The sequence below is a fragment of the Brevibacillus sp. 1238 genome (assembly GCF_029892995.1).
Lineage (GTDB): Bacteria > Bacillota > Bacilli > Brevibacillales > Brevibacillaceae > Brevibacillus > Brevibacillus parabrevis.
Window position 1 is genome coordinate 517,360 of sequence record NZ_JARXWC010000001.1, and the last position, 115,343, is coordinate 632,702.

A 115,343-nucleotide genomic window follows, 5' to 3' on the forward strand; every position below is an offset into this window, starting at 1 on the left:
GAAGCAACTGGTGGGCGAAGAAGGTCATCACGTTGCCCTGTACCAGATCGTGAAGGACGAGCCTGCCGAGGTGATCGCAGCTATCGAAGCAGGAGTGGCGCATCCGGACGTGCAGGTCATTTTGCTCAACGGCGGGACAGGCATATCGCCGCGCGACAACACGTTCGAAGCGGTGCGCGGCTTGCTGGAAAAAGAAATGCCCGGCTTTGGCGAGCTGTTTCGGATGCTGAGCTTTACGGAAGATATCGGATCGGCGGCCATGCTCAGTCGCGCAGTCGCGGGCACCCGGGGAGGAAAAATGATCTTCTCCACGCCTGGGTCGACAGGTGCGGTCAAGCTGGCGATGAATCGCCTGATCGTGCCGGAACTTGGTCATGTCGTGCGAGAGTTGAATCGCTGATCAGAACAGGATTTGCCGTGTTCTTGTCTCGTGTGGTACTGTTACGAAAGGAAATCGCTCGGTTTTCCACCGACTGTCGCAGCACAGATGGTTGGTGGCATGGCCGGATTGTGCAAGGAGAGTAGACTCATTCATGAAGATTGTATTATCGACCTTAAATGCCAAGTTCATTCACTCCTCACTGGCTTTGCGCTATTTGCGCAGCTACGCCCAGGAAGCTTTTCCGGGCATCGAGCTGGTGGAGTATACGATCAACGACGTGACGCTCAACATCGTGGCGGACATCTACAAGCGACAGCCCGATCTCGTCGCCTTTTCCTGTTATATCTGGAACATCCGCGAGACGTTGGACGTGATCCGCACATTGAAAAAAATATGTCCCGATGTTCCAGTGATTCTCGGAGGGCCGGAAGTGACTTACGATGCGGACGAATGGATGAAAAAGCATCCGGAGATTGATGTCATCGCCATCGGAGAAGGGGAGCAGACTTTTCTTGCGCTGCTGCAAACCTATCAGGAGGCGAAAAACAGCGGTCAGCCTCCTCGCCTGCGGGATGTAGCGGGAATCGCCTATCGCGACGACGAGTACGTTCGCTTTTCCATGCCGAGAGCACAGATTGAAGAGATGGATGCGATTCCGTCGCCATTTGTGGATCATCTCGACGAACTGAACAACCGCGTCGTCTATTTCGAGGCATCCCGGGGGTGTCCGTTCAAGTGTCAGTACTGTCTTTCTTCTATTGAAGATGGCGTGCGCTACTTCAGCCTGGAGCGGGTGAAGGAAGACTTGCTGCGATTGATTCAGCATGGCATCAAAACGATTAAGTTCGTTGACCGTACGTTTAATATCAATAAAAAGTATGCGTTGGAGATTTTCCAGTTCCTTATCGACAATCACAACGGCACTGTTTTTCAGTTCGAGATTACGGCAGACATTTTGCGTGCGGACGTCCTGGACTTTTTGACGGAAAATGCGCCTCCGGGGATTTTCCGCTTCGAGATCGGCGTCCAGTCTACCAATGACGAAACAAACCGCCTGGTGCAGCGCATCCAGCGCTTCGACCGTCTGTCCAGAACGGTTACGCAAATCAAGGAATCGAAGAAGATCGACCAGCATCTCGATTTGATCGCGGGCTTGCCGGAGGAAGACTATCACTCCTTCCGCAAGACGTTCAACGATGTGTTTGCCCTGCGCCCGGAGGAGCTTCAGCTCGGCTTTTTGAAAATGCTGCGCGGAACCGGAGTGCGGGCGCGCGCTGCCCAACACGGCTATGTGTTTATGGATGAAGCGCCTTACGAGATTTTGGGCAACAACGTGCTGTCTTTTGCGGATATGCAGAAGATCAAGCGGGTGGAGGACGTGCTGGAGAAATACTGGAACGCGCACCGGATGGATCTGACCTTGGAATGGCTTTTGGCCAATCAGTTCGAGACGGCGTTTGACTTCTTCCAGACGTTTGGCGACTATTGGGAAAAGCAAGGCTGGAGCCGCATCGGGCATCAGCTGGAAGATTTGTTCACTCGCTTGCAGTCCTTTTTGGAGCAGCAAAAGGTCGAAGGGCTGGAACACGTGCTCAGCCTGATGAAATTCGACTACCTGCGCAACCAGAAGCATCGCCCGCGCAAGCTGTGGTGGGAGGATATCATGGACAAGGAAGCCATGCAGCTGACGTATGCTGCCGTTTACGAGCAGCGCGACCGTTTGCGCGAAGACTTTGCCGCGCATGCTGCGCTGGAAAAAGACTACTTCAAGCACACCGTAACGGCAAAAGTGACCTTCGATGTGGAGAAGTGGATGAGAACCGGAGAGATCATCGAAGGCGATTTTACCCTTGTCGTGTACTATCCGTATAAAAAAGAAGAAACGAACGATTTTGCTGTCATCACTTCTGCCGTTCACGCTGCTGGCTGAGCGCGAGTATCAATACGTGGCGATGGACTTGCTGGAGAAGCGAAAAAAGCAGCTGACACCTGAGCATCTGCCGTGGATCGTCCACTGGATTACTACAAAGTCGTGGTGGGACACGGTCGACTATTTGGCGGCTCATACCACAGGCAAGCTGTTTTCCCTCTATCCCGAGCTGATCCGGCCGAATGTGACAGCGTGGGTGCAAGGAGACGACATCTGGCTTGCGCGAACAGCGATCCTGTTCCAGCTGTCTTATAAGGCCAAGACCGATCAAGAGCTGCTGTTTTCCTTGATCGAGTCGTGTGCAGCGTCCAACCAATTTTTCATTCAAAAAGCGATAGGCTGGTCCCTGAGGGAATACGCTAAAACAGAACCCGAAGCAGTACGTGGCTTTGTAGAAAGGACTGTGCTGTCGAACCTGAGCAAGCGAGAGGCGCTCAAACACCTTGGTTGATCGGCGCGTCGTGTTGTCCATGATTTCTTCGCTTGATAAAAATGGTTCATCTATTGCAAAATAGACAAGTACCTTTTTGCATGTTCACACGTAATAACTAAGAGTCACATACTGCGCGCAGCCACTGCCCGTCGACTGAAATTTTGCCGCCAGTGGCAAAGATAGGGGATTTTGCCTCATGGAAATCAACCTGCTGATGTCAATCATCGAACAATACGGCTACGTTGCGATTTTTTTCCTGCTCTGGCTGGGGATTGTCGGCTTGCCCATCCCGGATGAGCTGGTCGTCGCCACGGGAGGTTTTCTCGCCTCGATTGGCCTATTGGACCCGTTCTACTCGTTTTTGGCCGGGTACATGGGAGTTGCTTCCGGATTGACCATAGGTTTTTTATTAGGAAAATACTTTGGGAAGCCGATCTTGCAATGGCTGTCCAAAAGCGAAAAGATGAGACATGCTGTAGAGCGATCGACAGGCTTGCTGGAGAAATACGGCACGACAGCCTTGTGCATCAGCTATCTCTTTCCGGTTGTCCGCCACGTCGTGCCTTATTTGGTGGCGCTGGGAGGCATGACGTACCGCCGCTATGCCTTGCTGTCGTATCCGATCGGACTTGTCTGGACGATTGCTTTTTACTTTCTCGGCTATGTATTCGGAAACAACGTAGAGGCGATTATCGGGATGATTCGCCAGTACGGGTTTTACGCGTTGCTGGTCGTCGTGGTGGGACTGGCCGCCTGGTTGATCGTGCGCAAGCTCATCATCAGCAATCGCGCGTATCGGGCCAAAGGAGAATAAGCGATGAGACTGGAACAAGTGGCAACGCACAGGCGCAATCGCAATCTGGTGCTTGCGCTCGCCTGGCTGCTGGTGCTCGGAGGGTATTTCAGCTTCGAGCCGTTTGTCACGGCAGCGGGCGCTCTGATTGTGAACGGCTACGCCTGGTTTCTGATGTACACGGACAAGCGTCTGGCAAAAAGGAAAAGCTGGCGGATTCCCGAGGCCAGCCTTCTGCTCGTCGCTTTTCTCGGAGGAGGACCGGGGGCACTGGCGGGGATGCTGTTGCACCGCCACAAAACCCGGCATGCCTCCTTCCTGTTTTTTGTCCCACTGTTTTGTCTATTGCAAATCGCGCTGGTCGTCTGGATCGGCAGACAATAAGGCAAGAACCTCGTGTGCAACGAATGACGCGAGGTTCTTTTTTTGTTTTCCCATAATGAAAACGCATAAATGACAGAAAACTCTAAATTGTATATTGCGCATTTGGGAAATCGAGCCTATAATAAGAAATGTAGTCAACATTATCGAATGGCGTTCGATAATATCGAACGAACAGGAGGGATCATGAGCGAAAAGTTTATCCAATCTGTGGATCGAGCCATCGATATTTTGGAGCTGTTTTCCCTCGCGCAGCAGGAGCTGAGCGTCAAGGAGATCAGTGATCGGCTGCAACTCTCGAAGAGCACGGTTCACGGCTTGATCAAAACCTTGGAGCACAGAGGGTACCTGGAGCAAAAGCCGACCGATCAAAAGTACAAGCTCGGACTGCGTCTGTTCGAGCTGGGGAACCTGGTGGGCAGCGGCATGGAGCTGCGCAATCTCGCCTACCCGATCATTCAAGAGTTGGTCGCGAAATTGCAAGAGACGGTTCACCTGGTCGTGCTCGACAAGGACGAAGTGGTGTACGTGGAAAAAGTGGAAGGGCCTGCTGCCCTGCGGATGTACTCCATGCTGGGGAAGCGCGCTCCCATGTATTGCACAGGGGTAGGGAAAGCGCTGTTCGCTTACTTGGATGAGGCGACCGTGGATCGCATTTTGCAAGAAGCGGAGATGACGGCATTCACGCCGTTTACGCTGACTGATCCGGACGCGATCAAGCAAGAGCTGGGCAAAATTCGCGAGCAAGGGTACGCCATCGACGACGAAGAGATCGAGATCGGCCTGAAATGCGTGGCAGCGCCGATTTTCAACCATGAAGGGAAAGTGATCGCCTCCATAAGCTGCGCCGGTCCCAAACATCGCTTCTCCGACGACAAAATGGCGACGTTCATTCACGAAGTCAAGCAAGCTGCGCTGGCGGTTTCCAGACGGTTTGGGTATCGAGGCTGATGGGCAACAAAAAGAGACTTCCCCCTTGTTGGAGCAGTTTTCAAGCGGCCAGCCGAAAACACCACAAAGAGAAGTCTATCTGAGAACCATTCGCCAACCATACTCAAACCTCCTGCAATTGGTGAGAGAATCATTTTTCAAATACGAAAAGGAGCGTGTCCGATATGAGCACTATCACAAAACCAATAAATATTTGGAAGTTCATCGATGAGAATAAAGACAGCCTGAAACCGCCTGTCAACAACAAAGTCGTCTGGAAGGACGCCGAACTGATGATGATGGTGCTGGGCGGGCCAAACAAACGCCGCGACTTCCACGTCGATCCGTCCGAGGAAATTTTTTATCAGCTGAAGGGCGACTGCTACGTGGAAATCATCAACGCCGAAGGCAAGCGCGAGGTCATCACGGTACGCGAGGGAGAAATGTTCCTGTTGCCAGCGAATGTTCCGCATTCCCCGCACCGTGTAGCAGACACGATCGGGTTGGTCATCGAGCGCAACCGGGATGAAGGCGAGCTGGAAGATTTCGTCTGGTTTTGCGAGAAGTGCGACCAGGAGATGCACCGCACCCGCGTGCAGCTGACAGATATCGAAAAACAGGTGAAAGAAGCGATCCACACTTTCAACGGTAGCGAAGATTTGCGCACATGCAAAAACTGCGGTCATGTAGCGTCGGAGGAAGTGAAGGAATGGCAGCCAGAATAGATTTTCACACGCACATCATCCCGGCAGATTTACCTGACTTTTCGCAAAAATACGGCGGAGAGCGTTGGCCGACCCTGCAGCCGACATGCTCGTGCGGAGCGAACATCATGGTCGGCGGAAAGCTGTTTCGGGAGATTACCGATCAGTGCTGGGACCCGCAAAAGCGGATCGCGGACATGATCGCGGAAGGCGTGGACATGCAAGTGCTCTCGCCGATTCCCGTCACCTTTTCCTATTGGGCGCCGAGCGAGGCGGCAGAAGCGATGGCCCGCCTGCAAAACGACTTTATCGCCGATACAGTGCGTCAATATCCCGACAGGTTCATCGGACTCGGAACCGTTCCTTTGCAAGATGTGGAAAGCTCGATTCGCGAGATGGATCGCTGCATTCATCAACTAGGGCTGAAAGGGATCGAGATCGGTTCGAACATCAACGGGCAAAACCTCGACGATCCAGCCTTCCTGCCGTTTTTTGAGATGTGCGAGAAGTGGGACGTGCCGCTGTTTGTCCACCCGTGGGAGACGTTGGGCCGGGAGCGGATGCCGCGCCACAACTTCATGTACACCGTCGGAATGCCGAGCGAAACCGCGCTTGCCGCAGCGAGTCTGGTCGGCGGCGGAGTCATCGAGAAATTCCCGAATTTGCGCGTCTGCTTTGCGCACGGCGGCGGTTCTTTTCCGTACATCCTGCCGCGTCTCGACCAAGGCTGGAACGTGTGGCCGCACCTGCGCGTGACGGAGCGTCCGCCGAGTCATTACACACAAAACTTTTACTTCGACTCGCTGAACTACGAGCCGTTGAATATCCGGCTTTTGATCGAAAGGTTCGGCCACGAAAAAATCGTCATGGGCACCGACTATCCGTTCTTGCTGCGCGAGCTTCCGCCGGGCAAAGTCATCGACGAGACGCCAGGGCTGACAGAAGAACAAAAAGTCGCCATGCTCGGCGGCAATGCATTGAGATTTTTGAAAGTGTGAGAGGAGAGGTAGGAGTGGGAGAACAGACAAAGACACCGGAGGAAAATCTTGCTGCCTTGCAGCTTTCGCTTCCGCAGCTCCGTACGCCAGTGGGCAACTACGTAGCTTGCGTCCGCACAGGCAATCTGTTGTTTACGGCAGGACAGGGAGTGGATCAGTACAAAGGCAAGCTGGGAAGAGACTTGACCGTCGAGGAAGGCTACCTGGCAGCCCGTCAGTCCATGCTGAACGTGCTTGCGGCGGTCAAGGCGGAGCTTGGCGATCTGGGAAAAGTGAAAAGAGTCGTCAAAATATTGGGATTTGTCAATTCGACGGAAGAGTTTACCGACCAGCCGAAAGTGATGAACGGTGCTTCCGATCTGTTGGTTGCCGTCTTTGGCGAGGCGGGCAAGCACGGTCGCTCTGCGGTAGGCATGGCCCAGCTTCCGAACAATACGGCAGTCGAAATCGAGATGGTACTGGAGATCGAGGACTAGGCAGGAGGGAACTATGAACAGCATTCACGTGAAAAATGCCAAGCTGTTTATCAACGGCGAGTACGTCGATGCGCAGTCCGGCGAAACGTTTGACACGATCAACCCGGCCACGGGCGAGAAGCTGGCGGAAGTGGCTTGCGCAGACGTACACGATACAAACAGGACGATTGAAGTAGCACAGGCTGCTTTTGAGAGCGGCGTGTGGAGCAAAAAATCGGCCGAGGAACGCGCGGAAATTTTGTGCCGGATGTCTGATCTGGTGATGGAACGCGTGGAAGAGCTGGCGACAGTCGAAACGCTCGACGTCGGCAAACCGATCAAGGAAAGCCTTGGCTTCGATATCCCGCGAGCGGCGCAAAACCTGCGGTTCTTTGCGGAAATGGCGAAGTATGTCCACCATGAGCACTACGACAAAGGCAACTTCATGTCGTACGCCAAATACGCTCCGGCAGGCGTGACCAGCCTGATCATCCCGTGGAATTTGCCGTTCATGCAGATGACGTGGAAAGCTTCTGCGGCGCTGGCGGCAGGCAATACCGTCGTGGTCAAACCGGCGTCGTATACGCCCTTGTCGGCACTCATGCTCGGTGAGATCGCCAACGAAGCTGGCCTTCCTCCTGGCGTTCTGAATATTTTGACGGGACCAGGCGGAACGGTCGGGACGGCCATGACCACCAACCCGCATGTGCGCCGCATCTCGTTTGTCGGCGAGACGACGACAGGCAAAACGATCATGAAAAACGCAGCCGCCGAGCTGATTCCCGTCTCTTTGGAGCTGGGCGGAAAATCGGCGAACATCGTGTTTGCGGACGCGGACCTGGACGAAGCGGTAAAAGGCTCCGTAGAAGCGATTTTCCGCAATCAGGGCGAGATTTGCCTGGCTGGCTCCAGACTTTTGGTGCAAGAGACGGTGTACGAGCAATTTTTGGAAAAGTTCGTGGCCGCCGTGCAGAAGATCAAAGTCGGCGATCCGCTGGCTCCAGACACAGACATGGGCGCGCTCGTCTCCAAAAGCCATCTGGAAACCGTCGATGAGTACGTGCAGATTGGCTTGGCCGAAGGGGCGAAGCTGGCACATGGCGGCAAGCGCGTAGCGGGCCTGGACAAAGGCAATTTTTACGAGCCGACCGTCCTGTACGATGTCGATAACAAAATGCGGGTGGCCCAGGAAGAGATTTTCGGCCCGGTACTGGTCGTCATCCCGTTCAAAACAGAAGAAGACGCGATCCGGATCGCCAACGATTCCATCTACGGACTGGCAGGGGTGGTCTGGACGAACGACTTGCGCCGGGCGCACCGCGTCGCGGCAGGCATCAACTCGGGCTTGTTGTGGATCAATTGCTGGTACGTCCGCGACCTGCGCACGCCTTTTGGCGGATCGAAAGCGAGCGGAATCGGCCGGGAAGGCGGACGCCACAGCTTTGAATTTTATACCGAAGCCAAAACCGTGACGATGAAGCTGTAGGCAGCGGGGAGAGTCGAAAGGTGGTCAGAAGATGGGGAGCTTAGTGGAGACAATCGCGCAAGAACTGCTGGCGGCCGAGCAAAGCTGCCAGCCAGTGGCGCCGATAACGGAACGCTTTGCAGGCTTGGAGGCAAGCGATGCGTATCGCATCCAGCTCAAGGTGTTGGAGAAAAAGCTCGACAGCGGTCGGGCAGTCATCGGCAAAAAAGTCGGGCTGACCAGCCTGGCGATGCAGCGGATGCTCGGTGTGAATGAGCCGGATTACGGTCATTTGCTCGACAACATGCTGGTGTCAAACAACGGGACTGTCGAGGTGAACAGGCTTTTGCTTCCGAAAGTGGAGGCGGAGATCGGCTTCGTGCTCGGAGCGGATTTGCAGGGGCCAAACGTCAACTATCTCGACGTGCTGATGGCGACCGAATATGTGGTGCCGACGCTGGAGATCATCGACAGCCGGATTGCCGACTGGAAGATCAAGCTCGTCGATACGGTAGCGGACAACGGTTCCTCGGCGCTTGTCGTGGTCGGCGATCAGCGCACGCGCCTGGCGGGTCTGGATTTGCGCAGCGTGGGAATGGCGATGTACAAAAATGAGCTTGAAGTGGGAAATGGAGCAGGAGCAGCGGCGCTCGGTCATCCGGCGCACGCAGTGGCCTGGCTGGCAAACAAGCTGCATGAATTTGGCATCAGCCTGAAGGCGGGCGAACTGATTTTGCCGGGAGCGCTGTCTGCTGCTGTCGCTGTTCAAGAGGGAGATGTCGTCACGGCCAGCTTTGGCGCATTGGGTGCCGTAACCGTGACGTTTCGTTAGAGAGGAGACATACTGTGAGAAAAATCAAGGCGGCCATCTTGGGTTCAGGAAACATCGGGACCGACCTGATGTACAAGTTGGAGAGAAGCAGGGAAATCGAGATCGCAGCCGTCATCGGGATTGATCCCGACTCGGATGGTTTACAGCGGGCAAAAGAGCGGGGATATGCGGTATTTGCCAACGGGATACAGGCGATTGTAGATCAGCCTGACATGGCGGAGATCGTGTTTGATGCCACCTCGGCAAAAGCGCACGTGCGTCACGCAAAAGCGCTGAAGGAGCTGGGCAAGGTAGCGATTGACCTGACTCCGGCAGCTCGCGGCCCCTTCGTCTGTCCGGTGGTAAATCTGCAGGAGCAGCTGGAAAAAGAAACAGCCAACGTCAACATGATCACTTGTGGCGGTCAGGCGACGATCCCGATCGTCTATGCGATCAACCGGGTAGCCGATGTCAGCTATGCGGAAATCGTGGCGACGATTGCCAGCAAAAGCGCAGGCCCGGGAACGCGTGCCAATATCGACGAGTTTACCGTGACGACTCGCCAAGGGCTGGAGCAAGTCGGGGGAGCGGATCAAGGCAAGGCGCTCATCATCCTCAATCCTGCGGAACCGCCCATTTTGATGCGCGACACGGTGTATTGCGAAGTCAAGCAGATGGATCAGGCGGCGATTCGCCAGTCGATTGCGGAAATGGTCGAGCAAGTGAGACAGTACGTTCCTGGCTACCGGTTGAAGCAGGAGCCGCTGTTTGAAGAAAATCGCGTAACCGTGTTCCTGGAGGTCGAAGGTGCGGGAGATTATTTCCCACCTTACGCAGGCAATTTGGACATCATGACGGCCGCGGCCGTGCGGGTGGGAGAAGAGGTCGCCCGTCATCTTTTGGATGGGAGAGGGGTTAGCCTTGGAACGGAATAGCGATAAACCAATCAAAATAACAGAGGTTTGCTTGCGCGACGGCAGCCACGTCGTTGCCCATCAGTTCACGCGCGAGCAGGTGCAGGCTGTCGCCAAAGGGCTGGACGATGCAGGCGTCCCTTACATCGAAGTCAGCCACGGAGACGGTCTGGGCGGTTCGACGATCCAGTACGGACGCTCTCTCGTCGGTGAGATGGAACTGATTGAAGCGGCAGTTGCTTCGTGCAAGCAAGCGAAAGTCGCGGTGTTGCTCATACCGGGCATCGGTACGGTACATGAACTGAAGGAAGCGCAAAACCGCGGGGCGGGACTGGTTCGGGTAGCGACCCATGTGACGGAAGCCGATGTATCTGCGCAGCACATTCACATCGCGCGCGAGCTGGGAATGGAAGTGTGCGGCTTCTTGATGATGGCCCACTCTGCCCCGGTCGAAAAGCTGGTCGAGCAAGCGAAGCTGATGCAGAGCTACGGTGCCGAGGCGGTATACGTGACCGATTCGGCGGGAGCGCTTTTGCCTGATCAGGTACGGGAACGCATTCGCGCGCTGCGCCAATCGCTGGACATCGAAATCGGCTTTCACGCGCATAACAACTTGTCGGTGGCGATCGCCAACACTTTGGTTGCGCTGGAGGAAGGGGCGACCCGGATTGACGGCAGTCTCCGCTGTCTGGGAGCCGGAGCGGGCAACGCACAGACGGAAGTGTTGATTGCGGTGCTGGATCGCATGGGAATGGACATCGGGATTGATTTGTACAAACTGATGGACGTCGCCGAAGAGATCGTTGGCCCGATCATGCCGCACTCCCAGGAAATCCGCAAGGGCAGCCTCGTGATGGGCTATGCCGGAGTTTACTCCAGCTTCCTTTTGCACGCAGAGCGGGCGGGAAAACGGTTTGGCGTCGATCCGCGCGACATTTTGCTGGAAGTAGGCAGGCGCAAAGCCGTCGGCGGACAGGAAGACATGATCATCGATGTCGCGGCTGAACTGGCGAAGTTGCAAAAGGCAGGGGGATGACAGATGACAGTGACGCAGGAAGTGCAAAGCGAGCTGGTCGAATATTTACTTATGGCACAACGGGAACGGCGTGAGGTGGAAAAGCTGACGGCGAAGTACCCTGACTTGCCCATCGAGACTGCCTATGAGATTCAAGCGCAGCTGATTGCGCGCATGGAAGCTGATGGTGAGCGCTGCATCGGCTTGAAGCTGGGATTGACCAGCCGGGCCAAGCAGCAAATGATGGGGGTGCACGAAGCCATTTACGGCTACCTGACAGACGGGATGCTCGCGCTGGAGTGGGAGCCGCTTTCCTGCCAACGCTTCATCCATCCCAAGGCAGAGCCGGAAATCGCGTTTCTCATGGGCGAAGATTTGGCGGGAACAGCCGTGACGGCCGAAGATGTGCTGCGCGCCACGCGCTATGTCGCGCCAGCTATCGAAATCATCGACAGCCGCTATGAAAATTTCCGTTTCACCCTCCCGGATGTCGTGGCGGACAATTGCTCTTCTTCCGCTTTTCTGGTAGGCAGCAAATGGGTATCGCCCCACGAATTTGATCTCGCGTTAACAGGTGTGGTCATGAGCAAAAATGGCGTGATTCAGACGACAGGCTCCGGAGCGGCCGTGCTGGGATCGCCGGCAGCGGCAATGGCCTGGGCAGTCAACAAGCTGGGCGAGCGCGGACTTGGTTTGAAAAAAGGCCAGATTGTGTTGTCCGGTGCGATCACAGAAGCGATTGCCTTTGAACCGGGTGACGTCATTACCGTGACGGTCGACGGTTTGGGCAGTGTCTCCTTCGGCTGCCAGGCGTAGACCGGCAACATAGTCAACCGAGGCAGCGGCTTTACAGCTTGTTGAAAAGACAGAGGTGATGTTCATGCCAATCGTACAGGTGTCCATCCTGGAAGGCCGAGACAAAGAACAGATCAGACAAATGATTGAGGGCGTTACTCAAGCCATCACAGATAGCTTGCAGGTGAAGCCGGAGCAAGTCCGTGTACTGGTAACAGAGGTTCCCCCTTCCCACTGGGGCGCGGGGGGAGTCACAAAAGAACAATCCCGTTCCCTGTAACGGAAAATCAAGGAGGTCACTCATGTCTCAATCATCTATCCCACTAACACAAAGCTACGCCCAACAGCTGGATGCCCAGGACGAGTTGGCAAAATACCGCGAAGAGTTTTACTTGCTGCCTGCCATGTACCTGGATGGCAATTCGCTGGGACTTATGTCAAAACGAGCAGAGAAAAGCTTGCAGGACATCATGCTTTCTTGGAAAGAGCTTGGCATTGACGGCTGGACGACAGGACAGCATCCGTGGTTTTTCCTGCCAGAAAAATTGGGGGAAATGAGTGCGTCGCTCGTCGGAGCTGAACCGGATGAAGTCATTGTGACTGGTTCTACCACCGTCAACTTGCATCAGTTGGCAGCGACTTTTTATCAGCCGCAAGGGAAAAGAACGAAAATCATTGCGACAGAGCTTGACTTCCCGACCGACATTTACGCCCTGCAAAGCCAAATCAAGCTGCACGGCTTGAATCCGGATGAACAGCTGGTTCGCATCGCTTCCCGTGACGGCCGTCTCATTGAAGAAGACGACATTATCAGCGCGATGACAGAGGAAGTCGCACTCGTCATTTTGCCGACTGTGCTCTACCGCAGCGGACAACTGCTCGATATCGAACGTCTGACCAAAGCAGCTCACGAGAGGGGCATCCTGATCGGCTTTGACGGCTGCCACTCGGTAGGAGCCATCCCGCACTACTTCAGCAAGTGGGAAGTGGATTTCGCTTACTGGTGCAACTACAAGTACCTGAACGGCGGCCCTGGCTGCGTAGGAAGCCTGTATGTCAACCGCAAGCATTTTGGCAGAGTACCGGGATTGACAGGCTGGTACAGCTCGAAAAAAGACAAACAGTTCGATATGGAACATACGCTGGACGTCTGCGAGACGGCTGGTGCCTATCAATTGGGAACGCCAAATATGCTAAGCGTCGCACCGCTGCTCGGTTCGCTGGAAATGTTCCAGGAAGTGCCGATCGAGAAGCTCCGCGAAAAGTCGCTCAAACTTACGAGATACATGATGGATTTGATGGAAGTGGAGCTGGCTGGCATGGGCTTTACCGTAGCGAATCCGACAGAGGACGAACGCCGCGGCGGTCACGTCAGCCTGGAACACGAAGAAGCGGTACGAATTTGCAAGGCGTTGAAAGAGGGCGGGATCATTCCGGACTTCCGCGCGCCGAACATCATTCGCCTGGCTCCGGTTGCCTTCTACACGACGTACAGCGAAGTCTGGGAAAGCGTGCAAGTGTTAAAAGCGATCATGCAAGAAAAGCGCTACGAAAAATTCGAAAACAAGCGCGGGGTTGTCGCCTAAGCGCTTGGTTAAAGGAGTGAGTGCACTTGGCAAATCAAAATCAATTTCAAGACATCATGGAACGTGAAAAGGGGCTGCAGCGCGGGTTAACCACCCGCCAGCTCGCCATGATTGCCATCGGCGGCGCAATCGGTACGGGGTTGTTTTTGGGAAGCGGGATGGCGATTGGCTTTGCCGGACCGAGCGTAATCGTCAGCTATTTGATCGGGGCCGTGATCGCGCTGCTGCTGATGGGCTGCCTCGCGGAAATGACGGTAGCTCATCCGACGACAGGCTCGTTTGGCGCCCATGCGGAGCGTTACGTGAGTCCGTGGGCAGGCTTTTCCGTCCGCTACGCGTACTGGTTCAGTCTGGTCTGCGCGATAGGAACCGAAGTATCTGCGATGTCTGTCTACATGAAATACTGGTTCCCTGACGTTCCAGGCATCATCTGGATTCTCATCTTCTCAGCCGTTCTGCTTTATGTAAACGCTACCAGTGTCAATTTGTTCGGTACCGTCGAATACTGGTTCTCTATGATTAAAGTCGCTGCCATTATTTTGTTTATCGTATTCGGAGCTTATGTCGTATTCGGCGGTAGCGCGAACCCGGAGATCGGCCCGCAAAACTTCACGAACAACGGAGGCTTTTTCCCGAATGGCATGTGGGGCATGTGGATCGCCATTTTCATCTCCTTGTTCAGCTATCTCAGCATTGAAATGATCGCGGTCAGTGCTGGAGAAGCGAAAGAACCGGAAAAAGCGGTTCCGATGGCGTTGAAGTCGGCAGTCGTTCGTCTCGTCCTGTTCTACATCATGACGCTCGCTTTGATGCTGATGATCGTTCCTTGGCAAAATGCCGGAAGTGATGCGAGTCCATTTGTCAAAGTATTTCAAATTATCAATATTCCGGGCGCGGCTGGCATCATGAACTTCGTCGTGCTCACGGCTGCCCTGTCTGCGATGAACAGCCAGCTGTACATTTCTACCCGCATGGTATTTTCCTTGTCCCGCGCAGGCTTCGCTCCTGCCAAACTCGGAGAGCTGAGCAAAAAAGGCGTTCCGGTCAAAGCGCTGGCGCTGTCCACCATCGGAATTGCCATCGCCTCGATTATCAACATCGTCGCACCTGACCAGTCGTTCGTCGTGATGATCTCCCTTTCCAGCTTCGGTGCCATGTTCGCCTGGTTCATGGTCTTTGTCACCCACTTGTTTTTCCGCCGCAAATGGGAGGAAATGGGCGGTCGCAAACTGCCAGTGAGAATGATCGGCTTCCCGTACTTGACGATTATCGGAGCTGTTTTACTGGCTTGCGTCGTACTCTCGACCTGGTTCCAGCCGGAATTTAAGGACACCTTGACTATGGGCTTCCCGCTTTTGCTGCTCATCACGATCGCCTACTTCATCTGGAAAAAGGCAAACCCGGCTGCCTATGAAGCGTCCGTCAACATGGGCAAGCAAGGCGCAAGCGACAAGAAAGACATCCCATCGTAACATCCAGACTTTCATAAAACGTTGAGAGAAAAGGTAGGGGGGAAATTCGATGAAGAACAAGCAGACAAAGCGAGTCGTCAGTGCATGGCTTGCCACTGCGCTCGCGGTAGGCTCGCTCATTCCGTTGACAGCCGTAAATGCTGCGGGAGAGGCTCAGTCAAACAGCTTTACCGCTCCGCGTACCGGGCTGAATGTGAATGCGCCTGATGCGCCGCCGCCGTATCCAAAAGCAGAGCACAAGCTGCTCCCTGGCGAACCGGCGGAGCCTGCGGCTGGTACGTGGGGGTACGATGTCAAAACAGGCAAGTTCAAGCACCCGACTGCTACGCCGGACAACGAAGGGCCGCAGCCGTTCAACGGAAGCTTGCCTTATTTGGATCAAAACCAGTACATCAAAAACATGAAAGTCGAAGGATTTTACCCGTACGTGGCAGGGTGGGGCCACAGCTGGCAAGCCACTTTTGACTTGAATGGCCGCCGCTATTTGTACGACTACGAAACGACGATGTACAACGTGTACGATATTACTGATCCGCGCAATGCCAAGCGCATCGCGTACAAAAACTTTGACACCAAAGTAGAACACCAGTTTGGACCGATGACGATCAAGTACAACAAACAACTCGGCAAGCTGATCGCTGTGCAAGTTTACGAAGTGCCGCGCTACGGTGTACTGTCCAACAAATACACCAATCCCGAAGAAGTGGAAGCGATCAAAAAACGCGAAATGCTGCGCGGCTTCCGGATTTATGAAGTAACCAGCCCGCTGTTTACCGATTGGAAGCTGCTCTCCGAAACGGCGCTTGACCCGAAGGCGAAGCCTGGCGATGCCGTACAGCAAGGCTCGGGCGGTCTGGATGTGCCTGTGTATAACGGCGACAAATATTTGTTTATCGCCGGAGCGCCGGACGACAGCTTCTCCAATACCGAGTACAAAAGCTATCTGTACTCCGCAGGACAATTGGCCTTTGACGTCTCCGATCCGACCAAGCCAAAACGTCTGGATACATGGTGGGTGCCTGGACAGCGCAAAGGGGAAGAAGCGGAATATAACAAAAACCCGCGTGCAGGCAACAAGACGACCTGGATGGGCGCGAGAATGCCGCTGTTCATTCCGAAGCCGGTTGAACAGGGCGGCAAGTACGGCTATGCAGCGATGGGCGGCTACGGCTTCTGGGTAGTGGACATCAGCGATCCGAACAACATGAAAGCCGTATCCCATATCGACATGCCGATGAGTGTGAGCGGTACGGAAGGCGACAATATCGATGTGACCAAAGTAGAGACGACCGGAATGGTCTATTACAGCGGCTACCCGCTTGGCGAAGACTGCCACGAGCCGTACAAGGAAATTTATGCGATCGACGTTCGCGACCCGCTGAAACCGAAAATCGCCATGACCTTGCCACGGCCTACGCCGCCAAGCGACGCTCCGTTCACAGACTACTGCCAGCGTCGCGGCAGCTTCGGACCGAAGCGCAGCGGCTACGCGGCGATTCAGCCGGGCACGCCTAGCCAAACGGTCATGCCGTACGCCTTTTACAACGCAGGCGTGCAAGTCTTTGACCTGAAAGACCCGAACAAACCGACGATTGGCGCTTACTTTGTGCCAAAAATGTCCGGAGAATACTTGAGCAACGACGGCAGCGGCTTCGAGCAGAGCGAGCACTCCAATCCGGTGCACAGCATTTTCGTCGAGTGGGATCGCAACCTCGTGTGGGCTTTCTCCAACCACGGCATCTACGTGCTGTCCACCCCGCTTCTGGGCAACCCGGTCAACGGATTGCCGAAAAAGTAGCCGCAACGGATGGCTCAAAAAAGAGAGGGTTTCGACTTTAGGAGACTACTGAAAAAGCCCCGTTGATACAGAACAGGTACAGCCACTCAAGAAAAATGAGGGGGTGTACCTTTTTCTGTATCTTTCAGGGAAACACGCAACATAACAGTAAAAAAAGCTAACGCTTATCTAATTGATTGTTCTTCACGAACTCATCAAAATCGTCGCTTTCATCATCAATCGCTAATCGATGCTGATTGTACTTCTCATACTCCGCTGTAGCCAATTTCTCCGCAACTTCTTGTGAAATTTTACCTGCATTCGTTAAAATCTCACGTTCATTAAACTTCAAAAATGAATTTAGCTTATCAATCCAATCCTTCATGTACATGAGGGACTGGCGTTCTGCTTGGTCTTCCGCATAGTCCAAGTACATTGTTACAATGCGATTTAATGACTGCAATTCTTTGTCGGTCAAATAATTTTTAGCTACTGTTACATCGCTTTTCCTAACTTTGTTGCCTTTCCAACTTGTTAGTCCCATATTATCTTTTTCTGCGTTTGCTCGCTCGGCAATCAGCTCTGCCGCTGTATGTCCATGAATGGCAAAGTGAAGTTTGTTCTGCACAGTCGCAAAAAATTCCTTGGACATGCTGGCGTTGGGATCGTAGTCAACAGAAGTGGCGTAGATATCTGTAATTTTGCGATAAAATCTTTTCTCGGATGCACGTATGTCACGAATTCGCTGAAGGAGTTCGTCGAAATAGTCTTGCCCGAAATGGCGCATGTCTTTCAAGCGCTCATCATCCATCGTAAAACCTTTGACAAGATATTCGTTTAGCCGTTCTGTTGCCCAACGTCTGAACTGTGTACCTCTGTGCGAGCGGACGCGGTAGCCGATAGCAATGATCAACTCCAAATTGTAGTGCTTGGTGCTGCGTTTTATTTCTCTTTTTCCTTCGATTTGAACTTGTAAGTATTCCTTACAAGTTGACTCCAACGATAGTTCTCCTTCTTCATAAATGTTCTTAATATGAAGTGTGATGTTCTGCGGCGTTGTTTGATATAACTCCGCGATGGCTTTCTGCGTCATCCAGACGGTTCCGTTTTCCAACTTCACATCGATTTTCGTTTTCCCGTCCTCGGTTTGGTATAGTAAAAGGTCAGTATGATTGTCCATGAAAAGTTCCCCCTTAGCTTTTGCTTGTTTACGGGATGGAAGCGTATGTTCTTATTTTGTCGTATTTAAATAATATACGTTGAAAAAGCATCTCGCAAGGTTAAGACTACTGAAAAAGCCCCGTTGATACAGAACAGGTACAGCCACTCACAAAACCGAGGGCGCTGTACCTTTTTTCTTGTTTCCTTAAAAAATGGGTTTTCATTTCCTTTCTTGGGCACACTATCCGTACTCGATATCGCATGCCCACAATCTAGGAGGGGAAGGCGTTGAGCCAGTTTTGGAAAGCGTGGCAAAAGCGGAAGGACACCCTTCAGGAGAAGGCGCTACATCATCATACGGACAGAAGTATGGAAAATATTTCGGATATAGAGCTTTCATTGGTGATTGATGAAAATATCATGATGATCGAGAAAGGCTTGGGCGATTGCGATGATCTGGTCATCCGGCGTTTCCGGGACAAGCGGGATACCGATTGCGCGATCGTGTTTCTGGACGGGATGGTCGATCGCAACATTATTAGCGAATTTATCATCACGTATATGACCAACCCGCAAATTCCCGTCGATCTGCCCGCGTCAAACGAGCTGGAGTCCACCGACGGGCTGAGACAGGTCATCCGCAATGTTTTGTCGGGAACAGCCGTGCTCATGCGAAATGGCGAAAGCAAAGCGTACTTGAACAACACGCGCGGCTGGGACAGACGAAGCGTGGACGAGCCGCAGACAGAGTCTGTCGTGCGCGGGCCGCGGGATGGCTTTTGCGAGACGCTCTGTGTCAACTCCGCGCTGATCCGGTTTCGCCTGAAGGACCCGAACCTGCGGGTGCGCCACATGGTCATCGGGCAACGGACGCAGACCGATATTTATGTGATGTACATCGAGGGGATCGCCCATCCGCCGATGGTGCAAGAAGTGCTGGCGCGCATGGAAAAAATCAATGTCGATTCCATCCTGGAGAGCGGCTACATCGAGCAGTTGATCCAGGATCGCAGGTGGTCGCCTTTTCCCCAGATTCAAAATACCGAGAGGCCGGACAAGGTCGTGGCTAACCTGCTGGAAGGAAAAGTAGGCATCCTGGTCGACGGGACGCCTTTTGCCTTGATTGCTCCGGCTGTGTTCTCCCAGTTTTATCAAAGCCCGGAGGATTACTATGAACGATTTTACATTGCGACACTGCTGCGGTTTATTCGCATCATCAGTATTTCGATCGCCTTGCTCCTGCCGTCCCTGTACATTGCCTTTAGCGCCTTTCACCCGGAAATGATCCCGTCCCGGCTCGTGATTGCCATGGCAGCGGGCAGATCGACGGTTCCGTTTCCTTCGCTGGTAGAGGCGTTGTTCATGGAGCTGGCCATCGAGATTTTGCGGGAGGCGAGCGTCCGGCTGCCGGGGCCGATCGGACCGACAATCGGGATCGTCGGAGCGCTGGTAGTAGGGGAGGCGGCGGTGTCTGCCGGGCTGGTCAGTCCGGTCATGGTCATCATTGTCGCGGTGACGACGATCGGATCATTTGCGTCTCCCAGCTACAGCGCGGCGATTGCCATCCGGATGCTGCGCTTTCCGGTCATGCTTCTCGCGGGAATGTTCGGCTTGTACGGGATCATGCTGTTTTTGATCGTCATTTTGATTCATTTGTCCTCGCTCAAGTCGTTCGGCGTGCCGTACATGTCGCCGCTCAGTCCGCTGAATTTGAGGGGGATGAAAGATTTGTTCATCCGGGCGCCGCACCATTTGCTGCGAACCCGCCCCACCATGTTTCATGTACACGATGAAATTCGAATGAGAGAGGATGAAAAACCGTGAGCAGGCAGGACGTGAGCAGCCAACAACAAACGTTTTCCTTGTGGCAGCAGACGTCCTTGATTACCAGCACGCTGATTGGGGTAGGGGTTTTGACCTTGCCGCGCACCACCTCGGCCATCTTGTATGAGGCGGGATGGATGTCACCCCTGTTCGGTTCGATCGTCGCTTTTGTCTCCGTCTGGATGATCGCCAAGCTCAGCCAGCATTTTCCGGGGATGACCTTCATCGAATACAGCACGATTGTCTGGGGAGCGAAAAAAAACTCGCGCATGGGAAAATGGCTCAGTCTCCCCTGGATCATCCTTTATCTCGGGTTCATGTACTTGTCGACGGCAATCGTCTCGCGAATTTTTGGCGAGGTGGTAGTGACATCGGTTTTGCTGGATACGCCGCTCGAAGTGATTATCATTACCATGTTTTTGCTGGCATTCATTCTTTCCTTGCACGATCTGGAGGTTGTCGCGCGCATCAACGAGCTGTTGCTGCCGATGATTTTGTTTCCGCTTTTGTTCATCGCGTTTGCTTCCTTTCAAAAAGCGGAGTGGAACAATCTGCTGCCGCTTTTTCGAGCTAGTGGCTCCTCCTTGATCAAGGGGGCTTACGAGGCGATTTATTCTTTTTCCGGCTATGAGATCATGCTCATCTTTTTTGCTTACGCGCATGAAAATCAAAGCAAGGTGAGGGCAGGTTTTTACGGGATCGCGATGGGCATGTTCGTCTACACCTTGATTGTCGTGGCTGGCATTGTCGTATTCGGCTACGAGGAGCTGCAGCGCGTGGCCTGGCCGACTCTGGAGCTGGTGAAAACGACGCAAGTGCCCGGATTGATCCTGGAACGTCTGGAATCGGCTTTTCTCGCTGTGTGGGTTACCGCTGTGTTTACGACAGTGGCGAACGCCTACTACGCCGTCGTATACGGATTGCGGCAGCTGTTCAACAGAGGGTTGGGCTTTCAGCGATTGATCTCGGCTATCATGTTCATTCCGCTCTACTATATCGCGCTGTGGCCGCAAAACATCGTCGAAATGTTTCGGGCCAGCTCCTACTTGGGCATATACAGCCTCATCCTCAATCTGGGAATACCGGCCCTCTACTTGACTATGCTTTTCTTCCGAGGTGTGGGACGAAAACAAAAGGAGAGGAATGCAGATGGCTAAAGGGTGGCTCCGAATGGCAATTGTTTGTTTGTGCGCCTCTCTTTTGACAGGATGCTGGGACAGAAGAGAGCTGGAGGAGCGAACCTCCGTCCTCGCGATCGCGATCGATATGGCAGAAGGACAAAAAGATTTGTACAGATTGACTGTGCAAATTCCGATTCCGATCAAAATCGCGGGAAGCAGCGGACAGGGAGGCGGCGGGAATGCCGATGCGGTAAAAATCATGAGCGTGACCGGGCGGACGATTCTCGATGCCAACAACAACCTGCAATTGCGGCTGAACCAAAAGCTGTTTTTGGGCCATACCCGCGTGCTCGCTGTCAGTGAAGAAGTGGCAAAAAAAGGAATCAGCGACATCATGGACAGCTTCCGCCGCGAACCGCAAATCCGCCGCCTGATGTGGCCGATCGTCGTCAAAGGAGAAGCCGCCACCTTGCTCAAAATCAAGCCGCAACTGGCGCAAATCCCTGTCGTGTTTCTCATGGATCTGATTGAGAACGGAGTGAAGATGGGCGCGATCCCGGATCAGACTTTGGGAGACTATTTCAACCAAACGTCCAACAAATCGATGCAGCCGTTCCTAAACTACGTGCAGGCAAGCGCAACCGAAGTGCGCTGGCGAGGTGTGGCCGTCTTTCGCGAGCACAAGATGGTAGGCACGCTGAACGATGTTCAGTCGTGGTCGCTTTTGCAACTGCGCAACGAAGACCGGGGAGGCGATGTCGTCATCCCGTTGCCCAATACAGACAACGGCTATGTCACCTTTCGCCCCCATTTTGTCAAAACCAGGCTGGAGCTTACGGAGAAAAGCAAGGGAGGAAACAAAAACAACGAAGCGTTTGCGGCGATGTTTTACTGTGAGCTGCAGGGCGATATCGTGGAAGTGACCGCGAATACGAAAGTGTCGCCGGAAAAGTTTATCCAGGACATGCAGCGGCTGATCAAAAAAGAAATGGAGGAGCGGGCGAAAAAGCTGTTCTACCAGTTGCAAAAAGAAGACAACAGTGACATTTTGAAGCTCGGCCTTGCTCTTCGGGCACACCATTACCGCGATTACTGGGAGAAGCACGATTGGCATAAGGATTTTAAAAATTTTCCAATTGGCGTAGATTATACGATCAAAGTTCGCCGCTTAGGGATGGAAATGCAATAGGAGCCGATGAAGATGGAAAATCAACGGGGCAGCATCAGTACATGGCAACTAATCGCAATCCTGATCAGCTCGATGATCGGTGTAGGCATCCTTACCTTGCCGCGGACAGCAACGACCCAGATGCAGGAGATGGGGTGGCTGGGGCCGCTGATCGGCGGATTGATTGCGGTCATTCCGCTCATGTCCATCATTTACTTGAGCAAACAGTACCCGGGTTTGACTTTTGTCGAATACGCTCCACTTATATTTGGCGGCAAACGTCACCAGACATGGGGGAAAATTCTCCATTTCCCCTGGATTCTCGCCTACCTCTTGTTTCAGTTTTTGAATACGGGCATGGTGGCGCGCGGGTTTGGCGAAGTGATCGTGACGACCGTGCTTTTGGATACACCGCTGGAAGTAATCGTGCTGACCTTGTTCATGATTGTTCTCTATTTGTGCATGCACGAGTTCGAGGTGCTGGTCCGTGTGAACGAGCTGTTGTTTCCGATCATGTTTGTTCCGATCCTGATCATTCCGTATGTGACGATCAATAGCGCGAGCTGGTACAACCTGCTTCCGTTGCACATCGACTCGTGGAAAGGGACTGCCGAAACCGCCATCGGGACGTTTACGATGTACACGGGATTTGAGCTGATGATGATCTACTTCGGATTGGCTATGCCGGGGGCGAGAATTGCGCTTGCTACATGGGGCGGGTTGAGCTTCACAGTCGTGTCGTACGTGCTGACAGTGGCAGCGGGCATTGTCGTGTTTGGCTACGAAGAACTGCAACACCTCATCTGGCCGACATTGGAGATGGTCAAGACAGCGCAGCGGACAGGCTGGTTTCTGGAGCGGATGGAGTCCGCTTTTCTCACGATCTGGATGGCTTCTGTCTTCACGACGTTTGGCAACATGTACTATACGATGATTTACGCGACGCGCTTGTGGCTGAAGAAGGGAATCCGATTCCAGCGCATCGCTGCCCTTGTTTTCATCATCCCGCTTTTTTATGTCTCGCTGGGACCACAAAACATCGTCGAGTTTTTCGCCTATGCCCAGAAGTTGACGTATTTCAGCTATTTGCCAACCGTGCTCTTTCCGACTTTGTTGGCGGTCATCCAGTTGTTTCGGGCGAGAGGTGCTCATGCTGTGGCAGACGACAAAAAGGGAGGGACGTAAAGTCGTCTCTCCCTTTTGCCTGATGTCTTTTGGATTAAATCGGCTTTTCTGCCTGAGCGGGCAGGTGGGATGCGATCGTCTCCACCATCTCCTGGCGGGCGGAGGAGTCGCTGTTTTGCCACAGCACTTCAAACAGGACGCCGAGACCAGGCAATGTTTTTTCCTGGCCGCTTGTGATCGCATCGGTGATCGTTTCTTGTACCGCTCCTGAATCGGAGCCTTGCATTTTGTACATGATCGCTTGACGCAAATTGAGCGAGGCAATGTTCATAACCTTATCTAGCACCTCTCTTGTGTAAATGAATACATGGGTTAGTATTTGTCTTCGCGGGATTGCCCATACCCCCTTTTGTGGCGAGGGATTTCATTGTACTATCAGAAAGTGCCGAATCATAAGGCTGGAAAAAGTAATGCAACTTTGGCGCTCTCTTGTGCAAAGCACGGTTTGCTAATGCTATAATGCTTCATATTGGATATGGATCGAAGGAGAAGATCAGCATGTCAAAACAATTTGCCATTATCGGGATGGGACGGTTTGGTTCCAGCGTGGCCAGAACGTTGTACGAAATGGATTACGAAGTGATGGGAATCGACGAAAACGAAGAACGCATCAATGAAAATATTCAGTACGTCACCCACGCGGTAGCGGCTGACTCGACAGATGAACGGGCTTTGAAAGAAATCGGCATTCGCAATTTCGACGTGGTTGTCGTGGCGATCGGGGTGGATATTCAGGCGAGCATTTTGACAGTCCTGACACTCAAGGAACTGGGCGTGAAAAAGATCGTCGCCAAGGCGCAAAACGAGCGACACGGACAAGTGTTGTACAAGGTGGGAGCCGACCGGGTCGTATTCCCCGAGCGGGACATGGGCGTGCGGGTAGCGCATAACCTCATCTCCGCCAACGTCCTCGATTTTATCGAACTGGCAGAAGACTACAGCGTGGCAGAGGTCGTGGTATCGTCCAAACTGGTAGGCCAGAACTTGAGACAGCTCGATATCCGCCGAAAATACGAGGTCAACGTCATCGCGATCAAGAGCGGAGACAAATTCAATATCGCACCAAGCCCGGATGAAGTCATTCAGTACGGAGACGTGCTTGTCGTGATCGGAAACAACAAAGATTTGAAAGCATTTGAGGAGCGGGCGTAACCATGGCATATGAAATCATCACTTCTGTTCAAAACCCGCTGGTGAAAAGACTTCACCAGTTGCTCGATAAAAAAGGCCGGGAGGAGCAGGGGCGTTTTCTCGTCGAAGGCGCCCATCTGGTAGAAGAGGCGCTGAAAAGCGGAGCGCACGTCGTGACAGTCCTGTACGATCAGGAGCGGAATCTCGATCCGGCCTGCCAGCGGGCACTCGCGAATCATCCCCAGGATACGCAGGTGATCGCAGCTTCTGCTGCTGTTTTGGCCAAGCTGTCGGAAACGAAGTCGCCGCAAGGGATTGTGGCTGAAGTAAACAAGACGGCGAACGAATGGGACGAATGGGTGAACAAGCTGTCCGACCAGGACGACACGCTGCTGTTGTTCCTCGACGAAATCCAGGACCCGGGCAATCTGGGCACGATTTTGCGGACGGCAGAAGCGGCTGGAGTCGACGGGGTCGTGCTCGGTAAAGGCAGCGTCGACATCTACAACGGCAAAGTCGTGCGCGCCACGATGGGAGCGATGTTCCGCCTCCCGCTGTTCATGCGGGAACTGGGCCAAGCGGCAGAAGAGTGGAAGCGCCAGGGCGGCCGTGTCCTCGTCTCTTCTTTGGCACAGGACAGCGTAGCGTACGATCAGGCGGAGTATTCCGGCAAAATCGCGCTCGTCATCGGCAACGAGGGCAGAGGCGTTTCTAAAGAAATGCTGGCGTGCGCAGACCAATTCGTGCACATTCCGCTGTACGGCAAAGCAGAGTCGCTGAATGCCGCGGTTGCGGCGGGAATTTTTGTGTATGAGGCACAGCGCAACAGAAGACGGTGACATGTAACCAAAACAGGGATACTGGGCATTGCTCCAGTGTCCCTGTTGTTTTTGACCGTGAGTTCAACCAGCTTCAGCCGATTCGGCAAAGTACCTGATGAGAAAGTCGCGAAATTTGCGGGCAGCGAGGGAGAGGTAGCGCTTTTCGTGCCCAACAATCTGGAAATTGCGCTGGCAAACGGGGAACTCAATGCGCAGCAGGTTCAGCGGGGAGTTCGGGCCTCCGCAGTTGCCTACCAACGCGACGCCAAGCCCGGCCCGGACAAGGCTTGCAATGGCGGCAGGCTCGTCGACCCGGCACACTTTCCCGCTGGAGCAGGCCGGCGATGCGCATCGGGCCATCGAAACGAGACGCGGACGCGGGAAGATCGTCCTCACCATCGACTAAGCAAGGGCGGGAGAGAACCAGGGGGTGCCGCGCCCTTTTGCCCTTTTTCACTCACGCAGCCAATAAAAAAGGCATTCCAACAAAGTTGAAATACCTGCATGCTGCATGTCAGCCGATTTTTTGCTCGCTTTTTTTCTCTTTAAATTCCTCGCGCGCCAGCTGCCATTGATCTTGCGCCATGCGAATGATGCCGCTTTCGATCGTGTGATTGCGGAAAGCGAGTGCCTTGCCGAAATACTTGATGGCGAGATCGAATTTTTCCAGGCGGCGGTACAGCTCGCCGATGAGGTACAGAAGGCGCACCTCAGACATGTCCTTGTCGCCGCGCGTATAGTCGGAGTGAATGTACGACTCTTCGTACTCGTCTACTGCCATCGCGATGAAGCGCAGCTCTTCCGGGAGGTTGTCCTGGTAACGGTACAGCCAGGCAAGCCGCAAGTACAGGCCGGCTTTCACCGAATGCGGCTGGTCTGTCAACTCAGCGGCGTAAATCGCCAGCTTGTAGCTGACAATCGCTTCCGGCACCTTGCGAATCGAGCCGAAGTCTTTTGTTTGCCACTTCGAAGAGATATGCTCAGCGACCGCCTGCTTTTGCCATGGAGCAAGCTTGGTTGTGAACTGGTCGGTAAAAGCAAAGCCGCATGTCGGGCATACATTTACGGTGTACAATATCGGATTCAAGGACTGCTCCTTGAAAGTGGTATAGAAGTCGCTGTCGCGGTGAATCATGGTAAGAGTTCCGCTTCTGACTCGCTTGGTGGAGAAGGCTGCTTCGCAGTGCCGACAGACATTGGTTTTATCATAGAGGGCCGAAACCTTATCGATCATGTCAAAAGTCCCCTTTCAGATTCGCGAAAATCGATCTAGGGCAAGCAAGTGAGTATGTAACATTTGTAGAATTGAAAGTTAGCTCTTGTTGCGCTATAATTTTCCTACATCTTGATTATAACGCAAAGCGATGACGGAGACTAGTACGCAGGTCCTATCTGTTTTTCAGGGAGAAGGTGCCACAGACTGCGAGCATCTTTAGCACGATAGCTGCCGAATTCACTCCGTAGCCGCACTCTGAACCGCATTGGCGCAGTAGGAGCAGCCGGGTCATTCCCGTTAGCAATGAACTGAAGTGAGGCAGAAGTCTTGCTCGCAGTTAGTGATAATGTCACGGTTTTGTCACAAGCGAGCAATCTGTCTAACAAGGGTGGTACCGCGAGAAAAAAGTAACTCGTCCCTTTTTGGGGCGGGTTTTTCTTTTTTTATCAACAGAAAAAAGGAGCGATTCGAAGTGCAAACTCGGTTGCAAGAAATGAAGGAGTCCGCACTGGGGCAAATCAGCCAGGTGACGGAAGCTGCACAACTTCAGGATTTGCGCGTCAAATACCTGGGGAAAAAGGGCGAGCTGACAGAGCTTCTGCGCGGCATGGGCAGCCTGTCTCCTGAAGAGCGCCCGGTGGTAGGGCAACTCGTGAATGAAGTGAGAGAAGCGCTGGAGGCTGCTTTTTCCGGCAAGCAGCAAGCGATTGAAGAGGCGGCACTGAATGCGAAGCTGTCCTCGCAGACGGTCGACGTGACTTTGCCAGGACGTCCGGTGCCTGCCGGAACGATGCACCCGCTCTCCCGCATCATCGAGGAGATCGAAGACATTTTCGTCGGACTGGGCTTTGAAGTAGCTGAAGGTCCTGAGGTCGAGCTGGATCATTTCAACTTCGAGATGCTCAACCTGCCAAAAGGTCATCCGGCTCGCGACATGCAGGATACGTTTTACGTGACCGACGAGATTTTGATGCGCACCCATACTTCTCCGGTGCAGGCGCGCACGATGCTGAAAAAAGAAGGCAAAACTCCGGTGAAAATCATCTGTCCCGGAAAAGTGTATCGCCGCGATGACGACGACGCGACCCATTCCCACCAATTCACGCAAATCGAGGGACTGGTTGTCGATAAAGGCATCGGAATGAGCGACCTGAAAGGAATCCTTTTGACCTTTGCCCGCCAAATGTTCGGCGCCGATCAGCAAATTCGTCTGCGCCCAAGCTTCTTCCCGTTCACGGAGCCGAGCGCAGAGGTAGACTTGCAATGCTTCAACTGCGGCGGCCACGGTTGCCGGGTGTGCAAACAGACAGGCTGGATCGAGATTTTGGGTTCTGGCATGGTGCATCCGCGCGTGCTGGAAATGGCAGGGTACAATCCGGAGGAAGTCAGCGGATTTGCGTTTGGAATGGGTGTAGAGCGAATCGCTATGCTCAAATACGGGGTGGAGGACATCCGCCATTTCTATACCAACGACGTGCGTTTCTTGCGTCAGTTCAACCGAGGCTAGAGAGGAGAGGCAAAGATGAAGGTATCATACCAATGGTTATCCGAGTACGTCGATCTGAGTGGAATGACGCCCCACGAGCTGGCTGAAAAGCTGACTCGCAGCGGGATTGAAGTAGATGCGGTAGAATCCCGCAACGCGGGTGTTTCTGGTGTCGTCATCGGCTATGTAAAAGAACGCAGCAAGCACCCTGACGCTGACCGCCTGAACGTATGCGTCGTCGATGCAGGGCAAGGAGAAGATTTGCAAATCGTCTGCGGCGCTCCAAACGTAGACAAAGGACAAAAGGTGCTCGTGGCCCTGATTGGCGCGAAATTGCCTGGCGGTCTGAACATCAAGCGCTCCAAGCTGCGCGGCGTGGAATCGCAAGGCATGATCTGCTCGGCAAAAGAGCTGGGCCTAAACGACAAGCTGCTGGCAAAAGATCAGCAAGAAGGCATCATGGTGCTGCCTGAGGATGCGGAAATCGGCATGGATGCGATCTCTTACCTCGGTCTGGACGACTACGTGCTGGAGCTTGGCTTGACGCCAAACCGCTCCGACTGCCTGAGCATGCTCGGTGTTGCTTACGAAGTAGCCGCTATTTTGGGCAAAGAAGTGGTACTGCCGCAGATCGAGCTGACGGAAAATGGCGGAGACAACCCGCTGCAAGTGTCGATCGCAGCCGAAAACGAATGCTATCAGTACCATGGCCGCCACTTCACCAACGCGAAGATCGCCACTTCTCCGCAATGGATGAAAAACCGCCTGATGGCAGCGGGCGTTCGTCCGATCAACAACGTCGTGGACGTAACCAACTACGTTTTGCTCGAATACGGACAGCCGCTGCATGCGTTTGATGCGACACAAGTCCAGGATCGTACGATTGTCGTTCGCCTGGCGGAAGAAGGGGAGAAGCTGGTTACGCTCGATGATCAAGAGCGCGAGCTGGATGCGCAAACTTTGCTGATCACCGACCCGGCAAAAGGCTTGGCGATCGCAGGGGTGATGGGCGGAGCCAACTCCGAGATCACGAATGAAACGAGTGAAATCATCCTCGAAGCCGCTTGGTTCACTCCGCAGACTGTACGCCGCACCGCTCGTACGCTGGGCATGCGCACAGAAGGCTGCGTCCGTTGGGAAAAAGGAGTCGACCAGGCGCGCGTGCAGGAAGCCGGGGAGCGAGCTGCTGCCCTGATCCAGCAACTGTCTGGCGCAACCGTATCCAAAGGCATCCGTTCCGCTGTCGTGAGCGAAGCGAAACCAGCGGTTGTTTCGGTGACTCTCGCCAAAATCAACCAGCATCTCGGAACGAGCTTGTCGGCCGCAGACGTCTCCCCGATTTTCGAGCGTCTGCAATTCCCGTTTGCCGTGGCAGAAGACAACTGGACGGTAACAGTCCCAACCCGCCGTGGCGACATTACGCTACCTGAGGATTTGGTGGAAGAAGTGGCTCGCCTGTACGGCTACGACAACATCCCGACCAGCTTGCCGACTGGCACGACTACGCAAGGCCAGCTGACCAATGAGCAAAAACTGCGCCGGACGATCCGCCACCACCTGATCGGAACCGGATTGAACGAAGCGATCTCTTATGCGCTCGTGCACCCGGATCGCGTAGAGGCAGTAGCAGGACTCCACCAGCATAAAGTCAATCCGGTATCCTTGCTGATGCCGATGAGCGAGGAGCACAGCACGCTACGCACAAGCCTCGTTCCAAGCCTTTTGGAGACAGTGGCGTACAATAAAAATCGCCAAAATCACGACGTCGCCATCTTTGAACTTGGCCGCGTGTTCTTGTCTGCGGAAGAAGAGCTGACGCAGCTTCCAGAGGAGCGCCTGTATGTGGCAGGTGCGCTGACAGGGCAGTTGCTGTCGCAAAACTGGATGGGCGCGAAACAGCCTGTAGACTTTTATCAGGTCAAAGGGATCGTCGATTCGCTCCTGGCTCGTCTGGGAATCCGCACAGCCGAGTACAAGGCAGCGGCGGACATTGCTGGCATGCACCCGGGCCGCACAGCGGAAGTATGGGTCAATGACAAGCGCCTCGGCTATCTGGGGCAAGTGCATCCAGGTACGGAAAAAGCGTACGACTTGTCTGAGACATACGTGTTCCAGTTCGATGTAGCCGAGCTGATTGAGGCAGCAGCAGATGCGGGCCACTACAGCCAACTGCCGAAGTTCCCGGCTGTGACGCGCGATCTGGCGCTGGTTGTCGATCGCAGTGTGCCAGCAGGAGCGCTGGAAGCGACGATTCGCGAAGCGGCGGGCGATCTGCTGGAATCATTGACACTGTTTGACGTGTACACTGGCGAGCGGATTGCGCAGGACAAGAAGAGCATGGCGTTTGCCCTCGTGTTCCGTAACGCGGAACGCACGCTGCAAGATGAAGAGATTCAGCAAGTGACAACGGCTGTTGTCGAAGCGCTGAAAAACAAGACGGGTGCCGAACTGCGCATGTAACATGGCTTGACGAACTCTGACATTTTCAGTAACCTAAAAAGGATACAGTAGAGCAAAGGTCGCAGTAGGGAGGAACCCCTCGTGCAAGGTGATGGGAAAAATCGTTTGACGGTGGATATCTTCGGCCAACAATACCGGCTCAGTGGCAAGGCAAGTGTCAATCACATACGCATGGTGGCCGGTTTCGTTGATGACAAGATGAACGAAATCGCGAACGGCAACCATCGATTGGACACGGCTAAAATTGCCGTACTCTCTGCGGTGAACATCGCGGATGAATACTTCCGCTTGCGTCAAGAGTACGAAGAACTGCTGAAGATCCTTCAGGAAGATGCAAATGAAAAGCCGATAGATTAAGGGAAAGAGGGGCTGCGGCCTCTCTTTTCGCATTGTGCGGCAAAAGCTTGGACACAAAGGAGGGGCAGCTTGTGGAGATGGATAAACGTATGGCAACAGGCAGCGAAGGGTGGACGCTGGCGGAAAAGAACGACAGGCTGGGAGCTGTCCTGCGCGAGATGGGAACGGTTCTGGTGGCGTTTTCCGGGGGAGTGGACAGCACTTTTCTGTTGGCGAGAGCGATTGAGGAGCTAGGCGAGCAGGCGATTGCCGTGACGGCGGCTTCGGAGACGTTTCCCACGCGCGAGTTTGAAGCGGCGAAGTTTCTGGCCGCCAAGCTTGGCGCACGGTTTGTCACGACGGAAATTCGCGAAATGGAAAATCCGAATTTTGTGTCCAATCCGCCCAATCGTTGTTTTTATTGCAAAGACGGCCTGTACGAGCACCTCGGCAAGCTGGCGGAGGCAAACGAGTGGAAAGCCGTCATTTGCGACGGAGCGAACATGGACGATCGCGGCGATTACCGCCCGGGCCGTATAGCCGCAGCCCAGCGAGGGGTGCGCAGCCCGCTTCAGGAAGCCGGATTTTATAAGGAAGACATCCGCGCGCTCTCCAAAGAAATGGGACTGTCTACGTGGAACAAGCCGTCTTTTGCCTGTCTCTCTTCCAGGATTCCCTACGGCTCCTCGATTACGCTGGAAAAAATCGACCAGGTGGATCGGGCGGAAGGGTTTTTGCTCAGCCTCGGCTTTCACCAGGTCAGAGTCCGGCACCACGACACGATTGCGCGAATCGAAGTCAGTCCGCAAGAGTTTGAGCGGCTGCTTGCCCACCATGCCGACATCCACCAAGCGTTGCAGGAAATCGGCTTTTCGTACGTCACCCTCGATTTGTTCGGATATCAGACCGGGAGCATGAACGCTGTACTGGAAACGGAAGTGAAGGCCAAGCATGGATGATCTCAAAAACATTTTGCAAAAGGTAGCCGCTGGAAAGTTCAGCGTGGAGCAAGGCGAAGAGCAGCTTCGCGGCATCAGCCGCCTGGACTATGCGACGCTCGATCTGGCTCGCTCGGAGCGAACAGGCTTCCCGGAAGTCGTCTACGGGGAGGGGAAAAGCGCAAGCCAGCTGCTCGGAATCATGGAAAAGCTGCGCGAGCATCAAAAGCTTGTTTTGGTTACCCGGGTGAGTGAGCAGCAGGCACGCGCAGTTCGGGAGAGTTGGCCGGATGTCCAGTACATCGCAGAAGCGCGCTTGCTGTTGTCCACACACGAGCCGCTGGTGCCGCAACGGGACGGCTACGTTGCCGTCGTGGCAGCCGGAACGTCGGACTGGCAGGTGGCGCAGGAAGCGGCCTGGACCGCGCGCTGCTTTGGCAGCGAAGCCCGGGTTATCGTCGATGTCGGCGTCGCGGGCATCCATCGCTTGTTCCAGCGTCTGGAGGAAATCAGGTCGGCAAGCGTCATCGTCTGTGTCGCAGGGATGGAGGGAGCGCTCGCCAGCGTAGTGGCTGGACTCGTCGACAAGCCGGTCATCGCCGTGCCCACCAGCGTCGGATACGGGGCCAGCTTTGGCGGTGTCTCGGCGCTTTTGACCATGCTCAACTCCTGTGCCAACGGCGTAGCGGTCGTCAATATCGACAACGGTTTCGGCGCGGGCTACCTGGCTGGTATGATTCATCGCCAGTCTGCCGCAAGTGCCATAGATGACGGAACAAGCTGAAAAAGAGCCAGCCCGCGTATAACGGGTTGGCTCTTTTCACGAAAAGCTCTCTTACGTTTCCTGGCGGTTTCCGGCATCGCCATTGCGCATGTCCATGTGAGTCTTGATCGGAATGAACAGGTCGATGATCCCGATCACAAGAGAAGCCAAAAGCGCTCCGATGACCGTGACATGGAAACCGGAAACGATGAACTGAGTCAGATAGATCACGACTGCACTGACTAGAAAGCCGATGATTCCGCGGTTGTACGGGGAAATGCGGTCTCCGAACATGGCTTCCACAACCCAGCCCAACAGGGCAATTACAACAGCGGCAAGAAATGCTGTCCAGAAGCTGCTAACGGAAAATCCGGGAACCAGAAATCCGACGAACATCAGGACGACGGCAGCGACGACAAAGCGGACGAGATGGCGCATGATCGTCATGGATACTCCTCCTTTTGGATTGGTTCTTTTTCATTCTGGCTCTTTCCAGGCGGAACTATGCCAAGCAGGAGGCGTGTAAAATTATCCTTCAAACCGCTGGCGTGATATAATGAGGAAATCGTAGTGATTGAAGGTTCAGACCGTGGTACTCATCCGCGCAGTCCGACGGTCGCCGCTGATGAAATAAGGAGGATACAGTGGAACAACGGGTCTTAAAAACTTTGGAATACGATAAAATTATCGCCCTGTTAGTTGACAAGGCATCTTGCACATATGGAAAAGAAAAAGCAGCAGAGCTGACGCCGTTCGTTCAACTGGACGAGGTCAAAATCGCCCAGCAAGGAACGCAGGAAGCTGCTACGGTACTCCGCTTGAAAGGCAGCGCCCCATTGGGAGGCATTCGCGACATCAGAAGCTCCGTCCAACGAGCCAGGCTGAATGCGATGCTGGCCCCGCTGGAGCTTTTGGACATTGCCAGCACGATCATGGCTGGCCGTCGCTTGAAAAATTTCTTGCTGGATATGTGCCAGGACCATGACTTGCCGCTGCTTCAGCTACAGGCAGAGCGCATCGAGGGCTTGCGCGAGCTGGAAATGGAAATTCGCCGCTGCATCGATGAAAACGGCGATGTGCTGGACAGTGCCAGCGTCGAGCTGCGTCAGGTTCGCCAAGAAATCAGGCAGGTGGAATCGCGCATCCGTGAGAAGCTGGATCAGATGACGCGCTCCTCCTCGTATCAAAAAATGTTGATGGAAAACATCGTAACCATCCGCGGCGATCGCTTCGTCATTCCGGTGAAGCAGGAATACCGCCACGTCTTTGGCGGGATTGTCCACGACCAGTCCGCGTCTGGTGCCACTTTGTTCATCGAGCCGGAAGTAATCGTGTCGATGAACAACAAGCTGCGCGAACTGCGCTTGCGTGAAGAGCGCGAGGTTGAGCGCATTTTGTACATTTTGACCGAGCAAGTTTCCTTTGCGGTGGAAGCTCTGAGCGAAAATGTCGATGCGCTGACTGAGCTTGACTTCCTGTTTGCCAAGGCACAGCTCGCCTGGAGCATGAAGGCAGTCTGTCCCAAACTGAACGACCGCGGTTATTTGCAGATGAGAAAAGCGCGGCATCCGCTGATCCCGCGAGAAGTCGTCGTTCCTGTCGACGTCGAGCTGGGTGGAGAGTATCAGGCGATTGTCGTGACTGGTCCGAACACGGGCGGTAAAACCGTTTCGTTGAAAACGATCGGGCTGTTGTCGCTGATGGCGATGTCGGGGCTGCATATCCCGGCAGAGGAAGAGAGCGAAATGACGGTGTTCTCCTCCGTCTTTGCCGATATCGGGGATGAGCAGTCCATCGAGCAGAGCCTTTCCACCTTTTCCAGCCATATGACCAATATCATCTCCATTCTGGAAAAAATGGATGAGAAAAGTCTGGTGCTGTTCGATGAGCTGGGAGCGGGTACAGACCCGACAGAAGGGGCTGCGCTCGCCATGTCGATTATCGACCATGTGATTGACTCCGGCGCGCGGATGGTGGCAACGACCCACTACAGCGAGCTGAAGGCGTATGCGTACGACAGACCGGAAGTGATCAACGCCAGCGTGGAGTTCGATGTGCAAACTTTGCGCCCGACTTACCGTTTGCTCGTCGGCGTGCCAGGGCGGTCCAACGCTTTTGCCATTGCCAGACGATTGGGGCTGCCGGAAGCGATCATCGAAGTCGCTCGCGGCTCGATTAGCGAGGAAGACAACCAGGTGGAAAGCATGATTGCTTCCCTTGAACGCAACCGCAAATCGGCAGAAGCGGACAGAACTGCAGCCGCCTCCTTGCGCCGCGAAGCGGAAGAACTGCGTCGCCAGCTCGATGAAGAGCGCGCCCGTTTTGCCGAAGAGAAAAACAAGCTGATGGAACGCGCCGAAGAAGAAGCGCGGATCGCTGTCCAACTGGCCAAAGAAGAGGCGGAGACGATCATTCGCGAACTGCGCGAGATGCGCGACGATGGCGTCGAGATCAAGGAACACCGCCTGATCGAGGCGAAAAAGCGGCTCGGCAACGCAGTGCTTGAGCTGGAAAAGGAAAAAGTGAAGAAGCCGGCCAGAGCCGTTCGCGCCACCCAGATCAAGGTGGGCGACGAAGTCATGGTCACCAGTTTCGGACAAAAAGGAACTGTGCTGGAAAAAGTGAATAACGACGAGTTTCTCGTGCAGATCGGCATCATGAAGATGAAAGTCAGACGAGATGACATGAATGTGCAAAACTCGATCACGCAAAAGCCGCAGGCTGCTCCGTACACATCGGTCAATCGCCGGACAGCCAGCATCAAAATGGACCTCGACTTGCGCGGATATAACGTCGAGGATGCCATTCGGGAGATGGATCAATTCCTGGACGATGCGCTTTTGGGCGGGCTGCACTCCGTATCGATCATTCACGGGCATGGCACAGGCGTCTTGCGCAAAGGAGTGCACGAATACTTGCGCAGCCACCGCAACGTCAAGTCCTTCCGCCTCGGCGGTCAAGGTGAGGGCGGCGTTGGCGCTACGATAGCCGAACTGAAATAGAGATGTCGGGAGGAGATTCCATGGCAGGCCTTATGCACAATCCATATTTTGCAACTGCCGCTTACTTTACCGTTACGGGACTCGCGATGATTTTGTTTTTGGTCGTCTTCGAACTCGTGACGCGTTATCACGTATGGGCAGAGCTGAAACGTGGAAACATGGCCGTCGCGATGGCAACAGGCGGAAAAATTTTCGGGATCGCCAACATTTTCCGCTATTCGATTCAGGCGAATCTTTCTTTGGGGCAAGCGCTGATCTGGGGCACATTCGGATTTTGCCTGCTATTGGTCGCGTACTTCATTTTTGAATTTATGACCCCTTCGTTCAAGGTGGATCAGGAAATAGCCAATGACAACAGGGCGATCGGCTTTATTGCGATGGTCCTGTCCATCGGCTTTTCTTATATTATCGGAGTCAGCCTGTCCAGGTAGAGCGCAGTCGTGCTTTCGACGCAGCGAAGGAGGGAAGCGGTGTGGAAGACAAACGGCCACAGCAGTTTGCAGGGATCGTCTGGGAAAATGGCAGGCAGCACAGCATTGCCATGGCAGATGGGGAAAATTTGCTCATGGCGCTGGTGCGCGCGCAGATGCCGATCGATTTTTTCTGTACCACCGGAAAGTGCCGGACTTGTATGGTCAGAGCAAATATTCCCGCAGATTCTGCTCCCGCTCCTTCTGCGACAGAGCAATACCGTCTGGGGGACGCAGCGCAAAAAGGGTATCGGCTTGCTTGTCAGGTTTACGTGAGCGGGCCGTTGACCGTTTTTTTGGACAGTTCCGGCTCTGCTTGAAAAGAAACCCTGGTTGAACGATATTTCAATCGAGAGTATAATTAGGATTTGGCAGAGAGTTCCGCACTTTTTTCCCAATCGGGTGCGGTCCCATGCCCTCTTGGACAGGGCCGAGCCTACAATTTGAAACATGGGGAGGAGCAGCCTTGGAGACGTTGTACAAGGTCCTCATAGGATTGTGCGTGCTTTTTATCGCTGCGGGCATTTACTATCTGTCGTAAGCAGTTTTGCAAGTTGGCCGCGTGACTGTTTGGTCACCCGGACCTTACCTTAGAGAACGTGAAAGAGGAGATACGCAATGACTCAGCCTGTACGCGTAGCTGTAGTGGGATTAGGGTTTGTCGGCTTGCCGCTTGCTCTTACTTATGCCATGAAAGGAGCAAACGTTGTCGGCATTGACGTCCTGCCTCACGTCGTCGATGAAATTAATGCGGGTCACTCCCACCACCTGGAGTCCTATCAAGGGAAGACTTTGCCGGAAATTTTGAAAGAACAAATAGAAGCGAAGCGGTTCCGCGCTACGACCTCCTACGAGGAAGCGGCTGCGGAAGTCGATCATTATATCGTGACAGCCGGTTTGCCAGTGCATAACGGCGACCCGGACCTCGGCCCGTTGAAAAACTGTGCCCAAACGCTTGGGGGCGTGCTGAAAAAAGGCGATACGATCATGATCAGAAGCACGGTCGTCCCGGGAACGACAGAAGAAGTGATTTTGCCGATTCTCGAAGAGGCGAGCGGTCTGGTCGCAGGCGTCGATTTCTACCTCACGTATTGCTCCGAGCGAATTGCGGAGGGACGAGCTTTTGAAGAGTTCATCCACATGCCGCTCGTGCTCGGCGGGATCAACGAGATCAGTGCCGAAAAAGGCAAAGAGCTGCTGTCCGTCATCAGCGAAACGGACATTACTATCTCGGATATCCGCGTCGTGGAAACAGCCAAAGTGATCGAAAACATCCAGCGTGACGTGAATATCGCCATGGTGCAGGAGTTTGCCCGTTTTGCCGAGGCGTTCGGGATCGATACGTTTGAACTGATCAAGGTCGCCAATACGCACACGCGTGTGAACCTGTTGACCCCAGGACCGGGTGTAGGCGGCTTCTGCCTGCCAAACGCCCTGTACTACCTGCAACCGAAAGCGCGCGAGCTGGAAGTGTCCCTGCCGATTTTGCAGCAGGCGCGCCTCACGAACGACGCTGTGCCGGAAGTGCTGATCGGCATGCTGGAAAAAGCGTTGAAGCAAAAAGGCAAGTCACTCGCAGGAAGCCGTGTAGCTGTCTTGGGCTTGGCGATGAAAGATTTCTCCAACGACGACCGCGTCAGCCCGGTGCATGACCTGATCAAGCTGTTGCTCGCCAAAGGCGTCGAAGTTCGCTCGTATGACCCGGCTGTTCCGACTGCGTACGAGCACAAGGCAGACTCTCTGGAAGCAGCCGTGCGCGGCGCTGATGCCCTGTATTTGACGGCGGTGCAAAAAGAATTTGCCGAAGTGAACTGGGATGAGGTAGCAGAAAAAATGGCTGACTCGCCGATCCTGTTTGACACGAAAAACCGCATTCCGCTCGATTCGGTCAGCAAAGCGACGGTTGTCCGCATTTAACAAATAAATACGCGAACAGCATTCCACAAGGGAAGCCTCCGCAAAGCGTCACATGCAGCGTTTGCGGAGGTTTTTTACGCGAGAATCGCTCCTGTCAGCACGTACAGGAGAAACCGATTTTGCGTTTCGCTGTTTTCACGTATAACTCCCCGTTTTTATGGCAATAGTAACCAGGTAAGATCATATTTCAATGTCATGTAAGTGATACATGCTAGGAGGCAAAAATGGAACGTGGTAGAGTAAAATGGTTCAACAGCGAAAAAGGTTTCGGTTTTATCGAGAGAGATGGGGCAGATGACGTATTCGTTCACTTCTCCGCGATTCAAGGAGACGGGTACAAATCCTTGGATGAGGGACAGGAAGTAGAGTTTGACGTGGAAAACGGTCAACGCGGCCCTCAAGCGACAAACGTTCGGAAGCTGTAAAAGCCAAAAACGACAAACAGACTCAGTTGCTGAGTCTGTTTTTTTGTGCGCGTAACGTTTGTGCTGGCATTCGCCTTTTTTCGCGAGGCAGTGTCATCTGTCCCACACGCTTTGTCCACTGGCCCCGGCTCCAAGGCGTCCAACAGCGGGATGCGAAACAGCCAGAGGACAAAAGCGAAAGCGCAGCCGAAGTTTAAGCGCAAAATGAGCACAGCGCTCAGGCAAAAAAGGCACGGCGTGATTGCCCTGCCTTTTTGTGCGTCTGATGGACGAGTGCCGCTTCCTAGAAAAATTCTGCTTCGGAAGCGAGGTTCAGCATGGCCCGCATCGTTTTGTACAAATCTTGCGGGTCTTCCGTGCTGTAATAGACGGTATTTGTCGCCGTCTCGTAGCGGGTGCCAGGAACAATCGCTGCCATTTCCGCTTGGCCGGCATGGGAAAATTCCATCGCCATCTCCAGCGGGGTGGTGTTGATGAACGGAGCAATCGAGGAGATGTTGCCCAAAGCGAGCTTCGTTTGCTCCTGCAAGGCAGCAGACGCTTCTTCACGCGACAGACAGATAGCAGCTGTGCGCGATACCGCTTCCTTGACGATGGCGGTATGAATGCCAGGAATCAGCTCAGCCGCTTCTTTGGCAATGAGATTGTCGCCGGACACCATGACGACCGGAACGTTGTACAAGCCTGCTACAGCAGCGTTAAAGCCAAATTCGCCTACGACTCGTCCGTTGATGTACAAATTGCGGACGACACCAGACATGGTGTGGCTGAGCACGCCAGGAACCCCTTGACGGGTGTGATAGCCGATGAACATGGCGGCATCAAAGCTTGCGTCCAAACCTTGCATCATGGAGCAGTCGCGAGGGGAGCCAGCGAGCAGACGAGCTTTCGGGTGCAGCTTTTCCCACAAAATGTTGTTCATCGTGTTGTGGCTGTCCGCGACGACGATTTCCGTCACGCCGCTGGCGAGGGCCGCTTCGATGACGGCATTCGCATCGTCCGTCATGAACTGACGGCCGCGCTGGTAGTTCACACCCGAATCAGGATTGATGTAGCTGGTGTCTACGATGCCGGAAATGCCTTCCATATCTACGGAGAGAAAAAGTTTCATGTTTGGTTTCATCCTTTCGCGTGCGATTCAAAATCGTCCCAGTTCTATGTAACCAGATTGTCCCTCTGGAGGCAACCATGAATACAGATTCTTCAAACAGTTTTTACTTTCAGGTTGCAGCCAAAAAAGCACGGGAAGCGCCTGTGCAGGGCATCCGTGCTTTCAGTTGTTCAACAGCTTGCGATAAAGCGTCAAAATGTCAGCGGTCATCTGCTGGATGGTGAAGGTTGCCTCGACTTTTTCCAGGGCGTTTTGCACCAATGTCTCCCGCAGTGCAGGCTCGGTCCAGATTCGCTCCATCGCTTTGGACAGAGCGTCAGGATCGTTTGGCTCGACGAGCAAGCCTGTGCGCTCCTGGAAGACGAACTCTTTCACGCCGCCGACATTGCTGGCGACGACAGGCACCTTGGAGGCCATCGCTTCGATGAGCGTGTAGCCCAGCCCTTCATACAAGGAAGAATGAACAAAGCCATCAATCGCATGCAAGCAGGAAGGGATGTCCTGACGAAACCCGGCGAACCGGACGCGATCCACGAGGCCCAACTCTTGCGCCTTCGCTTCCAGCAGTGGACGTTCCGGGCCATCGCCGATCATGACCAAATAAGCGTCATTGCCGTTGTTCTGTGCAAAAGTATGGAAGGCGTCGAGCAGGATCGGCAGTCCTTTGACCGGAACAAATCGCGCTACGGTTCCGAACAAAAAGGCTTCCTCAGGCACGTTCCATTCCGCGCGAAAACGTTTGCGGTCCGCTTCACGCAGCTGATCTTGCTGATAAGGAGACAAGTCCATGCCGTTGTAGATGACGCTGAGCTGGGAATTTTTCACGCCCTGCGCGCGCAAATCGTCGGCAATGGCGCCGCTGACAGCGATGTAATGCCGATTCCAGTGGCGCGTGCTCCGTTCCATCAGGCTGACAATCGCGTACGCCAGCGTGCCCGCATAGTCGAAGCGCAGCGCACTGTGCACCGTAGTCAATAGCGGTACATTCATGCCAAGCGCGGCAAGCCGGGAAAAAAAGTTGGCCTTCACTCCGTGCGTATGGATGATCGCTGGACCAAACGAAAGAAAAGTCTGCCGCAAAGCTTGTAGCAGACGAATGTCAAATCGCCCGAACTGGTTTAACGCAATCACGTTGATGCCAGCTTCCCTCAGCTTTTTGGCAAAGAGCGAATCGTAGAAGCAGACGACAGCAACGTCGACTTCTTCCGCAGGAAACGTGGAGACCAGATTGAGAATATGTTGTTCCGCACCGCCAAATTCCCCCCCGCCAATCACGTGGAGGACTCGTAGTTTGCTCATGTAATTTCACCCGAATCTTAGTAAGAAAACCTCTGTCGAAGGTTTAACCAAAGCCATTCTCACTATAGCAGATGGCTGATAGATTCGCAATAAGACAGCACTTGTGGTATCGTTTAGGATGGAAAACGTAAAAACGAGAAGGACGGTTACATACATGAAGGCGCATAACGTTTTGATCATATGCTACATTTTTCCTCCCATCGGGGGCGGAGGGGTGCCGCGGCCGCTGAAAATGGCCAAATATTTGGGGGAGTTCGGCTGGAACGTGCACGTGCTTACCGTCGATCCGACTTACCATGCAACGCTTGATCCAACGCTTTTGACCCAGCTTCCGGCTGACGTCAGCATTCATCGGGCGAAAGAGTGGAAGCTGTTGCCGGGCAGAGGACAAGCTGCTGCGGCAAGCGGGAGCGGCTCGACTGCCGTGGCAAACACCGGCGCGCGTCCATCGTTGAAAGCGCAGGTCAAAAAGCAGATCGTGAACGTCCTGAAAAAGGTCAAGCCGTACTTGTTGATCCCGGACGATCAAATTCTTTGGCTGCCCAATGCGCTCAAGCTCGGGCGGGAAATCATGCGTCAGGAAAAAATCGACATGATTTTCTCCACCTCCGGGCCTGTTACCAACCATCTGATTGCCGAAAAGCTTGCCGACGAATTTGGCTGCAAATGGGTGGCAGACTTCCGCGATCCGTGGACGCAAAACATGCACACTTCGGGTATTCCGTGGCGCGAACGTCTGGAAGAGCGGATGGAAGCGCGAGTAATGGCAAAAACGGATGCGATTACGACAGTAACGGCGACTTTTGCCGAAAACTTCCGCAAGAAGCACCAGGAGCGAATCAAACGGATGGAGCTGATCTACAACGGCTTCGATCAGGGCGATTTCCAAGGGCTTGCTCCAAGTCACGCGGCTCCCGGCAAATTCCACGCTGTCTACGCGGGCATTTTGTATCAAAAGCGCAATCCGCGGCTACTCTTGCAAGCAATCCGCGAGCTGATCGACGAAGGCAAGGTGGACAGGCAAGAGCTGATGCTCAGCTTTGCAGGCGTGTTTGACTATCCCGGCTATTCGGAGAACCGGGACTGCGTGGAGGCGCTCGAACTGGGCGACATCGTGCGCGTCTTGGGAAATTTGCCGCACAAGGAAGCGCTCGGATTGATGAAAAGCGCCGACGCCCTTTTGCTGATCGGGGATGTGTCGAGTGATGCCGGGGCGTACATCCCGGGCAAGCTCTACGAGTACATGGGCATCGGCAATCCGATACTCGCCTTGAACAAGGCGGGAGAGGCGACGGAGATTATCGAGAATTTCCGTCTCGGCCAAGTAGCCGATCCGGAACAGAAGGATGCGATCAAAGAAGCTTATTGGAAGCTGTATCGGGAATGGAAGGAAAACAGCAGTCAGGCAAAAGGCGAGGCAGAGCGCGGAGCGGACTTTGCCGAGCGAGTCAAGCCGTACGAGCGCCGCGAGCAGGCAAGACAGTTGGCCGACCTGATGAATGAGCTGCTGACCAGATAACGTTGACCCCATGCCCCGGGAGCCAGGAACAGGCTGCGGGGCTATTTTTCATTCTGGGACAAAAACGAGGTGGAACGTGAATACATCTTTGCTTAGTTTGCGGGCGTACAATTTTTTTTACTTTTCCTTGCTGTCGATTTTTATTTCGTTTTTACCTGTTTATTTGAGCTTTCGCGGTGTTACACCGGCACAAATCGGCGTGTTGATTGGCGCAGGCTCCTTTATCGGCATTTTGTCGCAGCCATTTTGGGGGATGGTCAGCGACCGGACGAAAACGATCAAGCGGGTCATTCTCGCCACACTGGGATTATCCATCGTTTCAGGAATTGGGTTGTTTAGCGCGACTCCGTTTTTTGCGTTGTTTTTGCTCGTAGGCGCGATGTATTTTTTCCTATTGCCGACCGATCCTTTGACAGAGAGTCTCAACTATCGGATGGCTGAGCAGCATCGCACAAGCTTTGGCTCCATTCGCACATTTGGAGCAGTCGGCTACGCTACAGCGTCTTTGTTCATCGGCTGGACGCTCGATCGCTTGGGGATGGAACAGCTTGTCTGGCTGTTTGTCGGCTACGGCGTGCTTGCCTATTTGTGCGCGTTGGCGATGAAGGATGCTCCGGCGAGCAGCAAGCCGCTGTCCTGGCCAGAACTGAAGCGATTTTTTCTCTATCCGAAAACGCAGCGGTTCTTTCTCCTTGTGCTGATCGCAGCAACTCCGCACCGGACGAATGACAGCTTTCTCGGCGTGTACGTGCAAAGCTTGGGAGGCACGACCGGAGATGTCGGGCAGGCGTGGTTTTTGGCAGCGGTGAGCGAAGTGGCGTTTTTCGCGATTAGTGCGCGGATTTTGGCTCGCTGGAGCGAAATCAGGCTGATTATGCTCGCATCGGCGCTGTACGCCATTCGCTACGTGCTGTGCGCACTGGCACCCTCGCCGGAATGGGTGGTCTACCTGCAACTGACGCAAGGCGTCACGTTCGTCATTTTTTACACGGCGACGATTCAATACTTGTACAAAATCATCCCGGAAGAATGGAGAGCGACCGGACAAACCGTATTGGCCGTTTTGTTTTTCGGCATATCGGGCATCATCGGTTCGCTGCTGGGCGGCTGGCTGTTTCAGCAAAGCGGGGGCGCTGCGCTTTATTGGGCGATGGGCATATGCTCGGCAGTTGCCTTCGTCTACAGCCTGATGCTGGCAAGCTCGAAAAGCTCAGTGGGTGGTGCGGGAATGTAAACGAAAGAGCCTGCCGCGAAATTTCTTCGCAGCAGGCTCTTTTTCTGTGCCAAACGCTTCGTTGTTTTGGCTAAAAGCGGACGTGGCCGCAAGTGGTCATGGGCCTTTAGCCGTTTGACGGGAGCCGGGCTTTCTAGTAGAGCAAGTATTTCTCCACTTCTTCCGGTTCCTTGATGTTGATGCCGCCTGTATCGCCGTACTTGTACAGGTTGAACTTCACTTGCTGGTCCATCGTCCCGGCTTCCGGCAACGGCAGGATGATCCACGTCTCGTACTGATGAATCAGCCGGTCTTCCTTGCCGAACCAGAATGTCGCTTTGATGGTCGATTCTTTCAAAATGTATTCGAGGTCAGGGCGATCGCCGACCAGCTTTTTCAGCGGCTCAAACAGCGGGCTTTGACTTTTCGCCAGCCACTCGGCACCAGTCATTTTGACTTGGAACGGCACGGAGACGACGCCAATCGCTTTTTCATCCGGAAGCTGCACAGCCCGATCCATGAAAGGCAGCCAGTCCTCGAAGCCTTTCAGTACGTCAAATTCCAGCGGCTCGTCCGGAGCAGTCACCCAGTAGTCGTTGGAACGGATGTAGCGTTTGTCGCCGATCCGGTAGTACGTGTACGGCTGTGCCGCGATGCGCGTGCCGACATTGTAGCCTTTGTCGGTGAGGACGGCTCCGTCGAACATGCTTGTCGTGGAGCGGGAGAGAATCCGGTTGATCACGTATCCTTTGTACCAGAAAGCTTGCGCGTCTTTTTCCGTTTTTCCTTTTTCCAAAGCGGTTTTCAGCCATTCTGCGGCCGATTCGGTCTGCGCGGTCGTCGTCTGCTCAGGCTTCGTATCGAAGTTGGTGGTGGTAAAAGCTTTCGTTCCCGACTCGTACGTGCAACCGCCGAGCATGGAAGCCGTGCAGATGGCAGCGAGCAATGCCCATGCTTTTGTGCGTTTACGCATGGCGAACCCTCCTTACAACCCCGTATACGAGCAGACCGGCAAACAGGGCGATGGTCAACGCGAATACCGGAATGTTGTGCTGCTTGAACACGAGAATGCGATGCGAATTTTCCAGCGAAGCGACGATCTCGTTTTGCTTGTCGCCGTCGATATCTCCGATCTGGACGTTGATCAGCGGCAAGTAAATGCGCCAGTTTTCCTTCAAGCCCTCTGGCGTATAGTCGTAGCCGGAGAGATAGCGTGCATCGGTCGTGCTGATCCAGCTGCGCGCTTTGGCGACGATCTCGGGCGTCTGGTCGGTGCCGACCGCAGCGAAGTTGGAGAAGCGGAAGCTCTTGTCCTTTTCGTCGCTGGCCCAGAGAATGTCCCAGGTGCCATCCGCTTTTGGTTTCAAAATGTACGAAGGTCTGCCAGCTACGAGCAGCTCGTCCACCTTGTCGTGGTCGATGTCAGCCGGAATGAACTCTCCGGTGGCAAGCTCGGCCTGCTTGCGGGTCAATTGATAAGCTTCGGTGAGTGTGCCGTCCGGCTCAACAGCCAGCACGCTCAAATGCTCGCCAATGACGATCAGCCCTTCACGGCCATCCGGCAAGTTCATGGTGGTCAGCAGCTTGGTTGCTTTGGTAGAGCCGCCAAATGGCTTGCCTTCGTACGTGCCTGTCAGCATGCCGTTTGTAATATGCAAGTCTTTGAATTTGCTTCCCAGCTCATGGCGCACGTCCATGCTGCCTTTGTTTGTCTCAAGCATGTTGGCGATGTTGTTCAGATCGAGCACAAAAGCGCGGTGTGCCGTCGTACCGGCTTGCATCATGGCTTCCGAGTATGGCTGTCTCTGCACGTTTGGAACGAGCTTGTCGTCTTTCATCGTGTAATACGGGAAGCCAGGGTAGTCTGTTGGCAAGTTTTCCTTGATCCGCTCCATCGTTTCGGCTGGAATCTGGTCGTTTTTCATCCGGACTATTTGGCCGTCTTTCCAGGACATCACATAGAGCGACACAGGTTCCGCCTGCAAATGGCGCAGCTTTTCCGCCATTGCTTTTTTCTCTTCTTCTGTTTCCGGCTTCTCGACCTTTTCCGGCAGCGGTAGTTCTTCGGCATTGCCGTAGGTGACAATCTCCATTTTTCCGTCGCCATCGACGTCGTACAAGGTCATCGGGAAGTAGTCTACCCAGTCGCCGTTGTACATCCGGCTTGATTCGTACTGAACGGTAAAGTGGCTGAGTGCCGGCAACGTATAGCGGTTGAACGTGACGTTGGCCAGCACCGCGATCAGGACGAGCGGAGCGACAGCGCGCCAGCTCAAACGGCCGTACCATTTGACGAGCAGGGCAATCACGATGATGGCGACAGCGCCGCCAATGAGCAGAGCAGCCGTCGTTTTCACGTCGACGCGGGTCAAGGCGCGGTCCAGCAGCAAAAAGCCGACGGTGAACACAAGCACCTGTCGCCGCTCCGACGGGTGAATCACGTAGTAGCAAAACGCGAGCATCGGCAAGAAAATCAGCAAAGCGATCCAGCTCAGGTCAAGGAACGCAGGCTTGACGAGCAGATGGTAAATCAAAAACAGGGCAATGGCGTACAGCGCCCAGCTTATTGTAGAGAGAATAGGATTGCGGCGCATGGGTTCACCACCTTTTGTTTTGTGTTTGGTCGACGTACAAAGCGCAGAGGAAGCCGCCAAACAGCCAGAAATAGAGGGCCATGAACGGCACCTCGAAAATGTTTTCCACGAGGTTGTGCGTCGCGACCGCAATCAACCCGCCAAACAGGCCAAGCACCGTGAAAAAGTGCGGCGATCCGATCAGCTTGCGAATCAGTCCCGCTCCGTACTTCAGCATGGAGACGACCAGACCGAGCCAGAGGATGATGCCGATCAGACCGTACTCAGCCAAGCTTTTGAAGAAATAGCTGTCGGAGTAAATCGTGCCAAAATGTCGGGAGGCTACTGCCCCGCCGTGATGGCCGAGACCGACCCCGAACAGCGGCTCGATGCGCATTTTGTCATACGCTTCGCCCCAGCGGCCTACACGGCCTCCCTGGCTGCTCGACTCGAAGTATTCAGGTGTGAACAGCGTGAAAATCCGGTTTTTGATCGTTCCAACCATCGGAACGGACTCTGGCACGAAAAACAGAGCGACAAGCCCGATGACACCTGCAAGCACCAGATAGCCTGCAATTCGTTTGTTCCATATGTAGAAGCAGATGAACATCGCAAACGCAAGCGCAAACCAGGCTCCACGCGATCCGGTCAAAAGCAGCGCGGCAAGTGTCGCCAGGGTGACGACGGCCCACAGCCCTTTTTTCCACAGCCCCTTCGACTGGACGAACAGTCCGGCCGCTACTGGTACGATCAAAGCCATGTAGCTGCCCAACACGTTTGGACTGGTTACGAACGAAAAGGCGCGAGTCGTAATGGCTTCGCCTTCCTGTACCCATGATTCGGGCGTTTTGACGCCGAGGGCGACCTGCATGACGCCGACGAGCGCGGCCAAAAAGCCGATCAGGGCGAGAACCTTCATAAATTTGTCCAGGTCTTCAACGGACTTCAACAAATAAAAGCCCATCAAAAAGGCGATGATGTACTGGTAGACAGAGCGGAATCCTTCCACGCTGGCTTCCCAGTTCGCCATGTCCGTTACCATCAAGGCAAGGCCGAGGACGAAGAAGGCGCTGAGCAAATGTTTGATTCCAGGCATCGTCCGGTTCGTTTGCAAAAAAGCGCCGAACGTAAACACCATCAAGATGATGAGCAACGCTTCATCCCAAAAAGACGAAACGACTGGAATCGGTAGAATCTTTCGCAAGACATAGTCGATTACCGGATAGGCCAACAGCAGATACAACCACGTGGTTGATTGGCTTCCCCACTTCACAACGGTTTCTCTCATTTTGTTTGTAGTCCTCCTACAGGCAGGGATTAACCTACCCATTATAATGAATCTGGCAACCTGCAAGCAAGCTGGCGGTAAAGAGGTTGGTAGGAAAGCTAGAAATAAGATATGATAACAGGTGTGTTTGAGCTGGAGCGATTCGCAAAAGCTCTATGAAATTTTCACGAACGAAAAACAGGCTGTGCCCGATTGCTGTCTATGCGACGGACACCATTGTTTTGAACGAGGGATAGGAGAATTGGGTCATGAGTTTGTTGAGAATTGCCTCCATGATCGTCGTGCTGACGCTCGTGGGAAGGCTGCTGGGATTTTTTCGCAGCGTATACGTCTCCAACTTGTATGGCACAGGGATGGAGGCAGATGCGTTTAACATCGCAGCGACGATCCCTTTGACGCTGTTTCTGGTTGTACCCGGCGCAGTCAATGCCGTGCTGATTCCGACGATGCGCGGTTTGCTTGAAAAGAAAGAGCCGACCAGTGAGCTGTACCACAAAATGCTCGCGATCATTCTGGGAATATTCACACTGCTGGCGCTGTTGGGTGTCGCTTTCTCCCATCAGTTGGCAGCGATGTTCGGCCTGTCAGGGGAAAAGCTGGAACTGACAGCCGAGATGCTTCAGTGGATGTGGCCTTCCGCCATTTTTATCGGCTTGACTGGATTGTGGTCGAGCTTGTGCAATGCGCACCAGCATTTTTTCACGCCGACTTTGGGCACGGTAGCGAACGGAGCCTTGGTCATCATCGGGATGTACATTCTCGTTCCGATCTACGGGTCAGTTGGCCTGGCGATTGCGACAAGCATCGGTTATTTGGCGGCGATGCTGACGATGCTGCCTACCTTGCGCAGCTTTGGCTACACGCATCGGGTGTCGCTTGCCTGGAGAGAGGATGCCTCGTTAAAAGGGATGGGCGAGCGCGTCATTCCGATTTTGATTGGCGCCGTAGTGGCACAGGCGACGACATTTATGGAAAGAGGCTTTGCGGAAGGGGTAGGGACAGGCGTAGTCTCCGCGCTTGCCAATGCGAATCAGATCGTGCAGATGCCGATGGCGATTTTTGTAGGCGCGTTTACTTTGCCGCTGTTCCCGCTGTTGGCGAGTCACGTCAAACGCGGCGAGATGACCGAGATGAAGCAAATCTTGCAAAAAGGACTTGCCTATCTGTTCATTTTGCTCGTGCCTGTCACGGTGGGCCTTGCCTTGTACGCAGAGCCGGTCGTCCGCCTCGCTTTTGAGCGGGGAGCTTTTGACGAGCATTCTGTCGCACTGACTGCCTGGGCCTTGCCGTTTTACGGGCTGGGGCTGTATTTCCTGGCAGCCCGCGATTTGCTGACTCGCGCCTTTTACGCGCTGGAAAACACGAAGACACCCGTCATCATCGGGGCTATCGGAATCGGCGTATACGTGCTGGCCAACTGGCTGTTGATTCCGTTGCTCGGACACGGCGGGATTGCGCTGGCAAATGCCGTGTCGGCCATCTGCCAGGCGCTGCTCCTGTTTCTGTTGCTTTGGCGAGCCGTGGGCAGTCCGGTGCGGGCGAGCTTTCTTGCCACCGCAGGGAAGACACTTTTGGCCTGCGCGATCATGGGTGCCGCGATTGTGCTCGTCGATCCGTGGCTGTCGCTTTTGTCCGTCTGGCTGTATTTGCCGATCGGAATTGGCGGCGGAGCTTTGATTTATGTGCTCGTGATGGCTGTCCTGCGCGAACCGCTCGTATCGGAGCTGCTGCAAAAAGTGCGGAAGCGTTCTACTCCGGCGGCAGGGCGCTCGTAAGCGGGCATTCCCGGATGGCGTAGCGAACTTTGCCTGAGCTGCTCGGCGGGATGTGTTCCACGTACGAGACTTGTACGCTCACCTCGCCGAGCGCCGAGCGAATCCCTGCGAGCAGTCTTGCTTCGTCGGCTGGCAGGAAGCGTTCCGGCTCTTTCACGAGTCGGAGGCTTAGCCGCTGCGGCTCGTGCTGCACGATTTGAAACGTGCGGAAGCTGTCCAGATTGCGGACGATATGGTTGAAGTAGTGGCCGTGAACATATTGGCCGTTTTGCGAAATAAACATGTCGTCTTCCCGGCCGTCGATCGTTTCCAACAGCGGAAACGACACAGGGCACGGGCATGATTTTCCGGAGAGCGCGACGACATCGCCCAACTGGTAGCGCAATCGCGGCATGGACGTGTTGTGCAGGTCTGTGACGAGCAAGGCGCCGGGAACTCCGGGGAACACAGGAATCCGTGTGAGCGGGTCGACGACTTCCAAATAGCTGTTTTCAGAAAAAGCGTGCATGTTGCCAGCCTGGCATTGGTACGCGATAATGCCGCCATCCCGTGCGCCGTATTCGTTGACGACAGGAGCGGCAAAGGCAGCCTCCAGCGCGCGGCGCTGGTGCTCGTGCAGACTTTCTGCGGTAGACACGACAGCTTTCAGCGGAATCCCTAACGTCACACCTCTGGCCAGCATCATTTGCGAGAGTGTGTACAAGGCGGAAGCGTAACCGTACAAATAAGCGGGACGAAAGCGGCGGATCAGCTTGAGCTGGGTATCGAGCCTGCGTTCATCCAGCTCGTAGGCGGAGAGCAGCAGCCGATTTTTCAGCCAGCGCTCCTTGAAGCGATACGTCCGCGCCTGCTGTTGATTCAACTCCAGCGGAGATCCCCAGAGCATGACACACGGATCGCCGATACGGATGCCGTGCCAGGACAGGCCGAGCCAACGGGCCGCTTCGTAGCGCTCGACCGTGGGGCGATCGAGGTAGAAGCGGGTCGGTTCTCCCGTGGAGCCGCCTGTGCGATTGGCGATCAGCTTGTCAGGGCGGATGTTTTTGCTCAAATATTGCTCGGCATTGCGGCGAAAAAGCGTCTTGTCGAGGATCGGCAGCTTTTGCACGAACCGTTCAGGCGCTTCCCGGTACTCGCGCCACGTGCTGCGGTATGGCTCGTAAGCCGCGACGTTGTGGACAGCGTGGTCCAGCAGTTTGACAAGCTTCTCGCGCTGCCGCCATTCCAGCATGTCCTTGGACAAGTGCTGGGCGAGCTTTAGCTCCTGCATGTATGGACGCGTGCGGTTTTCTTTTACTACCTCCATCAAAGGCCACTGTACTTGGCGAATCCAAAATCCTGTTACAGCCATCCTTTTCCTCCTGCTCTTCCCATCAGACGATTCGAAGAAGTCAATGGAATCTGTTTTTCACCAGTATTCCAGCCAAATTCCATCCATATACCTGTTTGCTGGATGGAGGAATTGATAGTAGGATAGAGAGTGGGTTTATGGCGATTGCAAGTTCCCAAGTCAAAGTGACGCAAAAAAGGAGTTACCCAATGTTGAAAAAAAGTCATTTTCTCGCAGGGGCGCTGATCTTGGCCATCGCGGGAATTTTGTCAAAAGTAATCGGGATGTTTTACCGGATTCCTCTCCAGGAAATTGTGGGGGATAACGGTCTCGGGCTTTACCAGGAGGTATATCCGCTCTACCTGACCTTTCTGATCCTGGCGACGGCGGGCGTGCCCGTTGCGTTGTCACGAGTCATTGCCGAAGCGCTTGCGGAGGGCAAGCAAGGCTCTGTCGGGCAAATTTTGGCCCGCAGCATGGTGATGATGGGCGGAATCGGGATCGTCTTGTTCGCGCTGCTGTACGCCAGCTCGCCGCTGATCGCGAAGCTGATGGGAAATCCGCATCTGATCGAGCCGATTCGCGCGATCTCGCTATCTCTGCTGTTCGTACCGCTGATTGCCGTGATTCGCGGCTTCTTTTACGGACATCAAAAGATGCTGTACGTCGGTCTGTCGCAGATTGTGGAGCAGACGCTCCGGGTGATCTTCATTCTCGTAGCGTCCCTGTACCTTGTCCGCTTGGGCGAGGACACGGATACGGTGATCACCGGAGTCAATTTCGGGACGATGATCAGCACGTTCCTCAGCCTCGGTTTTCTGGCGCTGCTCATGTGGCTGCATAACCGGAAAAATTCCGTGTTCACGAACGCGGAGTGGGGGCGTCTGGACTGGTGGTACGACCGCGCGTTTTTCGGCTCGATGTGGCGCATTGCCTGGCCGATTTGCGTGAGCGCCCTCGTCATTCCGATTTTCAGCCTGACGGATTCGTTTTTGGCGATCAATATTTTTCGCTACATCTGGAATGTCGACGGATTGACGGCAGATACGTGGTTTGGCATTTACAGCCGTGGCGGCCCGCTTTTGCAAATGGCCAGCCTGTTCGGCTCATCGATCGCGCTGTCCATCGTTCCGGCGATTGCGGAAGCGAAGCGGCAAAAAGACACGGAGCGGGTTACGACCTTGACCAAGCTGTCGCTGCGCTTTGCCTGGCTGATCGGCTTGCCGGCAGGTCTGGGGCTTACTGCTGTGGCGGAAGGGGCCAATCTGGCCTTGTACGGGGATATGGAAGGGACGCGGGCGATGGCGATTCTCGGCATCAGCGCGATCCCGCTCTCGCTGCTCCTGGCGACAAACGGCATCTTGCAAGGGATCGGCAAGGAGAAAATTCCGGCTCGCCACCTGCTGTACGGCGTGATCGTCAAAGTCGCGGCTACGCTCGTCTTCACGTCCTTGTTCGGCATGGATGGACTGTCTTTGTCCTGGCTGTGCGCGACCGCTTTTGTCTGCATTCTCAACATGCGCGTCATCGCGAAGCTTGTACAGGTTCCGATCCATTGGCGCTTCGATACGATCTATCCGCTTCTGGTCGCCAACCTGATGCTGCTGCTTGCCTGGGGTACGACCGAAGCTGTCGGGCTGCTGCTCGCCGGCAAGGAAAAAGTGCGCCTGCTCGGGGCAATCGAAACGGTAGGGGGAGTTGGCGTTGGGCTGGTCGTCTATCTGGGACTGCTGCTGCTCATCCCGCTCATCGAGGACAAGGAGCTGGACTGGCTGCCGGGTGGTGGCAAGCTGCGCGCTTTTATCAATCTCATACGCAAAAAGCAGCCGTCCTCCAAAGCGCAATAGGACAGGCTGACACGAAAAAACCCCTTTCTCCACTCAGGAGGAAGGGGTTTTTTGATACACACAGACGACCATTTTTACGAAAAACTCGCGGAAACCGGGCACGTTCGCCAAGCCTTTGAGCTGGTTGCGCAACGGAATCTCGCGTTCGTAGACAGCGGGCTGTGTCACGCCTTTTTGGATGTTGCGAAAACGCTTGATCGTCATCCGGTTGATGTAGGAAATCGTATCGCTTCCGTCCGGGCGCTTGTCGAAGCGGAACGAGATGCGGTCAGAACCGTCTGGCAAGTCACGCACCAGCTTTTTGTACGCGTCGATCAGCGCTTGCTCGGAGAAGAGGGCGTGCACCCAAGGAATCCCGATGGCGTCTGACAAATGAGCGCCGTACGGATGGTAGTAAGGCGGAAAGTTGATGTACAGATGGCCGCCCGGCTTGAGCACGCGGAAGCATTCTTCCAGCGTCTTTTCCGGCTCGCCAACGTGCTCCATCGCATCGTTCATGATAATCGTGTCAAAGGTGTTGTCCGCAAAGTCCATTCGCGCGGCGTCGCCTGTCATGAAAGATACGACGTCCGCCAGCCCTTTTTCTTTGGCAAAGGCATTGCCTTCCTCTGCATAGTGCGGGACGATGTCGATGCCGATCATCTTTTTCGGGCCAAAAGTGGCGTAGTAACAGGTCTTGCCCCCGCCGCCACAGCCGATATCCAGCACGGTCTTGCCTGTGAACATTTGCTCCTGGGAGTGGAAGGGGAGGAAAAACTGAATCGTTTGATCCCCTTTTTGAAATTGCCACTCGGTATAGCTCATTTCCCCGTCATTCGCCAAATTGAAGGGATGGACGGGGAGCGGGAATAGTCGGTTTAATCCAAGCAATACTTGTGAAGAAAAGGACATGGCTTCGTCCTCCTTTCCTGTCAGCCTTATGTGCGCAGCGCCTGGAGCACCAGCTCGCTGCTTTTGGCCGCTTCAATTGCCAGCACGCGGGAATGCTCCGTTACCAGATCAATCTCGGCAGCAAGTCCGTCGATTTTTTCCGCGAGCAGCGCAAGCAACTGTGCTTCGTCGAGCTCGGTAATGTGTCCGGCGTTCGGCATCCCGGCGCGCTCGACAAAGCGGTCGATTTTCGGATCGTACGAAATGCCGATAAAAGGAATGCGCAGCATGCAAGCGAGAATAAGCGAGTGGAGCCGCATGCCGACGACGTAGTCGCACTGTTTTAAAACAGACATGATATCGTGAAAAGTAACGGGCGCATCGAGAAGACGTGCTCCTGGCTGGGTCATCTGTTCCATGATCTCCTTGGACGGAGCCAAGTCGCTGGGAACGTGCATCGGCAGAAACAGGACATTCCAGCCGCGCAAGACAAACCAGTCCGCCGCTTTGGCGATGGTTTGCTTGAACGCTTGCTCCTGCTTCCAGTCGCGCACAGAGATCGCCACCAAAGGCTTGTCCGGATCAGCGAACAGACCGTGGAGCAGTTCTTTTCCACGCGCATCCGAAATATCTTCGGGAGATATCGTCAGGGCGGGATCAGCTGTGACGTGAATCGGCGCTTTTTTGACGCCGCAAGCTTTGAAGTCTTCTCCCGATTCGTAATCTCGCACGGTAATGACATCGACATGATTCACTACCCGCTTGATAACCTGGCGACTGAGCGGTTTGAGAATGGGTCCGAACCCTTGAGCGTAAAAGACCACGGGCTTGCGGAGTAGCTTGGCGATGGTGACGATGCCCAAATAGTAGAGAACACTGCGCGGACTGGTAACGTCCTGCATCAGCGTCCCTCCGCCCATCACTAGCATGTCGCTTCGCGAAAGCTCACGGACGATGGTTCCAAAGCTCCAGCGGTCATAAGCTTCAATCCCGAACAGTTCCGCAGTCCGATCAGGCTGGTTCGACAGAACGGCGAGAGAGATATTTGGTTGTTCCCGCTTAAGAGAGCTGATGATGCCGTAGAGGACCACATCGTCTCCGGCATTGTTGAAGCCGTAGTACCCGGAGATGAGAATTCGCGACATGGAGTGAACCTTCTTTCTATATCAAACGTACAGGAAAAATACATCCTCAAGTATAATCGAGTAAACAAGGGGAAGTAAAGCGACCCCGGAACAAAACTTGGTGCCAAAGCTTTTCGCGATAGACCTTGGGCTAGCAGGTTTTCATAGGGTATAATGAAAACACTTCACGAATCAGGAACGCTCGCCCTATGAGAACATGTAGAGGAAACCCATGGCGAACATGCCGATTCCGAGTACGATCAAGGCAATCATCACGCCGAGCATTCCTTTGTTTTTTCGACGTCGGTAAAAAAATTCGTCAAACATGGTAAGCCTCCCTGAAGCAAAATAGTCCATTCTATTATCATACCATGTTCCCTGGCTAACTTGCCAACAGCAGATGAAAAGGCTGACGGCAAACCCGGGAGCGAACAAGCCAAATGGCCATGCAGCGCAACAACCTGGAAGGAGAAAGATTCATCATGGAGAGCATGTGGTTAAAATACACCTTGTTGGTAGAGCAAGCGACAGAGGATTTGTTTGTGGCGGAAGTGTTGGGCAGCCCGTACACGCTCGGCTGGGTCGAGCCGCAAATCGAGATTTTGACGACAGAAAACGGTTATGATTACGCGGAAAATACCGAAGGTCCTGTCGTTGCCTATTTGTTTGAGCCCATGCAAGATTCCGAAGAAGAACATGTTTCCCGGCTCAGAGCGTACATCTCGCGCTGGGACGGTCAGGTGAGCCTCAAGGAAATCGAGCAGGTCGCGGAAGAAAACGAATCGTGGAAAGAGGAGTTTCGCGAGGTGCAAATCGGTGAATGGTGGGTGGCTCCTACGTGGACAGACCCGCAATTGCTGAAGGACGCCAAGCATGTCCTCTGGATCGATCCGGGTGCGGCGTTTGGCACAGGCTACCACGGAACGACGCAAGATATTCTTTTGCTTTTGCAAGAGATGGATGTGACGGGCAAAACCGTTTTTGATATCGGAGCAGGCTCGGGCATTTTGTCGCTGTTCAGTGCCTTGAACGGAGCGAAGTATCCGGTCTGGGCGATTGATATCAACCCGCAAAGCGAGTATCAGGTAAAAGTCAATACAGCGAACAATCATCTGCCGGAAGAAGCCGTTCAGGTGGTCATCGGAGACGCAAGCGAACAAGAAGTCGCAGCCAGGCTCCCCGCGCAAGCCGATCTGATTCTCGTCAATATCGGTGGAGATGAAAATGTCTCGATCCTCCCGCTGATTCGCGAACGGATCGCTGCGGATGGTCAAGTCATTCTCTCCGGAATCGTTGACTGGAATCGCGAAGCCGTCCTGTCCGCTTTTGAAGCGGCCGGTTTTCAAGCCGAAGCAGAACGGCATTCGGAGGAGTGGGTGACGATTTTGTTGAAAAATACGGCTGTGAACCATTCTGTAACTACTGTGTGAGAACATACAAACAATACCGATCAGTGGAGGGGAAAACAAAATGGAGCATGTCGTGATTGCTGCCGCCGGACGTACGCCAATTGGCACGTTTGGGGGTGTACTGAAAGATGTAAGCGCTCGCAAGCTGGCTGAACTGTCGATCCGTGCCGTTATGGCCAGAGCAGGGCTCGAAGCATCGCAGATCGACGAAGTCATTTTGGGCAATTGCATACAGCGCACAGATGAACCGAACATCGCCAGAGTGGCGGCAATTGACGCCGGACTAGGCAAGGAAGTGACAGGCTTTACCGTACAGCGGCAATGCGCGTCAGGCATGCAGGCGATCGCCAGCGGCGCCTCGCAAATTTTGCTGGGCGAAAATGAAGTGGTGATTGCAGGCGGTACCGAGAGCATGAGCAACGCTCCGTATGTCCTGAAAAATGCGAGATGGGGCCGCAGACTTATGCACGGCGAGATGACGGATGCCATGTGGGAGCTGTTGACAGACCCGCACCACCAAATTTTGATGGGAGAGACGGCCGAACGTCTGGCTGACCTGTACAAGATCAGTCGCGAGGAGCAGGACGAAATCGCCATGCGCAGCCAGCACAATGCGATTCACGCGATCGACAACGGGCTGTTTGCCGAGGAGATCATCGGTGTGCCGATTGCCAAGCGCACGGGCGAGATCATCGTCACCGAAGACGAATTTCCGAGAAGAGGCGTCACGATGGAAAGCCTGGGCAAACTGAAGCCGGGCTTCCGCGAAGCTGGCACGGTGACCGCGGGCAACGCTTCCGGGCTGAACGACGGAGCTTCTGCCGTCGTGCTCATGAGCGAAACGAAGGCGAAGCAGTTGGGAATCGAACCGCTGGGCAGAATCGTCTCGTGGGCGACAGCGGGCGTGGAGCCTGATCTGATGGGGTACGGCCCTGTTCCTGCTGTGAAAAAGGCTTTGGCAAAAGCCAATCTGACCATGGCCGATATGGAGCTGATCGAGGTGAACGAAGCATTCGCGGCTCAATACCTCGCTGTCGAAAAGCTTCTGGAGCTGCCGCGCGAGATCACGAATGTAAACGGCAGCGGAATTTCGCTCGGTCATCCGGTCGGTTCAACCGGTTGTCGGATTGTTGTGACTTTGCTGCACGAAATGAAGCGCCGCCAGCTCAAGCGCGGACTCGCTACACTGTGCGTCGGTGGCGGCATGGGCATGGCGATGATCCTCGAAAGAGTGTAGAACTGGCAAACTGCTTTTCGCGCGCAGCAAACTGTGAGCATGTTTAAATCAAGCCTCCCCGGTTAAAAATGGAAAGCAAGCCCCACTTGTGTCTGCACGCAAGAAGGTGGCGGCTGTGCTTGCAAAGGGGGAGGCTTTTTCATGGCATTTTTTTCATTTTTGAAGCAATACAAAAAACAGATCGCTTTGCATTTCTTTTCCTTTCTGTTGGCCGGGGCATTGTTCGCCATCGGTTACAGTGCCTATCAATACAAACAGATGACCGAAAAATGGTACGCGCCACTCGGCGGACAGACGACGGGCGGTGCGAAGCAAGCAACTGCCTCGCTGCCACCGCCCCGCGATCTGCTGACCGGAACCGAGCCGTTGAAGCCGTTCGTGGTCATGCTGCTCGGCGTGGACAGTCGCGACGGCGAGAGCGCCCGTTCTGACACGATGATGCTCGCTGCTGTCCATCCGGCGAAGCAATCCGTCTACCTCATTTCCATCCCGAGGGACAGCTACATGGAACTGCCGGGAAAAGGCCATGACAAAGTCAATCACGCCATGGCTTTCGGCGGCCCCAAGCTGGTCAAGGAGTCGCTGGAAAACTTTTTGGACATCAAGATCGATCGCTATGTATCCGTAGACTTTGAAGGCTTCCGCAAAATTGTCGACGAGCTTGGCGGCGTCTCCGTTCAAGTCCAAAAGCGGATGAAATACAGCGACCCTACGGACGACACTTACATCGACCTGATGCCGGGCTTGCAGGTGCTTTCCGGCGAACAGGCGCTGGACTACGCCCGCTATCGCAAGAGCGACCTGGGAAAAGAGGACAGCGACTACCAGAGGATTAACCGCCAGCAGGAGATTTTGGCTGCTCTGGCGCAAAAGGGAGCATCGGCACAGATGTACTCCAAGGCGTTTACTTTGATGGAAATTTTGGGACAGCACGTGAAAACCGATTTTACTGACCAGGAGATCGCTTCCCTGTTGCTTAGCTACAGCGATGGGACACCGAACAAAATCAAGACAGATACGCTGGTCGGGCAGGACGAACGAATCTGGCACAACGGAATCGTCGGCTGGTACCATCTCGTTCCGACTGCGGAGCGGGAGCGCGTCCGCAAGCAAATGCAGGCCGCCTTGCAGCCATGACCCGTGACATACGCAGCGAAAACAAACGCAGGAAGACGCACTCCGCATGAGCAGGGGCGCGTCTTTTTTGCGAGGAGACGTTTTTAATTGGAAAATTGATTATTTTTCGAATACAATAGCGATAAGGAAGAGATTATGAATGTCGATCATAGGGGAGGGGCAAGGCCATTTAAGGGATGGAGGGAATGACCATGTCAAATGCCAAGCCTTGGATTGCCAATTACCCGTCCGAAACTGCACCGTCACTGGACTACCCCCGTATTCCGTTGACGCAATTTCTCGTGCAGTCGGCTGCGTCGTACCCAGACAACAATGCGATCTACTTCATGGGAAAAACCATATCGTACCGGGAGCTTTTGGAGCTGTCCTACCGTTTCGCCAACGCGTTGGTAGAGCGCGGCGTGCAAAAAGGCGAACGCGTGGCGATCATGCTGCCCAACACCCCCCAGGCTGTAATCAGTTACTATGGCGTGCTGTTCGCAGGAGCAACCGTGGTGATGACGAATCCGCTCTACACCGAGCGGGAGCTGATTCATCAACTGGAAGATTCCGGCGCACAGACCATCATCACGTTGGATTTGCTGTACAAACGCGTCGCGCAGGTTCGCTCATCGACTCCACTCAAGCGCATTTTCGTTACAAGTATTGGCGATTTCCTTCCCTTGCTGAAAAAATGGCTGTATCCACTGGTTCAAAAGAAACAAGGGCACAATCCGCAGGTTACATACGGTGCCGATGTGGAACCGTTTCTTTCCGTCATAAAAGAAAACGCTGTCAAACCTGTCCAGGTGCCCGTCGATCCGGACAAGGACATTGCCTTGCTCCAGTACACGGGAGGCACTACCGGAGTGGCAAAAGGCGTGATGCTGACTCATGCCAACCTCATCGCCAACGCGATCCAGTGCCAGGCTGTCCTTTACAAGCTGAAAAAAGGCGGCGAGCGAATTTTGGGCGTGCTCCCGCTGTTTCACGTCTACGGCATGACGACCGTGATGAACAAAGGAATCTGTATTGCCGCCGAAATCATTCTCGTGCCCAAATTCGAGGTCAAACAAATTTTCGAGATGATCGACAAGCGCAAGCCGACTTTGTTCCCCGGGGCACCGACGATGTACATTGCGCTGATCAATCACCCTGACTTGAAAAACCACGACCTGTCTTCGATCGACGCGTGCGTCAGCGGCTCGGCGCCGTTGCCGATCGAGGTCAAACTCAAGTTTGAGGAGCTGACAGGAGGCAAGCTGGTGGAAGGCTACGGCCTGACCGAAGCTTCGCCGGTGACGCATTCCAATCCGATCTGGGAAAAGAGCATCACAGGCAGCATCGGCATGCCTTGGCCGGATACCGACTGCCGCATCATCGACACGGCTACAGGAGAAGAGCTGCCACAGGGCGAGATCGGGGAGCTGGCGGTAAAAGGGCCGCAGGTCATGCTCGGCTACTGGAACCGGCCGGAAGACACTGCCGCCGTCCTGAAAGATGGCTGGCTCTTGACAGGCGACGTCGGGTACATGGACGAGAACGGCTATTTTTACATCGTCGACCGCAAAAAAGACATGATCATCGCGGGCGGCTTCAACATTTATCCGCGTGAAGTGGAAGAAGTGCTGTTCGAGCATCCGGCGATTCAGGAAGCGGCGGTGATCGGCGTGCCCGACCCGTATCGCGGCGAGACAGTCAAAGCGTTTATCGTCTTCAAGGACGGAAAGCAGGCGAGCGAGGAAGAATTGGAAGCGCATTGCCGCCAGAAGCTTGCCGCCTACAAAATTCCGCGCAAGTACGAAGTTCGCACAGAGCTGCCGAAAACGATGGTCGGAAAAGTGTTGCGCAGGCAGCTGCAAGAAGAAGACAAAGCGCGTCGGGAAACACAAGAAGAGATCAAAACAAGCTGACGAAAGACAGGGTCAAGCGGTGCGCATCCTGAGAGGGAAGCGGCCGTTTTTGTGGGGTGAAAAGGGACAAGCATTCGTTGCTCTTCGACGCGCGGCACTTGCGATTGACACCGTCAGGTTCGTGTATTAAACTATTTTTATGAATGAATAATCATTCATTTCAGGATTTTTTTATCATCACTGCGAGTAAAGATGGAGGTTATTATGGCAAAGAAAACGGGGGAAAAGTATCAAGCCATTATTGATGCTGCTGTACGGGTAATCGCCAAACAAGGCTATTACAGCGCCCAGGTATCGAAGATTGCAAAAGAGGCGAAGGTAGCAGACGGCACCATATACCTCTATTTTGAAAACAAGGATGATATCCTGATTTCCTTGTTCAACGAAAAGATGGGACAATTTGTGGACGAAAACCGCAAGCGAATCTCGGAAGCGACGACGATTGAACAAAAATTGTACGTCCTCGTGCATGCGCATCTGAGCCAACTGGCGAAAGACCAGGAGCTGGCAAAGGTGACGCAAATTGAACTGCGCCAAGCCAATCCGTTCATCAACGAAGGCATCGGCAAAGTGATGAAGCAATATTTCAATCTGATTGAGGAAGTCATCCAGGAAGGGATGGAGCAAGGAGTATTCCGCCCCGATCTGGAGGTCAGAATGACACGCAAAATGATTTTCGGCACGCTGGATGAAGTGACGACTTCCTGGGTCATGAAGCAGTGCAAGTACGACCTTGTCTCTCATGTTGATTCCATTCATAACCTCTTCCTGTTTGGTATGAAGGGAAAAGAATGAAAGAAAAGCTTTTTTTGTGTGAGAACGTTTGTTACAATGGAAACAGCAAGACTGAGCGTTCGTTCAGAAAGCATAAATAGCCTGTTTGTTCATATGGATAGATGTTTGGGGGGAGAGGAATGGATTCGCATTGGAATGTGGAAATCGCTGATCGGGTCGCTACCGTCACGATCAGCAACCCGCCAGCTAACGCATTGGGCAAAGCGGTGCTCGATGAATTGAGTGAACTTTTGGACCAGTTGGAAAACAACGCAGACGTCAAAGCGATTGTTTTGACTGGCGAAGGGCGCTTTTTCATTGCGGGAGCGGATATCAAAGAGTTTACCCAATTGGCCCCTGCCGAGGCGGAAGCGATGGCCAGAAGTGGTCAAGCGTTGTTCGATCGACTGGAGACATTCCCTAAGCCCATTATCGCCGCCATCAACGGCGCTTGCCTGGGTGGCGGACTGGAACTTGCGATGGCTTGCCATATACGCTTTGCCGCCGTGGAAGCAAAGCTCGGCCTGCCGGAGCTGAACCTGGGGCTGATCCCCGGCTACGGAGGAACGCAGCGTTTGCCGCGACTGGTCGGCAGAGGAAAAGCGACCCAGATGATTCTCACCTCCGAGATGATTGGCGGCGAGGAAGCTTTGCGCATCGGGCTTGTGGAAGCGGTTTATCCGGCGGAGATTTTGCTGGATGAAGTGAAAAAGCTGACTCAGGCGATCGTGCAAAAAAGCGCTGTTACGCTCAAGCTCGCCCTGCAATCGGTTCACAATACGGTGCAAGTCGGTTTGGCGGAAGGCTTGGAACAGGAAGCGAAAAAATTCGGGGAAGCTTTTGCTTCAGAAGATATGAAAGAAGGCGTTGCAGCCTTTTTGGAAAAGCGCAAACCGCAGTTTGCAGACAAGTAATCACATGCAGCAGCGGCATCACCAGTACGAGGAACGATTAAGGAGGAGGCATCCTGATGAAAATCGTGGTTGTGTTGAAGCAGACGTTTGACACAGAAGAAAAAATCGTGATCCAAAACGGGCAAATTTCCGAGGATGGCGTGGAAGTCATCATCAATCCTTACGACGAGTATGCGGTAGAGGAAGCAATCAAGCTCAAAGAGGAACATGGCGGCGAAGTGACGGTGATCAGCGTAGGTCCTGACCGTGTGGAAAGCTCTTTGCGCACCGCTTTGGCGATGGGCGCGGACAAAGCTGTCCTGGTGGATGACGAGTCTTTGTTTGGCGACGAATATACAACCGCTAAGGTGCTTGCTGCGGTTGCGAACAAAATCGGCTATGACATCATCATCGGCGGGCAAATGGCGGTTGACTCCGGCGCAGGCCAAGGCGGACCTCGCCTCGCGGAAGAGCTGGGAATCAACCACGTCTCCACTGCTGTGAAGCTGGAAGTGGACGGCACCACCGTTCGTGTTGAGCGCGATGTGGAAGGCGATCTCGAAGTGGTGGAAACCAGCTTGCCTGTGTTGATTACGGCTCAGCAAGGGCTGAACGAGCCGCGCTATCCTTCTCTCCCGGGGATCATGAAAGCGAAGAAAAAGCCGTTGGATCGACTCGGTGCAGACGATTTGGGACTGACAGCCGAAGCGGTGCAGGCCAAGACGCAAATTGTCGACCAGACGCTGCCTCCGAAAAAGCAGGCTGGCCGTATTCTCTCTGGCGATTTGGCGGCCCAAACGTCGGAATTGGTGCAACTGTTGCGCAATGAAGCGAAAGTGATCTAAGCGAGAGGGAGAGGATATCCATGAAAAAAGTTCTTGTACTTACAGAAGTACGTGACGGACAACTTCGCAATGTGTCGCTGGAAGCGTTGGCCGCAGCGCAAGTATTGGCCGAAGGTGGCGAAATCGTTGCAGGCGTATTCGGGGCAGATGCTGCTTCCCATGCGCAAGTATTGGCGCAGCATGGAGCGAGCACAGTTTATACAGCGGATCACCAGGCACTGGTTCAGTACACACCTGACGCTTATGCGCAGGCACTTGTCCAGCTGATCGAGCTTGCCTCTCCTGATGCGATCGTGCTGGGCCACACGGCAATCGGCCGCGATGTTGCTCCTCGCGTAGCGGCGAAGCTCGGCTACGGCCTCGTATCTGACGTAACAAGCCTGGAAGCAGGACCTGTGTTCGTTCGTCCGATTTACGCCGGAAAAGCGTTCCAACAACGCAAATTTGTGGACGGCAAAATTTTTATCACGATCCGTCCAAACAATATCGCAATCGGTACGCCGGACGCGTCCAAAACGGCTGTTGTCGTTCCGGTTGATCTGGAAATCAAAGACTTGCGTACGATCGTGAAAGAAGTCGTACGAAAAACGAGCGGAAAAGTGGACTTGTCCGAAGCGAAAGTCGTCATCTCCGGCGGGCGCGGCGTGAAGAGCGCGGAAGGCTTCCAGCCGCTGTACGATTTGGCTGAGGTGCTGGGAGCGGCTGTAGGGGCATCCCGTGGCGCTTGCGACGCCGACTACTGCGACTACTCCATGCAGATCGGGCAAACCGGAAAAGTCGTCACACCTGACCTGTATATCGCGTGCGGAATTTCCGGGGCGATCCAGCACTTGGCCGGGATGTCCAGCTCCAAAGTGATCGTTGCGATCAACAAAGACCCGGAAGCACCTATTTTCCAAGTGGCCGATTACGGCATCGTGGGCGACCTGTTCGAAGTGCTCCCGCTGCTGACTGCCGAGTTCAAAAAAGTGTTGGTGTAAGGCGAAAGAAACAATTGTCACACATGGAAGCGTCCCACTCCCGGGGCGCTTTTTTTGTTCCAAACCCTTACCTTATTCTGTTCTCGGTTGTTATAATAAATGAATAGGAGAGGTGAGCGTCATGAGTGAAGAGCTGTTGCAACAACTGGTTCACATGGTGGCGGAGAACAATCGGCTCATCAAAGACGTGCAGCAGGAGCTGCGGGAGTTCAAGGCTGAGATGTATGAGTTCAAAACGGAGATGTACGCATTTCGCGACGAGATGTACGAGTTCCGCGATGATGCTACCCAGCGCCTGGAGCGTCTGGAGCGGCAAGACAAGCTGATCGAAGCTGACATCGGTTTGATGCACAAAAAGGTGAGCGACCATGAACGGGAGATCAACCGTATCAAGCAAGTCGGTCAATAAATCGAATGGTCAACAATAAGGGAGCGGCACTCTGGATAGACTATAGCGTGAAGTGCGCACAAAGTGCGGGGCGCCGTAGTCATTTTTGTTTTTGGATGATATACTGTAGGAGCGTCTGAACCCTTTTTTTAGTAATTGACTTTTCGAGGAGGTAACTTTCCATGGCAATCGTAAATGCAACTGACCAAAACTTTTCCCAGGAAGTAGAGCAAGGCGGTACTGTCCTGGTTGACTTCTGGGCTCCTTGGTGCGGCCCTTGCAAAATGATCGCTCCAGTCTTGGAGCAAATCGACGGAGAAGTGGGCTCCAAGCTCAAAATCGTCAAAGTAAACGTTGACGACAACCCGGATTCCGCAGGCCGTTTTGGCGTTATGTCCATCCCGACCTTGATCGTCTTCAAAGATGGTCAGCCTGTAGACAAAGTGATCGGCTTCCAACCAAAAGAAGCCCTCATGGCAACCGTAGGCAAACACCTGTAAGCATAAACGACCAGACAGCATGAGAAGCGGCGCTCCAATGCCGCTTTTCTCATGTCTGCACGGATGCTGTCTTTTTGCTTCCTTATAATAGAAAGCGTTTTCACAAACGCTTAAACTGTCGCTGCAATGAGAAGCGGCAGTTTTTTTGCTTGGGCTGCGATTATGCCGGAGCTACGTTTTCTAATCCGCCGAATCATGATACTATGAGCATAGAACGTACATTCTTATTGCAGGAATGATAAGGGAAGGAAGTCATTTGATGCCAAGCAAATTGACGAAAGAGCAAAGCGACTATCTCGTGTCGAAAATACAGCGGTTTTTCGCTGAACAACGCTCGGAAAACCTGGGCAATCTGGAAACGGAAGAGATGATCGAGTTCTTTTCCAAAGAACTGGGGCCGTTTTTTTACAATCAGGGAGTACAGGATAGCCGCAAGCTTTTGCTGGAACGGATGAGCGCACTGGAAGACGAGCTGTACGTCCTGGAGCAGCCCGTCATGAAAAAGCGATAGCAGATGAAAGAACGAGGGAGGGAGCAGCCATGAACCGTTCGTTGAAAGATAAGCTGGCTGTGCTGCCAGAAAAACCCGGCTGCTACCTGATGAAAAATGCAAGCGGGGAAATTATTTACGTCGGAAAGGCTAAAGTGCTGAAAAACCGCGTACGCTCCTACTTTACGGGTAGCCATAACGGGAAGACGCAGCTTTTGGTCAGCGAGATCGTCGATTTTGAGTACATTGTGGTAGCCTCGGCGATTGAGGCGCTGCTGTTAGAGTGCAACCTGATCAAAAAGCATGACCCCCGCTACAACGTCATGCTGCGCGATGACAAGACGTATCCGTACATCAAAATCACGAATGAAGAACAGCCTCGTCTGGAGATTACTCGCAAGGTGCTGAAGGACAAAGCCAAATATTTTGGCCCGTATCCAAACGCTGGCGATGCTTCCGAGGTGAAGAAGCTGCTGGACCGGCTCTATCCTTTGCGCAAATGCCGCAACATGCCCAAACAGGTTTGCTTGTACTACCATTTGGGCCAATGTCTTGCTCCTTGTGTGTACGAGGTTTCGGCAGAGGAAAACCAGCGACTGGTTGACGAGATTAGCCGATTCCTCGACGGCGGTCATGATCAGATGAAGCAGAGCCTGACCGAGAAAATGCTACAGGCGGCAGAAGCGATGGAGTTCGAGCGGGCCAAGGAACTGCGGGATCAGATCAAGAGCATTGAAGCGGTGATGGAAAAGCAGAAGATCACGTTTACCGACACGGTAGACCGCGACATTATCGGCTTTGCGGTAGAAAAGGGCTGGATGTGCATTCAAATTTTTTACATGCGCCAGGGCAAAATGATCGAGCGGCAGACGACCTCTTTTCCATACTATGGCGGCGAAAGCGAAGACTTCATGTCGTACGTCACCCAGTTTTACTACGACAAGCAAAACGCGCTGCCAAAAGAAATTTTGCTGCCGGAGGAAAGCGAGCCGGAGCTGCTTAGCGAATGGCTCGGGGTCAAAGTATTGACACCGAAGCGGAGCAAAAAGCGCGAGCTGGTCGAGATGGCCTGTGAAAACGCGCGCATTGCCCTCCAGGAGAAGTTCGCGCTGATGTCCAAAGATGATGCGAGGACGATTCAGGCTGTGCACAATTTGGGGCACGTGCTGGGGATTGGCGTTCCCCACCGGATCGAGGCGTTCGACAACTCCAACATTCAAGGAACAGAGCCGGTGTCTGCGATGATCGTGTTTACAGACGGTCGTCCGGACAAAAAGGAGTACCGCAAGTTCAAGATCAAGACGGTCGAAGGCCCCGACGATTACGGGTCCATGCGCGAAGTTGTCCGCAGACGCTATTCGCGGTTGCTGAAGGAAAACCAGCCATTGCCGGACTTGATCGTCATCGACGGAGGCAAAGGCCAAATCAGCGCTGCCATGGACGTCCTGGAGAACGAATTGGGGCTGTACATTCCGGTTTGCGGCTTGGCGAAGGATGAAAAGCACAAAACGGCGCAGTTGATGTACGGCGATCCGCCAGAACCCGTGAATCTGAAGCGGGACAGCTATGAGTTTTATTTGCTGCAACGCATTCAGGACGAGGTTCACCGTTTTGCGATCACGTTCCACAGACAGTCACGGACGAAAACGATGCTCTCCTCCCAACTGGATGAAATTCCGGGCATCGGCGAGAAGCGGCGCAAGCTGTTGTTTACCCATTTTGGCTCGCTGAAAAAAATGCGCGAAGCGACTGTGGAGGATTTCCGGGAACTGGGGATCGGCGACAAGCTGGCCCGAGAGATCATCACTCATTTGCGCAAGCTGGAATCGTAACGGTTTTGCAAAAAGCGATTGAACCGCTCGGATTCCCATGATATAATGCGTTTCAAACAGAATAGTTAGCCTCACTTCCATTTATGGAGTGAGGTAGAGGCGCGAAAACCATGAGTACCACCCTGAGATCGGGTATCTGTGAAGGGAACGGGAAAGGGGGATTCGCCGAAGTGTGGAGAAAAACCCGTTTGTCTCCATGCTGGGTCTGCATTGAACAAGTGCAGGACTGTCATCTGGCTCTTGACCGGCGCCAGATGGAGAGCTATCTCACGGTGTGTCGATGTGAGCGGTGACAGGGATTTGCCTTGTCATGTGCTGCCATGGACCGCGTGTAATTGGGAGGGAGGAACCGGTATGTCGAAACAGTAGGCAGCGGCAGGTACTTATTCCTTGTCGGTGCCTTTTTTATACAGACTTTTTCCAGTAAAAATAGAGAGATTCATAAAACGGCAGCAAAAGATACATTCTACAATCATTGGATATGAGAAAAGGGAGAGAAGCCGCATGGGGTTGATCGTGCAGAAATACGGAGGCACCTCTGTAGGGACCATTGAGCGAATTTTACGAGTTGCAGATCGAATTGCCAGTTACAAAGAAGAAGGGCACGATGTGGTGGTCGTCGTATCTGCGATGGGCAAATCTACAGACGTATTGGTAGATATGGCCAAACAGATCAGCGCCTACCCGTCCGAGCGAGAGCTGGATATGTTGCTGACCACGGGGGAGCAAGTATCTATCGCCTTGCTTGCAATGGCCTTGCACACGAAAGGCTACGATGCGATTTCTTTGACAGGCTGGCAGGCTGGAATCACGACGGAAGCGATTCATGGCCGGGCGCGAATCAAACAAATTGATTCTGAGCGCATCCAGGCAGAAATAAGCCGCGGACGTGTTGTGATCGTAGCAGGTTTTCAAGGTCTCAGCGACGAAGGAGAAATTACGACGCTCGGCCGGGGTGGTTCGGATACATCGGCAGTTACGCTGGCCGCCAGCTTGAATGCAGACAAATGCGAGATTTTCACGGATGTGTCCGGTGTGTACACAGCCGATCCGCGGATGGTGCCAGCGGCAAGCAAGCTGGACACGATCTCGTACGACGAGATGCTTGAACTCGCGAATCTCGGAGCGGGAGTTCTTCACCCGCGCTCGGTGGAGGCCGCGAAGAAATACAAAGTACGGCTGGTCGTCCGCTCCAGCTTTACTGCCGAAGAAGGTACGTACGTTGAGGAGGTTGCCAACATGGAAACAGGAAGAGTAGTAAGTGGAGTCGCGCATGACGAGGATGTAGCAAAAGTCACGGTTGTCGGTATGCCTGCGAAGGTTGGGACTCTTTCCCGCCTGTTCAATACGCTGGCGGACAATCAGGTGAACGTCGACATCATTATTCAAAGCTCCTATGACGCAGCAGTGACGAATATTTCCTTCACGGTTGCTGCGGATGACTTGAAAAAGGCATTGGACACGTTGGAAAACCACAAAGCAGAGCTTGGCTTCGAAAAAGTCGATTACGAGCAAAACCTGACCAAAGTGTCCATCGTAGGCTCCGGCATGGTCAACAATCCGGGAGTGGCTGCCGAGATGTTCCGCGTTTTGGCAGAAAAAGAAATTTCTATTAAAATGGTTTCAACTTCAGACATCAAAGTTTCTTGCGTCATTCCTGCCGGGCAGACTGAGCTTGCTGTCCGCAGCCTGCACTCGGCATACGGGCTCGATGTGGAAGAGACAGCAGTGGTGCACGGAATCTAGGCAGCGAATGCTCCCTCGCCTGTAGGCAGAGGGGGCATCTTTTTGACCTGACAAGACACGCCAGTCCTGACAATTATTGCGCTGCCAATGGTTGGCATGAAGGATCACTTTGGAGTATGGGCGCGTATCATGATCGTAGAACTACTCTCGACCTCCAGCCGGGCAAAGGTGTCTTTTCCTTTCCATTGCTCAATGCTGCCAGCAATGATGCCTGCTTCGAGCGACAGGGAGCGGCTGAGGCGTTCCGGTGTTTGGTAGTTGTGGATCGTATGGGTGAGTTTGTAGACGATGGTTTCGGCAGACTCTTCCAAAAGATCAAGCTGTCCCAATCCGAGGCGAATAAAAGGCATAATCGGACCTGTGGAAGACTGGATGGGGATTTTTCGCCCGAGGTCTTTTCCCAGCCAGTACAAAATTGGACTCTCGCTGTCTCCGAGCAGGCTGTTCGTCAATGTCTCGCGTAGCAGATGGTAGCCGAGGTAGGGCATGTTCATTCTTTCCGCTACGGGAATCGTTTGCGGCGGCAACAGTGCTGCCAGCTGATCGGTTTGGTTCATGGCGCTTCCCTCCTGTTTGTAAGAGAGTATGAGAGAAGCCCGGACTCTATGACCGATTCATAGAAAAAATAGTGAAATTGAACAAAGTTATTCTATCAATGTATTTAGTCTATTGATTGTCTTGACGCTCTCTGTCGACAAGAGTACAATTGGATTTGGTCAAAGTTTTGCCCAACTTTTTTTCGTATTTTGACACATTCCGACAAAGTTAGGCGTGAGAGGTTCTAACGGCTTTTTGGCATGTCTAATAGGGTAGGCAATGGGTTAGGATATGGGAGAAAGGTCCATAAAAGAGCGCTACATACACTGAAAGGGGGACCATTGTATGGCGAAAGGCCATAGCTTTCTCAGTCACAAGCTGCACTCACTTCTTGGTTTGTTTCCGATCGGGCTCTTCCTGCTGTTTCACTTGACAGCCAACTATCAAGCGACCCACGGAGCAGAAGCGTTCAACCAGACTGTTGGTCTGATTGAAAAAGTTCCACTTCTCTTGATCGTTGAATTCGTTTTCATCTACATCCCGATCCTGTTCCACGCTATTTACGGTCTCTACATCGCATTCCAGGCAAAACAAAACGTGGGGAACTTCAGTTACTTCAGAAACCAAATGTTTCTGTGGCAACGCCTGACAGGAGTCATTACCCTCATTTTCATTGTTTGGCATGTGTGGTCGACACGTATCCCGAAAGCGATGGGTGTAACCGTAAATTTTGACATGATGGCTGACATTCTTAGCAGCCCAGCAATGATCGTATTCTACACAATTGGGATTATCAGTACGGTTTTCCACTTCTCCAACGGAATCTGGTCGTTCCTGGTTCACTGGGGAATTACAGTTGGACCACGTTCCCAACGAATTGCAACATACTTCACTATGGTCGTATTCGTAGTTGTAACCTTCATCGGATTGCGTGCGATGTCGGCTTTCATTCTGTAGGGATAGGGGGACTCAATCATGGCAAAAGGTAAACTGATCATTGTCGGTGGTGGTTTGGCCGGCTTGATGGCTACCATCAAAGCAGCAGAAAAAGGCGTTCCCGTCCAGCTGTTCTCCCTGGTTCCGGTAAAACGTTCCCACTCTGTATGTGCACAGGGCGGTATCAACGGCGCGGTAAATACCAAAGGGGAAGGCGACTCCACTTGGGAGCACTTTGACGATACAGTATACGGCGGAGACTTCTTGGCAAACCAACCGCCTGTAAAAGCAATGTGTGATGCAGCACCTGGAATTATTTACATGCTTGACCGTATGGGCGTTATGTTCAACCGTACAGCAGAAGGTCTTCTGGACTTCCGTCGTTTTGGAGGAACCAAGCACCACCGTACTGCGTTTGCAGGCGCGACTACCGGTCAACAATTGCTGTACGCTTTGGACGAGCAAGTACGCCGTTATGAAGCAGAAGGTCTTGTAACCAAGTACGAATATTGGGATTTCCTCGGAGCCGTTTTGGACGATACAGGAACCTGTCGCGGGATTACCGCGCAAAATATGCGTTCCGGTGAAATTCAATCCTTCCGTGCAGATGCTGTCATTCTGGCAACAGGCGGACCTGGTATCATCTTTGGTAAATCGACCAACTCGATCATCAACACGGGTACAGCAGCGTCTGCGGCTTACCAGCAAGGCGTTATCTACTCCAATGGTGAGATGATCCAGATTCACCCGACAGCGATTCCTGGCGACGACAAACTGCGTCTGATGTCTGAATCTGCGCGCGGTGAAGGCGGACGTGTATGGACATACAGAGACGGTAAACCTTGGTACTTCCTGGAGGATAAATATCCTGCATACGGAAACCTGGTACCGCGCGATATCGCGACTCGCGAAATCTTCTCTGTCTGCGTAGACATGAAACTGGGTGTCAACGGCGAGAACATGGTATACCTCGACTTGTCCCACAAAGATCCAAAAGAGCTGGATGTAAAACTGGGCGGTATTATCGAGATTTACGAAAAATTCGTTGGGGATGACCCACGCAAAGTACCAATGAAGATTTTCCCTGCGGTTCACTACTCCATGGGCGGTATGTGGGTAGATTACAACCAGATGACCAACATTCCTGGTCTGTTTGCAGCGGGTGAGTGCGATTACTCCCAGCACGGCGCAAACCGTTTGGGTGCAAACTCCCTGTTGTCCGCGATCTACGGCGGTATGGTTGCCGGTCCGAAAGCTATCGAGTACATCAAAGGCTTGAACCAATCTTCGGACGACCTGTCTTCTACTCTCTTTGACAGCTACACAAGCAAAGAGCAGGCGAAATACGACGGCATCCTGAAAATGGACGGAACAGAAAATGCTTACCTGATCCACAAAGAGCTTGGCGAGTGGATGACAGACAACGTAACGGTAGTTCGCTACAACGACCGTCTGGAAAAAACAGATGCCAAGATTCAAGAGTTGATGGAGCGTTATAAAAAAATCAACATCAACGATACAAACAAATGGAGCAACTCCGGTGCTTCCTTTACCCGTCACCTGTGGAACATGCTGGTTCTCTCCCGCGCGATCACAATCGGTGCGCTCATGCGTAACGAAAGCCGCGGTGCTCACTACAAACCAGACTTCCCAGAGCGTGATGACGAGAACTTCATGAAGACAACCATGGCGAAGTACAACCCGGAAACAACTGCGCCAGAGATTTACTATGAAGATATCGATGTTTCGTTGATTGCACCACGGAAACGTGACTATACGTCTGACAAGAAGCACTAAAAGAGGAGGAAACTGATCATGGCAGAAAAATTGATTCACCTGATTATTACCCGCCAAGATAGCCCTGACAGCACTCCATACAAGGAAGAGTTCAGAATCCCGTACCGCCCTGGTATGAACGTCATTAGTGCACTGATGGAGATTCAACGCAATCCGGTCAATGCACAAGGCCAGAAAACCGCTCCGGTAAACTGGGAATCGAACTGCTTGGAAGAAGTATGTGGTGCGTGCTCGATGGTGATCAACGGTAGACCACGCCAAGCTTGCTCGGCGCTGGTAGACAAATTGGAGCAGCCGATTCGTCTGGAACCAATGAGCACATTCCCTGTACAACGTGACTTGTCGATTGACCGCAGCCGCATGTTCGATGCGCTGAAACGCGTAAAAGCGTGGGTTCCAATCGATGGTACGCACGATCTGGGACCAGGTCCTCGCATGCCGGAAGTTGAGCGCCAATGGGCGTACGAGTTGTCCAAATGCATGACGTGCGGTGTTTGCCTGGAGGCTTGCCCGAACGTGAACTCGAAAGCCGAGTTTATCGGACCGTTCGCAATCTCGCAAGTTCGTCTGTTCAACCAGCATCCAACTGGTATGATGAACAAGCATGAGCGTCTGGAAGCACTGATGGAGGATGGCGGTATTGGCGATTGCGGTAACTCGCAAAACTGCGTGCAAGCTTGTCCAAAAGGCATCCCGCTCACCACTTCGATCGCTCACATGAACAAAGAAACAGTCAAACATGCTGTGAAGAAGTTCTTCTTCTCCTAAGCTGTTGCCAAAAGAAAAGGCGTGCGCCGGTTACCCGGAATGCACGCCTTTTTGTCTTGCTTCCTGGACAGCCGCAACTGCCAGTTTTTCAAACATGTACACGAACTGCTCCCATTCCTCATCCGTGAAATGAGCAAACAGTTGCTTCAACGCCTCCAGCCGATTTTGCTTGGCTTTGGTCAAAATGCTTTTTCCGTGATCCAAAAGACTGATGTACACGACGCGCCGATCTTCCTCATCGCGGTCGCGGCTTACGTACCCGTGCTTGTCCAGGCGATCAATCATGGCAGTGATTGCGCTTGGTTTGACATTCATGGAATCGGCCAATTCTCCGACGGTGCATCTTTGGCGTTGCTCCAATTGGTGGAGAATATAAAACTGCGGTCCGGTCAAACCTGCCACAGGCTCGGCCAACTGTGACCCAAGTGTGCGCATAATCGTGCGGAATGCCTCTTGCAGGCGATCTATTGACTCAGGGGAGGGGGAAGACATGCTGAATTTCAGCTCCTTACAGCATAGTAGCAATATAGTAACGAGGAAGTTTCGTACAGGAAATATTTAACGTAATTAAATATAGGCCGAATCACCTGATTTGTCAACCTTACGGCAAAAGACGAGAATACCCGAGCGGTTCCCAGTGAAAACTGATACATAATGGCTGTACTTCCAACAAGGGGGCAAACGATGAAAAAACAGGTGATCAGCTTAGGGTTAGCGTTGGTTTTGCTTCCGGTAACAACCGTGAATCAGACGCAGGCAGACGTGTTCGCTTCTGGCGACTCCGCTGTTCTGCCGCGTGTGGTCATGCAGGATTTGGCGGAAATGAAGCAGCCATTACATACAAGTCATTCAGCAGAGGCGGCAGGGAGCGGACAGCGGGCAAGCAGCGCCAATGAGTGGCAGCGCTCGGAGTCGGTTCCACTGGGCGAACAAGCTGTGCAAGCGCAAGTGTCCACCCTGGAGATGATCGAGGCTGGCCGTGCCTGGCAGGAAGCAGGCGTCAAAGGGGAAGGGATGCTCGTCTCCGTCATCGATACAGGAGTGAACCCGCGCCATCCTGACTTGCCAGCGCCGCACGACAAGCGGTTGGCGGTGCAAAAGTCCGGTTCGGCCCAAAAGGTGATTCCAGGATTCAACTGGGCGGACCGCAATCAGACGACGGAAGATGTGGCAGAGTCCCAACACGGCATCCACGTAGCCGGGATCATCGCCGCCAACGGGAAAATCAAAGGAGTTGCACCGGAAGCGCAAATCATGAGCCAGAAAGTCTTTTCCAACTATCAGGGGGAAGTGCCTGGCCTCAGTGAGTCCATCCTGTTTGCGATCAACGACTCGATCACGAAAAAAGCGGACGTCATCAACCTCAGTCTCGGCTCCTCTGCCGGATACGTGGATGAGTCAAACGTCGAGCAGATGGCCGTGAAAAAAGCCGTCGACAATGGCGTGATCGTCGTGGCTGCTGCGGGGAATGACTCTTATTTTGGCAGTGACAAAGTTCGGGCGCAAAACCCGGACGTGGCGATGATCGGTTCTCCCGGGCTCAGTCCGGACGCGTTTTCCGTTGCTTCTGTCAACGCGACGACACTTGCGGGCAACAGCTTTTCCGTCCAGGGTGTATCAGGGCTGGAACGAGTCGTATACTTGCCGGGGCACGTGGAGAGCGGGGCCGCGCTCAATCCGGTCGTGTCTCTCCTGAAGCCGTATCCGCTCGTCTACATGGGCAAAGGCAAAAAAGAAGACTACAACGTCTCGGTCAAGGAAAAAATCGTGCTGCTGGAGCGCGGCGACATTTCTTTTGACGAAAAGCTGCGCCTGGCGAAAGCGGCGGGTGCTGTCGGCGCGATCATTTACAACAATGAATCAGGGCCGCTGATTATAAGCGCGGAGCATTTGAAGCAAATTCCTGCCGTCGCTGTGCTCAAACAGATGGGGGAGCAGCTGGCGCAGGCAGTGAAAAAAGGCAAAAAAGTAACGGTCACCTTCAATGGCGAATACGCGCAAAATCCGATGCCGTACCCGGATGGCGGAACGATTTCCGGCTTCTCCTCCTGGGGACCGACTCCCGATCTGCAATTCAAGCCGGAGATTGCGGCACCGGGCGGAGGCATTTTGTCGCTTGTGCGCGATTCGGAGTACGCCGTGAAAAGCGGAACCTCGATGGCGACGCCGCACGTGGCGGGCGGGATGGCGCTGCTCAAGCAAGCGTATCAAAAGCAAGGGCGCAACCTGCAAGGACGAGCTTTGGTGGAAACGTTGAAAGCAGCGGCGATGAACACGGCCGAGCCGGTGCTCGATCCGCGAGGGAGCGTGGCTGCATCTGACAAGGCCAAGGTGAAAAAGGTTCCGTACAGCCCGCGCGTGCAAGGAGCGGGCTTGATGCAAATCGCCAAGGCGATCCAGACTCCGGCGGTAGTCGTAGACGCGAAAGGAAAAGCAGGCGTCTCGCTCGGAGAGATCGGTCAGACGACGACATTTTCGCTGTTTGTCGATAACAAGTTTGGGAAAAAGCCGCTGACGTATCAGATTCAAGATGAGTACGGCGTCATGACCGATTTGCGCAAGGATGGCCTGAATATGCTTACGGAAACCGCTCTGGAAGGGGCACAGCTGCGTTTTTCCGCACAAAAGGTAACCGTGGAGCCAGGGAAGCGAGCAGAGGTCAAAGTGACGCTGGCGATTCCTCAGACAGCATCGCGCAACCAGTTTGCGGAAGGGTTCATCGCCTTTTTGCCGGAGGAGAAAGCGTTGCCTGTCTTGCGCGTGCCGTATTTCGGCTTTTTCGGGGACTGGGATGAACCGCGGATCATGGATCAGCCCGTGTGGGAGGCTGGCAGCCAGGAAAAGCGCACGGGCGTCAAAACAACCTGGTTCCACGATAAACGCAATGACAAATGGCGTTACCGCGATTATTTGGGCGTGACGGGTGCCAAAGATGACGGCACGGCACAGATTGATCCGAACCAGATTGCGTTTTCGCCAAACGGAGATGGACACTACGATATCGCCGCTCCTTCGATTACGTTTTTGCGCAACGCCCGTCAAGTGATCGTGGAGGTCATCGACCAGTCAGGCAAGCCGGTACGGACACTTGTGCGCGATGAAAAAATCAGCAAGTACGACCAGTCCAAGCTGGGAACGCCTTATTACTACACGGAACGGGAAGCGTGGAGCTGGGATGGCAAAATCTTTTCCCCGCAAAAAGGCAGCTATGTGCAAGCACCAGACGGCGCGTACCAGTTTTTGATCAAGGCAAAGATCGACGGCCGGCAAACGAATTGGCAGACGATGACACTGCCGATTCGCGTAGACACGAAACCGCCTGTCGTAACCGCGTCTGTCTCCGGCAACAAAGTGCAGTGGAGCAGCCGGGACAAAGATGTGCAAGGCTATTTACTGTACGTGAACGGCAAGAAAGTAGGCGGGCCGTACTCCCCGAAAATTACGAGTACGCTGGTCAACCAGCCGGAGAAAAAAATCAGCGTAGTGGCCTTTGACTACGCCGGAAACATCGGTGTGGCGAATGTAAACGGCAAGAGCGATACGGTGCCGCCGTTCGTAGAATTTCCGGATGACCTGTTCAGCTATTTGAAAATATCGAAGCAGCCGGATGTCGCCTTGCGCGGGAAGGTAGCAGGCGAGGAGCTGCTCGACCGAGTTCGTTTATCCATCAACAAAACACCTGTGAAGCTGGAGGCAGACGGTTCGTTCGAAACGATCCTGAGACTGCAAGAAGGATTGAACTACGTCGTCTACAGCGCTGCTGACATGTACGGCAATACAAGGCAGTTCACGCAGCGCGTCATCGTCGATACAAGCCCGCCGATGCTGCAGCTGCAAAACGACGGCTCCGAGGACATTCAGTTTGACCCGGCAACGAAAACGATGCTCGTGCCGATTCGCTTCATGTACCGCGATCAAACGTACAAGGGGCAGGCGAGCGTCAACGGACAGATCGTTTCCAACTTCGAGGAAGACCAGCTGGAAATACCTGTGCACAAAAATTTGACGCACGTTTTGCCGATGAAGCAAGGAGAGAACCGCGTCCTGATCGAAGGAAAAGACGGGGCAGGCAATCAAAGCTCGCTGCTGCTATACGCATACGTGGATGCCAGCGCCGGAACGGTCGTGCTCACCTTGGGAGAGCAACGGCTGAACTATCGGGCGAGAACGGCAGCCGCGCCTACGATTCAATTGATGAAACAACAAGTGGAGAGCCAGGAAGGCGAGACGCTGCCGATCGAAGGCAAGGTGACAGGGGCTGGTCCCGTCCATGTGCAAGTCATGTACAAAGAGCAGCCGATTGCTGCGGATGTGAATGACCGTGGAGGGTTCCGCCTGGTGCTGAATCGGGTGGAGGAAGGGAAGCAAAAGCTGACTGTGATCGCAACCGATTCGCTGGGACGTGAAGTGCGCGCCGAAATGAACGTGATCGGCAAAAGGAAGCAGTAAGGATGGCCCGGCGTAGCGAATTATCGCTGCAGCCGGGCTTGCTGCTTTAGGGGGAAACAAATTCGATGTTTTATCACGGAATCAAGTGGGAATATGTTAGAAAAGAGTATCCACTGCTCTCGCCCAGACGAATTGCCGGGAAAAACGGCAAGGCGCAATGCATGGATCGGCTGCACCTGCTTCAGCAGTTCGGACTGGAGCCTGTCCATTTGCTCGAAGCAGACGAGAGCTATCCGGATGAGCGCTGTATAGCAGAGTGTCTCGCATTTGGCGATACTGTTTTTGCATTTGAGCGGCTCAATTTGCCGATGTGGCAGCTAAGCCGGCATGAGGTAGGCGTAGAAGTGTTGGATCTGCGTACGTGCTCGGCTATCTATACCAAAAGGCATGATGCAAAAGTATGGGAATTATTTCCGGGAGTTCGGCGGATAAGTGACCTTTTGCCTATGAAGTTTTTGTGATAGTCTTGCATCTGCCAAATATCGACATTATGATAGTCCTATAGCAGAGATAATTGCCCGGGAAAGGAAGAGATCGCAAATGATAGTCAAATACCTAGATCCATTTCTTGAATCAGCCTCCTCTGTGATTCAACAGGTATGTAACGTAGGCATTTCGCGTGGGGAATTGGCTGAGAAGGAGTGGAGCAATGCGGAGGGTCACACCTGGATTCGGATCGGGATGACAGGGCAATTGCAAGGAGACGTGTTTTTTGGTCTGCAAGAGGATTTGGCTTTGCGCATTGTCTCTGCCATGATGGGTGGTTTTCCGGTGCAGGAGATGGACGAGCTGGGGAAGAGCGCCATATCCGAGCTGGGGAACATGATCTCAGGCAACGCCAGCACCTTGCTATCCAATAACGGTGTGATTGTCGACATTACGCCTCCGTTGTTCGTGCATCATCAAGATTTGAAAGACGTGACGGGAACAGCGCTTACGGCCCCTCTCGATCTGCATGACATGGGCCGATTGGAAATTCAAATTATCGTGATCCGGTAAAAGGCGGCAGCGGCCGTCTTTTTTTGTTTTAGAAGGAGAAACGAATCTATTGTCTGAAATATAAAAAAACATAAAATATTTTTTGATTGTATAGATGATTTTTTTTAGATGGTGTATTGTTGGAATTAGTAAGGGGGTAGGAGTGTTTGTCATATGTAAAACAACTGCTTGGGATGTTCTTCCTGGTCATCGTCGTCTGTGGCGGGCCATTTATGCTATATACGGTCAAGGAAGAGATCGTATTCGCACCGGAAGAAATCGTTGTCCACTCTGTCTTTTTGATCCAGCAGATCGCGAGTGGTTCTCTCGGCACCTACTACTTGGGGGAAAATGAGAGAAGCATCGCGGAGGATATCGTCCCGTTTGCCATGAATACGTTTAAGCTCTTGTTTTCCAGCGTCAGCATTGCTGTGGTGGCCAGTCTGGTATTCGGCTTGTTTTTGCAGCGCTTTCGCATGGTTCGCCAGTTGCAAAAGGTTCTGAATCTTGTTGCCACGATTCCTGATTTTATTCTGATTTTTATGTCGATTTTGGCAGCAGTCGGATTTTACAAGCTGACGAATATTCGCATCATCACCTTGTCGCCTACCAGCGACTCCGCCAATGACTGGTTCCCGATGACGCTGCTCGCGATCGGGCCGACGATTTTCCTGATGAAAGTAATCAGTCTGAAATACGTGCAAATCGGCGGCGAAGATTACATTAAGACAGCGCTTGCAAAAGGGATGGGCATTTGGCATGTACTGACCCACCACGTATACAAAAACATCAAGCCGTTTCTCGTGGCCGATTTGAAAAAGACGATTGCGATTACCGTCGCAAACTTGTTCATCGTGGAATATTTGCTCAACGTCGTCGGTCTTACCCGCTTTATTTTCAGCAAGGACGGGGGCTATCAGTTCAATGCCGCGGTCATGGGGCTGCTGGGCATCATTTTGCTCTCGATTCTGGTCTATGTGCTCATCCGCGCGGTGCTGTACCTGTTCGAACGGGTAGCCGTGTACAAATAACGCGATGTTTCGTCGTAACGAGTGAGGTTTTTCTATGCAAAAAGGATTCAACTGGTCTTTGTGGACGGGGAGCATCCTCGTGGTGCTGCTCCTGATCCTCGGTGTGCTCGGGCCGTATATGGCTCCCTATGAGCTGGACTATCAGGAAAAGCTGCGCAACGAGGTCGTAAACGGCAAAACCATCATCATCGCACCGCCATTGCCGCCGTCTGAGGCTCACTGGCTGGGAACGGACAAATGGGGATACGATCTGCTCACACTGTTGTTGCACGGCGCTCCTTATACTGTTTTTGTCACGCTGGCGGTGGCTGCTGTGCGCCTGTTGATCGGGACGTTTCTCGGACTGTATATCGGCATTCAGGACAAGCCGCAGCGCTGGTGGCTCGCCATCGAAAACGCCTGGAGCTACATGCCGATCTTCATCCCCGTCTACTTTTTGCTCAAAGGCATCAATATCAATCCATTGACGCCGACATCGACGCTTGTCCTGTTTTTCATCGTGCTTGTCGGAGTGCTGGGAGCGCCTTCTGTGGCTTCTTCCATTCGTCAAAAGACAGAACAGATCAAGGAATCGCAATACGTCCTGGCGGCTACCTCGTTGGGAGCGGGACGCGAGCAAATCATTTTCCGGCATATTCTCCCGCACTTGAAAGAGCAGATCATTATTATTTTGGTGACAGAAATGGTCGCCATCATGACCTTGATGGGACTTTTGGGGATGTTTGACCTGTTTGTCGGCGGGACGAAAATGACGATGGACCCCGTCCTTTTCCACTCGATCACGCATGAGTGGGCAGGGCTGCTCGGAGCGTACCGGGGGTTTGTTTACAGCAATTACACCTGGATTTTCCTGACGCCGCTGGTTGCTTTCGTGATCGCAATCGGTTCGTTCACGCTGTTGGCGAAGGGATTGCGCGAGAAGTTCGAACAGACGTATCATCGCACGCCGTTTATTTAACCGTAAAGATGATGGAGTTGATGGCCCCGGTCGTGATGGATCGGGGTTTTTGGTGTGGCTGTGCGCCCTGCTGGAACAAGCTTGCGAAGAACGCGGAAAAAGGAGGGGGAAAGAAGGGAGCAGCACACATGCTATGTGAATAGACTGAAGTGTCGGGGGCGGTGTTGGCCTTTGGGTTCCGGCGCCAGCCTCCCCAAGCGGGCAAGTACGCAAGCCTGTTTGGTCAAAGAGACAACCGGCAGACTGCCGACCAACATGATTTTTTCGGAAGTGGCGGGGATGGCTGGAGATGTTTCTTGTGTGGTGTTCGGAACCCATTGCCCATTTTGTGAATAGGATGTAAGGCAAAAGCCTAAAATCCTTGAAATTCCGGCACCATCACCCACCCCCCATCATAGGATAAGGTGACTCTGTAATCCCTCAACCTTGTTCCTGTAGAGCCCACAAGGAGGGGTGGCACGATTGAAGGGTAGCGACCAAACCAAGCCGTTGTTAACGAATCGCGAAAGAGAAGTGTTTGAACTCTTGGTCCAAGATAAGACAACCAAAGAGATTGCCGGACAACTCTTCATCAGCGAAAAGACTGTGCGCAATCACATCAGTAATGTCATGCAAAAATTAGGTGTCAAAGGTCGATCTCAGGCAGTAGTCGAACTCGTTCGACTTGGTGAACTAGAGATTTGAACCCAGTCCACCCAGCCTCCCTTTTCTTCCCATGGTCGGAAGGGAGGGTTTTTTATTTTTGGGGCGCATTTTACAAGCAGGAGCACTGGCCTGCTGAGCACGAAACACGGATTGATTCCGCCCACTCTCCGTGGTGCGAACCAGCGTGGCTTTGAAGAGTTGCCTGTTGTGCGGGAATGGCGCGGGCCGATGTTCAACTCTGTGCCTGTGACTTCCCATAAATATGGCGGGAGCAATGCCAACATGCTGGTTGCCAAGAGAGCGGGCAGTGGATTCAAACATCTGAAAAATCCGGCACGAAGCCGAGTAGCCTAGCAGTATCTGTTACTGTTATCAATGATGGGAGTCGGAAGCGAACAGACTTGGTACCTTTTGATCAAATGCTAAAGTAAAGGAAGGAATCAACTCATTGATCCTCTCTTGCAGATGTGTCGCATCGTGTTCTCCCAGTTCCGCTAAAAGTTGTGTTTCTTCGCGAGATTCATCTCCGGTTAGCAGCATAGTTAGCGTGCGCTGATTAATGATTTCCTGAGGGGGAAGGACTAATGCGTTCATCATCATATATTGCTGGAACATGGAAAGGTCATGATTCTCCATGGCCTGCTTCACGGCCGTTTTGAGGTATAGATCAAAGTATTTCTGAGCAAATGCCACCCCTTTTAAGGGGATAGCGCCTACATGCTCCACCCCGTTCCAACGTAAATCGGCAATCGCACTCAACCACCAGGCAGGTTCAATGGCTTGTTGCATCCGTTGCAGCACCTTGCGCTCGAAGTCAGGTTGAAGCAGATCGCCTTTCTGTAAACTGATGTCCAACATTTCGGCTTCAATCGCAGCTACCGTCATGCCTTGCCCATAAATAGGGTCAAAGTTGCAAAATGCATCTCCCAACACCAGCAGTCCCGAGGGCCAATTTTCCATTTGCTCATAATGCTGCCGCGTCGATTCTTCTGCCCGAAAGCCACGGGGAGCGCCGACTGGCTCCAACTCTTTGATTAACTCCTTCAACATGGGAGTAGACAAGGAGTACAGCTCTTTTTCATATTCTTCTGGGGCTGTTGGGGGATATTGTTTCCCTCCCGCACGAAACAACAATGCCTGCGCTATGTTATCCTCAATATACAGCAGCCCCACCGCACCCTTGTTGTTAGCAGGATCTCCTTCTGAACTAGCCGACAATTTTTCTGTAAGATGGGCAGGGACTCGGTAATGTCGGGTACTGTACCCAAAACGGACTTTTAAGCGCTCAGGCTCTGGAACAGCATATCCCAGCGCTTCCAGCCATTTATTGAGCTTCGATTGACGGCCGCATGTATCCACTACCAGATGAGCGGCAACGGTTCGCTCCTTGTTCCGTTCCTTTCGTGCGTGAAGGCGAACACCGACAACTTGCCTGTGATCTTCCGAAGCAAGCAGTCCTGTCACTACTTGTTTCGTTACAAAGCGTATATTGGGAATCTTTTGCACACGCTGGCGGATCGCCCATTCCAACAAGGCCCGACTGCTAGATGCATTTTTTTGGCTGCTAACCAATTCAAGTTTTCCATATGCAGTAAATCGGGTCATTTTGCTATTTTGCACGTTACATGCACCGAGATTCAATAAATCATCGATATATCCCGGGAAGAAGCGGTTCATAATCAAATCCCCACGCGGCAGCACACGATGAGGATGAAAATCCTGTGGGGTACCAGGACGAGTAGATGGCTTTTCTGGCAGCTCATCTTTTTCTACAACCATGACTTCCGCAAAATGATCGGAAAGAACGCGGGCGGCTAGCAAGCCTGCAATGCCGGCTCCAATTACAAGTGCTTTTTCTTGCTTTCTTTTGTCAGCTTGCAGTTGTTTGTTCATAGCTTATTTCCTCCTTAAAATTGATTCGCAGTTCGCTGCGATTCATTAGTTGGAGTTGCAGTGTTTTCAGCAAATGTATCCGAAGCCATACCAGACGTGTTAGTTTGATGCTTCTAATAAATACTTTATGGACAAAAAAACGTTCTATGAACAGCATCTGTTTATATTGCCTGATCCGAACAGAAGAAATATGAAAATCGGTTGAGCAAAAGAAAGAGAGAGTATTTGAGGCGGAAGAGTTGGAAAAAGTATTTCAACAACTGGGCAAAATGACTTTTCCTTTTCCTATAACGAACTTGCTCTGGCAGCGGGATGATGAAAAAGTGATATGGAAAGAAGATGCTCAGAGGGCAGCGAAGTGAGCCAAAAAGAAACAAGCTGATGTCGAATGCACGTCCGACGCCAGCTTGTCCATTGGCTGCATGTCATGTGTCTATTGCCCATGCATGCGGCTGTTCCGTGTTCTGTTTTAGCTAACACGCTTGATCAGATTGTTTGATCCTTGCGAGCGAACAATGATCCATCCGCTTGGGAGAGGCGAACCTAGCAGTACCCATTGCTCATAGCCAATCGGAGCGCTCGCAATATTTTTAATGTAGCGCGTATTTCCGTTAGTTCTTGTGATGACCCATCCGGCTGGAATAGGCGAGCTAAGCAGTACCCAGCGTTCGGTGCCAAAAGGAGCATTATTGACGTTCTCGATGTAATTCGTATTTCCGTTGTTTCTGGTGACGATCCATCCGGTTGGAATAGGCGAGCTAATCAACACCCAGTGTTGAGCGCCATAAGCCGCGTTATTGACATTTTGGATGTATTTGGTATTTTCCTGGTATCTCGTCACGATCCATCCAGTCGGGATCGGGGAGCCTCCCAATACCCATAGTTGGGCATTAGCGGGTGCATTGTTCAGGTCTCTGATCAGATTCATGTTTCCTTGATTTCTGACGATGACCCAACCGCTTGGAATGGGCGAGCTAATGGTCACCCAATGCTCTTCGCCGTATGCTTTGTTTGCGATTGCTTTAGCGGACACTTTGGAAGGAGACTGCTTCGTTTTCCCGTCTTCTTTGCTGAAAGCGGATGCGTAAGCGGTCGTTTTTGCCTGGGGAGATGGCGTTGCTCCATGGGCTTGCGCAGCGAGAGCCGGTACGGCGACAACGGAGCTTAATGTCAGGAGGAGCAAAGATTTCTTAAACATGAACATCACCTTTCTTGATCATAGTAGATGGCGTTTGGACAATATCATCAAGTGGAAGTCAACGGTTGTGATGTTAATTCCAACATTTACCATTTTAAAGCACGTTCTTTGCCTTTACCTTAGGAGATACTGTCGAATCATGGAATTAATTTACAATATTTTGAACGAGTGTAAAAATAAATTAGCGCTCGAAACATGGTAGAAACAAGTTTGCTGGTAAAAAAACGCTAACCTTGAAAGCAGTCGGTGGTCGCCACCAAATATAAAAAAAGATCCCCGGAGAAATCCGAAGATTGTTGATGGATTCGCTATTAAGGTGTAGTGCGCGTAATGACATTGCCATGCCGATCCTTTGCCGCTCCATTGACAAAATTTACGTATTTCCCTGGACCTGGGTTATTGCTTAATTTAGTGTTCATAATCAGGATCGGATGGTCAGGATCTGTCGTATCCCATGCCAATGAGGTAACAAAAGCGGAAGGATTCCACACTGTGCTCTTCATGCCAAAGAAAGCTATGACTTTTTTCGGGTCTGTTTCAGCGATGGTGTCATCGTCGAGCGCTTTGTTGAAGTGGATGATGTATCGCGGGAGGGTACTATTCTCCGCGATCGTGCCAATCGCTGGGCTGGTATCGCTATTCTCGCCTTGTTCCCTCCGGTTATTTTGGAGGGATTTCGTTCGAGCCTACGCCGTGCGGGCGACTTTCAACGCACACGGCGTTCCATCAACGGATAAGAGATCGTTTTACAACGGGCGAATTTAGCATAACGAAGCGAACATTCAGTGTCGTCTAGCGAAAGTTAGCAAACTTGGACAGACTGGGCTGGCCAGGGCAGCGGAGACAGAACGAGCCTTTAGAAAAAGGCACTCATCTCCTTGCATCGAGAGAGAAGAAACCTCATTTCTTTTCCTGATCTTCCCCAGGATTTTCATGCAACCCGACAATCTCAATCACTTCCGCTACAGCTACTTTTCGCGCACCCTCCATGAAATACCCGACAATCCCTGGCTTGATGCGATGGATATGGACGGTTTGGCGCATCTGCGGGAACAAAATCCACATGCGGGCCGTTCCTTCTGCCGGGACTGGAGCAGTCAGATCGCGGATGACATCCCCGTCCGGCGTCTCAAACTCAGGGTGGATAGCGCGAACAGCTCGATTTTTTCATTGTCGCCGGCATAAGAAAAATCGCTTCGATAGCCTTGAACAGGCGGCAGCTTTCTCCCGCTCTCTGCTTCCGAATAAAAGCGATACTTGACCCGGAAGTCAGCAGGATGCCCCCGCCAATCCTCGTAAGGCGTCCACACAGTCGCCGTCATGAGCAGCTTCCCCCTCTATGGTTCGTCTTTGCGAATAATCAGGTACACAATCAGCCCGATAATCGGGAAAAATAACAACGCTACCAGGACGATGATGGAAAATTCCTTGCTGTTGCCTCTGCGCCGCGAATCGCGATAGCCCCAAATACTGATCACGATGTTCAGCACGTTCAGGAGCACGATTACCAACAGGGGCAGAAGCATGAAAAAAGAAGAGTCACCGATGCTAACCAATGCAATCACCTGCTTTTTCATTATAGCGCTTTTATGAGTATACCAAAAATTGGGATATCACTCGATGTTCGTGCATGCAGCCCGCACTACAGGCAATTGCTCTCTCTGTACCGTTTTTGATACTCGCTTTTCTTGTCTTCGATCAACGGGAACCTGCGAGAGGTCAGCTTGGATAAAAAGCAGCAGATATAAAACGGACCCAGGCAACTCTTCATTTCCCGAGGCAGCAGGTTATCTCTCATGAACGGTACCCCCATTTTCGCGTAAAGTGAAGTGGAGCCAAGCCGTATCAGTATCAGCTTCATTTTACAAAAAGAAAGAGCTATATGGCAAAGAAAGGAAGCCGTCCAGAAAAAGTGCAAAAAACTGAAAAATCCAAATTGACACAAGCTGGAAGGGTCTGCTATGATCACTTTATAAAGTCATTGGAAAAACAAAGGATGAGCTTATAAAATGCGCAGGACCGGAGACCTCAAACTGATTCAAGAACTAAATCGCTTTATTATACTCGATACAATCCGCCAGCATGGGCCCATCTCGCGCAGTGACATTGCCAAAAAGCAAGGCATCAGCCCGACTACGGTCACGTCGGCAGTCAACGAGCTGATTCGTGACGGCGTGGTAGCGGAGGATGGAACAGGAGAATCAAAAGGCGGCAGAAAGCCGATCATGGTGCGCTTTTGCCCCGATGGAAAATTTTTGATTGGCGTCTCCATCACGAACACGGCGATCACCATCGCGGAAATGAATCTGGAGGCGGCGACCAAGCGCAAGCAAGTATATCCGGTCGGTCCTGGTCTTGTCAGCGATCGGATGGTGCAGTATGTACTGGACTCGATTGCAGACTTTTTGACACAGGCAGCGGACACAGAGCGTTGCTTGGGCATCTCCATTATCGCTCCGGGGATTGTCGACGCAGCGAGCGGGGTGATTCGCTTCAATTCCAAGCTGCGATTGACGGATGTTCCGTTGAAGGAGCTGGCTGAGCAGCGTTTCGGCATGAGTACGTGGCTCGACAACGACGCCAACGCGATTGCCTTGGCAGAGAAAAATTTCGGGGTAGGGATCGAAGCCGACAACCTGCTGTTCGTAACAGTGGGCGAAGGGGTAGGTTCAGGTCTTGTTGTAAACGGTTCCATTTTCCGGGGAAGCCGCGGGGGAGCTGGCGAGTTCGGGCACACGACTGTAGACCGCAGCGGCATGCGCTGTGATTGCGGCAACGTCGGCTGTCTGGAAAACTACGTCGCCTGGCCGGCGATCTACACCGGATTGCTGTCTGCGATTGCCCGCGGCAAAGAGACGCTGGTCCTGGAGCTGGCGGGTGGAGACATGACGCAAATTACGTTTGAAGTGTTCCGCCGTGCCTTGCAGCAAAAGGATCAGGTGTGCGAGGACATCGTAGAAGAAATCGCTGCGTACTTGTCCATCGGCATCGTCAACCTGGTCAATCTGTTCAACCCGAGCCTGATCATTTTGGGCGGGGAAATGATGCGCGACAATCAAGTGTTGTTTGAGCGCATCGAAAAGCAGGTGCGCGAACAGGCAATGGGCATTATGGTAGACGGGCTGGAATTCCGTCCGACAATGCTGGGAGCGGACTTTGAAGTCAAGGCAGCCGCTGCCGTACTGCTACAGGACGTCTTTCATTTCAGCCTGTAGTTCCTTTTTGAATACTTTGTTTTAGCATTGGAAAAAGAAAGATTGCATCGTACGGTGAAAGGGGGGAGCCGTGGAGGTCAAGACGCAGTCGTTTCAACTGAGTTGGGGGTAAAAAAAGAGGAGAACGTATGTCGAGGAGGGACTTCAGATGAAGAAGTTGGTTTCGTTGGCAATGGCCGCATTGTTGGTAGCGGTAGCAGGATGTTCCGGTGGCGGACAAAGTGCCACACCGTCAGATGGACAAAAATCAGGCGCCGCAACCGGAGAAAAGGTAACGCTTACTTACGCCCTCTGGGATAAAAACCAGATGCCGGCCATGGAGGAAATTGCAAAGAAATTCCATGAAGCGAACCCGAATGTTGACATCAAGATCGAGCTGACACCGAACAAACAGTATTGGACGAAGATGGAAGCGGCTGCGACTGGCGGAACTTTGCCGGACGTTTTCTGGATCAACGGCCCGCGGATCATCAAGTATGCGGCAAACGACGTGCTGCTGCCGCTCGATGAACAGATCAAGGCAGACGGCGTCGACCTTGGAAATTATCCAAAAGCGCTGGTTGATCTCTACACATACGACGGAAAAACGTTTGCATTGCCAAAAGATTTTGACACTATCGGGCTCTGGTACAACAAGAAGCTGTTTGATGACGCCAAAGTGCCGTATCCGGACGAAACATGGGATTGGAACAAGCTGAAGGAAGCAGCGAAAAAGCTGACGGACGAGAAAAAAGGCATCTGGGGAATCGCGGCAGCGCCATACGGACAAGACAATTACTACAACACGATTTTCCAAGCTGGCGGCTCCGTCATTTCCGAAGACAGAAAGTCGTCGGGCTTTGACAAACCGGAAACGATCGAAGGCTTGAAGCTGTGGGTAGACATGATCAATGACAAAGTGTCGCCGTCTGCGGCGCAAATGTCGGAGACTGAATCGACGCAACTTTTCGAATCCGGGAAAGTGGCGATGGTTTACTCCGGGTCTTGGATGGCAAGCGCATTCAATGGCAACGAGTACACCAAAGACAAAGTGGACGTGGCCTACCTTCCTAAAGGCAAGGAAAACACGAGCGTTATCCACGGTTTGGGCAATGTGATCGCGGCGAACACGAAGCACCCGAAAGAAGCGTGGGAGTTCGTCAAGTACCTGGGCTCCAAGGAAGCGGCGGAGATCCAGGCAAGCAAGGGAGCGGCAATCCCGGCGTTCAACGGTACACAAGATACTTGGGTGAAATCGATGCCTAACTTTAATCTGAAAATTTTTATTGATCAGGCAGCTAACGCAAAAGCGTACCCGATCTCCAAAGATACCGCGAAATGGGCGAAGCTGGAGACCGATTACATGACCAAAGCATGGGCAGGTCAAATGAGCGTAGAAGATGCAGCGAAAGAACTTGCGCAAAAAATGAACGAGTTGCTGGCGCAAGAGTAGGGGTTTCTTTTCACGGATGGCTTCGTGTCGAGGACGGAGCCATCCCCTGTTACGAGCTTATTGTCAGGGGGGAATATTGCGATGAGCAGCCAACTTCAGCCAGAAGTGCATGCCGCTGCCCGGCCAAAACCAGCAAAGCCATTGAATCGCATGAAACGAAGCGACTGGTTGTGGGCGTATCTCATGATTGCGCCGACGTTGCTCGGTCTGGGTTTGTTCTACATATGGCCAGTCGTGCAGACTATTTATCTCAGCTTCACCAAATGGGGAGGCTTCGGCAAGTACAAATGGACGGGCGTGGACAACTATGTCCTGCTGTTCCAAGACCCGAACCTGTGGATCGCACTGAAAAACACGCTTATTTATACGGTTCTTGCAGTTCCAGCCAGTATCGCTATCTCCATATTAATCGCCGTCTTGCTCAACCAGAAAATCAAAGGCATCTCGTTTTACCGTACCTTGTACTTTTTGCCAGTCGTAACGATGGCGGCTGCCGTGGCGATGGTGTGGAGATGGCTGTACAATGCCGATTACGGCTTGATCAACTACTTGTTAGGGACAGTGGGGATACAGGGACCGCGCTGGATTTCCGACCCTGACATCGCTCTGTACGCTGTCATCATCGTTGCCGTCTGGAGTTCGATCGGCTACAACATGGTGATTTTCCTGGCGGGCTTGCAGGGGATTCCGCGCAGCTATTACGAAGCGGCGGAAATCGACGGAGCCGGACCTGTGCGGATGTTTTTTACGATTACATTGCCGCTGTTGACGCCATCGATTTTTTTCGTGAGCATCACTTCGCTGATTGGCGCGTTCCAAGTATTCGACCTGATCTACTTGATGATCGGCAAGCTGGGCAATCCGGCGGCTGAATCGACGCAGACGGTGGCGTACTTGTTCTTCACGAACGGCTTCGAATCAGGCAATGGCGGTTATGCAGCAGCAGTAGCAGTCGTGCTTTTGGTGCTGATCCTGATTGTTACCGCGATTCAAATGAAAATGCAGAAAAAATGGGTCCATTACGATTAAGCGAGCATGACTGGACAGGAGGAATGATCGATGAGTGTCCAAACAGGACGTAATCGGGTTGGCAAAAATCTTTTGATTCATCTGCTGCTGATACTAGGCGCTCTAGTAATGGTCGCGCCGTTTGTCTGGATGATCCTGACTTCGCTCAAAACGCTGGGTGAATCGACGCAGGTGCCGCCAGTCATTTGGCCGACGTCCCTGCAATGGGAAAACTACACGCACATTTTCGAAATGCTGCCTTTCTACGACTTTTACTGGAACACGATTTTGACCACAGTCGTGAAAGTCGTCGGGCAAGTATTCCTTTGCTCGCTTGCGGCATACGCGTTTGCCCGCATCGAGTTTCCGGGGCGCAACGCCTTGTTCATCGTCTTTTTGTCCGTCCTGATGGTGCCGGGACAAGTGTTTTTGCTCCCGCAGTTTCTCATCATGAAGGAGCTTGGCTGGCTGAACACGCTCACCGCGTTGATCGTGCCAGGACTGTTCAGTGCTTTCGGAACTTTTTTGTTGCGCCAGTTTTTCATGTCATTGCCGAAAGAGCTGGAAGAGGCGGCAAAGCTCGACGGCTGCAATCACTTCCAAATCTACTGGCGCATTATGCTTCCTCTGGCGAAGCCCGGTTTGATCGCTTTGGCCATCTTCGTCGCCCTCTGGTCGTGGAATGATCTGATGTGGCCGCTGATCGTCAACAGCACGCCGGATAAAATGACGCTGTCGGCAGGATTGGCCTATTTGACAGGAGAACATACGAACATGACGAACTATCCGATTTTGATGGCTGGTTCTGTTCTCGCCATCTGGCCGATGATTATCGTCTTTATTTTCTTGCAGAAGCATTTTGTCGAGGGTATTACCCTAACCGGGTCCAAATAGCCATTTTCCCCTGAAGGAGTGAAAAACCACTATGCATCATGTTCTGGTAATCGGAGCAGGTACGATGGGAACTGTTCACGCAAAATCTTACGCTGCCATGAAAAACGTCGAGCTGGTCGGCATTGTCGACTTGCGCGGAGAGCGCGGCCGCGAGCTGGCAGCCGAAACGAATACGCAATGGTTTGCGAGCTACGATGAAGCCATGGAGAAGCTGGAGCGGGTAGATATCATTGACGTGTGTCTGCCGACTTACCTGCATAAAACGTATGTGCAAAAAGCTGCGGACGCAGGCAAGCACGTCATTTGCGAAAAGCCGCTGGCACGCAGCAAGGAAGAGGCGCAATCGATCGTTGACTATTGCAGCGAGAAAAACGTCAAGCTGTTCGTCGGCCATGTGCTGCGCTTTTTCCCTGAGTACGAGAAGTCCCGTCAACTGGTGAACGATGGCACGATCGGCAATGTCGGCGTGGCGCGGACGTTCCGTGGCGGTATTTTCCCGACGGCGTGGAACGACTGGTATGCGGATTACAAAAACAGCGGCGGTCTTGTGCTGGACATGATCATCCACGACTTCGACTTTTTGCGCTGGTGCTTCGGCGACGTGGAGCGCGTCTATGCGAAAAGCTTGCTTGGACGCGGCTTCGCCCGCATCGACTACGCGCTGGTGACGCTTCGGTTCAAAAGCGGGATGATTGCTCATGTGGAAGGGTCTTGGGCGCATGAAGGCTTCTCGATGAAAATGGAGCTGGCGGGAAGCGAAGGAATCATTCAGTATGACAGTGCAAAAGAGAAGCCGCTGATCGCCGTAAATCGCGCGAAACAGGCAGGAATGGGCGGAGTGGCTGTGCCGGAGAGTCCGCTGCGTGAAAATCCGTACTTCCGCGAGCTGAAGCATTTCATCGATTGCATCGAAAACGATCTCCAGCCGCGCGTGACGGTCGAGGATGCCGTGAAAGCAGTGGAAATCGCGCGAGCTGCGCTTGAGTCAATCGAAACGGGCAAACCCGTAACGCTAGTGTAGGAGGGGACCACATATGAAACTGGGAATCATCAGTGTCGCACATATGCACGCATACAGCTACGCGAATGCGATCGGGAAGCTTGCGGGCGTACAATTGGTCGGTGTAGCCGACGAGGATGAAGCACGTGGCAAGGAAGCGGCAGAAAAGTGGGGCGTACCGTTTTACCACGATTATCGCGAGCTTTTGGCAGCTGACGTCGATGCCGTCATCATCACTTCGGAAAATGCCAAGCATCATGAGCATACAGTAGCAGCCGCGAAAGCAGGCAAGCACATTTTGTGCGAAAAGCCGCTTGCGACCACGCTGGCGGCGGCCCAGGAAATGATTGAGATTTGCCGCGAGCAAGGCGTCATTTTGCAAACGGCGTTCCCTGTTCGCTTCCACCCTGCGGTTGTGCGGGCAAAACAGCTGGTAGAGCAAGGCAAGGTTGGCCGCATCATGGCGATCCGCGGCACGAATCGCGGGCAAAATCCGGGCGGCTGGTTCGTCGATCCTGCCAAGTCCGGCGGCGGCGCTGTTATCGATCATACGGTGCATGTCGTTGACTTGATGCGCTGGTTCATGGGTGTGGAAGTGCGCGAGGTGTACGCAGAAGTAGACAGCAAGTTTTCGCCTACCCCGATTGACGACTGCGGCATTTTGACGATGGAATTTGAAAATGGCGTATTCGCCACGCTGGATTGCAGCTGGTCGCGCAACAAGACGTTCCCGGTCTGGGGCGACGTTACGATGGAAATCATCGGCACGGAAGGCACTATCTCGCTCGATGCCTTTTCGCAAAAGCTCGATGTGTACAGCAATGACAAAGGATTGAAATGGGTCAACTGGGGCGACGACATGGACAGCCAGCTGGTGAGCGACTTTGTTGCCAGCGTCCGCGAGAAAAAAGCGCCATCCGTAACAGGAGAAGACGGCATGCGCGCGGTCGAAGTAGCGCTTGCTGCCTACCAGTCGGCCGAATCGAAGCAACCGGTGGTCATTCGCTAACGGGGACGGTGGATCAACATGAGTATGAAGATCGGAATGATCGGCGTCGGCGGGATCGGCCAGCATCACCTGCAAGGCTTGCTCGCTGACGAACGAGTGAAAGTTACCGCTGTCTGCGATGTGAATCGGGAAGCAGCAATGTCCACGGCCGAGCGGATCGGTGCTTCCGGCTACACCTCCTGGCAGGAGCTGCTCACGCACGAAAAGCTGGATGCGCTGTTTGTCTGCGTCCCGCCTTTTGCCCACGAAGAAATCGAGGAGCAGGCGGCAGCAAAAGGGATTCACCTGTTCGTGGAAAAGCCGATTGGCCTCGATATGCACATAGTCGCGAAGAAACAGGCGGCGATGGAAAAAGCAGGGATTATTACCTCGACAGGCTATTGCCTGCGCTATCTGGATATCGTGCAGCAAGCCCGCGAGTATTTGGCTGACAAGCAGATCGCCCTGGTGCGCGGCCATTATTTGACCAAATTCGTGGAAACTCCGTGGTGGCGGCAAATGGGCAAATCGGGCGGCCAACTGGTCGAGCAGGCGACGCATACACTCGACATGATGCGCTTTTTGGCGGGTGACGTGGAAAAAGTATACGCGCAGATGTCTTTGCTCGTCTCGCAAGACATTGAAGGCATCGACATCCCGGATGTGTCTGCGGTCAGCATGGCTTTTACCACAGGGGCGCTCGGCCATCTGGATACGTGCTTTATCCAGGCGGATCACCGGACAGGTGTAGAAATTTTGGGGAAACATTTCCGTGTGCTGATCGACGGCAGACAACTGACGATCACGGACGAGGCTGGTACGCGCACATTTGAGGCGACAGTAGATATGTACCGGGAACAGGATCGCGCTTTTGTGACGGCGATTGAAACCGGAGATACGAGCCTGATCTTGTCGCCATACGCCTCTGCGAAAAAGACGCTGGCAGTGACATTGGCCGCAAACGAGTCTGCGCAGTCCGGTGCACCTGTCACCATTTCGCACGATTAAGAAGGAGTGAGCAGCATGTCTTTTCAAAAAGGAATCAACGCCTGGTGCTTTCCGAGAGAAAGCCGCGCAGAACATATTTTTCAGCAAGCAAAAGAGTACGGGTACAAAGGCGTCGAGTTGAATCTCGACGAGGGAGACGCTCCCTTGCATCTGGAAATGACGGAGGGCGAGCTGGCGAAGCTGGCGCAACTGGCTCGCGAGTATGGATTGGAGCTGCCGAGTGTCTCGACGGCGCTCCTCTGGAAGTACCCGCTTACTCATAACGACGCGGAAGTGCGGGAAAAAGGCATCCAGGTCGTCGAGAAAATGATTGAGGCAGCAAGCGTTTTTGGAGCACGTACGGTTCTGGTCGTGCCAGGGCTGGTGACACCGGAAGTATCGTACGACACGGCGTATGAGCGGGCACGCGAAGCGCTCACACGACTGGCGAAAACGGCGGAAGCCAAGCAAGTGCATATCGGGATTGAAAACGTCTGGAACAAATTTTTGCTCAGCCCGCTGGAAATGGCCAGGTTGATTGATGAAGTGAACAGCCCGTGGGTGGGCGCTTACTTCGATGTCGGCAATGTGCTGCAATTCGGTTTTCCCGAGCAGTGGATTCGCATCCTCGGCAAAAGGATCCGGGCGATTCACGTCAAAGATTTCAAGACGACGACGGGCAACATTACCGGATTTGTGCCGCTTTTGGCTGGCGACATTCCGTGGGCGCGCGTGGCAGAGGCGCTGCGCGAGATCGGGTACAGCGGCTACATCATCCCGGAAATCTCGCCGTATGCCTACAAGCCAGAGCAGTTGGTCGCTTCGACCTCCGAGGCGCTCGACGCTATTTTCAAATAGAGAACAGACAGCGAGGATGTGAGTCACACGATGACCCAAGAGAAACCATATGCCATCGGGATTGACCTGGGAGGCACGAAAGTCATCGCCGCGATTGTCGACCAGAATGGCAGCATCCTAAGCCAAGCGAACGCTCCGACACAAAAAGAGGACGCGGCTGAGATTGTCATTTCGCGAATTGGCGATCTCGTCTCGTCCGTGCTCGCGGACAGCGGTGTCGGCATCTCGCAAATACGCGGAATTGGAATTGCTACAGCCGGAATCATTGATACAAATCGGCAAATGGTCATTTTTGCAAGCAATTTGAACTGGAGCGATGTGGCGATCGGCGACAAGCTCGGTCAACGGTTCGGCGTTCCGGTGCAGCTGATCAACGACGCCAATTCGGCAGCCGTTGCCGAGTGGGCCTTCGGCAGCGCCAGCGGCACCGATGATCTCATCTACGTCACGGTAAGCACGGGAGTGGGCGCCGGGATCATCAGCGGAGGGCGGCTGATTACAGGCATTGGCGACAGTGCAGGCGAGTTCGGCCACATCTCGCTCGATCCGGAAGGGCCGCTGTGCGCTTGCGGGAACAGAGGATGCCTGGAAAACTACGTGTCGGGACTGGCGCTGGCAAAAATGGCGCAGGAACAGCTGCAAGCTGGCGCGGAAAGCTCCCTGCGAACCGTCTGCGAGGGCGAGCTCGGGCGCATAACGGCCAAGGAGATCGGCGAGCAGGCAGAGAGCGGCGATCCGCTTAGCATCAGCTTGATGAAGCAGGCAGGCTACTACCTCGGTGTCGGCCTGACCAACCTGATTCATCTGTTCAATCCGCAGGTGATCGTGTTCGGCGGAGGCGTCATGAAAAACGGCCGAATTTTGCTGGAGGAAGCAGAGCGGGTGATTCGCCAGCGCTGCATTTCCCGGATGGCGAGCCAGGCGACGTTCCAGTTCACCACGATGGGAGCAGAGGCGGGCGTGCTTGGCGCAGCCGGGCTGTATTTCCCTGCCGCACGCAAACAGGTAGCGGTATAGGTGTAGCAAACAAAACGAGTTGACAAGCCGCATAAAAAAGCCGACGGTTCCGCATGGACGTCGGCTTTTTGGCATGGCAGATGAAATCACGCTTTTGATTCGGGCAGGTAAGCTACGTAACCGATGCTGTCTGGCGAGTCGGCAATGCGTGTCTGTTTGGAAAAAGAACGGAGCGTCCACAAGATGTAGAAGTCGCCAAAGCTGCCGATCAGCATGACGATGCTCCACACGTACCAAAACAGCGATTGGAAAAAGTAGGCCAGGAAAAAGGGCAACACACCGAGCAGCAAAGCCGGCAGGGCGACAGCAAGCCGATAGCTGCCCACAGAGATCGGCTTCAGGCAGCAGGCGTAAACAACAAGCTTGCGCCACATTACCCCGAAGCGGATATCGGATGTAGCAACCTGGCGGCTGAGCATGAAGCCGACTCCGTGCACAGCTTCATGGACGATGATTCCGCCGAAAACGACTACAAAAAACAGCCCGATATCGCTGAGAGATACCGAGAACGTCACCGCCTTTTGATAGAAAAGCAAAGCGGCCGGAACAAACAGGAGAAGGCAAACACAAGCAAACAGGTTGGCTTTCCATGGTTGCAAGACGACTTGCTTTTGGACATAGTTCGTTTCCAATTTCAACCTGGCCTCCTCTGGTGATATACTTGTAGTATAGCGCGGCAAGCTGCAATAGTTCAAATTCAAGCTCGGAAAGCTTTCATGGATTTGGCCTTTCGACTCATATGGCTGAGGGTCATGATTCATGTATGATGAAATAGTGGTACGTACTGGTAAAAGCGGGTCAAAAGAAACAGAAAAAGCGGATGAGGGGTCGCGGTATGCAGGGGAAAAACAAACGGATCGTAGGGATAATAGCGTTGCTGGTCGTCTGCGCTTTGGGCTTTTGGGGCTATCGCGCGCTTATGCCGATCGCGCTGGCAGAAGGCTATTTGTACGCAGACCAGAGCCGGATGGTGTACGCCAAGGTGACGCCGGAACAGGAGCAACTCAACGTCGAAATCACGTTGTCCAAGCTGCTAGTCGAGGATACGGTTCCTCGCTTGCAAACAGAGACAAGCCTTTTTACAGGGACGCGGGAAGGCGATGCGCTGACGCTTCAGCCGAAGTCCGCATCTGCGGATAAGACGGCTGAGTCGGCTGGGCCGCTTCAGGCCAAGCTGAGTGCGGACGGCCTTTTGATTACAGGTTCACTCGCACAGGGAGAGCCACAGGAAACCAAGCTTGTTGCCAGCACAAACCAGGCTTACAGCGACAAGCTTGCCGCCTGGACGAAAAGCGTCGAGCTGGAAGCGGAGCAGAAGAAAAAAGTGTTGGCGGAGCAGCGAGCCAAGGAAGAGGCGCGGGTGGCTTTTGCGAACAAAGTCGTGCGGACGGAAAAGCTCGCGGCTGACTTGCAGGAGAGCGCGCAATATTTGCAGGAAATCCAGTTCGCAGACGAGATTCAATTTTCCAAAGACCAGGCGGCTGAGCTGCAAGGGTTGTTGGACGAGCTGACTACCTACTCCAAGCAGCCTAGTTTGAGCAAAATGGAGTATGACGTCATGGCCGGGACGCTCGGCAGCATGAAGGTGCTGGTCGACGGGATGGATGCGATGGACAGCACAATCGCCCAGAAGAAGCAAAGCATGCAAGACCTGATTGCCGTCCTGGAAACGGATATTAAGGACACGCAGACGGTTTGGGAAGAGATCAAGGCGAATGCTCCGGACGCGGCTAATCGCGAAAAAGCGTTGCAGGCGGCGATCAAGGCAGGCACCGACGCAATCGATCAGGCGAAGCAGCGGCTGGCTGCGCTGGAAAAAGAGCATGGCGGCGGCAAGACTGCTGCGAACAAGCTCTATCAGCAGGCGGCAAACGTGCTGCAACAGACCAAGGCCAAGTACGGCTTCTAAAGCGCGCAAACAGATCAAGTCCCGTTGTCTCGGTGCGGCTGTGCACCAGGGAACGGGCTTTTTTGCTGTTTTCAGATCGGTTTAATTGTATTATGCTTATTCGTATACACCAGCCAGTTGGCTTTGTCCGGGAGGTTTTTATGAACGTCTACCAAAATATCACCGAGCTGATTGGAAATACGCCTTGCGTTCGCCTGAACCGGATGGTTCCCGAGGGAGCGGCAGAGGTGTGGGTCAAACTGGAAAAGTTCAATCCGTCCGGGAGCGTCAAAGACCGCGCTGCTTACAATCTGATTGCCAGAGCGGAGCAGGAGGGGCTGATCAAGCCCGGGGATACGATTATCGAGCCGACGAGCGGCAACACGGGAATCGGTTTGGCGATGAACGCGGCAGCCAAAGGCTACAAGGCGATTTTGGTCATGCCTGATAACATGTCGAAAGAGCGGATCAACATTTTGAAAGCATACGGGGCAGAAGTCGTGCTGACGCCGAGTGAACAGCGGATGCCCGGCGCGATTGCCAGAGCGAAGGAGTTGCAGCAGGAAATCCCGGGCAGCTTCATTCCGCAGCAGTTTGAAAATGCGGCGAATCCGGACATTCATCGCATCACGACAGCCCGGGAAATTTTGGCCCAGACAAAAGGACAGCTCGATGCTTTTGTCGCGACGGCGGGTACAGGCGGGACGATTACAGGGACGGGCGAGGTGCTGCGCGAAGAGGTTCCCGGGTTGTACATCGCCGTCGTGGAGCCAAAAGGCTCGCCTGTTTTGTCGGGTGGCAAGCCGGGGCCGCACAAGCTGGTCGGCACAAGTCCTGGGTTTATTCCGCGCATTTTGAATACGGACATTTACGACGAGATCATCCAGATCGCCGACGAAGAAGCTTTGGACAGCATGCGCAAGCTCGCCGCGTGGGAAGGCATTTTGGTCGGCCCGTCGTCAGGAGCTTCTGTGTTTGCTGCGATCACGATTGCCAAAAGACTGGGCACAGGCAAACGGGTGGTCTGCATTGCGCCGGATACGGGTGAACGTTACTTGAGCATGAACTTGTTCTAGGAGACAGGCGACAAGCGAGAGCTGCTTTTCGATGGAAAAGCGGCTTTTTCGTATGCCCTGGTCGCTTGCCATGTTATGATTTGGAAAAGTCTTACTGACGGGAGAAAAAGTCATGACCAACGGCAAGCACAAAGACAGAAAAGCGATGATCATCGGGGCCGGGTTGGCTGGAATGTCGGCGGCGATTGCCTTGAAACAGGCAGGTTGGCAGGTCAGGCTGTATGAGCAAGCCAGGGAGCAAAAAGGTATCGGGGCAGGCATCGTGCTGGCTGCCAATGCGATGAAGGCACTGGACAAGCTGGGAGCGGGCCAACGCATCCGGGAGCTTGGTTCACCCGTCCGCAAGGCGAGCATTTGCGATTGGCAAGGAAACGTGCTGGTCGAGCTGCCTGTCGCACGTCAAGCCGAGCGCTGCGGGGCGGACAGCTACCTTGTGCACCGCGCAGACTTGCAACAAGCTCTGCGCGAAAGGGTGGACGAGCAAGAGCTGGTTCTGGGCAAAAAGCTGACCGCTTTTTCGCAGGAAGCGGAGCGGGTCCAAGCGTCTTTTGCCGATGGCACGACAGCGGAAGCAGACGTCCTCATCGGTGCGGACGGGATTCACTCCAGCGTGCGCAAGCTGTTGTTTGGCGCGGAAAAGATGCGCTACTCCGGCTATACGGCCATTCGCGGAATCGCCCGGTATGAAGATGCGCGCTATCCGCTGGAAACGGGCGGCGGCTTTGAAGCGTGGGGGAGTGGAGCGCGGTTCGGTTTTTCCCATATCGGTCACAACCGGATACACTGGTTCGCTGCCATCAATGCCCCGGAAGGCGAAAAAGATCCGCCGATCGGACGAAAGCTCGCGGCGTTGCGCCGCCTGGAAAACTGGTACGAGCCTGTCCGCGCCGTCATCGCCGCTACGCCGGAGGAAGCGATTTTGCGGCACGACATTTACGATCGACTGCCGTTGAAACGGTGGGGTACGGGAAGGGTCAGCCTTTTGGGCGATGCCGCACATCCGATGCTGCCGAATCTGGGGCAGGGAGCAGGGCAAGGGCTGGAGGACGCGCTTGTGCTGGCACGTTGTCTTGCGCCTGCCGACGTGGATATTCCAGCCGCTCTCGTCCACTACGAGAAGCAGCGGAAAAAGCGGGCACATGCGATCGTGCGCGGCTCGCGTCTGATGGGCTATGTTACCCAGTGGGAAAATCCGTTGGCAATCGCTGTGCGCAATTGGTTGCTGAAAACGATTCCGCCTGGCATGCAAAGCAGACGCCTGGAATGGATCATCCGCCATGAAGTATAGCCAATAGGAAAAGGCAGGGAGCCTGAAGTCCCTGCCTTTTTTTGTAGAGCGGATTATTCTTGATGACGAGCCTGGTACGCGAGCAGTGCTCCGATGAACAGTTGCCCCGTTTGAATCATGGAACGCTCATCCACATCGAACTTGGGATGATGGTGCGGATAGGTTGCCAAAAGCTCCGGATTGCGTCCGCCGGTCATGAAGAAAGTAGCTGGACGTTCCTGCGCGTAGTAGGCGAAGTCTTCTCCCCCCATGATCGGTGGCATTTGGATGACGCGCTCTTCGCCAAAAAGACGTTTCGCTTCTGCTTCCACGAGCGGCGTTTCCACTTCATCGTTCCATGTAGCCGGATAGCCGCGTTCGTACTTGATTTCGCAAGTCGCGCCGACAGCATGGCAGCTCGCTTCCACGATGCGGCGCATGGATTGCTCAACCGCTACGCGCACTTCTTCGTCGTACGTGCGGACGGTTCCTTTCAGGCGCACCTGGTCGGGAATGACGTTGTACGCTTCGCCGCCACCGTTAAACGAGCAGACGGACAGCACGACTTGCTTGAGCGGGTCTATCTGGCGGCTCGCCACTTGTTGCAGGTTCATCACAATCTGGCTGCCGAGGACGATCGGGTCAATGGAAGTGTGCGGGGAAGCGCCATGCCCGCCTTTTCCGTACAAAACAATTTCAAAGCTGTCAGCAGCGGCTGTGACGTATCCTTTTGCAATGCCGACGACGCCAACTGGCAAATCAGAAGCGACGTGGGCACCGTAGACGACATCGACGCCTTCCAGGCAGCCTGCTTCGACCATGGATTTCGCTCCGCCAGGCGGCAGCTCTTCGGCAAACTGATGAAGAAACACGACCGTACCTGGCAGCTCATCGCGGAACTCGCTCAAAACTTGGGCGACACCGAGCAAGCCGGCCGTGTGAATGTCGTGGCCGCATGCGTGCATCACGCCGGGAATCCGCGATTTATACTCAACCTCTTTTTCATCCTGAATCGGCAAAGCGTCAAAATCGGCGCGCAAAGCGACCGTCTTTCCCGGTTTTCCACCCTTGAGGTAGCCGACGACGCCCAGGCCGCCTACTCCGGTTTTTACTTCGATGCCAAAGGAAGCGAGCTTGTCCGCTACTTTCTTTGCCGTGTTTTCTTCTTTAAAGGAAAGCTCAGGGTACATATGCAGATCGCGTCTGAATGAAACCAGCTCCGGGTAAATTTCCTGTAAACGGGCAAACATTTTGTCTTGCATCGGACCCACTCCTTTTCACGGTGGAAACAGATTGGTAATTCGCAGTCTCCTTATTATAAAAAGAAGTCAAAATAGTTTGCAATCTATGTTGTGCGAAAGTATGTCTGTCAAGAGGGGAGCGCAGGTGGACAGCTTTGAAACAAATCGACTAGAATGGATAAGGGAGTGACACGTCAATGAGAGAACGGCAGAGGAGAAAATGGTAACATCCTTTACAAAAAATCGCAGAGTCTGGATTTGTGTGCTGATGTCAGGCGTCCTGTTTTTGACGATGACCTGTCTTAGCATCGCAGGCTCTTATTACAATACGATGCAGTCGGTCCGCCTTTCGATTGCCAATCAGAGCATGAAGACGGCGGCGATGGTGGCGCAGCGAATCGATATTGCCGCCTATGAGCAATTTTTGCAGCATCCTGCCAAGGACAACCCGGCTTATGAGTCGATTCGTACCCAACTTAGTCAGGCGCGAGAGCAATTCGGGATTCTTTACTCGTACATTATGCAAATCAACGAGGATGGAAACGGCGGCAAAGTCATGGTCGTGGCCTATCCGCCTGATCGGACGCTTCCTTTTCAAATTGGCGATCCTTGCTATGTGACGGCAGAGCAGATTGCCAAAATTCGCACGGGTCAATCCTACTATTCCGACATCATCCGCGACCCTGTTTACGGCGTTTACATGTCGGCCGGTGCGCCGCTGGTCGGAAAAGACGGCCGGCTGCTAGGCATCGTTGGCGTCGACACAGACATGGCGATGGTGGAAGGGATTGGCGAAGAGGTCGTTCGAAACAGCACGCCTGTCTTTGTTTTTCACGGGCTGTTCGTCGTCGTGCTGATCGTGCTGATCCTCGGGTTGCAGCGCTGGTATCGCCGGGAGCTTAAAGCAGCCGTTGGCGAGACAGAGGAGCATTATCAGGATGAGCTGCGCTCCGTCATCAGCTCGATTCGTTCGATTCGCCACGACTTTGTCAACCATATGCAAGTTTTGTACGGTTTGATCGAGTGCGGCTATTTTGACAAGGCACGCGATTACATTCAATCGCTGCTCAAGGAGACGAAGCTGCTCGATCTTACGGTGCGGATCGCCAACCCGGCGTTGATGGTTTTGTTCCACACGAAATGGGAGCAGGCCAAGTCGAAGCAGATTGTCATGCAATTTGCCGAATGTCCCGATCCTTTCGAGAGCATTCCGTCTATCGATTTGGTGAAAATATTGTCCAATCTGATCGACAATGCGATCGATGCCGCGGAAACGGCGGAGGGCGAAAAGCGAATCCGGATTGCTTGTCGCCGGGAAGACAAGCAGTACATTTTTGAAGTAGAAAATACAGGGACGGAAATATCGCCAGAGCAGCGCGCGCAAATTTTCACGGTAGGATATACGACCAAGCCAGCCACGCAATCATGTGCAAGGGGAGCGGGCCTGCCGATCGTGCAAGCAGTAGTCAGCAAACATGCGGGGAACATCGAGATCGTGTCAGAGCATGGCGTTACGAGATTCACCGTGACCTTGCCGATCAAGTGATATTTTCCGGCCTATTACGCATCAAGGTATCGAGGGAAAAGCCATCTGTGCGAGATGGCTTTTTGCGTTTTTTTCAAAAAGGAAACGTGATATGCAAGGTAACAGGTAAGGAAAATGCAATTATATTTCGACTTATTTAGACAAAATACGACAATTTTTTCCTGCGTCTTTTGGCAGTAGACATATAAGTGAAGTGGTCTTTTTTTCAGCCAAATGGACAAGAATCTGCATAAAAATCAAAAAAAATAAAGATTTGTCAAAGTGGGTCAGATTGCTTAGGTGAAAAAATGATTTTGATCATGAAGGATTTTCTGTCGAAAGAATTTTTTTGGCTATAACCAAAAAACATGTAATAATTGTGAATAGTCGGAACTGGGGGTTTCTATCATAGTCCGGCAAAAAAATAGATAGAAAAAGAGGGTGAACGGCAGTGAAGAAAAGCAAGAAGCTATTATCCATTTTATTTTCATCATCGCTCGTGCTAACCGCATTTGCGGCGGTACCCGCTACGGGGTTGGCGAAATCGAAGGAGGACAAGCATAGCCTGGAGGTGGACTTGTCCACGGTCAACATCGACCGGCTGGTCAAAGGCTTGATTGAGCAAGGGATCATTGATGAGGATGCCGATCAGGATGAAATCAATGAAGCTTTGGAGGATTACCTCAAAGACAAGAAAGTGCCGCATGGCGTAGACGAATCCTCTTCCTTCGGGAAAAAGGCGACGAAATCCCAGCTGGCGGCTTTGTCGGATGCAGCGCAACGAGTTACGGAGATTGAAGATGAAGAAGAATTGCGCGCTTCGAAAAGAGTACATACAGACAATATCGTGATCGCGCTCGTTGAGTTTTCCGATCGCGAACACAACGAACTGCCTAAAATGAACGATACGCTCTGGACAGCGGATTTCAACGAAAAGCACTACAAGGAAATGCTGTTCAATCAAAAAGGATACGAGACGCCAGAAGGCACCAGCATGACGACCATGGCGGAATACTACTACTTGCAATCCGGCCGAAGCTGGACGGTAGACGGGGTAGTCACTCCGTGGCAAATGGCTGAGAAAAGCTACAAGTATTATGGCGAAAACAACTCCGGCGGCAGCGATTCCGCTCCGCGCGACTTGGTCGTGGAAACGCTTGACGCAGTAGGAGAGGCAATCGCAGGCAAAGAAGACGAGTACGACCAACGCGACCCGTACGATTTGGATGGCGACGGGGATTTGATGGAGCCGGATGGCATGTTGGACAACCTGATGCTTGTTCACGCAGGGATCGGGGAGGAAACAGGGGAAGATGCAGACGCAATCTGGTCGCATCGCTGGACTTTGAAAAAGCCGGTGGAAATTCCAGGCACCAGCCTGAAAGCTTTTGACTACATGATCCAGCCAGAAGACGGCGCGCCAGGCGTATTCGCTCACGAGTACGGGCACAACCTCGGCTTGCCAGACTTGTATGACACAAGCAAGCAAGGGCACGATTCCCCAGTAGGGGCTTGGTCCTTGATGTCGTCCGGAAGCCATACCGGCCAAATTTTCCAAACGCAACCGACCGGAATGGACCCTTGGTCTAAAATGATGCTGCAACAAATGTACGGCGGCAAATGGATCTCGCCACGCGTGCTTGACTACAAAGATTTGGAAAACAAGAAAAAGACAGTCAGCCTGGTTGACGCTTCCAGCCTGGAAATGGGCGGAAAAGTCATCAAGCTCAACATGCCGCAAGTAGAAAAAGAGCCACCGATTCAGCCAAAAGATGGGGACTACTCCTACTTCTCTGACGAGGGTGACAATCTCGATACCAAAATGGTTTCGGACGTCATTGACTTGAGCGGAGTAAGCTCGGCTTCCATGAGCTTTGATTCTTGGAGAGCGATTGAAACCGACTACGACTTCCTGTACGTCAATGTGATTGATGAAAATACCGGGGAAAGCAAAGAAGTAGAAGTGTTCGACGATGTAACGAAAGGCTGGGATCACGAAAAAATCAGCCTGAACGATTTTGCCGGCAAGAAAATTCGCGTTGAGTTCAACTACAAGACAGATGGCGGCCTGGCTATGGCTGGCTTCTATCTCGACAACTTTGAAGTTGAAGGAGACGGACAGGTTATTTTCGAGGATGACGCAGAAGGCGAACCGAAGTTCCAGCTGGACGGCTTCCAGCACTTTGATGGAAAAGGCAAAATGTACGACACGTACTACCTGATCGAGCTGCGTTCTCACGAAGGCGTAGACGCTGGATTGAAGTATTTCCGTCGCAACGATACGTTCTTCACTTACGATCCAGGTATGGTGATTTGGTACTACGACGGCCGTTACGGCAAAACGCAGGACAACAACACAAGCCAGCATCCAGGCTACGGCATGCTCGGCGTAGTCGACGCGCATCAAGAAGTGCGCTACTGGAACAACGACGAAGGAAACAAAGACGCGATCGCAGACTCCCGCTACCAGGTGAACGATGCGGCATTCAGCCCGAACAAAACATCTGGCATGGATCTCGATTACATTTACGGCACGATGGATTATGAGCCGCTCGCTGGAGTAACGACATTCGACGACGGCGACGACTACACGATGTCGGAAGTGCCGGAAATCGGTAAAATCCTTCCTGAGATCGGACTGCAAATCAAGCTGAAACGGGTATCCAAGAAGTTTACCGAAGGAACCGTTGAGCTGTCTGTGAAAAAGTAAGAAGCAAAGAGCAAGACGCCCGCAAGCCACGAGTTGGCAGCGGGCGTCTTTTTGCATGCCGTAGACAAACAGACGGAAAAACATGTCCAGAAACGAATGCGCGATCTCGGATCGCTCGTCTTTCCGATAAGCGACACCTGCTTCCAGGCGAATGCTCACGTCCGCGAGGGGGCGGCAGACAACGGATTTTCCCCCGTGCAAAGGCAATTCCGGCTGTTTACTGGTCTAAGCCTGCCTCTGGTGCAATAGGTTATAACAACGAACGACAAGCTGCCCGCAGGAAATCGCGCGAAAGAAAGACAACCTTTGCACAGGCCGACAGAAAAACCCGCGCCAGGCAGCAAGGGGGGATTGTTCATGCTGCACATCGTTGCCTGTATCAAGCAAGTACCGGATACGAAGATCATCAAGATGAATCCGAAGACAAACACGATGGATCGCGCCAGTGCGCCTGCGATCCTCAACCCGTATGACGCGCATGCAGTAGAGGAAGCCGTCCGTCTGAAACAGCGTTATGGCGGCGTGGTTTCTGTGGTGACGATGGGGCCGCCGCCAGCCGTAAAAGCGATTCGCAAATGCATCGAGATCGGCGCAGACGCGGGCTATTTGGTGACGGACCGCGCATTTGCCGGAGCAGACACGCTGGCGACGAGCTATGCGATCACGAAGGCGATTGAAAAAATCGCTGAGGAGCATCCGGTTGACCTCGTCATCTGCGGCAAGATGACGATTGACGGAGATACGGGACAGGTCGGGCCGGGAGTTGCCAGACGGCTGGATATTCCCCCGCTGACCAATGTGAAAAAGGTAGTGGAAGTGAACAAGGAACAAGGCTATGCCATCGTTCACCGCAAGCTGGAAGACGGTCATGAGGTTGTCCAGTCGACGCTGCCTTGTCTTTTTTCCGTGGAGAAGGAAATCAACGAGGTGCCGTATTCTCCTCTGCCCAACATGCTGCGGGCGGCCAGGTACAATCCGGTTGTCTGGTCCGTGAACGATCTCGGCGATATTGACCGGACTTTGCTTGGATTGAAAGGCTCGCCGACTATCGTCGCGAAAGTATGGCCGCCGGAAAAGCCGAAGGGCGGAGAAATGCTGGAGGGAACAGCGACAGAGCAAGTGGAGCGCTTGATGGACATCCTCCGGGAGAAACAGGGATTGTTTCGTGTGAAGGAGGGACAGTCATGAATCTGGAGGAGTATCGCGGCATCTGGGTCTATCTGGAGGCGCGGGATGGACAGATTGCGCCCGTATCGCTGGAGCTTTTGGGAGCAGGGCGGCAAATGGCGGACAAACGCGGCGTGCCGCTGGCGGGACTTTTAATCGGAGATGGCGTGGAGGAGCTGGCGCAAACGGCTTTTCCGTACGGGGCGGATCAGGTGTACGTCTACGATCAGCGCATTTTTGCCGACTACCGCACGGAGTCGTACATGCGCGCTGTCATCGAGTGTGTGGAGAAGCACAAGCCGGAGATCATTTTGTACGGGGCGACCACGACAGGAAAAGACTTGGCGAGCGCGGTAGCTACCGACTTGCAGACGGGGCTGACCGCTGACACGACGATGCTGGATGTCAATGCGGAGACAGGACTGCTGGAAGCGAGCCGACCTGCTTTTGGCGGGAACATTATGGCGACGATTTTATGCAAAAAGCATCGGCCGCAAATGGCGACGGTGCGCCCGAAAGTCATGAAAGCACTGGAAGCGGATCAGATGCGGACGGGCGAAGTCATCAAGGAGAGCATCAAGCTTGCAGAGGAAGACATTCGCACCAAAGTGTTGAAAATCGTGCGGGAAACGAGAGAAAAGGTCAGGCTGGATGAAGCCGATGTCATCGTAGCTGGCGGGAAAGGGCTGGGCAGCAAGGAAGGGTTTCAGCTCATCCACCGTTTCGCGGAATCGATCGGAGCGACAGTTGGGGCGAGCAGGGATGCCGTCGAAGCGGGCTGGGTCGATCACGCGCATCAGGTGGGACAGACAGGGGTTACGGTTACGCCGAAAATTTACTTTGCCATCGGCATTTCCGGGGCGATCCAGCATCTGGTCGGCATGCGCAATTCCGGGCTGATCATCGCGATCAACAAAGACCCGAATGCCCTGATCTTCCAGGCGTGTCACTACGGCATTGTGGGCGACGCTTTTGAGATCGTGCCATTGCTGATGAAAGCGTTCCAAAAGGAGCCGGACAGGGAGGTTACGTATGGCTGAAAAATTTGACGTGATTGTCGTCGGGGCAGGTCCGGCCGGAACAGCCTGTGCTTACACGCTGGCGAAGGCTGGTGTCAGTGTGCTGTTGATGGAAAGAGGCGAATATCCCGGCTCCAAAAATGTGATGGGCGGGGTGTTGTATCGCAAGACGATGGAGGATATCATCCCGGGCTTTTACAAGGAGGCTCCGGTCGAGCGGCCGATCGTGGAGCAGCGCTTTATGATGCTCGATAAAGAATCGGCGCTCAATTTCAGCTACAAAGGCATGGAATGGGCGCAGGAGCCGTACAACAACTTCACGGTGCTCAGAGCCAAGTTCGACCAGTGGTTTGCCGATAAAGCGGTGCAGGAAGGCGCGCTTTTGCTGAATGAGACAGTGGCGTTATCCTGTATTGTCGAGGACGGCAAGGTCGTCGGGATCAAGACTGACCGACCGGACGGCGATGTTTACGCCGATGTGGTCGTCCTCGCTGACGGGGTCAATTCGTTGTTGGCAAAATCGCTCGGCTTCCACAAGGAGTTTCGCCCTGACGAGGTTGCGCTGGCTGTGATGGAAGTATTGAAGCTGGATCGCAAAATCATCGAGGACCGCTTTAATCTGGAGGGCGATCACGGCTGTACGATCGAGATTTTTGGAGACTCGACCAAGGGAATACTGGGCACAGCCTGGCTCTATACGAACAAGGACAGCCTGAACATCGGCGTGGGCACGATGCTGTCCGGGCTGATCAAGCATAAGCTCAAGCCGTATGAGCTGCTGGATTACGTCAAGAACCATCCGATGATCCGCCCCTATATACAAGGCTGCGAGCAGCAGGAGTATTTGGCGCACCTGATCCCGGAAGGCGGCTATCGCTCGATGCCAAAAGTCGTCGGAAACGGCGTCATCGTCGTGGGAGACGCGGCACAGCTCGTCAACGCGATTCACCGGGAAGGCTCGAACATGGCGATGGCTTCGGGGGTAATGGCTGCCGAGACGATTATGCAGGCAAGAGAGGCGAACGACTTCTCGGAAAAAATGCTCATGCCGTACCGCGACAGCCTGTTGAACAGCTTTGTCGGTCAGGATTTGAAAAAGTACAAGGATGCTACGCACCATTTTGAAAAGTTCCCGCAATATTTTGAGCAGTACATCCCGCTGATGAACAAGGCAGCCAGCCAAATGTTCACGGTGGACGGAAGCTCGAAGTGGAACAAGCAGAAAAAAATATGGAGCGATCTGGGCAGCGCCAAGGACAAGTGGAAAATGGCGCGCGATCTGATGAATGCATGGAGGGTGATGAAGTGATGACGCAAATACCCAAAGGGCAATCGATCGAAGAGAAGCAGTATCTCGTTCGCTTCAAGGCAGATACGCAATCGCACCTGCACGTATTGAGCGCGGATGTGTGCGCGTCGCAATGCCCGGATAAGCTCTGTACGATCTTCTGTCCGGCGGAGGTTTACAAATGGGAAGAAGTGCGGATGCATGTGGGCTACGAGGGCTGTCACGAGTGCGGGAGCTGTCGCATCGGCTGTCCGCACGAAAACATCCGGTGGGAATATCCGAAGGGCGGCCACGGAATCATTTTCAGACTCGGATAATGGGCGGGCGATCTCCGGTGATCCAAGTGGGCGATCTGGTCGTATTTGTGAAGGATGGAGCCAAAGGTGTCGTCATCAGCATCGAGGAAGAACGGTGTCAAGTTTTGTGGGAGGATGATTTTGTCAGTTGGGAGCAGCGCGAATGCTTGCTGGTCGCCAAAAAGGAACAGCCAGAACAGCGGGGGAGATGACCCGGCGTTCTGGCTGTTTTTCCTCTGTGGGTGAACTGTGTTTATTCAAGGCGGAAGGGGCGTGGAAAAGCTCTGGCCCCCCAAATGCGATAACAACCGAGTGCAGGTTGGGGCGAAGATAAGGAAACGATGAGGTAAGCGGCTTCCGTGTAGTGGGCGTAAGCGATGTCCTCGGTGGATGGAACGGGCGGAGCGGTTGGATGGGAATGGTAAATCCCGACCAGATTCTCGCCGCGCATGGCCATTTTATTTAGCACCTTCTGAATTTGCCGTGTGCTCATGGCAAAAGCATCGGGGCGTTTCAGGACGTTTTCCATCCGCCAAATGGTCTGGGCGCTGTTGCCCCTTCCGGAAAGCAATCCGCATGCCTCATACGGTTTTTCTTCTTGGCAATGTCGAACCATTTCGTCCCACACAGATCGGGTCATGGAAAAGGGTGTTTCGGTTGTATTAGCCTTGCCAACGTCTGCCGCAGCATCCTCCGGTTGTTTTGGATTGGACAAAGGGTTTCACGTTGTGCACAGGCCCGGATTTTGGCAGTGGCGATGGCGGCATCCCCAGCGGACGCATGCCTTGGCGAACAGGGCGTTGCTGACGCTGATTGTAAAGTGCGCGGAGTTGATCTGGTGTCATGGATTTCCCTCCCTTTCTGTACTGTACTATGTTTTATTCAGCGAGCTGTCGAGTGGTAACGGCGATCGCACATTGCAACTGGTCACTTGAACGGGTTGAATGTGTTTCCTTGCTGCGTATGCGGCGGCATCTTGAACGAGATTGGGCTGGAAGCAGGGATGTTGTTGTTTGCGTTGCCGTTCATGGACGAAGAAGTGCTGTGCGGCAGTTGGCTCAACGTCTTGTTTGCCCGCGCTTCTTTTTGGCTGAAATCTTTTATGGCTTGTCTGTACTTCTCCTCTTTCTCCTGATGCTCCTTGACCAACTGTTTTAGTCCGGCGACTGTCTTTTTCAAGACAAGCTCCTGGGTAGTGATTTGCTCCAGTTGTTTTTCTTTTTCTTTGAGCTGTTGCTTGAAGGAGTGAATCGTGTCTTCCAGGCGTTTGTTCCAGCTGCTTTCATCCGTCTGTTGCAAAGTCAGCTTGTCTTCGGCGGCCCGCAGCTGCTTTTGGATCGCGGACAAGTTTGCGTTTGCTTCGGTTAGCTGTTTTTGCGCGTCGTCGAGCTGCTGTTGTTTTGCTGTCAGGCGCGCTTCCAGTTCTTTCGTTGCTTCCAGTTGTTGGGAAGCGGTGTTTAGCTGCTGAACGAGCGAAAGGTGCTTGTCGTTCAATTGCTCATACGATTGGCGACTCGTTTGCAGTTCGCTGCTCTTTTGTTCCAATTCTTGCTTCAACTGCTGCTCCTGTTGCTCCAATCGGGCGATCGCTGCTTCCAGCTGTTGCTGCTTGGTCAGCAGCTGTACTTCCTGCTCGCGAGCGGCATGGAGTTGCTGGGAAGTAACGTCGAACAGGGAAGTTGTGCTTTGCAGTTGGGTTTTTGTTTCGTCCAGTTGTTTGGTCGCCTCGGCGAGTTGTTGCGCAGAACTGTTAAGCTGCTGAAGCGTCTGGGTGTGCTTTTCGCCCAATTCGAGATAGTCGCGGTGGGCGTCTTGCAGTTCGGTATTTTTTTGTTCCAAAGCTTGTTGCCACAGTCGCTCTTGTTGCTCCCACTGGGCAATGCTTGCTTCGAGTTGTTGTTGCTTCGCTGTCATCTGCGCTGCCTGCTCGCGAGCGGCTTGGAGTTGCTCTGTGGTGTCTTGCAGCTGGGCGGCTGTGCTTTCCAGTTGTTGCTGTGTTTCGCCGAGTTGTTGGGAAGATGCGTCCAGTTGGGAGCGGGTGTTTTGCAGTTCGGCTTGAGTATCTGCCAACTGTTGCTGTGCTTCGTCAAGCTGCTGGGAAGCTGTGTTCAACTGCTGAAGCGCTTGCTCGTGTTTTCCGCTCAGTTCGAGGTAGTCCTGATGAGCGCTATGCAGCTCGGCTGTTTTTTGTTCCAAAGCTTGCTGCCAGAAAACTTCCTGCTGCTCCCAGTTCGCGATGCTTGCCTGAAGCTGCTCCTGCCTCGCAACCAGCTGCGCCTTGGAGGCAAGGGCGCTTTCAAGCTGTCGGGAAGTGGCGTCAAGCTGCTGCGCAGTCGCGTCAAGTTGCTGTGAAGTGGCGTCCAACTGCTCCGACTTGGCATCGAGCAGGGAAGTCGTGGTTTGCAGCTGAGCGGTTGTTTCCTCCAGCAGTCGGTTTGCTTCGCCGAGCTTGGCGGAAGTGGTGTCGAGTTGCAATGAAGTCACGTCAAGTTGCTGTAAAGCGTCGTCGAGCTGCTCGGATTTGGCATCGAGTAGGGAAGTCGTGGTTTGCAGTTGAGCCGCCGTTTCCGCCAAAAGCTGGTTCGCTTCGCCGAGTTGGGCGGAGGTGGCGTCAAGCTGCTGCGCAGTCGTGTCGAGTTGCTTCGTGGTCACGTCAAGTTGCTGCAAAGCGTCGTCAAGCTGCTCGGACTTGGCATCGAGCAGGGAAGTCGTGCTGTGCAGTTGAGCCGCCGTTTCCGCCAAAAGCTGGTTCGCTTCGTCGAGTTGGGCGGAGGTGGTGTCAAGCTGCTGCGCAGTCGTGTCGAGCTGCTTCGTGGTCACGTCAAGTTGCTGTAAAGCGTCGTCAAGCTGCTCGGATTTGGCGTCGAGCAGGGAAGTCGTGCTGTGCAGTTGAGCCGCCGTTTCCGCCAAAAGCTGGTTCGCTTCGCCGAGTTGGGCGGAGGTGGTGTCAAGCTGCTGCGCAGTCGTGTCGAGCTGCTGAGTAGTCACGTCAAGTTGCTGCAAAGCGTCGTCAAGCTGCTCGGACTTGGCATCGAGCAGGGAAGTCGTGTTTTGCAGCTGAGCCGCCGTTTCCGCCAAAAGTTGGTTCGCTTCGCCGAGCTGAGCGGAGGTGGTGTCAAGCTGCTGCGAAGTAGTGTCGAGTTGCTGCGTAGTCACGTCAAGTTGCTGTAAAGCGGCGTCAAGCTGCTCAGCCTTGGCATCGAGATGTTGAGAGGTCGCGTCAAGCTGTTGAACCACCTGGTCGTGCTTCGCATTCCACTCGTGGGACAGGTGGAGCGCAGCTTGCACCTCAGCGTCTTTTTGCTCAAGCGCCTCGGTCCACACGATCTTTTGTTGCTTCCAATGCGTGACGGCTGCTTCGAGCTGTTGCTGTTGGGCGAGAAGCTGCGTCTCGTGTTCGCGAGCGGCATCGAGCTGGCGGGAAGCGGTGTCAAGCTGTTGTGTAGTTTGATCCAGTTGCCGGGAAGTCTCGTCAAGCTGTTGCGCAGTGTGATCCAGCTGCTGGGAGGCGGCGTCGAGTTGGGAAGTTGTGCTGTGCAGCCGGGCTGTGGTGTCTTCCAGTTGCTGATTTGTTTCGTCGAGTTGCTGTGCCGTTGTGCCCAGCTGTTGCAGCGTCTGATCGTGCCTTTCAATTAACGCCAAATAATCGTGATGAGCCGCGATCAGCTCAGCGTCTTTTTTCTCCAGGGCTTGCTGCAACGAAAGCTCCTGCTGTTCCCGCTGAACAAGGGCAGCTTCCAGCTGTTGCTGCTTCTCGATCAACTCCTGCTCCAGAGCGCGGGCCGCGTCAAGCTGCTGGGAGGTAGCTTCCAGCTGGGCCGAGGCGTTTTGCAATTGTACGGTTGTCTCGTGCAGTTGCCGTGCGGTTTCATCTAAGTGCTGCTGTTTGAGCAAAAGCTGCGCTTCCAGATCGCGTGCAGCTTCCAGTTGCTGGGACGCGTTTGTCAGCTGTGCGGACGTGTCTTGCAAAAGTTGAGTCGTTTCCTGGAGTTGCAGGGAAGTTGTTTCCAGATTCTGGTTTGTCGATTCCAGCTGTTGGCGCTTGGTGTGCAGGTCTTGCTGGGATGCTTCCAGCTGCTCTTGCAAATGCTCCAGCTGGGAAAGCTGCTCCTGTTCCACGAGCTGGGCGCTTTCGTATTCGTCGTGCATATGCTCAAGCGCTCGTTTCCAGGAATTTTCCTGCTGCTCCAAATGGGTAATCGTTTCGAGCAACTGCTGGCGTTCTGCAAGCAGCTCCTCGATCTTGTCACGCTGTTGTTGCTGCTGCTCATGCAACTGGGTGTTGACCTGCTCCGACGAGGCGATCAGCTGTGCCAGTTCTGCTTCTTTTCGTCTCGCTTCCTCCAGCTGCTGCTGTGCGTGCTCGCTGGCGGACTCATATGATTTCAGCTTCGCCAGGCTTTGCTCCCACTCCGCTTCCTTTTTCTCAAAGTGATCCAGCCTGCGCTGCAATAGTTCGATACGCTCCCGCAAAGTGGCTTCCATGGCCTCATGCTTGGAAATGGCTTCCGCGAGCTTGGGGGATGTTTCATGCTCGTGCAGCTCGCTCCGCAGCTCATCTACCGTTCGCTTCAGCTTGCCCTCCCGATCTTTGTAGACCGAAATGGCTTTTTCGCGCTGCTGGAGAAGGTTCTGGTAGTGGTCCAGTTTCGCTTCCAGATCGCTGAGCAGCTTCTGCGACTGATCCGTGTACTGCTGCCATTCATTTGCTTTTTGGTCCAGATCGGCGAGGGTCTGGTGCAGTTCCTCCAGCTGTGCCCGGTATTCCTGGTTTTCCAGGCTGGTTGCTTCTATCTTTTCCTCAAGCTCCATCACTCTCATGCCCAGTTGGTTAGCTTTGTCCTCGTAGTAGTACGCCTGTTTTTTCAGCAAAAGGAACTTCTCGTTCCCTGCTTTTGGCTTGCTTGTGCTGGAGGTTCTTTTTTTAAGCACAGTGTTGTCCTCCTTTTTTGCGTAAGGTTATCCTCTATAGACATATGTAATGGTCGGCATTTGGTGCATGTATCCCGATGCGGCCAATCTGGCGGCAAAAGAAACGAAAAAAGGAGAAGACAAAGTCTTCTCCCGGTGGAAACACCAATATGGTTTGCAGGAAGCAGGAAGCTTACGGCGTGGTGATGACGATGTCTCCGAATGTGACGCAATCGCGCACCAGCAATTGCTCGTCGGGAACGATGGTGAGGTTGGCAGAGAAGACGAGGATGCCGTTTGCATCTGTCAGTGTCAGGATGATCACGTCTGGCAGACCGAGTGCTGTTTCGGCCAGAGTCAAGGAGTAGGTCATGAACTCTTGCGCTCCGGTTGCTGTGAAGGTTCTCACGCCGGTACCGGATACGACCAGACCAGTGATCAGATCCAGACCTGGCAGCACGGTAATGCACGTAGGCGAACTGATCGAGGTAGGCGAGAAGCTGAAGCTTTGGTCGCCCAACAGGTCAGTCAAGACTGTATCGAAGAAATTAAAGGTGAACGAGCTGCTGGATGGATCGCAGCTTGGGCAGATATCGGCGATGAGCTGGACTGTACCGACTGCGACTTCGAGTGGGATACCGATGCTGATCGATACGTTCGGGATCAGTGCGTTTACGGACGCCTGGCAATCGCAGTTGCGAACTGGGAAGATTGGCGGGCATTGTGGCGGGAATGTGATCGGCGGGCAACGGAAAGAAGGCGTTGGCGACGGTACAGGAATGTTGTTAGGACGCGGCGAGCAGAATTTGGCGAGCACTTCGAGTTTGACTTCCGCTTCTACCTGGATTTCCACGCACACAATGACATCCAGCTGAACCATGCCGCCGAGGAGTACGTTGCCGGTAGGGCTGCATTCCAGGGCGCTGATTCGGCAAACGATGTTGTCTTCGTCAAGCGGTTCAGGCAAGCACAGTACGACCTCCTGATCGAACTGTACCGTTGTCGTGAACTCGCAGAGTGGCGTTCCGTCTGCGAAAACGCGCACGATAACAGTGGCGCTGAACACGAAGCGGACAACACCTACGCGGACGGTTGTGCCGTTGACTGTGATGTTTTCGCGGCGAATGCTGACGACGCTGCAGCTAGGGCCAGGAGATACAGGCTCTACGCACGAGATGGAAATATCTTGCCCTGCACGAATAGCTGCGTCCACAAGTGCTCGACAATCGTCGGGAAGGGCAATCTTGTTCCGGTAGCTGTTAGCAAGAACGACCCAGTCGTACACCTTTTGAACGCGAATGCACTCTTCCTGAAGGTTGTTCGGAGTAGGAGGAGTAGCGGTCGGTGTTGGTGTAGGGAGCTGGCGACCCATAATGGGCTTCACAGGATGTTTCACCGTAAGAATCCTTCCTTTCCTAGGGGATTTGCTTTGCAGTTACATACTATGTGGGCAAGGGGAAATTTGCTTGTCAACGAATGCCCATTTTTTAGGTGAAAGACGGATTAAAACGGGATTTGAAATTGTTGGAAAAACCAGTTGTCATCGCGTTTTCTCTGGGCGAGGTAGCGGATGCGCTGGGCAGCTGCTCCAGAGGTCAGCACGTCGTCTTCGATTTCGCTGGCATTTGCGTACACGATGAGCTTCTTCGTGGCTTCAATCCGCTGTTCGCTAAAATGGCTGTACGCCATCCGCAGCATATTGTAGTAGATGTGCTCATGCACCACTGTATAAGGATGAGTTTGCCTGAACAGATGACGAATTTTCACGGAAGGGTGGACAAAGCAGGTGAAGCCGAACAGCCACATTTTGATGGAAAACTCGATGTCTTCAAAGCCCCACACGCGGAATCCGCGATCGAATCCGCCCACCTTCATGAAAGCTTCCCGCGTAACAATAAAGCAGCCCCCTGGCAAAATCGCAATCGGAGCAGGCCGCTGCGGATTCGGATACCAGACGACGCCCAGCTTTTGATCGAGCTTTTGGCCGTAGCCGATTTTGTGCGGCTCTGTCATGGAGGCGATCCCCGGT

The 115,343-nt window shown here is 53.5% G+C and carries 107 protein-coding genes, 1 pseudogene and 1 riboswitch (2 of these 109 only partly in view); of the genes and pseudogenes, 81 read left to right on the forward strand and 27 right to left on the reverse strand.

The window, feature by feature from the left end:
- From M2298_RS02345 to M2298_RS02430, 18 genes are all read left to right on the forward strand, one after another.
- Positions 1-400 carry the 3' portion of a MogA/MoaB family molybdenum cofactor biosynthesis protein gene (locus tag M2298_RS02345; RefSeq protein WP_280648184.1) on the forward strand. It extends 107 nt beyond the left edge of the window, so the window shows 400 of its 507 coding nt (coding positions 108-507); its start codon lies off the left edge, out of view; it ends in the stop codon at positions 398-400.
- Between the two features lie 133 nt (positions 401-533).
- A complete protein-coding gene (locus M2298_RS02350) occupies positions 534-2,312 on the forward strand; it encodes a B12-binding domain-containing radical SAM protein (protein ID WP_280648185.1) in 1,779 nt (592 codons plus the stop codon).
- Positions 2,275-2,763 (forward strand): DNA alkylation repair protein, encoded by a 489-nt coding sequence (locus tag M2298_RS02355; protein ID WP_254223223.1) that lies wholly within the window; start codon positions 2,275-2,277, stop codon positions 2,761-2,763. Before M2298_RS02350 ends, M2298_RS02355 begins: the two co-directional genes overlap by 38 nt.
- A 178-nt stretch (positions 2,764-2,941) precedes the next feature.
- Positions 2,942-3,559 (forward strand): DedA family protein, encoded by a 618-nt coding sequence (locus M2298_RS02360; RefSeq protein ID WP_063228714.1) that lies wholly within the window; start codon positions 2,942-2,944, stop codon positions 3,557-3,559.
- Positions 3,560-3,562: 3 nt separating this feature from the next.
- The gene (locus tag M2298_RS02365) at positions 3,563-3,922 is read left to right on the forward strand and encodes a DUF1294 domain-containing protein (RefSeq protein WP_122963137.1); all 360 of its coding nucleotides are present in this window, start codon (positions 3,563-3,565) and stop codon (positions 3,920-3,922) included.
- 183 nt (positions 3,923-4,105) lie between these two features.
- A complete protein-coding gene (locus tag M2298_RS02370) occupies positions 4,106-4,870 on the forward strand; it encodes an IclR family transcriptional regulator (RefSeq protein WP_122963138.1) in 765 nt (254 codons plus the stop codon).
- A gap of 164 nt (positions 4,871-5,034) precedes the next feature.
- Positions 5,035-5,574 (forward strand): 3-hydroxyanthranilate 3,4-dioxygenase, encoded by a 540-nt coding sequence (locus M2298_RS02375; RefSeq protein WP_122963139.1) that lies wholly within the window; start codon positions 5,035-5,037, stop codon positions 5,572-5,574.
- Positions 5,559-6,551, forward strand: a complete 993-nt coding sequence (locus tag M2298_RS02380; RefSeq protein ID WP_173596218.1) for an amidohydrolase family protein — start codon at positions 5,559-5,561, stop codon at positions 6,549-6,551. The genes M2298_RS02375 and M2298_RS02380 overlap by 16 nt, the downstream gene beginning before the upstream one ends.
- Before the next feature lie 14 nt (positions 6,552-6,565).
- Entirely contained in the window at positions 6,566-7,027 is a 462-nt protein-coding gene (locus M2298_RS02385) for a RidA family protein (protein WP_122963141.1), read from the forward strand.
- Between the two features lie 13 nt (positions 7,028-7,040).
- On the forward strand, positions 7,041-8,492 hold the full coding sequence (locus M2298_RS02390; RefSeq protein WP_280648186.1) for an aldehyde dehydrogenase: 1,452 nt from the start codon (positions 7,041-7,043) through the stop codon (positions 8,490-8,492).
- A 31-nt stretch (positions 8,493-8,523) separates the two neighbouring features.
- Positions 8,524-9,303: a 2-keto-4-pentenoate hydratase gene (locus M2298_RS02395; protein ID WP_122963143.1), complete on the forward strand. Its 780-nt coding sequence runs from the start codon at positions 8,524-8,526 to the stop codon at positions 9,301-9,303.
- Between the two features lie 14 nt (positions 9,304-9,317).
- Positions 9,318-10,217, forward strand: coding sequence for an acetaldehyde dehydrogenase (acetylating) (locus M2298_RS02400; protein ID WP_122963144.1), 900 nt, complete (start codon positions 9,318-9,320; stop codon positions 10,215-10,217).
- The gene (gene dmpG / locus M2298_RS02405; protein WP_122963145.1) at positions 10,204-11,232 is read left to right on the forward strand and encodes a 4-hydroxy-2-oxovalerate aldolase; all 1,029 of its coding nucleotides are present in this window, start codon (positions 10,204-10,206) and stop codon (positions 11,230-11,232) included. The genes M2298_RS02400 and dmpG overlap by 14 nt, the downstream gene beginning before the upstream one ends.
- A gap of 3 nt (positions 11,233-11,235) precedes the next feature.
- Positions 11,236-12,027, forward strand: a complete 792-nt coding sequence (locus tag M2298_RS02410) for a 2-keto-4-pentenoate hydratase (RefSeq protein WP_280648187.1) — start codon at positions 11,236-11,238, stop codon at positions 12,025-12,027.
- 64 nt (positions 12,028-12,091) lie between these two features.
- Complete coding sequence (locus M2298_RS02415; RefSeq protein ID WP_122963147.1) at positions 12,092-12,286, forward strand: 4-oxalocrotonate tautomerase; 195 nt, start codon at positions 12,092-12,094, stop codon at positions 12,284-12,286.
- Positions 12,287-12,308: 22 nt separating this feature from the next.
- Positions 12,309-13,592 carry a kynureninase gene (kynU, locus tag M2298_RS02420; protein WP_280648188.1) on the forward strand — a complete coding sequence of 428 codons (1,284 nt, stop codon included), beginning with the start codon at positions 12,309-12,311 and terminating at the stop codon, positions 13,590-13,592.
- A 56-nt stretch (positions 13,593-13,648) separates the two neighbouring features.
- Positions 13,649-15,064 (forward strand): amino acid permease, encoded by a 1,416-nt coding sequence (locus M2298_RS02425; protein ID WP_122963265.1) that lies wholly within the window; start codon positions 13,649-13,651, stop codon positions 15,062-15,064.
- Positions 15,065-15,113: 49 nt separating this feature from the next.
- A complete protein-coding gene (locus tag M2298_RS02430) occupies positions 15,114-16,862 on the forward strand; it encodes an LVIVD repeat-containing protein (protein WP_122963149.1) in 1,749 nt (582 codons plus the stop codon).
- A 157-nt stretch (positions 16,863-17,019) separates the two neighbouring features.
- Here the strand turns inward: M2298_RS02430 and M2298_RS02435 are convergent, their stop codons facing one another.
- Complete coding sequence (locus tag M2298_RS02435; protein ID WP_242772123.1) at positions 17,020-18,021, reverse strand: virulence RhuM family protein; 1,002 nt, start codon at positions 18,019-18,021, stop codon at positions 17,020-17,022.
- Positions 18,022-18,290: 269 nt separating this feature from the next.
- Between M2298_RS02435 and M2298_RS02440 the strand changes: the two genes are divergently transcribed.
- The 4 genes from M2298_RS02440 to M2298_RS02455 are packed head-to-tail and all read left to right on the forward strand — an operon-like array spanning position 18,291 to position 23,300.
- Positions 18,291-19,826, forward strand: a complete 1,536-nt coding sequence (locus tag M2298_RS02440; RefSeq protein ID WP_122963150.1) for a spore germination protein — start codon at positions 18,291-18,293, stop codon at positions 19,824-19,826.
- Positions 19,823-20,983, forward strand: coding sequence for a GerAB/ArcD/ProY family transporter (locus M2298_RS02445; RefSeq protein WP_122963151.1), 1,161 nt, complete (start codon positions 19,823-19,825; stop codon positions 20,981-20,983). Before M2298_RS02440 ends, M2298_RS02445 begins: the two co-directional genes overlap by 4 nt.
- Complete coding sequence (locus M2298_RS02450; RefSeq protein ID WP_122963152.1) at positions 20,976-22,136, forward strand: Ger(x)C family spore germination protein; 1,161 nt, start codon at positions 20,976-20,978, stop codon at positions 22,134-22,136. The genes M2298_RS02445 and M2298_RS02450 overlap by 8 nt, the downstream gene beginning before the upstream one ends.
- Before the next feature lie 12 nt (positions 22,137-22,148).
- Complete coding sequence (locus M2298_RS02455) at positions 22,149-23,300, forward strand: GerAB/ArcD/ProY family transporter (RefSeq protein WP_122963153.1); 1,152 nt, start codon at positions 22,149-22,151, stop codon at positions 23,298-23,300.
- Positions 23,301-23,334: 34 nt separating this feature from the next.
- Here M2298_RS02455 and sspI read toward each other — a convergent pair whose 3' ends face one another.
- On the reverse strand, positions 23,335-23,571 hold the full coding sequence (gene sspI / locus M2298_RS02460; protein ID WP_063227234.1) for a small acid-soluble spore protein SspI: 237 nt from the start codon (positions 23,569-23,571) through the stop codon (positions 23,335-23,337).
- Positions 23,572-23,798: 227 nt separating this feature from the next.
- Here sspI and M2298_RS02465 point away from each other — a divergent pair, with 227 nt between their 5' ends.
- Both M2298_RS02465 and rlmB read left to right on the forward strand, forming a co-directional pair.
- Positions 23,799-24,452 carry a potassium channel family protein gene (locus tag M2298_RS02465; RefSeq protein ID WP_005829288.1) on the forward strand — a complete coding sequence of 218 codons (654 nt, stop codon included), beginning with the start codon at positions 23,799-23,801 and terminating at the stop codon, positions 24,450-24,452.
- 2 nt (positions 24,453-24,454) lie between these two features.
- A complete protein-coding gene (gene rlmB, locus M2298_RS02470) occupies positions 24,455-25,270 on the forward strand; it encodes a 23S rRNA (guanosine(2251)-2'-O)-methyltransferase RlmB (protein ID WP_122963154.1) in 816 nt (271 codons plus the stop codon).
- 63 nt (positions 25,271-25,333) lie between these two features.
- Here rlmB and M2298_RS02475 read toward each other — a convergent pair.
- Positions 25,334-25,573: pseudogene (locus M2298_RS02475) on the reverse strand (LysR substrate-binding domain-containing protein); the annotation flags it as partial.
- Between M2298_RS02475 and M2298_RS02480 the strand changes: the two are divergent.
- Positions 25,545-25,658: a zinc-binding dehydrogenase gene (locus tag M2298_RS02480; protein WP_242772119.1), complete on the forward strand. Its 114-nt coding sequence runs from the start codon at positions 25,545-25,547 to the stop codon at positions 25,656-25,658. The pseudogene M2298_RS02475 and the gene M2298_RS02480 overlap by 29 nt on opposite strands.
- Before the next feature lie 108 nt (positions 25,659-25,766).
- On the opposite strand, the gene M2298_RS02485 is transcribed toward M2298_RS02480, so the two are convergent.
- Positions 25,767-26,486 carry a DUF2225 domain-containing protein gene (locus M2298_RS02485; RefSeq protein ID WP_173596221.1) on the reverse strand — a complete coding sequence of 240 codons (720 nt, stop codon included), beginning with the start codon at positions 26,484-26,486 and terminating at the stop codon, positions 25,767-25,769.
- 454 nt (positions 26,487-26,940) lie between these two features.
- Between M2298_RS02485 and pheS the strand changes: the two genes are divergently transcribed.
- The 5 genes from pheS to larB all read left to right on the forward strand — a co-directional run bounded on the left by pheS (position 26,941) and on the right by larB (position 32,472).
- The gene (gene pheS, locus M2298_RS02490) at positions 26,941-27,975 is read left to right on the forward strand and encodes a phenylalanine--tRNA ligase subunit alpha (protein WP_122963156.1); all 1,035 of its coding nucleotides are present in this window, start codon (positions 26,941-26,943) and stop codon (positions 27,973-27,975) included.
- A gap of 15 nt (positions 27,976-27,990) precedes the next feature.
- Positions 27,991-30,414: a phenylalanine--tRNA ligase subunit beta gene (gene pheT, locus M2298_RS02495; protein ID WP_122963157.1), complete on the forward strand. Its 2,424-nt coding sequence runs from the start codon at positions 27,991-27,993 to the stop codon at positions 30,412-30,414.
- Between the two features lie 81 nt (positions 30,415-30,495).
- Positions 30,496-30,771, forward strand: coding sequence for a cell division protein ZapA (gene zapA, locus M2298_RS02500; RefSeq protein ID WP_063227229.1), 276 nt, complete (start codon positions 30,496-30,498; stop codon positions 30,769-30,771).
- Between the two features lie 77 nt (positions 30,772-30,848).
- Complete coding sequence (gene larE / locus M2298_RS02505) at positions 30,849-31,709, forward strand: ATP-dependent sacrificial sulfur transferase LarE (protein ID WP_280648235.1); 861 nt, start codon at positions 30,849-30,851, stop codon at positions 31,707-31,709.
- Complete coding sequence (gene larB, locus M2298_RS02510; RefSeq protein WP_173598347.1) at positions 31,702-32,472, forward strand: nickel pincer cofactor biosynthesis protein LarB; 771 nt, start codon at positions 31,702-31,704, stop codon at positions 32,470-32,472. Before larE ends, larB begins: the two co-directional genes overlap by 8 nt.
- Positions 32,473-32,523: 51 nt before the next feature.
- Here larB and M2298_RS02515 read toward each other — a convergent pair whose 3' ends face one another.
- A complete protein-coding gene (locus M2298_RS02515) occupies positions 32,524-32,898 on the reverse strand; it encodes a phage holin family protein (RefSeq protein WP_063227226.1) in 375 nt (124 codons plus the stop codon).
- 197 nt (positions 32,899-33,095) lie between these two features.
- Here M2298_RS02515 and M2298_RS02520 point away from each other — a divergent pair, with 197 nt between their 5' ends.
- The 5 genes from M2298_RS02520 (at position 33,096) to M2298_RS02540 (ending at position 38,265) form a co-directional block, all read left to right on the forward strand.
- Positions 33,096-35,453, forward strand: a complete 2,358-nt coding sequence (locus M2298_RS02520) for an endonuclease MutS2 (RefSeq protein ID WP_173598346.1) — start codon at positions 33,096-33,098, stop codon at positions 35,451-35,453.
- A gap of 20 nt (positions 35,454-35,473) precedes the next feature.
- Positions 35,474-35,884 (forward strand): DUF350 domain-containing protein, encoded by a 411-nt coding sequence (locus M2298_RS02525; RefSeq protein ID WP_122963161.1) that lies wholly within the window; start codon positions 35,474-35,476, stop codon positions 35,882-35,884.
- 41 nt (positions 35,885-35,925) lie between these two features.
- Positions 35,926-36,243: a 2Fe-2S iron-sulfur cluster-binding protein gene (locus tag M2298_RS02530; protein ID WP_173598345.1), complete on the forward strand. Its 318-nt coding sequence runs from the start codon at positions 35,926-35,928 to the stop codon at positions 36,241-36,243.
- A gap of 298 nt (positions 36,244-36,541) precedes the next feature.
- Complete coding sequence (locus tag M2298_RS02535) at positions 36,542-37,840, forward strand: nucleotide sugar dehydrogenase (protein WP_122963163.1); 1,299 nt, start codon at positions 36,542-36,544, stop codon at positions 37,838-37,840.
- A 224-nt stretch (positions 37,841-38,064) separates the two neighbouring features.
- A complete protein-coding gene (locus M2298_RS02540) occupies positions 38,065-38,265 on the forward strand; it encodes a cold-shock protein (RefSeq protein ID WP_063227221.1) in 201 nt (66 codons plus the stop codon).
- Between the two features lie 283 nt (positions 38,266-38,548).
- Here the strand turns inward: M2298_RS02540 and M2298_RS02545 are convergent, their stop codons facing one another.
- Both M2298_RS02545 and M2298_RS02550 read right to left on the reverse strand, forming a co-directional pair.
- On the reverse strand, positions 38,549-39,376 hold the full coding sequence (locus tag M2298_RS02545) for a M55 family metallopeptidase (RefSeq protein WP_122963164.1): 828 nt from the start codon (positions 39,374-39,376) through the stop codon (positions 38,549-38,551).
- 162 nt (positions 39,377-39,538) lie between these two features.
- Entirely contained in the window at positions 39,539-40,675 is a 1,137-nt protein-coding gene (locus M2298_RS02550; RefSeq protein WP_280648189.1) for a glycosyltransferase, read from the reverse strand.
- Between the two features lie 154 nt (positions 40,676-40,829).
- Between M2298_RS02550 and M2298_RS02555 the strand changes: the two genes are divergently transcribed.
- Positions 40,830-42,194: a glycosyltransferase family 4 protein gene (locus M2298_RS02555; RefSeq protein ID WP_280648190.1), complete on the forward strand. Its 1,365-nt coding sequence runs from the start codon at positions 40,830-40,832 to the stop codon at positions 42,192-42,194.
- A gap of 76 nt (positions 42,195-42,270) precedes the next feature.
- Positions 42,271-43,428 (forward strand): MFS transporter, encoded by a 1,158-nt coding sequence (locus tag M2298_RS02560; protein WP_280648191.1) that lies wholly within the window; start codon positions 42,271-42,273, stop codon positions 43,426-43,428.
- A 133-nt stretch (positions 43,429-43,561) separates the two neighbouring features.
- On the opposite strand, the gene M2298_RS02565 is transcribed toward M2298_RS02560, so the two are convergent.
- The 3 genes from M2298_RS02565 to M2298_RS02575 are packed head-to-tail and all read right to left on the reverse strand — an operon-like array spanning position 43,562 to position 47,268.
- A complete protein-coding gene (locus tag M2298_RS02565) occupies positions 43,562-44,380 on the reverse strand; it encodes a hypothetical protein (RefSeq protein ID WP_122963168.1) in 819 nt (272 codons plus the stop codon).
- Positions 44,373-46,001: a hypothetical protein gene (locus M2298_RS02570; protein WP_280648192.1), complete on the reverse strand. Its 1,629-nt coding sequence runs from the start codon at positions 45,999-46,001 to the stop codon at positions 44,373-44,375. The genes M2298_RS02565 and M2298_RS02570 overlap by 8 nt, the downstream gene beginning before the upstream one ends.
- A gap of 4 nt (positions 46,002-46,005) precedes the next feature.
- Positions 46,006-47,268 carry an O-antigen ligase family protein gene (locus tag M2298_RS02575; RefSeq protein WP_280648193.1) on the reverse strand — a complete coding sequence of 421 codons (1,263 nt, stop codon included), beginning with the start codon at positions 47,266-47,268 and terminating at the stop codon, positions 46,006-46,008.
- 248 nt (positions 47,269-47,516) lie between these two features.
- On the opposite strand from M2298_RS02575, the gene murJ reads away from it, so the two are divergent.
- Positions 47,517-49,043 carry a murein biosynthesis integral membrane protein MurJ gene (gene murJ, locus M2298_RS02580; RefSeq protein WP_217021955.1) on the forward strand — a complete coding sequence of 509 codons (1,527 nt, stop codon included), beginning with the start codon at positions 47,517-47,519 and terminating at the stop codon, positions 49,041-49,043.
- On the opposite strand, the gene M2298_RS02585 is transcribed toward murJ, so the two are convergent.
- On the reverse strand, positions 49,018-50,394 hold the full coding sequence (locus tag M2298_RS02585) for a phenylacetate--CoA ligase family protein (protein WP_217021956.1): 1,377 nt from the start codon (positions 50,392-50,394) through the stop codon (positions 49,018-49,020). The two genes, murJ and M2298_RS02585, sit on opposite strands and share 26 nt — an antisense overlap.
- 188 nt (positions 50,395-50,582) lie before the next feature.
- Here M2298_RS02585 and M2298_RS02590 point away from each other — a divergent pair, with 188 nt between their 5' ends.
- Positions 50,583-52,220 (forward strand): polysaccharide biosynthesis protein, encoded by a 1,638-nt coding sequence (locus M2298_RS02590; RefSeq protein WP_122963173.1) that lies wholly within the window; start codon positions 50,583-50,585, stop codon positions 52,218-52,220.
- A 33-nt stretch (positions 52,221-52,253) separates the two neighbouring features.
- On the opposite strand, the gene M2298_RS02595 is transcribed toward M2298_RS02590, so the two are convergent.
- Both M2298_RS02595 and csaB read right to left on the reverse strand, forming a co-directional pair.
- Positions 52,254-53,111 carry a class I SAM-dependent methyltransferase gene (locus M2298_RS02595; RefSeq protein WP_122963174.1) on the reverse strand — a complete coding sequence of 286 codons (858 nt, stop codon included), beginning with the start codon at positions 53,109-53,111 and terminating at the stop codon, positions 52,254-52,256.
- A gap of 26 nt (positions 53,112-53,137) precedes the next feature.
- Complete coding sequence (csaB, locus tag M2298_RS02600) at positions 53,138-54,235, reverse strand: polysaccharide pyruvyl transferase CsaB (protein ID WP_122963175.1); 1,098 nt, start codon at positions 54,233-54,235, stop codon at positions 53,138-53,140.
- Positions 54,236-54,696: 461 nt separating this feature from the next.
- On the opposite strand from csaB, the gene M2298_RS02605 reads away from it, so the two are divergent.
- The 13 genes from M2298_RS02605 to M2298_RS02665 all read left to right on the forward strand — a co-directional run bounded on the left by M2298_RS02605 (position 54,697) and on the right by M2298_RS02665 (position 68,337).
- On the forward strand, positions 54,697-55,644 hold the full coding sequence (locus tag M2298_RS02605; protein ID WP_280648194.1) for a 50S ribosomal protein L11 methyltransferase: 948 nt from the start codon (positions 54,697-54,699) through the stop codon (positions 55,642-55,644).
- A gap of 40 nt (positions 55,645-55,684) precedes the next feature.
- Positions 55,685-56,860, forward strand: a complete 1,176-nt coding sequence (locus M2298_RS02610; RefSeq protein WP_122963176.1) for a thiolase family protein — start codon at positions 55,685-55,687, stop codon at positions 56,858-56,860.
- Positions 56,861-57,001: 141 nt separating this feature from the next.
- A complete protein-coding gene (locus M2298_RS02615; RefSeq protein WP_122963177.1) occupies positions 57,002-57,997 on the forward strand; it encodes an LCP family protein in 996 nt (331 codons plus the stop codon).
- A 191-nt stretch (positions 57,998-58,188) separates the two neighbouring features.
- Entirely contained in the window at positions 58,189-59,889 is a 1,701-nt protein-coding gene (locus tag M2298_RS02620) for an AMP-binding protein (RefSeq protein ID WP_122963178.1), read from the forward strand.
- 204 nt (positions 59,890-60,093) lie between these two features.
- Positions 60,094-60,684, forward strand: a complete 591-nt coding sequence (locus M2298_RS02625) for a TetR/AcrR family transcriptional regulator (RefSeq protein ID WP_122963179.1) — start codon at positions 60,094-60,096, stop codon at positions 60,682-60,684.
- Positions 60,685-60,803: 119 nt separating this feature from the next.
- Positions 60,804-61,577: an enoyl-CoA hydratase gene (locus tag M2298_RS02630; RefSeq protein ID WP_122963180.1), complete on the forward strand. Its 774-nt coding sequence runs from the start codon at positions 60,804-60,806 to the stop codon at positions 61,575-61,577.
- 56 nt (positions 61,578-61,633) lie between these two features.
- Positions 61,634-62,401 (forward strand): electron transfer flavoprotein subunit beta/FixA family protein, encoded by a 768-nt coding sequence (locus M2298_RS02635; protein WP_063227201.1) that lies wholly within the window; start codon positions 61,634-61,636, stop codon positions 62,399-62,401.
- 20 nt (positions 62,402-62,421) lie between these two features.
- Positions 62,422-63,381 (forward strand): electron transfer flavoprotein subunit alpha/FixB family protein, encoded by a 960-nt coding sequence (locus M2298_RS02640; protein WP_063227200.1) that lies wholly within the window; start codon positions 62,422-62,424, stop codon positions 63,379-63,381.
- A 121-nt stretch (positions 63,382-63,502) separates the two neighbouring features.
- The gene (locus M2298_RS02645) at positions 63,503-63,790 is read left to right on the forward strand and encodes a hypothetical protein (protein WP_122963181.1); all 288 of its coding nucleotides are present in this window, start codon (positions 63,503-63,505) and stop codon (positions 63,788-63,790) included.
- Between the two features lie 161 nt (positions 63,791-63,951).
- Positions 63,952-64,269, forward strand: a complete 318-nt coding sequence (gene trxA / locus M2298_RS02650) for a thioredoxin (RefSeq protein ID WP_063227198.1) — start codon at positions 63,952-63,954, stop codon at positions 64,267-64,269.
- A gap of 259 nt (positions 64,270-64,528) precedes the next feature.
- On the forward strand, positions 64,529-64,780 hold the full coding sequence (locus tag M2298_RS02655) for a DUF2164 domain-containing protein (RefSeq protein ID WP_122963182.1): 252 nt from the start codon (positions 64,529-64,531) through the stop codon (positions 64,778-64,780).
- 29 nt (positions 64,781-64,809) lie between these two features.
- Positions 64,810-66,591, forward strand: a complete 1,782-nt coding sequence (uvrC, locus tag M2298_RS02660) for an excinuclease ABC subunit UvrC (protein ID WP_280648195.1) — start codon at positions 64,810-64,812, stop codon at positions 66,589-66,591.
- An 86-nt stretch (positions 66,592-66,677) separates the two neighbouring features.
- Positions 66,678-66,864, forward strand: a riboswitch (Lysine riboswitch).
- Positions 66,865-67,095: 231 nt separating this feature from the next.
- A complete protein-coding gene (locus M2298_RS02665; protein ID WP_173598336.1) occupies positions 67,096-68,337 on the forward strand; it encodes an aspartate kinase in 1,242 nt (413 codons plus the stop codon).
- 104 nt (positions 68,338-68,441) lie between these two features.
- On the opposite strand, the gene M2298_RS02670 is transcribed toward M2298_RS02665, so the two are convergent.
- A complete protein-coding gene (locus M2298_RS02670; protein ID WP_122963185.1) occupies positions 68,442-68,894 on the reverse strand; it encodes a DUF2507 domain-containing protein in 453 nt (150 codons plus the stop codon).
- Between the two features lie 325 nt (positions 68,895-69,219).
- On the opposite strand from M2298_RS02670, the gene M2298_RS02675 reads away from it, so the two are divergent.
- Genes M2298_RS02675 through sdhB form a run of 3 tightly spaced genes read left to right on the forward strand, consistent with a single transcriptional unit; the run spans position 69,220 to position 72,375 of the window.
- Positions 69,220-69,831 (forward strand): succinate dehydrogenase cytochrome b558 subunit, encoded by a 612-nt coding sequence (locus M2298_RS02675; RefSeq protein ID WP_063227193.1) that lies wholly within the window; start codon positions 69,220-69,222, stop codon positions 69,829-69,831.
- An 18-nt stretch (positions 69,832-69,849) separates the two neighbouring features.
- On the forward strand, positions 69,850-71,607 hold the full coding sequence (gene sdhA, locus M2298_RS02680; RefSeq protein ID WP_122963186.1) for a succinate dehydrogenase flavoprotein subunit: 1,758 nt from the start codon (positions 69,850-69,852) through the stop codon (positions 71,605-71,607).
- Positions 71,608-71,625: 18 nt separating this feature from the next.
- On the forward strand, positions 71,626-72,375 hold the full coding sequence (sdhB, locus tag M2298_RS02685) for a succinate dehydrogenase iron-sulfur subunit (protein ID WP_063227191.1): 750 nt from the start codon (positions 71,626-71,628) through the stop codon (positions 72,373-72,375).
- 30 nt (positions 72,376-72,405) lie between these two features.
- Here sdhB and M2298_RS02690 read toward each other — a convergent pair whose 3' ends face one another.
- Positions 72,406-72,867, reverse strand: coding sequence for a MarR family winged helix-turn-helix transcriptional regulator (locus M2298_RS02690; protein WP_063227190.1), 462 nt, complete (start codon positions 72,865-72,867; stop codon positions 72,406-72,408).
- A gap of 192 nt (positions 72,868-73,059) precedes the next feature.
- On the opposite strand from M2298_RS02690, the gene M2298_RS02695 reads away from it, so the two are divergent.
- The 7 genes from M2298_RS02695 to M2298_RS02725 all read left to right on the forward strand — a co-directional run bounded on the left by M2298_RS02695 (position 73,060) and on the right by M2298_RS02725 (position 80,790).
- Positions 73,060-76,824, forward strand: coding sequence for a S8 family serine peptidase (locus tag M2298_RS02695; RefSeq protein ID WP_280648196.1), 3,765 nt, complete (start codon positions 73,060-73,062; stop codon positions 76,822-76,824).
- A 65-nt stretch (positions 76,825-76,889) separates the two neighbouring features.
- Complete coding sequence (locus tag M2298_RS02700) at positions 76,890-77,285, forward strand: hypothetical protein (protein ID WP_280648197.1); 396 nt, start codon at positions 76,890-76,892, stop codon at positions 77,283-77,285.
- Positions 77,286-77,364: 79 nt separating this feature from the next.
- Positions 77,365-77,823 (forward strand): chemotaxis protein CheX, encoded by a 459-nt coding sequence (locus M2298_RS02705; RefSeq protein WP_122963188.1) that lies wholly within the window; start codon positions 77,365-77,367, stop codon positions 77,821-77,823.
- A gap of 146 nt (positions 77,824-77,969) precedes the next feature.
- Entirely contained in the window at positions 77,970-78,833 is an 864-nt protein-coding gene (locus M2298_RS02710) for an ABC transporter permease subunit (RefSeq protein WP_167470238.1), read from the forward strand.
- A gap of 34 nt (positions 78,834-78,867) precedes the next feature.
- Positions 78,868-79,791 (forward strand): ABC transporter permease, encoded by a 924-nt coding sequence (locus tag M2298_RS02715; RefSeq protein WP_122963189.1) that lies wholly within the window; start codon positions 78,868-78,870, stop codon positions 79,789-79,791.
- A gap of 462 nt (positions 79,792-80,253) precedes the next feature.
- Positions 80,254-80,475, forward strand: a complete 222-nt coding sequence (locus tag M2298_RS02720; RefSeq protein WP_003387736.1) for a helix-turn-helix domain-containing protein — start codon at positions 80,254-80,256, stop codon at positions 80,473-80,475.
- A gap of 168 nt (positions 80,476-80,643) precedes the next feature.
- Complete coding sequence (locus M2298_RS02725) at positions 80,644-80,790, forward strand: hypothetical protein (protein WP_280648198.1); 147 nt, start codon at positions 80,644-80,646, stop codon at positions 80,788-80,790.
- 18 nt (positions 80,791-80,808) lie between these two features.
- Here M2298_RS02725 and M2298_RS02730 read toward each other — a convergent pair whose 3' ends face one another.
- The 5 genes from M2298_RS02730 to M2298_RS02750 form a co-directional block, all read right to left on the reverse strand.
- Positions 80,809-82,329, reverse strand: a complete 1,521-nt coding sequence (locus M2298_RS02730; RefSeq protein WP_280648199.1) for an NAD(P)/FAD-dependent oxidoreductase — start codon at positions 82,327-82,329, stop codon at positions 80,809-80,811.
- A gap of 469 nt (positions 82,330-82,798) precedes the next feature.
- Positions 82,799-83,527, reverse strand: coding sequence for a hypothetical protein (locus M2298_RS02735; RefSeq protein WP_242772102.1), 729 nt, complete (start codon positions 83,525-83,527; stop codon positions 82,799-82,801).
- Positions 83,528-84,427: 900 nt separating this feature from the next.
- Positions 84,428-84,592 (reverse strand): hypothetical protein, encoded by a 165-nt coding sequence (locus M2298_RS02740; RefSeq protein ID WP_242772101.1) that lies wholly within the window; start codon positions 84,590-84,592, stop codon positions 84,428-84,430.
- A 32-nt stretch (positions 84,593-84,624) separates the two neighbouring features.
- Positions 84,625-84,849: a hypothetical protein gene (locus M2298_RS02745; RefSeq protein ID WP_242772099.1), complete on the reverse strand. Its 225-nt coding sequence runs from the start codon at positions 84,847-84,849 to the stop codon at positions 84,625-84,627.
- Between the two features lie 15 nt (positions 84,850-84,864).
- Entirely contained in the window at positions 84,865-85,083 is a 219-nt protein-coding gene (locus tag M2298_RS02750; RefSeq protein WP_122963269.1) for a PLDc N-terminal domain-containing protein, read from the reverse strand.
- 453 nt (positions 85,084-85,536) lie between these two features.
- Between M2298_RS02750 and M2298_RS02755 the strand changes: the two genes are divergently transcribed.
- The 9 genes from M2298_RS02755 (at position 85,537) to M2298_RS02795 (ending at position 94,926) form a co-directional block, all read left to right on the forward strand.
- Positions 85,537-86,742 carry an ROK family transcriptional regulator gene (locus M2298_RS02755; protein ID WP_122963194.1) on the forward strand — a complete coding sequence of 402 codons (1,206 nt, stop codon included), beginning with the start codon at positions 85,537-85,539 and terminating at the stop codon, positions 86,740-86,742.
- Positions 86,743-86,890: 148 nt separating this feature from the next.
- The gene (locus tag M2298_RS02760) at positions 86,891-88,174 is read left to right on the forward strand and encodes an ABC transporter substrate-binding protein (RefSeq protein WP_122963195.1); all 1,284 of its coding nucleotides are present in this window, start codon (positions 86,891-86,893) and stop codon (positions 88,172-88,174) included.
- An 81-nt stretch (positions 88,175-88,255) separates the two neighbouring features.
- Positions 88,256-89,203 (forward strand): carbohydrate ABC transporter permease, encoded by a 948-nt coding sequence (locus tag M2298_RS02765; protein ID WP_122963196.1) that lies wholly within the window; start codon positions 88,256-88,258, stop codon positions 89,201-89,203.
- Between the two features lie 30 nt (positions 89,204-89,233).
- A complete protein-coding gene (locus M2298_RS02770; protein WP_122963197.1) occupies positions 89,234-90,076 on the forward strand; it encodes a carbohydrate ABC transporter permease in 843 nt (280 codons plus the stop codon).
- A 31-nt stretch (positions 90,077-90,107) separates the two neighbouring features.
- Entirely contained in the window at positions 90,108-91,097 is a 990-nt protein-coding gene (locus M2298_RS02775; RefSeq protein WP_173599782.1) for a Gfo/Idh/MocA family protein, read from the forward strand.
- 13 nt (positions 91,098-91,110) lie between these two features.
- The gene (locus M2298_RS02780) at positions 91,111-92,085 is read left to right on the forward strand and encodes a Gfo/Idh/MocA family protein (protein ID WP_122963199.1); all 975 of its coding nucleotides are present in this window, start codon (positions 91,111-91,113) and stop codon (positions 92,083-92,085) included.
- Between the two features lie 18 nt (positions 92,086-92,103).
- Entirely contained in the window at positions 92,104-93,072 is a 969-nt protein-coding gene (locus tag M2298_RS02785; RefSeq protein WP_274875118.1) for a Gfo/Idh/MocA family protein, read from the forward strand.
- A gap of 15 nt (positions 93,073-93,087) precedes the next feature.
- A complete protein-coding gene (locus tag M2298_RS02790; protein ID WP_173596241.1) occupies positions 93,088-93,909 on the forward strand; it encodes a sugar phosphate isomerase/epimerase family protein in 822 nt (273 codons plus the stop codon).
- Between the two features lie 30 nt (positions 93,910-93,939).
- The gene (locus M2298_RS02795) at positions 93,940-94,926 is read left to right on the forward strand and encodes an ROK family protein (RefSeq protein ID WP_122963202.1); all 987 of its coding nucleotides are present in this window, start codon (positions 93,940-93,942) and stop codon (positions 94,924-94,926) included.
- A gap of 86 nt (positions 94,927-95,012) precedes the next feature.
- On the opposite strand, the gene M2298_RS02800 is transcribed toward M2298_RS02795, so the two are convergent.
- Complete coding sequence (locus tag M2298_RS02800; RefSeq protein WP_280648200.1) at positions 95,013-95,564, reverse strand: DUF3267 domain-containing protein; 552 nt, start codon at positions 95,562-95,564, stop codon at positions 95,013-95,015.
- A gap of 197 nt (positions 95,565-95,761) precedes the next feature.
- Between M2298_RS02800 and M2298_RS02805 the strand changes: the two genes are divergently transcribed.
- The 3 genes from M2298_RS02805 (at position 95,762) to M2298_RS02815 (ending at position 99,178) form a co-directional block, all read left to right on the forward strand.
- On the forward strand, positions 95,762-96,835 hold the full coding sequence (locus tag M2298_RS02805; RefSeq protein ID WP_173596244.1) for a hypothetical protein: 1,074 nt from the start codon (positions 95,762-95,764) through the stop codon (positions 96,833-96,835).
- Between the two features lie 140 nt (positions 96,836-96,975).
- Complete coding sequence (gene cysK, locus M2298_RS02810) at positions 96,976-97,890, forward strand: cysteine synthase A (RefSeq protein ID WP_122963205.1); 915 nt, start codon at positions 96,976-96,978, stop codon at positions 97,888-97,890.
- Positions 97,891-98,002: 112 nt separating this feature from the next.
- The gene (locus M2298_RS02815) at positions 98,003-99,178 is read left to right on the forward strand and encodes an FAD-dependent monooxygenase (protein WP_280648201.1); all 1,176 of its coding nucleotides are present in this window, start codon (positions 98,003-98,005) and stop codon (positions 99,176-99,178) included.
- A gap of 53 nt (positions 99,179-99,231) precedes the next feature.
- On the opposite strand, the gene M2298_RS02820 is transcribed toward M2298_RS02815, so the two are convergent.
- Positions 99,232-100,419, reverse strand: a complete 1,188-nt coding sequence (locus M2298_RS02820) for a M20 metallopeptidase family protein (RefSeq protein WP_242772095.1) — start codon at positions 100,417-100,419, stop codon at positions 99,232-99,234.
- Positions 100,420-100,666: 247 nt separating this feature from the next.
- On the opposite strand from M2298_RS02820, the gene M2298_RS02825 reads away from it, so the two are divergent.
- From M2298_RS02825 to M2298_RS02855, 7 genes are all read left to right on the forward strand, one after another.
- Positions 100,667-101,944 (forward strand): ATP-binding protein, encoded by a 1,278-nt coding sequence (locus M2298_RS02825; protein WP_242772093.1) that lies wholly within the window; start codon positions 100,667-100,669, stop codon positions 101,942-101,944.
- 430 nt (positions 101,945-102,374) lie between these two features.
- Positions 102,375-104,633 carry an immune inhibitor A domain-containing protein gene (locus M2298_RS02830; protein ID WP_280648202.1) on the forward strand — a complete coding sequence of 753 codons (2,259 nt, stop codon included), beginning with the start codon at positions 102,375-102,377 and terminating at the stop codon, positions 104,631-104,633.
- Between the two features lie 357 nt (positions 104,634-104,990).
- Positions 104,991-105,821: an electron transfer flavoprotein subunit beta/FixA family protein gene (locus M2298_RS02835; RefSeq protein WP_122963210.1), complete on the forward strand. Its 831-nt coding sequence runs from the start codon at positions 104,991-104,993 to the stop codon at positions 105,819-105,821.
- Positions 105,818-106,840 (forward strand): electron transfer flavoprotein subunit alpha/FixB family protein, encoded by a 1,023-nt coding sequence (locus M2298_RS02840; RefSeq protein WP_173599786.1) that lies wholly within the window; start codon positions 105,818-105,820, stop codon positions 106,838-106,840. The genes M2298_RS02835 and M2298_RS02840 overlap by 4 nt, the downstream gene beginning before the upstream one ends.
- The gene (locus M2298_RS02845) at positions 106,833-108,128 is read left to right on the forward strand and encodes an FAD-dependent oxidoreductase (RefSeq protein WP_122963212.1); all 1,296 of its coding nucleotides are present in this window, start codon (positions 106,833-106,835) and stop codon (positions 108,126-108,128) included. The genes M2298_RS02840 and M2298_RS02845 overlap by 8 nt, the downstream gene beginning before the upstream one ends.
- The gene (locus M2298_RS02850; RefSeq protein ID WP_122963213.1) at positions 108,128-108,424 is read left to right on the forward strand and encodes a ferredoxin family protein; all 297 of its coding nucleotides are present in this window, start codon (positions 108,128-108,130) and stop codon (positions 108,422-108,424) included. Before M2298_RS02845 ends, M2298_RS02850 begins: the two co-directional genes overlap by 1 nt.
- A 17-nt stretch (positions 108,425-108,441) precedes the next feature.
- Positions 108,442-108,615, forward strand: a complete 174-nt coding sequence (locus M2298_RS02855) for a hypothetical protein (protein WP_167470239.1) — start codon at positions 108,442-108,444, stop codon at positions 108,613-108,615.
- A gap of 41 nt (positions 108,616-108,656) precedes the next feature.
- Here M2298_RS02855 and M2298_RS02860 read toward each other — a convergent pair whose 3' ends face one another.
- From M2298_RS02860 to M2298_RS02880, 5 genes are all read right to left on the reverse strand, one after another.
- A complete protein-coding gene (locus M2298_RS02860; RefSeq protein ID WP_122963270.1) occupies positions 108,657-109,043 on the reverse strand; it encodes a M67 family metallopeptidase in 387 nt (128 codons plus the stop codon).
- Between the two features lie 22 nt (positions 109,044-109,065).
- Positions 109,066-109,248: a hypothetical protein gene (locus M2298_RS02865; protein ID WP_063227158.1), complete on the reverse strand. Its 183-nt coding sequence runs from the start codon at positions 109,246-109,248 to the stop codon at positions 109,066-109,068.
- Positions 109,249-109,330: 82 nt separating this feature from the next.
- Positions 109,331-113,335, reverse strand: coding sequence for a hypothetical protein (locus tag M2298_RS02870; protein WP_280648203.1), 4,005 nt, complete (start codon positions 113,333-113,335; stop codon positions 109,331-109,333).
- Between the two features lie 172 nt (positions 113,336-113,507).
- Positions 113,508-114,710, reverse strand: coding sequence for a BMQ_0737 family morphogenetic spore coat protein (locus M2298_RS02875; protein WP_242772084.1), 1,203 nt, complete (start codon positions 114,708-114,710; stop codon positions 113,508-113,510).
- Positions 114,711-114,817: 107 nt separating this feature from the next.
- Positions 114,818-115,343: the 3' portion of a glycosyltransferase family 2 protein gene (locus M2298_RS02880; protein WP_122963216.1), read on the reverse strand. Its footprint extends 359 nt past the window's final position; only the last 526 of its 885 coding nucleotides appear in the window; its start codon lies off the right edge, out of view — the gene reads right to left on this strand; it ends in the stop codon at positions 114,818-114,820.

What these genes read in the sequence shown, in the direction of transcription:
- M2298_RS02350 (WP_280648185.1), top strand. Translation starts at nt 534, where the DNA reads ATGAAGATTGTATTATCGACCTTAAATGCCAAGTTCATTCACTCCTCA.
- M2298_RS02360 (WP_063228714.1), top strand. Translation starts at nt 2,942, where the DNA reads ATGGAAATCAACCTGCTGATGTCAATCATCGAACAATACGGCTACGTT.
- M2298_RS02365 (WP_122963137.1), top strand. Translation starts at nt 3,563, where the DNA reads ATGAGACTGGAACAAGTGGCAACGCACAGGCGCAATCGCAATCTGGTG.
- M2298_RS02370 (WP_122963138.1), top strand. Translation starts at nt 4,106, where the DNA reads ATGAGCGAAAAGTTTATCCAATCTGTGGATCGAGCCATCGATATTTTG.
- M2298_RS02375 (WP_122963139.1), top strand. Translation starts at nt 5,035, where the DNA reads ATGAGCACTATCACAAAACCAATAAATATTTGGAAGTTCATCGATGAG.
- M2298_RS02380 (WP_173596218.1), top strand. Translation starts at nt 5,559, where the DNA reads ATGGCAGCCAGAATAGATTTTCACACGCACATCATCCCGGCAGATTTA.
- M2298_RS02390 (WP_280648186.1), top strand. Translation starts at nt 7,041, where the DNA reads ATGAACAGCATTCACGTGAAAAATGCCAAGCTGTTTATCAACGGCGAG.
- M2298_RS02395 (WP_122963143.1), top strand. Translation starts at nt 8,524, where the DNA reads ATGGGGAGCTTAGTGGAGACAATCGCGCAAGAACTGCTGGCGGCCGAG.
- M2298_RS02410 (WP_280648187.1), top strand. Translation starts at nt 11,236, where the DNA reads ATGACAGTGACGCAGGAAGTGCAAAGCGAGCTGGTCGAATATTTACTT.
- M2298_RS02415 (WP_122963147.1), top strand. Translation starts at nt 12,092, where the DNA reads ATGCCAATCGTACAGGTGTCCATCCTGGAAGGCCGAGACAAAGAACAG.
- kynU (WP_280648188.1), top strand. Translation starts at nt 12,309, where the DNA reads ATGTCTCAATCATCTATCCCACTAACACAAAGCTACGCCCAACAGCTG.
- M2298_RS02425 (WP_122963265.1), top strand. Translation starts at nt 13,649, where the DNA reads ATGGAACGTGAAAAGGGGCTGCAGCGCGGGTTAACCACCCGCCAGCTC.
- M2298_RS02430 (WP_122963149.1), top strand. Translation starts at nt 15,114, where the DNA reads ATGAAGAACAAGCAGACAAAGCGAGTCGTCAGTGCATGGCTTGCCACT.
- M2298_RS02435 (WP_242772123.1), bottom strand. Translation starts at nt 18,021, where the DNA reads ATGGACAATCATACTGACCTTTTACTATACCAAACCGAGGACGGGAAA.
- M2298_RS02450 (WP_122963152.1), top strand. Translation starts at nt 20,976, where the DNA reads ATGGCTAAAGGGTGGCTCCGAATGGCAATTGTTTGTTTGTGCGCCTCT.
- M2298_RS02455 (WP_122963153.1), top strand. Translation starts at nt 22,149, where the DNA reads ATGGAAAATCAACGGGGCAGCATCAGTACATGGCAACTAATCGCAATC.
- sspI (WP_063227234.1), bottom strand. Translation starts at nt 23,571, where the DNA reads ATGAACATTGCCTCGCTCAATTTGCGTCAAGCGATCATGTACAAAATG.
- M2298_RS02465 (WP_005829288.1), top strand. Translation starts at nt 23,799, where the DNA reads ATGTCAAAACAATTTGCCATTATCGGGATGGGACGGTTTGGTTCCAGC.
- rlmB (WP_122963154.1), top strand. Translation starts at nt 24,455, where the DNA reads ATGGCATATGAAATCATCACTTCTGTTCAAAACCCGCTGGTGAAAAGA.
- M2298_RS02480 (WP_242772119.1), top strand. Translation starts at nt 25,545, where the DNA reads ATGGCGGCAGGCTCGTCGACCCGGCACACTTTCCCGCTGGAGCAGGCC.
- M2298_RS02485 (WP_173596221.1), bottom strand. Translation starts at nt 26,486, where the DNA reads ATGATCGATAAGGTTTCGGCCCTCTATGATAAAACCAATGTCTGTCGG.
- pheT (WP_122963157.1), top strand. Translation starts at nt 27,991, where the DNA reads ATGAAGGTATCATACCAATGGTTATCCGAGTACGTCGATCTGAGTGGA.
- larE (WP_280648235.1), top strand. Translation starts at nt 30,849, where the DNA reads ATGGATAAACGTATGGCAACAGGCAGCGAAGGGTGGACGCTGGCGGAA.
- larB (WP_173598347.1), top strand. Translation starts at nt 31,702, where the DNA reads ATGGATGATCTCAAAAACATTTTGCAAAAGGTAGCCGCTGGAAAGTTC.
- M2298_RS02515 (WP_063227226.1), bottom strand. Translation starts at nt 32,898, where the DNA reads ATGACGATCATGCGCCATCTCGTCCGCTTTGTCGTCGCTGCCGTCGTC.
- M2298_RS02525 (WP_122963161.1), top strand. Translation starts at nt 35,474, where the DNA reads ATGGCAGGCCTTATGCACAATCCATATTTTGCAACTGCCGCTTACTTT.
- M2298_RS02535 (WP_122963163.1), top strand. Translation starts at nt 36,542, where the DNA reads ATGACTCAGCCTGTACGCGTAGCTGTAGTGGGATTAGGGTTTGTCGGC.
- M2298_RS02540 (WP_063227221.1), top strand. Translation starts at nt 38,065, where the DNA reads ATGGAACGTGGTAGAGTAAAATGGTTCAACAGCGAAAAAGGTTTCGGT.
- M2298_RS02545 (WP_122963164.1), bottom strand. Translation starts at nt 39,376, where the DNA reads ATGAAACTTTTTCTCTCCGTAGATATGGAAGGCATTTCCGGCATCGTA.
- M2298_RS02550 (WP_280648189.1), bottom strand. Translation starts at nt 40,675, where the DNA reads ATGAGCAAACTACGAGTCCTCCACGTGATTGGCGGGGGGGAATTTGGC.
- M2298_RS02555 (WP_280648190.1), top strand. Translation starts at nt 40,830, where the DNA reads ATGAAGGCGCATAACGTTTTGATCATATGCTACATTTTTCCTCCCATC.
- M2298_RS02565 (WP_122963168.1), bottom strand. Translation starts at nt 44,380, where the DNA reads ATGCGTAAACGCACAAAAGCATGGGCATTGCTCGCTGCCATCTGCACG.
- M2298_RS02570 (WP_280648192.1), bottom strand. Translation starts at nt 46,001, where the DNA reads ATGCGCCGCAATCCTATTCTCTCTACAATAAGCTGGGCGCTGTACGCC.
- M2298_RS02575 (WP_280648193.1), bottom strand. Translation starts at nt 47,268, where the DNA reads ATGAGAGAAACCGTTGTGAAGTGGGGAAGCCAATCAACCACGTGGTTG.
- murJ (WP_217021955.1), top strand. Translation starts at nt 47,517, where the DNA reads ATGAGTTTGTTGAGAATTGCCTCCATGATCGTCGTGCTGACGCTCGTG.
- M2298_RS02585 (WP_217021956.1), bottom strand. Translation starts at nt 50,394, where the DNA reads ATGGCTGTAACAGGATTTTGGATTCGCCAAGTACAGTGGCCTTTGATG.
- M2298_RS02590 (WP_122963173.1), top strand. Translation starts at nt 50,583, where the DNA reads ATGTTGAAAAAAAGTCATTTTCTCGCAGGGGCGCTGATCTTGGCCATC.
- M2298_RS02595 (WP_122963174.1), bottom strand. Translation starts at nt 53,111, where the DNA reads ATGTCCTTTTCTTCACAAGTATTGCTTGGATTAAACCGACTATTCCCG.
- csaB (WP_122963175.1), bottom strand. Translation starts at nt 54,235, where the DNA reads ATGTCGCGAATTCTCATCTCCGGGTACTACGGCTTCAACAATGCCGGA.
- M2298_RS02605 (WP_280648194.1), top strand. Translation starts at nt 54,697, where the DNA reads ATGGAGAGCATGTGGTTAAAATACACCTTGTTGGTAGAGCAAGCGACA.
- M2298_RS02610 (WP_122963176.1), top strand. Translation starts at nt 55,685, where the DNA reads ATGGAGCATGTCGTGATTGCTGCCGCCGGACGTACGCCAATTGGCACG.
- M2298_RS02615 (WP_122963177.1), top strand. Translation starts at nt 57,002, where the DNA reads ATGGCATTTTTTTCATTTTTGAAGCAATACAAAAAACAGATCGCTTTG.
- M2298_RS02620 (WP_122963178.1), top strand. Translation starts at nt 58,189, where the DNA reads ATGTCAAATGCCAAGCCTTGGATTGCCAATTACCCGTCCGAAACTGCA.
- M2298_RS02625 (WP_122963179.1), top strand. Translation starts at nt 60,094, where the DNA reads ATGGCAAAGAAAACGGGGGAAAAGTATCAAGCCATTATTGATGCTGCT.
- M2298_RS02630 (WP_122963180.1), top strand. Translation starts at nt 60,804, where the DNA reads ATGGATTCGCATTGGAATGTGGAAATCGCTGATCGGGTCGCTACCGTC.
- M2298_RS02635 (WP_063227201.1), top strand. Translation starts at nt 61,634, where the DNA reads ATGAAAATCGTGGTTGTGTTGAAGCAGACGTTTGACACAGAAGAAAAA.
- M2298_RS02640 (WP_063227200.1), top strand. Translation starts at nt 62,422, where the DNA reads ATGAAAAAAGTTCTTGTACTTACAGAAGTACGTGACGGACAACTTCGC.
- M2298_RS02645 (WP_122963181.1), top strand. Translation starts at nt 63,503, where the DNA reads ATGAGTGAAGAGCTGTTGCAACAACTGGTTCACATGGTGGCGGAGAAC.
- trxA (WP_063227198.1), top strand. Translation starts at nt 63,952, where the DNA reads ATGGCAATCGTAAATGCAACTGACCAAAACTTTTCCCAGGAAGTAGAG.
- M2298_RS02655 (WP_122963182.1), top strand. Translation starts at nt 64,529, where the DNA reads ATGCCAAGCAAATTGACGAAAGAGCAAAGCGACTATCTCGTGTCGAAA.
- uvrC (WP_280648195.1), top strand. Translation starts at nt 64,810, where the DNA reads ATGAACCGTTCGTTGAAAGATAAGCTGGCTGTGCTGCCAGAAAAACCC.
- M2298_RS02665 (WP_173598336.1), top strand. Translation starts at nt 67,096, where the DNA reads ATGGGGTTGATCGTGCAGAAATACGGAGGCACCTCTGTAGGGACCATT.
- M2298_RS02670 (WP_122963185.1), bottom strand. Translation starts at nt 68,894, where the DNA reads ATGAACCAAACCGATCAGCTGGCAGCACTGTTGCCGCCGCAAACGATT.
- M2298_RS02675 (WP_063227193.1), top strand. Translation starts at nt 69,220, where the DNA reads ATGGCGAAAGGCCATAGCTTTCTCAGTCACAAGCTGCACTCACTTCTT.
- sdhA (WP_122963186.1), top strand. Translation starts at nt 69,850, where the DNA reads ATGGCAAAAGGTAAACTGATCATTGTCGGTGGTGGTTTGGCCGGCTTG.
- sdhB (WP_063227191.1), top strand. Translation starts at nt 71,626, where the DNA reads ATGGCAGAAAAATTGATTCACCTGATTATTACCCGCCAAGATAGCCCT.
- M2298_RS02690 (WP_063227190.1), bottom strand. Translation starts at nt 72,867, where the DNA reads ATGTCTTCCCCCTCCCCTGAGTCAATAGATCGCCTGCAAGAGGCATTC.
- M2298_RS02695 (WP_280648196.1), top strand. Translation starts at nt 73,060, where the DNA reads ATGAAAAAACAGGTGATCAGCTTAGGGTTAGCGTTGGTTTTGCTTCCG.
- M2298_RS02700 (WP_280648197.1), top strand. Translation starts at nt 76,890, where the DNA reads ATGTTTTATCACGGAATCAAGTGGGAATATGTTAGAAAAGAGTATCCA.
- M2298_RS02705 (WP_122963188.1), top strand. Translation starts at nt 77,365, where the DNA reads ATGATAGTCAAATACCTAGATCCATTTCTTGAATCAGCCTCCTCTGTG.
- M2298_RS02715 (WP_122963189.1), top strand. Translation starts at nt 78,868, where the DNA reads ATGCAAAAAGGATTCAACTGGTCTTTGTGGACGGGGAGCATCCTCGTG.
- M2298_RS02730 (WP_280648199.1), bottom strand. Translation starts at nt 82,329, where the DNA reads ATGAACAAACAACTGCAAGCTGACAAAAGAAAGCAAGAAAAAGCACTT.
- M2298_RS02735 (WP_242772102.1), bottom strand. Translation starts at nt 83,527, where the DNA reads ATGTTTAAGAAATCTTTGCTCCTCCTGACATTAAGCTCCGTTGTCGCC.
- M2298_RS02740 (WP_242772101.1), bottom strand. Translation starts at nt 84,592, where the DNA reads ATGTGGATTTTGTTCCCGCAGATGCGCCAAACCGTCCATATCCATCGC.
- M2298_RS02745 (WP_242772099.1), bottom strand. Translation starts at nt 84,849, where the DNA reads ATGACGGCGACTGTGTGGACGCCTTACGAGGATTGGCGGGGGCATCCT.
- M2298_RS02755 (WP_122963194.1), top strand. Translation starts at nt 85,537, where the DNA reads ATGCGCAGGACCGGAGACCTCAAACTGATTCAAGAACTAAATCGCTTT.
- M2298_RS02760 (WP_122963195.1), top strand. Translation starts at nt 86,891, where the DNA reads ATGAAGAAGTTGGTTTCGTTGGCAATGGCCGCATTGTTGGTAGCGGTA.
- M2298_RS02765 (WP_122963196.1), top strand. Translation starts at nt 88,256, where the DNA reads ATGAGCAGCCAACTTCAGCCAGAAGTGCATGCCGCTGCCCGGCCAAAA.
- M2298_RS02770 (WP_122963197.1), top strand. Translation starts at nt 89,234, where the DNA reads ATGAGTGTCCAAACAGGACGTAATCGGGTTGGCAAAAATCTTTTGATT.
- M2298_RS02775 (WP_173599782.1), top strand. Translation starts at nt 90,108, where the DNA reads ATGCATCATGTTCTGGTAATCGGAGCAGGTACGATGGGAACTGTTCAC.
- M2298_RS02780 (WP_122963199.1), top strand. Translation starts at nt 91,111, where the DNA reads ATGAAACTGGGAATCATCAGTGTCGCACATATGCACGCATACAGCTAC.
- M2298_RS02785 (WP_274875118.1), top strand. Translation starts at nt 92,104, where the DNA reads ATGAGTATGAAGATCGGAATGATCGGCGTCGGCGGGATCGGCCAGCAT.
- M2298_RS02790 (WP_173596241.1), top strand. Translation starts at nt 93,088, where the DNA reads ATGTCTTTTCAAAAAGGAATCAACGCCTGGTGCTTTCCGAGAGAAAGC.
- M2298_RS02795 (WP_122963202.1), top strand. Translation starts at nt 93,940, where the DNA reads ATGACCCAAGAGAAACCATATGCCATCGGGATTGACCTGGGAGGCACG.
- M2298_RS02805 (WP_173596244.1), top strand. Translation starts at nt 95,762, where the DNA reads ATGCAGGGGAAAAACAAACGGATCGTAGGGATAATAGCGTTGCTGGTC.
- cysK (WP_122963205.1), top strand. Translation starts at nt 96,976, where the DNA reads ATGAACGTCTACCAAAATATCACCGAGCTGATTGGAAATACGCCTTGC.
- M2298_RS02815 (WP_280648201.1), top strand. Translation starts at nt 98,003, where the DNA reads ATGACCAACGGCAAGCACAAAGACAGAAAAGCGATGATCATCGGGGCC.
- M2298_RS02820 (WP_242772095.1), bottom strand. Translation starts at nt 100,419, where the DNA reads ATGCAAGACAAAATGTTTGCCCGTTTACAGGAAATTTACCCGGAGCTG.
- M2298_RS02825 (WP_242772093.1), top strand. Translation starts at nt 100,667, where the DNA reads ATGTCAGGCGTCCTGTTTTTGACGATGACCTGTCTTAGCATCGCAGGC.
- M2298_RS02835 (WP_122963210.1), top strand. Translation starts at nt 104,991, where the DNA reads ATGCTGCACATCGTTGCCTGTATCAAGCAAGTACCGGATACGAAGATC.
- M2298_RS02840 (WP_173599786.1), top strand. Translation starts at nt 105,818, where the DNA reads ATGAATCTGGAGGAGTATCGCGGCATCTGGGTCTATCTGGAGGCGCGG.
- M2298_RS02845 (WP_122963212.1), top strand. Translation starts at nt 106,833, where the DNA reads ATGGCTGAAAAATTTGACGTGATTGTCGTCGGGGCAGGTCCGGCCGGA.
- M2298_RS02850 (WP_122963213.1), top strand. Translation starts at nt 108,128, where the DNA reads ATGACGCAAATACCCAAAGGGCAATCGATCGAAGAGAAGCAGTATCTC.
- M2298_RS02860 (WP_122963270.1), bottom strand. Translation starts at nt 109,043, where the DNA reads ATGACCCGATCTGTGTGGGACGAAATGGTTCGACATTGCCAAGAAGAA.
- M2298_RS02865 (WP_063227158.1), bottom strand. Translation starts at nt 109,248, where the DNA reads ATGACACCAGATCAACTCCGCGCACTTTACAATCAGCGTCAGCAACGC.